The organism is Mesorhizobium subarcticum (assembly GCF_055456085.1).
In genome coordinates this window covers 745107-860449 of record NZ_JBVBEG010000002.1, presented here as the reverse complement: position 1 = coordinate 860449, position 115343 = coordinate 745107, and the positions used below count along the sequence as shown (strand labels likewise).

At 60.6% G+C, this 115343-nt stretch carries 81 protein-coding genes and 47 pseudogenes (2 of these 128 cut by a window edge); 63 read left to right on the top strand and 65 right to left on the bottom strand.

Going from position 1 to position 115343, the window contains the following annotated elements; genetic code table 11:
* The 4 genes and pseudogenes from ACZYHG_RS36160 to ACZYHG_RS36145 all read left to right on the top strand — a co-directional run.
* Window positions 1-733, top strand: partial view of a DUF3991 and toprim domain-containing protein gene (locus ACZYHG_RS36160; RefSeq protein WP_464615078.1) — the 3' portion only. The gene continues 191 nt to the left of window position 1, outside the view; the window shows 733 of its 924 coding nt (coding positions 192-924); its start codon lies beyond the left edge, outside the window; it ends in the stop codon at window positions 731-733.
* A 139-nt stretch (window positions 734-872) separates the two neighbouring features.
* Window positions 873-1478, top strand: coding sequence for a DUF1419 domain-containing protein (locus ACZYHG_RS36155; RefSeq protein WP_464615077.1), 606 nt, complete (start codon window positions 873-875; stop codon window positions 1476-1478).
* Window positions 1479-1488: 10 nt separating this feature from the next.
* Window positions 1489-1888: pseudogene (locus tag ACZYHG_RS36150) on the top strand (DUF3085 domain-containing protein).
* 85 nt (window positions 1889-1973) lie between these two features.
* A pseudogene (locus ACZYHG_RS36145) lies at window positions 1974-3278 on the top strand (N-6 DNA methylase); the annotation flags it as partial.
* 226 nt (window positions 3279-3504) lie between these two features.
* Here the strand turns inward: ACZYHG_RS36145 and ACZYHG_RS36140 are convergent.
* From ACZYHG_RS36140 to ACZYHG_RS36130, 3 genes are all read right to left on the bottom strand, one after another.
* Window positions 3505-5571 carry a site-specific integrase gene (locus tag ACZYHG_RS36140; protein ID WP_464615076.1) on the bottom strand — a complete coding sequence of 689 codons (2067 nt, stop codon included), beginning with the start codon at window positions 5569-5571 and terminating at the stop codon, window positions 3505-3507.
* A gap of 319 nt (window positions 5572-5890) precedes the next feature.
* Window positions 5891-7153: a hypothetical protein gene (locus ACZYHG_RS36135; RefSeq protein ID WP_464615075.1), complete on the bottom strand. Its 1263-nt coding sequence runs from the start codon at window positions 7151-7153 to the stop codon at window positions 5891-5893.
* Between the two features lie 45 nt (window positions 7154-7198).
* Window positions 7199-8662 (bottom strand): tyrosine-type recombinase/integrase, encoded by a 1464-nt coding sequence (locus ACZYHG_RS36130; protein ID WP_464615074.1) that lies wholly within the window; start codon window positions 8660-8662, stop codon window positions 7199-7201.
* Between the two features lie 175 nt (window positions 8663-8837).
* Between ACZYHG_RS36130 and ACZYHG_RS36125 the strand changes: the two are divergent.
* The 6 genes and pseudogenes from ACZYHG_RS36125 to ACZYHG_RS36100 all read left to right on the top strand — a co-directional run.
* Window positions 8838-9134: pseudogene (locus ACZYHG_RS36125) on the top strand (zincin-like metallopeptidase domain-containing protein); the annotation flags it as partial.
* Window positions 9135-9355: 221 nt separating this feature from the next.
* Window positions 9356-9664: a type II toxin-antitoxin system RelB/DinJ family antitoxin gene (locus ACZYHG_RS36120; protein WP_183455093.1), complete on the top strand. Its 309-nt coding sequence runs from the start codon at window positions 9356-9358 to the stop codon at window positions 9662-9664.
* Window positions 9661-9952: pseudogene (locus tag ACZYHG_RS36115) on the top strand (type II toxin-antitoxin system RelE/ParE family toxin). The gene ACZYHG_RS36120 and the pseudogene ACZYHG_RS36115 overlap by 4 nt, the downstream one beginning before the upstream one ends.
* Window positions 9953-10583: 631 nt before the next feature.
* A pseudogene (locus ACZYHG_RS36110) lies at window positions 10584-10899 on the top strand (DUF736 domain-containing protein).
* A gap of 278 nt (window positions 10900-11177) precedes the next feature.
* On the top strand, window positions 11178-11405 hold the full coding sequence (locus ACZYHG_RS36105; RefSeq protein ID WP_258580822.1) for a ribbon-helix-helix domain-containing protein: 228 nt from the start codon (window positions 11178-11180) through the stop codon (window positions 11403-11405).
* Window positions 11402-11839 carry a TA system VapC family ribonuclease toxin gene (locus ACZYHG_RS36100; protein WP_464615073.1) on the top strand — a complete coding sequence of 146 codons (438 nt, stop codon included), beginning with the start codon at window positions 11402-11404 and terminating at the stop codon, window positions 11837-11839. The genes ACZYHG_RS36105 and ACZYHG_RS36100 overlap by 4 nt, the downstream gene beginning before the upstream one ends.
* Window positions 11840-11875: 36 nt before the next feature.
* Here the strand turns inward: ACZYHG_RS36100 and ACZYHG_RS36095 are convergent, their stop codons facing one another.
* The 3 genes and pseudogenes from ACZYHG_RS36095 to ACZYHG_RS36085 form a co-directional block, all read right to left on the bottom strand.
* On the bottom strand, window positions 11876-12154 hold the full coding sequence (locus ACZYHG_RS36095) for an HU family DNA-binding protein (protein WP_464615072.1): 279 nt from the start codon (window positions 12152-12154) through the stop codon (window positions 11876-11878).
* Between the two features lie 119 nt (window positions 12155-12273).
* On the bottom strand, window positions 12274-12519 hold the full coding sequence (locus ACZYHG_RS36090; protein WP_464615071.1) for a WGR domain-containing protein: 246 nt from the start codon (window positions 12517-12519) through the stop codon (window positions 12274-12276).
* Between the two features lie 303 nt (window positions 12520-12822).
* Window positions 12823-13041 (bottom strand): annotated as a pseudogene (locus tag ACZYHG_RS36085) (type IV secretory system conjugative DNA transfer family protein); the annotation flags it as partial.
* Window positions 13042-14381: 1340 nt separating this feature from the next.
* Between ACZYHG_RS36085 and ACZYHG_RS36080 the strand changes: the two are divergent.
* The 5 genes from ACZYHG_RS36080 to ACZYHG_RS36060 are packed head-to-tail and all read left to right on the top strand — an operon-like array spanning window position 14382 to window position 19813.
* Window positions 14382-15065 (top strand): hypothetical protein, encoded by a 684-nt coding sequence (locus ACZYHG_RS36080; RefSeq protein WP_258580817.1) that lies wholly within the window; start codon window positions 14382-14384, stop codon window positions 15063-15065.
* Window positions 15062-15319, top strand: a complete 258-nt coding sequence (locus ACZYHG_RS36075; protein ID WP_464615070.1) for a hypothetical protein — start codon at window positions 15062-15064, stop codon at window positions 15317-15319. Before ACZYHG_RS36080 ends, ACZYHG_RS36075 begins: the two co-directional genes overlap by 4 nt.
* Before the next feature lie 18 nt (window positions 15320-15337).
* On the top strand, window positions 15338-17320 hold the full coding sequence (locus ACZYHG_RS36070) for a hypothetical protein (protein ID WP_464615069.1): 1983 nt from the start codon (window positions 15338-15340) through the stop codon (window positions 17318-17320).
* A complete protein-coding gene (locus tag ACZYHG_RS36065) occupies window positions 17313-18362 on the top strand; it encodes a TniB family NTP-binding protein (protein ID WP_464615068.1) in 1050 nt (349 codons plus the stop codon). Before ACZYHG_RS36070 ends, ACZYHG_RS36065 begins: the two co-directional genes overlap by 8 nt.
* Window positions 18359-19813, top strand: a complete 1455-nt coding sequence (locus tag ACZYHG_RS36060) for a TniQ family protein (RefSeq protein WP_464615067.1) — start codon at window positions 18359-18361, stop codon at window positions 19811-19813. The genes ACZYHG_RS36065 and ACZYHG_RS36060 overlap by 4 nt, the downstream gene beginning before the upstream one ends.
* A gap of 64 nt (window positions 19814-19877) precedes the next feature.
* Here ACZYHG_RS36060 and ACZYHG_RS36055 read toward each other — a convergent pair whose 3' ends face one another.
* The 5 genes from ACZYHG_RS36055 to ACZYHG_RS36035 form a co-directional block, all read right to left on the bottom strand.
* The gene (locus ACZYHG_RS36055) at window positions 19878-20216 is read right to left on the bottom strand and encodes a hypothetical protein (protein WP_464615066.1); all 339 of its coding nucleotides are present in this window, start codon (window positions 20214-20216) and stop codon (window positions 19878-19880) included.
* Window positions 20217-20815: 599 nt separating this feature from the next.
* Window positions 20816-21103, bottom strand: a complete 288-nt coding sequence (locus ACZYHG_RS36050; RefSeq protein WP_464615065.1) for a type II toxin-antitoxin system Phd/YefM family antitoxin — start codon at window positions 21101-21103, stop codon at window positions 20816-20818.
* 190 nt (window positions 21104-21293) lie between these two features.
* Window positions 21294-23198, bottom strand: a complete 1905-nt coding sequence (locus ACZYHG_RS36045; RefSeq protein WP_464615064.1) for a hypothetical protein — start codon at window positions 23196-23198, stop codon at window positions 21294-21296.
* Window positions 23195-23683 (bottom strand): ABC-three component system middle component 2, encoded by a 489-nt coding sequence (locus tag ACZYHG_RS36040; RefSeq protein ID WP_258580809.1) that lies wholly within the window; start codon window positions 23681-23683, stop codon window positions 23195-23197. Before ACZYHG_RS36040 ends, ACZYHG_RS36045 begins: the two co-directional genes overlap by 4 nt.
* The gene (locus ACZYHG_RS36035) at window positions 23680-24693 is read right to left on the bottom strand and encodes an ABC-three component system protein (RefSeq protein WP_464615063.1); all 1014 of its coding nucleotides are present in this window, start codon (window positions 24691-24693) and stop codon (window positions 23680-23682) included. Before ACZYHG_RS36035 ends, ACZYHG_RS36040 begins: the two co-directional genes overlap by 4 nt.
* Before the next feature lie 576 nt (window positions 24694-25269).
* On the opposite strand from ACZYHG_RS36035, the pseudogene ACZYHG_RS36030 reads away from it, so the two are divergent.
* From ACZYHG_RS36030 to ACZYHG_RS36020, 3 genes and pseudogenes are all read left to right on the top strand, one after another.
* Window positions 25270-25434 (top strand): annotated as a pseudogene (locus tag ACZYHG_RS36030) (ISNCY family transposase); the annotation flags it as partial.
* A gap of 79 nt (window positions 25435-25513) precedes the next feature.
* The gene (locus ACZYHG_RS36025) at window positions 25514-26449 is read left to right on the top strand and encodes an IS5 family transposase (protein ID WP_464609580.1); all 936 of its coding nucleotides are present in this window, start codon (window positions 25514-25516) and stop codon (window positions 26447-26449) included.
* Window positions 26450-26593: 144 nt separating this feature from the next.
* A pseudogene (locus ACZYHG_RS36020) lies at window positions 26594-27184 on the top strand (ISNCY family transposase); the annotation flags it as partial.
* A gap of 366 nt (window positions 27185-27550) precedes the next feature.
* On the opposite strand, the gene ACZYHG_RS36015 reads toward ACZYHG_RS36020, so the two are convergent.
* A complete protein-coding gene (locus ACZYHG_RS36015) occupies window positions 27551-28579 on the bottom strand; it encodes an IS110 family RNA-guided transposase (protein WP_258598306.1) in 1029 nt (342 codons plus the stop codon).
* Between the two features lie 123 nt (window positions 28580-28702).
* Between ACZYHG_RS36015 and ACZYHG_RS36010 the strand changes: the two are divergent.
* The 5 genes and pseudogenes from ACZYHG_RS36010 to ACZYHG_RS35990 all read left to right on the top strand — a co-directional run.
* A pseudogene (locus tag ACZYHG_RS36010) lies at window positions 28703-28798 on the top strand (toll/interleukin-1 receptor domain-containing protein); the annotation flags it as partial.
* Between the two features lie 108 nt (window positions 28799-28906).
* The gene (locus ACZYHG_RS36005; protein WP_464614954.1) at window positions 28907-30196 is read left to right on the top strand and encodes a site-specific integrase; all 1290 of its coding nucleotides are present in this window, start codon (window positions 28907-28909) and stop codon (window positions 30194-30196) included.
* Entirely contained in the window at window positions 30193-31131 is a 939-nt protein-coding gene (locus ACZYHG_RS36000; protein WP_464614955.1) for a tyrosine-type recombinase/integrase, read from the top strand. The genes ACZYHG_RS36005 and ACZYHG_RS36000 overlap by 4 nt, the downstream gene beginning before the upstream one ends.
* Window positions 31128-32126, top strand: coding sequence for a tyrosine-type recombinase/integrase (locus ACZYHG_RS35995; protein WP_464615062.1), 999 nt, complete (start codon window positions 31128-31130; stop codon window positions 32124-32126). The genes ACZYHG_RS36000 and ACZYHG_RS35995 overlap by 4 nt, the downstream gene beginning before the upstream one ends.
* 316 nt (window positions 32127-32442) lie before the next feature.
* Entirely contained in the window at window positions 32443-33447 is a 1005-nt protein-coding gene (locus tag ACZYHG_RS35990; RefSeq protein ID WP_464615061.1) for a tyrosine-type recombinase/integrase, read from the top strand.
* A gap of 100 nt (window positions 33448-33547) precedes the next feature.
* Here ACZYHG_RS35990 and ACZYHG_RS35985 read toward each other — a convergent pair.
* Window positions 33548-34184: pseudogene (locus ACZYHG_RS35985) on the bottom strand (sigma factor-like helix-turn-helix DNA-binding protein); the annotation flags it as partial.
* Between the two features lie 153 nt (window positions 34185-34337).
* Here ACZYHG_RS35985 and ACZYHG_RS35980 point away from each other — a divergent pair.
* Window positions 34338-34906 (top strand): annotated as a pseudogene (locus ACZYHG_RS35980) (IS6 family transposase); the annotation flags it as partial.
* 198 nt (window positions 34907-35104) lie between these two features.
* Window positions 35105-36394, top strand: a complete 1290-nt coding sequence (gene repA / locus ACZYHG_RS35975; protein WP_464615060.1) for a plasmid partitioning protein RepA — start codon at window positions 35105-35107, stop codon at window positions 36392-36394.
* A gap of 28 nt (window positions 36395-36422) precedes the next feature.
* Here repA and ACZYHG_RS35970 read toward each other — a convergent pair.
* A pseudogene (locus ACZYHG_RS35970) lies at window positions 36423-37079 on the bottom strand (IS6 family transposase); the annotation flags it as partial.
* A gap of 154 nt (window positions 37080-37233) precedes the next feature.
* Between ACZYHG_RS35970 and ACZYHG_RS35965 the strand changes: the two are divergent.
* Window positions 37234-38851 (top strand): annotated as a pseudogene (locus ACZYHG_RS35965) (IS1634 family transposase).
* A gap of 92 nt (window positions 38852-38943) precedes the next feature.
* Here ACZYHG_RS35965 and ACZYHG_RS35960 read toward each other — a convergent pair.
* The 8 genes and pseudogenes from ACZYHG_RS35960 to ACZYHG_RS35925 all read right to left on the bottom strand — a co-directional run.
* Window positions 38944-39018, bottom strand: a pseudogene (locus ACZYHG_RS35960) (IS6 family transposase); the annotation flags it as partial.
* A 49-nt stretch (window positions 39019-39067) separates the two neighbouring features.
* Window positions 39068-39217: pseudogene (locus tag ACZYHG_RS35955) on the bottom strand (IS6 family transposase); the annotation flags it as partial.
* A gap of 182 nt (window positions 39218-39399) precedes the next feature.
* Entirely contained in the window at window positions 39400-40113 is a 714-nt protein-coding gene (locus ACZYHG_RS35950) for a GntR family transcriptional regulator (RefSeq protein WP_464615059.1), read from the bottom strand.
* A gap of 77 nt (window positions 40114-40190) precedes the next feature.
* Window positions 40191-40742: pseudogene (locus tag ACZYHG_RS35945) on the bottom strand (plasmid partitioning protein RepA); the annotation flags it as partial.
* 146 nt (window positions 40743-40888) lie between these two features.
* Window positions 40889-41110: pseudogene (locus ACZYHG_RS35940) on the bottom strand (IS6 family transposase); the annotation flags it as partial.
* Between the two features lie 42 nt (window positions 41111-41152).
* Window positions 41153-41867: pseudogene (locus ACZYHG_RS35935) on the bottom strand (IS6 family transposase).
* Between the two features lie 332 nt (window positions 41868-42199).
* On the bottom strand, window positions 42200-42619 hold the full coding sequence (locus tag ACZYHG_RS35930; protein ID WP_464615058.1) for a DUF2442 domain-containing protein: 420 nt from the start codon (window positions 42617-42619) through the stop codon (window positions 42200-42202).
* Window positions 42606-42854: a DUF4160 domain-containing protein gene (locus ACZYHG_RS35925; protein WP_258580802.1), complete on the bottom strand. Its 249-nt coding sequence runs from the start codon at window positions 42852-42854 to the stop codon at window positions 42606-42608. The genes ACZYHG_RS35930 and ACZYHG_RS35925 overlap by 14 nt, the downstream gene beginning before the upstream one ends.
* A gap of 914 nt (window positions 42855-43768) precedes the next feature.
* Between ACZYHG_RS35925 and ACZYHG_RS35920 the strand changes: the two are divergent.
* Both ACZYHG_RS35920 and ACZYHG_RS35915 read left to right on the top strand, forming a co-directional pair.
* Window positions 43769-44409: pseudogene (locus ACZYHG_RS35920) on the top strand (IS6 family transposase).
* A 175-nt stretch (window positions 44410-44584) separates the two neighbouring features.
* The gene (locus ACZYHG_RS35915; RefSeq protein ID WP_258580801.1) at window positions 44585-44776 is read left to right on the top strand and encodes a hypothetical protein; all 192 of its coding nucleotides are present in this window, start codon (window positions 44585-44587) and stop codon (window positions 44774-44776) included.
* Here the strand turns inward: ACZYHG_RS35915 and ACZYHG_RS35910 are convergent.
* Both ACZYHG_RS35910 and ACZYHG_RS35905 read right to left on the bottom strand, forming a co-directional pair.
* A complete protein-coding gene (locus ACZYHG_RS35910) occupies window positions 44718-45119 on the bottom strand; it encodes a hypothetical protein (RefSeq protein ID WP_464615377.1) in 402 nt (133 codons plus the stop codon). The two genes, ACZYHG_RS35915 and ACZYHG_RS35910, sit on opposite strands and share 59 nt — an antisense overlap.
* A gap of 65 nt (window positions 45120-45184) precedes the next feature.
* Complete coding sequence (locus ACZYHG_RS35905) at window positions 45185-45505, bottom strand: hypothetical protein (protein WP_258580800.1); 321 nt, start codon at window positions 45503-45505, stop codon at window positions 45185-45187.
* Window positions 45506-45928: 423 nt separating this feature from the next.
* On the opposite strand from ACZYHG_RS35905, the gene groES reads away from it, so the two are divergent.
* Complete coding sequence (gene groES, locus ACZYHG_RS35900) at window positions 45929-46225, top strand: co-chaperone GroES (protein ID WP_258580799.1); 297 nt, start codon at window positions 45929-45931, stop codon at window positions 46223-46225.
* Between the two features lie 64 nt (window positions 46226-46289).
* Window positions 46290-47942 carry a chaperonin GroEL gene (gene groL / locus ACZYHG_RS35895; protein WP_464615057.1) on the top strand — a complete coding sequence of 551 codons (1653 nt, stop codon included), beginning with the start codon at window positions 46290-46292 and terminating at the stop codon, window positions 47940-47942.
* A gap of 109 nt (window positions 47943-48051) precedes the next feature.
* Here groL and ACZYHG_RS35890 read toward each other — a convergent pair.
* Window positions 48052-48997, bottom strand: a pseudogene (locus ACZYHG_RS35890) (IS630 family transposase).
* Between the two features lie 155 nt (window positions 48998-49152).
* Between ACZYHG_RS35890 and ACZYHG_RS35885 the strand changes: the two are divergent.
* Window positions 49153-49272: pseudogene (locus ACZYHG_RS35885) on the top strand (sulfite exporter TauE/SafE family protein); the annotation flags it as partial.
* 120 nt (window positions 49273-49392) lie between these two features.
* Here the strand turns inward: ACZYHG_RS35885 and ACZYHG_RS35880 are convergent.
* Window positions 49393-50927, bottom strand: a pseudogene (locus tag ACZYHG_RS35880) (putative bifunctional diguanylate cyclase/phosphodiesterase).
* A 789-nt stretch (window positions 50928-51716) separates the two neighbouring features.
* Here ACZYHG_RS35880 and ACZYHG_RS35875 point away from each other — a divergent pair.
* Window positions 51717-53345, top strand: a complete 1629-nt coding sequence (locus ACZYHG_RS35875; protein ID WP_464615056.1) for an IS1634 family transposase — start codon at window positions 51717-51719, stop codon at window positions 53343-53345.
* Window positions 53346-53605: 260 nt separating this feature from the next.
* Here ACZYHG_RS35875 and ACZYHG_RS35870 read toward each other — a convergent pair.
* Together ACZYHG_RS35870 and ACZYHG_RS35865 are read right to left on the bottom strand one after the other, a co-directional pair.
* Window positions 53606-54061 (bottom strand): annotated as a pseudogene (locus ACZYHG_RS35870) (transposase); the annotation flags it as partial.
* Window positions 54062-54072: 11 nt separating this feature from the next.
* A pseudogene (locus ACZYHG_RS35865) lies at window positions 54073-54492 on the bottom strand (IS630 family transposase); the annotation flags it as partial.
* 65 nt (window positions 54493-54557) lie between these two features.
* On the opposite strand from ACZYHG_RS35865, the gene ACZYHG_RS35860 reads away from it, so the two are divergent.
* Window positions 54558-55583 (top strand): IS110 family RNA-guided transposase, encoded by a 1026-nt coding sequence (locus tag ACZYHG_RS35860; protein ID WP_464611638.1) that lies wholly within the window; start codon window positions 54558-54560, stop codon window positions 55581-55583.
* A 273-nt stretch (window positions 55584-55856) separates the two neighbouring features.
* On the opposite strand, the pseudogene ACZYHG_RS35855 reads toward ACZYHG_RS35860, so the two are convergent.
* The 17 genes and pseudogenes from ACZYHG_RS35855 to ACZYHG_RS35775 form a co-directional block, all read right to left on the bottom strand.
* A pseudogene (locus tag ACZYHG_RS35855) lies at window positions 55857-56065 on the bottom strand (IS630 family transposase); the annotation flags it as partial.
* Between the two features lie 30 nt (window positions 56066-56095).
* Window positions 56096-56395, bottom strand: a pseudogene (locus ACZYHG_RS35850) (helix-turn-helix domain-containing protein); the annotation flags it as partial.
* 92 nt (window positions 56396-56487) lie between these two features.
* Window positions 56488-57375 (bottom strand): annotated as a pseudogene (locus ACZYHG_RS35845) (IS1380 family transposase); the annotation flags it as partial.
* Window positions 57376-57711: 336 nt separating this feature from the next.
* The gene (gene ubiM, locus ACZYHG_RS35840; protein WP_464615055.1) at window positions 57712-58893 is read right to left on the bottom strand and encodes a 5-demethoxyubiquinol-8 5-hydroxylase UbiM; all 1182 of its coding nucleotides are present in this window, start codon (window positions 58891-58893) and stop codon (window positions 57712-57714) included.
* Window positions 58893-59225, bottom strand: coding sequence for a globin domain-containing protein (locus ACZYHG_RS35835; RefSeq protein ID WP_413776952.1), 333 nt, complete (start codon window positions 59223-59225; stop codon window positions 58893-58895). Before ACZYHG_RS35835 ends, ubiM begins: the two co-directional genes overlap by 1 nt.
* Window positions 59226-59281: 56 nt before the next feature.
* A complete protein-coding gene (locus ACZYHG_RS35830; RefSeq protein ID WP_464615054.1) occupies window positions 59282-60922 on the bottom strand; it encodes a glycoside hydrolase family 127 protein in 1641 nt (546 codons plus the stop codon).
* The gene (locus ACZYHG_RS35825) at window positions 60919-61392 is read right to left on the bottom strand and encodes a substrate-binding domain-containing protein (RefSeq protein WP_258580793.1); all 474 of its coding nucleotides are present in this window, start codon (window positions 61390-61392) and stop codon (window positions 60919-60921) included. Before ACZYHG_RS35825 ends, ACZYHG_RS35830 begins: the two co-directional genes overlap by 4 nt.
* A 297-nt stretch (window positions 61393-61689) precedes the next feature.
* A complete protein-coding gene (gene ccoS, locus ACZYHG_RS35820) occupies window positions 61690-61845 on the bottom strand; it encodes a cbb3-type cytochrome oxidase assembly protein CcoS (protein WP_095496053.1) in 156 nt (51 codons plus the stop codon).
* Window positions 61842-64127, bottom strand: coding sequence for a heavy metal translocating P-type ATPase (locus tag ACZYHG_RS35815; RefSeq protein ID WP_464615053.1), 2286 nt, complete (start codon window positions 64125-64127; stop codon window positions 61842-61844). Before ACZYHG_RS35815 ends, ccoS begins: the two co-directional genes overlap by 4 nt.
* Window positions 64124-64621 (bottom strand): FixH family protein, encoded by a 498-nt coding sequence (locus tag ACZYHG_RS35810; RefSeq protein WP_258580791.1) that lies wholly within the window; start codon window positions 64619-64621, stop codon window positions 64124-64126. Before ACZYHG_RS35810 ends, ACZYHG_RS35815 begins: the two co-directional genes overlap by 4 nt.
* Window positions 64618-66168, bottom strand: a complete 1551-nt coding sequence (gene ccoG, locus ACZYHG_RS35805; RefSeq protein ID WP_464615372.1) for a cytochrome c oxidase accessory protein CcoG — start codon at window positions 66166-66168, stop codon at window positions 64618-64620. Before ccoG ends, ACZYHG_RS35810 begins: the two co-directional genes overlap by 4 nt.
* 216 nt (window positions 66169-66384) lie before the next feature.
* Window positions 66385-67248, bottom strand: coding sequence for a cytochrome-c oxidase, cbb3-type subunit III (gene ccoP, locus ACZYHG_RS35800; RefSeq protein WP_258580789.1), 864 nt, complete (start codon window positions 67246-67248; stop codon window positions 66385-66387).
* A gap of 2 nt (window positions 67249-67250) precedes the next feature.
* Window positions 67251-67400, bottom strand: a complete 150-nt coding sequence (locus tag ACZYHG_RS35795) for a cbb3-type cytochrome c oxidase subunit 3 (protein WP_258580788.1) — start codon at window positions 67398-67400, stop codon at window positions 67251-67253.
* Window positions 67401-67411: 11 nt separating this feature from the next.
* Window positions 67412-68144 (bottom strand): annotated as a pseudogene (gene ccoO, locus ACZYHG_RS35790) (cytochrome-c oxidase, cbb3-type subunit II).
* Window positions 68135-69766, bottom strand: coding sequence for a cytochrome-c oxidase, cbb3-type subunit I (gene ccoN, locus ACZYHG_RS35785; RefSeq protein ID WP_464615052.1), 1632 nt, complete (start codon window positions 69764-69766; stop codon window positions 68135-68137). Before ccoN ends, ccoO begins: the two are co-directional and overlap by 10 nt.
* A complete protein-coding gene (locus ACZYHG_RS35780) occupies window positions 69750-70103 on the bottom strand; it encodes a hypothetical protein (protein WP_464615051.1) in 354 nt (117 codons plus the stop codon). The genes ccoN and ACZYHG_RS35780 overlap by 17 nt, the downstream gene beginning before the upstream one ends.
* Before the next feature lie 329 nt (window positions 70104-70432).
* The gene (locus ACZYHG_RS35775; RefSeq protein ID WP_258580784.1) at window positions 70433-71179 is read right to left on the bottom strand and encodes a Crp/Fnr family transcriptional regulator; all 747 of its coding nucleotides are present in this window, start codon (window positions 71177-71179) and stop codon (window positions 70433-70435) included.
* Window positions 71180-71335: 156 nt separating this feature from the next.
* Here ACZYHG_RS35775 and hemN point away from each other — a divergent pair, with 156 nt between their 5' ends.
* The 7 genes and pseudogenes from hemN to ACZYHG_RS35740 all read left to right on the top strand — a co-directional run.
* Window positions 71336-72547, top strand: coding sequence for an oxygen-independent coproporphyrinogen III oxidase (gene hemN / locus ACZYHG_RS35770; protein ID WP_464615050.1), 1212 nt, complete (start codon window positions 71336-71338; stop codon window positions 72545-72547).
* A 44-nt stretch (window positions 72548-72591) separates the two neighbouring features.
* Window positions 72592-73707 (top strand): IS110 family RNA-guided transposase, encoded by a 1116-nt coding sequence (locus tag ACZYHG_RS35765; protein ID WP_464615049.1) that lies wholly within the window; start codon window positions 72592-72594, stop codon window positions 73705-73707.
* Window positions 73708-74000: 293 nt separating this feature from the next.
* A pseudogene (locus ACZYHG_RS35760) lies at window positions 74001-74216 on the top strand (coproporphyrinogen III oxidase); the annotation flags it as partial.
* A gap of 148 nt (window positions 74217-74364) precedes the next feature.
* Window positions 74365-74850: pseudogene (locus tag ACZYHG_RS35755) on the top strand (3-oxoacyl-[acyl-carrier-protein] synthase III C-terminal domain-containing protein); the annotation flags it as partial.
* A gap of 136 nt (window positions 74851-74986) precedes the next feature.
* A complete protein-coding gene (locus ACZYHG_RS35750) occupies window positions 74987-75310 on the top strand; it encodes a hypothetical protein (RefSeq protein ID WP_464615048.1) in 324 nt (107 codons plus the stop codon).
* A 55-nt stretch (window positions 75311-75365) separates the two neighbouring features.
* A complete protein-coding gene (locus ACZYHG_RS35745; protein ID WP_464615047.1) occupies window positions 75366-75800 on the top strand; it encodes a hypothetical protein in 435 nt (144 codons plus the stop codon).
* A 475-nt stretch (window positions 75801-76275) separates the two neighbouring features.
* Window positions 76276-77058 (top strand): annotated as a pseudogene (locus ACZYHG_RS35740) (TlpA disulfide reductase family protein); the annotation flags it as partial.
* Window positions 77059-77062: 4 nt separating this feature from the next.
* Here the strand turns inward: ACZYHG_RS35740 and ACZYHG_RS35735 are convergent.
* A pseudogene (locus ACZYHG_RS35735) lies at window positions 77063-77482 on the bottom strand (IS630 family transposase); the annotation flags it as partial.
* A 65-nt stretch (window positions 77483-77547) separates the two neighbouring features.
* On the opposite strand from ACZYHG_RS35735, the gene ACZYHG_RS35730 reads away from it, so the two are divergent.
* Window positions 77548-78573: an IS110 family RNA-guided transposase gene (locus ACZYHG_RS35730; protein ID WP_464611638.1), complete on the top strand. Its 1026-nt coding sequence runs from the start codon at window positions 77548-77550 to the stop codon at window positions 78571-78573.
* A 273-nt stretch (window positions 78574-78846) separates the two neighbouring features.
* On the opposite strand, the pseudogene ACZYHG_RS35725 reads toward ACZYHG_RS35730, so the two are convergent.
* Together ACZYHG_RS35725 and ACZYHG_RS35720 are read right to left on the bottom strand one after the other, a co-directional pair.
* Window positions 78847-79055: pseudogene (locus tag ACZYHG_RS35725) on the bottom strand (IS630 family transposase); the annotation flags it as partial.
* A gap of 30 nt (window positions 79056-79085) precedes the next feature.
* A pseudogene (locus ACZYHG_RS35720) lies at window positions 79086-79385 on the bottom strand (helix-turn-helix domain-containing protein); the annotation flags it as partial.
* Window positions 79386-79436: 51 nt separating this feature from the next.
* On the opposite strand from ACZYHG_RS35720, the gene ACZYHG_RS35715 reads away from it, so the two are divergent.
* Together ACZYHG_RS35715 and ACZYHG_RS35710 are read left to right on the top strand one after the other, a co-directional pair.
* Entirely contained in the window at window positions 79437-79853 is a 417-nt protein-coding gene (locus ACZYHG_RS35715; protein ID WP_464615376.1) for a hypothetical protein, read from the top strand.
* Window positions 79854-81174: 1321 nt separating this feature from the next.
* Window positions 81175-82015: pseudogene (locus tag ACZYHG_RS35710) on the top strand (IS1595 family transposase).
* Between the two features lie 954 nt (window positions 82016-82969).
* On the opposite strand, the gene ACZYHG_RS35705 reads toward ACZYHG_RS35710, so the two are convergent.
* The 4 genes from ACZYHG_RS35705 to queC form a co-directional block, all read right to left on the bottom strand.
* Window positions 82970-84085: a hypothetical protein gene (locus ACZYHG_RS35705; RefSeq protein WP_258580776.1), complete on the bottom strand. Its 1116-nt coding sequence runs from the start codon at window positions 84083-84085 to the stop codon at window positions 82970-82972.
* 631 nt (window positions 84086-84716) lie between these two features.
* Window positions 84717-85451 (bottom strand): 7-carboxy-7-deazaguanine synthase QueE, encoded by a 735-nt coding sequence (gene queE / locus ACZYHG_RS35700; RefSeq protein WP_464615046.1) that lies wholly within the window; start codon window positions 85449-85451, stop codon window positions 84717-84719.
* Window positions 85448-85804, bottom strand: a complete 357-nt coding sequence (gene queD, locus ACZYHG_RS35695; protein WP_258580774.1) for a 6-carboxytetrahydropterin synthase QueD — start codon at window positions 85802-85804, stop codon at window positions 85448-85450. Before queD ends, queE begins: the two co-directional genes overlap by 4 nt.
* Window positions 85804-86502, bottom strand: coding sequence for a 7-cyano-7-deazaguanine synthase QueC (gene queC / locus ACZYHG_RS35690; RefSeq protein WP_258580773.1), 699 nt, complete (start codon window positions 86500-86502; stop codon window positions 85804-85806). Before queC ends, queD begins: the two co-directional genes overlap by 1 nt.
* Window positions 86503-87117: 615 nt before the next feature.
* Here queC and ACZYHG_RS35685 point away from each other — a divergent pair.
* The 3 genes and pseudogenes from ACZYHG_RS35685 to ACZYHG_RS35675 all read left to right on the top strand — a co-directional run.
* Window positions 87118-87507 carry a hypothetical protein gene (locus ACZYHG_RS35685; protein ID WP_258580772.1) on the top strand — a complete coding sequence of 130 codons (390 nt, stop codon included), beginning with the start codon at window positions 87118-87120 and terminating at the stop codon, window positions 87505-87507.
* Window positions 87508-87591: 84 nt separating this feature from the next.
* Window positions 87592-87897: pseudogene (locus ACZYHG_RS35680) on the top strand (helix-turn-helix domain-containing protein); the annotation flags it as partial.
* A gap of 30 nt (window positions 87898-87927) precedes the next feature.
* Window positions 87928-88136 (top strand): annotated as a pseudogene (locus tag ACZYHG_RS35675) (IS630 family transposase); the annotation flags it as partial.
* Between the two features lie 273 nt (window positions 88137-88409).
* On the opposite strand, the gene ACZYHG_RS35670 reads toward ACZYHG_RS35675, so the two are convergent.
* Window positions 88410-89435: an IS110 family RNA-guided transposase gene (locus ACZYHG_RS35670; RefSeq protein ID WP_464611638.1), complete on the bottom strand. Its 1026-nt coding sequence runs from the start codon at window positions 89433-89435 to the stop codon at window positions 88410-88412.
* A 65-nt stretch (window positions 89436-89500) separates the two neighbouring features.
* On the opposite strand from ACZYHG_RS35670, the pseudogene ACZYHG_RS35665 reads away from it, so the two are divergent.
* Window positions 89501-89920: pseudogene (locus tag ACZYHG_RS35665) on the top strand (IS630 family transposase); the annotation flags it as partial.
* A gap of 983 nt (window positions 89921-90903) precedes the next feature.
* On the opposite strand, the gene ACZYHG_RS35660 reads toward ACZYHG_RS35665, so the two are convergent.
* A complete protein-coding gene (locus tag ACZYHG_RS35660) occupies window positions 90904-91119 on the bottom strand; it encodes a helix-turn-helix domain-containing protein (RefSeq protein WP_464615371.1) in 216 nt (71 codons plus the stop codon).
* 633 nt (window positions 91120-91752) lie between these two features.
* Window positions 91753-92846: pseudogene (locus ACZYHG_RS35655) on the bottom strand (IS1595 family transposase).
* An 84-nt stretch (window positions 92847-92930) separates the two neighbouring features.
* Between ACZYHG_RS35655 and ACZYHG_RS35650 the strand changes: the two are divergent.
* Complete coding sequence (locus ACZYHG_RS35650) at window positions 92931-93776, top strand: IS66 family transposase (RefSeq protein WP_464615045.1); 846 nt, start codon at window positions 92931-92933, stop codon at window positions 93774-93776.
* A gap of 377 nt (window positions 93777-94153) precedes the next feature.
* Window positions 94154-94312 (top strand): annotated as a pseudogene (locus ACZYHG_RS35645) (IS110 family transposase); the annotation flags it as partial.
* A gap of 337 nt (window positions 94313-94649) precedes the next feature.
* Here the strand turns inward: ACZYHG_RS35645 and ACZYHG_RS35640 are convergent.
* Window positions 94650-95057, bottom strand: a pseudogene (locus ACZYHG_RS35640) (IS66 family transposase); the annotation flags it as partial.
* 139 nt (window positions 95058-95196) lie between these two features.
* On the opposite strand from ACZYHG_RS35640, the pseudogene ACZYHG_RS35635 reads away from it, so the two are divergent.
* The 5 genes and pseudogenes from ACZYHG_RS35635 to ACZYHG_RS35615 all read left to right on the top strand — a co-directional run.
* Window positions 95197-95313 (top strand): annotated as a pseudogene (locus ACZYHG_RS35635) (IS66 family insertion sequence element accessory protein TnpB); the annotation flags it as partial.
* The gene (gene tnpB / locus ACZYHG_RS35630; protein ID WP_464614993.1) at window positions 95310-95654 is read left to right on the top strand and encodes an IS66 family insertion sequence element accessory protein TnpB; all 345 of its coding nucleotides are present in this window, start codon (window positions 95310-95312) and stop codon (window positions 95652-95654) included. The pseudogene ACZYHG_RS35635 and the gene tnpB, both read left to right, overlap by 4 nt.
* A gap of 44 nt (window positions 95655-95698) precedes the next feature.
* Window positions 95699-97381: pseudogene (gene tnpC / locus ACZYHG_RS35625) on the top strand (IS66 family transposase).
* 79 nt (window positions 97382-97460) lie between these two features.
* Window positions 97461-98102, top strand: a pseudogene (locus ACZYHG_RS35620) (DDE-type integrase/transposase/recombinase); the annotation flags it as partial.
* 110 nt (window positions 98103-98212) lie between these two features.
* Window positions 98213-99096, top strand: a protein-coding gene (locus ACZYHG_RS35615) for an IS630 family transposase (RefSeq protein ID WP_464615368.1) whose coding sequence is annotated in 2 segments (ribosomal slippage) — window positions 98213-98489 and window positions 98489-99096 — 885 coding nt in all. Because the reading frame shifts where the segments join, the coding sequence is not laid out codon by codon here.
* Window positions 99097-99108: 12 nt separating this feature from the next.
* On the opposite strand, the gene ACZYHG_RS35610 is transcribed toward ACZYHG_RS35615, so the two are convergent.
* From ACZYHG_RS35610 to ACZYHG_RS35595, 4 genes and pseudogenes are all read right to left on the bottom strand, one after another.
* Window positions 99109-100428, bottom strand: a complete 1320-nt coding sequence (locus tag ACZYHG_RS35610; protein WP_464615044.1) for a CapA family protein — start codon at window positions 100426-100428, stop codon at window positions 99109-99111.
* A gap of 38 nt (window positions 100429-100466) precedes the next feature.
* Window positions 100467-101418 (bottom strand): annotated as a pseudogene (locus ACZYHG_RS35605) (aminotransferase class III-fold pyridoxal phosphate-dependent enzyme); the annotation flags it as partial.
* A 26-nt stretch (window positions 101419-101444) separates the two neighbouring features.
* Window positions 101445-101765 (bottom strand): glycine betaine ABC transporter substrate-binding protein, encoded by a 321-nt coding sequence (locus tag ACZYHG_RS35600; protein ID WP_464615043.1) that lies wholly within the window; start codon window positions 101763-101765, stop codon window positions 101445-101447.
* Window positions 101766-102069: 304 nt separating this feature from the next.
* Window positions 102070-102249: a hypothetical protein gene (locus ACZYHG_RS35595; RefSeq protein WP_464615042.1), complete on the bottom strand. Its 180-nt coding sequence runs from the start codon at window positions 102247-102249 to the stop codon at window positions 102070-102072.
* A gap of 57 nt (window positions 102250-102306) precedes the next feature.
* Between ACZYHG_RS35595 and ACZYHG_RS35590 the strand changes: the two genes are divergently transcribed.
* Window positions 102307-103488, top strand: coding sequence for an IS256 family transposase (locus ACZYHG_RS35590; protein ID WP_464615041.1), 1182 nt, complete (start codon window positions 102307-102309; stop codon window positions 103486-103488).
* Window positions 103489-103709: 221 nt separating this feature from the next.
* Here ACZYHG_RS35590 and ACZYHG_RS35585 read toward each other — a convergent pair whose 3' ends face one another.
* A complete protein-coding gene (locus tag ACZYHG_RS35585) occupies window positions 103710-104738 on the bottom strand; it encodes an IS110 family RNA-guided transposase (protein ID WP_464615040.1) in 1029 nt (342 codons plus the stop codon).
* Window positions 104739-105528: 790 nt separating this feature from the next.
* Between ACZYHG_RS35585 and ACZYHG_RS35580 the strand changes: the two genes are divergently transcribed.
* The 7 genes and pseudogenes from ACZYHG_RS35580 to ACZYHG_RS35550 form a co-directional block, all read left to right on the top strand.
* Window positions 105529-107112 carry an ABC transporter substrate-binding protein gene (locus tag ACZYHG_RS35580; RefSeq protein WP_464615039.1) on the top strand — a complete coding sequence of 528 codons (1584 nt, stop codon included), beginning with the start codon at window positions 105529-105531 and terminating at the stop codon, window positions 107110-107112.
* Window positions 107113-107131: 19 nt separating this feature from the next.
* On the top strand, window positions 107132-108070 hold the full coding sequence (locus ACZYHG_RS35575) for an ABC transporter permease (RefSeq protein WP_464615038.1): 939 nt from the start codon (window positions 107132-107134) through the stop codon (window positions 108068-108070).
* A gap of 1 nt (window position 108071) precedes the next feature.
* The gene (locus ACZYHG_RS35570; RefSeq protein WP_464615037.1) at window positions 108072-108965 is read left to right on the top strand and encodes an ABC transporter permease; all 894 of its coding nucleotides are present in this window, start codon (window positions 108072-108074) and stop codon (window positions 108963-108965) included.
* Window positions 108962-109981 (top strand): ABC transporter ATP-binding protein, encoded by a 1020-nt coding sequence (locus ACZYHG_RS35565; RefSeq protein WP_464615036.1) that lies wholly within the window; start codon window positions 108962-108964, stop codon window positions 109979-109981. The genes ACZYHG_RS35570 and ACZYHG_RS35565 overlap by 4 nt, the downstream gene beginning before the upstream one ends.
* A complete protein-coding gene (locus ACZYHG_RS35560) occupies window positions 109978-111015 on the top strand; it encodes an ABC transporter ATP-binding protein (protein WP_464615035.1) in 1038 nt (345 codons plus the stop codon). The genes ACZYHG_RS35565 and ACZYHG_RS35560 overlap by 4 nt, the downstream gene beginning before the upstream one ends.
* A gap of 485 nt (window positions 111016-111500) precedes the next feature.
* Window positions 111501-111782, top strand: a complete 282-nt coding sequence (locus ACZYHG_RS35555; RefSeq protein WP_464615375.1) for a hypothetical protein — start codon at window positions 111501-111503, stop codon at window positions 111780-111782.
* Window positions 111713-112096, top strand: a pseudogene (locus ACZYHG_RS35550) (IS66 family transposase); the annotation flags it as partial. The gene ACZYHG_RS35555 and the pseudogene ACZYHG_RS35550, both read left to right, overlap by 70 nt.
* A gap of 148 nt (window positions 112097-112244) precedes the next feature.
* On the opposite strand, the gene istB reads toward ACZYHG_RS35550, so the two are convergent.
* On the bottom strand, window positions 112245-113000 hold the full coding sequence (istB, locus tag ACZYHG_RS35545) for an IS21-like element helper ATPase IstB (RefSeq protein WP_464610223.1): 756 nt from the start codon (window positions 112998-113000) through the stop codon (window positions 112245-112247).
* Between the two features lie 12 nt (window positions 113001-113012).
* On the bottom strand, window positions 113013-114524 hold the full coding sequence (gene istA / locus ACZYHG_RS35540; RefSeq protein WP_464610222.1) for an IS21 family transposase: 1512 nt from the start codon (window positions 114522-114524) through the stop codon (window positions 113013-113015).
* Here istA and ACZYHG_RS35535 point away from each other — a divergent pair.
* Complete coding sequence (locus ACZYHG_RS35535) at window positions 114523-114684, top strand: hypothetical protein (protein WP_464613859.1); 162 nt, start codon at window positions 114523-114525, stop codon at window positions 114682-114684. The two genes, istA and ACZYHG_RS35535, sit on opposite strands and share 2 nt — an antisense overlap.
* 212 nt (window positions 114685-114896) lie before the next feature.
* Here ACZYHG_RS35535 and ACZYHG_RS35530 read toward each other — a convergent pair.
* Window positions 114897-115055: pseudogene (locus ACZYHG_RS35530) on the bottom strand (IS5/IS1182 family transposase); the annotation flags it as partial.
* 78 nt (window positions 115056-115133) lie between these two features.
* Window positions 115134-115343, bottom strand: partial view of an Lrp/AsnC family transcriptional regulator gene (locus ACZYHG_RS35525; RefSeq protein WP_464615034.1) — the 3' portion only. Its footprint extends 288 nt past the window's final position; the window shows 210 of its 498 coding nt (coding positions 289-498); its start codon lies off the right edge, out of view — the gene reads right to left on this strand; its stop codon occupies window positions 115134-115136.

The window sequence follows — 115343 nt, the reverse complement described above, 5'->3', positions numbered from 1 at the left end:
GTTCGCGGAGGTGCTGCAGCGGGATTCGGAACTGGTCGGCTTCGTGCCGAGCGAACCAGTCTGGACGCGCCAGCCCCGCGACCACGCGCCGGACATCGGCGTCCCCGAGCGCTGGCGTTTTCGGCGCAAGCCCTGGCGAGGCTCCATGACCGGGCGGTATCTGCGCAACGAGCGGGACCTCCCGGAATCCGTCATCCGGGCGGCGATGCGGCAGGATCGGCTTCGCGAGGGACCGCGCGGCAGTGTATGGGCCGCTCATGTCGACGACGACGGTGTCGTCACCGGCTGGGAAGAACGCGGACCGGAATGGCGCGGATTCGCCACCGGCGGTGGGAAGGTACTGTTCCGCTTGGGGCCACGCGAGGCCATTCGCTTCTGCGTTACGGAGGCGGCGATCGACGCGATGAGCCTTGCCGCGATCGAAAGCCTGCGGCCCGACAGCCTCTATCTGAGCACCGGCGGCGGATGGGCGCCCGCGACCGAGACGGCCATACGGACGCTTGCGACCCGCCCGACTACGCAGCTTGTCGCCGCGACCGACAACAATGTGCAGGGCGAAGCCTATGCCGAACGCATCGAGGCGATCGCCGTCGCGGCGGCATGCGGCTTTGCGCGGTTGCGGCCGGTCACGGAAGACTGGAACGACGATCTGCAGGCGATGATGAAAGAAGAAGAGGAACGGAGAGGGAAGAAAAACCCAACTGCCGCATGCCGCCTGCCGCGTCAAGGGTGAAGCTTCGCCCCGCTGCGCGGCCCTTGACCCGGCCGGACGGAGAGGCGGCCGCGGGGGAGGGGTCATGAAGGGCTGAATTGACGGCGAAATCGGAAGGATGAGCCGCGCTCCAGCCCGACCAGGCTGAAAGGAGCCCGCCATGCACCCCGTATCCCAGATCAGAAAGGTCTTTCAGGGCGTCGCCGACCGGCGCCAGATATTCCGCATGTTCGACCGTCGCGCGCAGCGGCCTAACCGCTGGGACGCCGACGCGAGCGCGCTCTATGCCGGCGAATGGTTCGAGACCGGCCAGGCAGACCACGACTATATGTTCGAGATCCTGCCGCCACTCTGGATGCGCGGCGACATGTTCGCGATGCGCCAATTCCTGACCGGTAGTGTCACCAGCGTCTTCTTCGCGCTGACGATCGACAGCCAGCTCCGTCATTTCCACGGCTATTGCGACATTTCCGACAGGGGCTCACCCGAGCGGATGCGTGCCGCGATCGTCGACCGGGAATCGCGGCCGGTGAAGGCAATGACGCGGACCGAGCGCCGCAAACACATCTGGAGCGCGACCCATGATGATTATCGCGGCTATGCCGGTGACCGCTGGCCGGAGCCTGCACGTGGCAAGCGGACCATCACCGTCTACGGCGGCAGCCGAGGCACGACGTTGAAGCTGCTCAACGATCTCACCGACGAAGAGATCTCGGCCAAGCTTCCGGTGCATCTGTGCTACCTCCCCGACGCGATCGCGTCGTGAGGGGGCGGCCATGTTCACGTTTCCCATTCTCGGCGTTCGCAAGGTCATCGAACGCGGAAAGACCGATGCCGCCGCCAATGGCGGATTCCGCAACCCGTATTACGGCCTCAGGCCCGGCAAGGGCGAGATCGCCGGCGTTTGGCTGGTCGGAGACCAGGGGGTCTACATCCATGTCGAACGGAAAACTCGCCGACGGTGACCGCCCGCTCGTGGTCTATTCCGACGAGTGCCATCCGGTCGGCAATCCGGACTGGTTCCATTACAAACACCGCCATCTCGGCGGCGACGACGGGATCGAATTCATCGACGCAGAGAGGCTCATTCCGCTGTTCGATCGGAACATCCGCCGCACGCATCTGCTCGTGCAGCTGACCGAGAACGAAGTCTCGCTGTCCCTGATCGCCCGCTAGCCCCTTCACACCCTCACCAGCCCTTCACGCGGCCGACAACGCCGTCCGCGTGATCGCGCTCGCCAAAAATCCAAGGAGATTTTCCATGCCCCACGACGACCCCTTCACTCTCGACCTCTTCGGAAACACTGCGCTGTCCTCGGGCCTCGGCGTCCGGGTAACGGCCTTTTCGACGTCCTCCGCCGATAGTCCGGTCGATGACGATCCGTCTCCCGTCTCACCAGCCCCGGCCATGCCGATCGGCGCGGCCGCATTGCCTGCTCGGGCGCATCAGGTCGATAAGGGCGAGAACTTCAAGCTGGCGGCGACCCGCGACCTCGCCAAATCCTGGCGGGACCGGGCGCGTGACAATCTCGCCGCCATACGGCTCGCCGCCGATATCGTCGACCAGCAGCGGTCTGCCACGCCCGAGGAACAAGCAGCGCTGATCCGGTTCACCGGCTTTGGAGCGTCAGCACTGGCGAACGGCGTGTTCCGCCGCCCCGGCGAGCAGACGTTCCGCAAGGGTTGGGAGGAGATAGCCGCCGATCTGGAGGAAGCAGTCGACAGACGGGACTACGCCTCGCTGGCCCGCTGCACCCAGTACGCCCATTTCACACCGGAATACATCATCCGAGCGATCTGGGCCGGCTTGTGGCGGCTCGGCTTCCGTGGCGGCAGTGTGCTGGAGCCGGGCGTCGGCACAGTGCTCTTTCCGGCGTTGATGCCAGAGGCATTGCGCGCTGCCTCGCACGTCACCGGCATCGAGATCGATCCGGTCACGGCGCGGATCGCGCGCCTCCTTCAGCCGAACGCCCGAATCCTCAACCAGGATTTCGCGCGGGTCGACTTGGCCGAGCATTTCGATCTGGCGGTCGGCAATCCGCCGTTCTCGGACAGGATCGTCCGATCCGATCCCGCATACCGCTCGCACGGCTTCCGGCTACACGACTACTTCATCGCAAAGGCCGTCTCTCGGCTGAAGCCGGGCGCACTCGCCGCCTTCGTCACCTACAGTGGAACGATGGACAAGGCCGATGCCCGCGCCCGCGAGCACATCGCCACAATGGCGGATCTGGTCGCTGCCGTTCGCCTGCCGGAGGGCAACTTTCGCGCCGATGCCGGGACGGATGTTGTCGTCGACATCCTGTTCTTCCGCAGGCGCAAGCACGGAGAGCCCGAAGGCGATGTGTCATGGCTCGACCTGGAGGACGTTCTGCCCGCCACCGAGGACGAGAGCGCAATCCGCGTGAACCTCTGGTTTGCGATGCATCCTGACATGGTCCTCGGGGAGCATGCCCGTCGCCGCGAGATCTACGGTCCCGACGAGACCTATACCTGCCTGCCGCATGCCGGCACGGATCTCGATGCGGCACTGACAGCCGCCGTGCATCTCCTTCCGGAAGCCATCTAGGACGGCGAACCGGAAGAGATCGGAGCAGACGCTGGCGAGCATTTTTCGCCCTCTCGCATTTCCGCCAGTATTGCCGGAGCGCGGTTTGCGGTCGCCCGGCTGACACCGGCCTCCCGTGCCAGATTGGCGACCGTCAGTCGGCCATCCGTCCGGATCGCATCCCCCGAGACAAGCCGGGTGAGCGCTTGGCGAAGCGCTTGCTCGGTCGACGTGCTAACCGGCTTCACGACCGTTCCTCCAGGAGCGGCGCGATCAGCTTGCGCATTCGATCACGGTCCTGCCTGATCGTGGCTCGCTGCACGTTCGACAATCGCTTCTCTTCCAGCATGGCATCGGCATGTGCGATCGCAGCTTGCCACGCCGGCAGGTGACGACGTGCGATACAGGAGTTCGGGCAGCGGTCAGGGGCGCAGTTCGACAGGATGGGCTGGCTTGCCGAGCCTGTCGACCGGCCAAGGCAAAGCGCTGTCGCCGGCTCGAAGAAGCAGTCGTTCAGGTAGCCGACGTGCAGTGTGCGCGCGAGGTGAGCGAGCATCGCCTTCACACGTTTTCCATCTGCGATAACGCCAGGCAGGGAGCCGATCTCCTGTCTGACTCGATCGATCTCGTGCGCAATGCGGGAAGCACCCGGACCAGCCAATCGCTCGCCGCGCTGCGCCGCTTCGTAATGCACAACGATGTCGTCGAGCTGTCCCAGGTGGTGTTCTTGCTCAACCTCCTGGCGGAAGCCGGACGCCGACGAACCGGCATAGCCGTCGAACATCGCTACCGAGGCATGCTTGTATTGGATCTTGCCGGCGACCACACCGAACGGGCGGTTTGCGATGTACCAGGCCACGGTTCGGCGGAACTGCCGGGTGTTGAAGATCCAGCTTCGTCCTTCCACGAGCGGAATTGCCGGTTCTTCCGGCGCGCCGAAGCGCTGGTCCAGATGCTCGCGATACCGATTGATCCGCTTGACCACATGCGGCACGCCGCGATCAAGCGCAACGGCGCGATGCAGAACGATCCAGATACCGTCGTCCTTGCGCCGTGGCCTATGCCTTGCCGCCAGGCGTTCGGCGATCTCCACAGCACGGCCGACGGGCTCGATCGTTACCCATTCCTCCGGCTCGCCGCGCTCTTGCCGGCCCTTGTAGACGATGCTGCGGATCGTCAGCCTTTCGATCATCCCGTCGACACTGCGCTTGCGCTGAAGGCAGCTGGGCCGCATAGCTTGGACTTCACTGTCGCGCATGCCGGTCAGATAGGCACACAGGATGTAGGCAGCGGTTTGAAGTTGCCGCTCCTCGTGCGCAAGCGCAAAGGCGTCGAAGCGAGGCCGCCATGGTTGGCCGCTAACGGGATCGATGGCGATCGGCGTGTCCATCCCGCCTTGCTCGACGCCGAGTTCCTTCACGGCGTAGAGAAGCATGGCGTAGGCGGCTTTGTTGCCCGTAAGGTTCGTGGGGCTTACCCCGCTCTGTAATGCGATCAGTCGGATGTTCAGAACATGGCCGTCCAGCCGCTGGTCGAGCGCGATAGCACCGCAGATGCCACCCATGCGCTCGGGCTCGTTCCATACTGGGACGCCTCTTCGTTCTTGTCGCCGCCGGTGCACCCAGTCAGCCACACGGGCTTCCATCGGGCGCTTCCTGGCTTGCCGTATCGTCGCCCTATAAGCCGCTTCGAGCCCGTCAAGTTCGGCGCGTGCCGCGATGATGTCGGTCGAGAACAGCTCGACATAGCGCAGCGACCATCGCAGCAGCGCACCGATCACCGGCTCGGGAATGCGGGGCGTCACGTTCTCATATGCTCGCCCGCCGCAGCCCGCCACCTTGAAGGCTGGCGTCCCGTTCCAGGGAACGAAGCGCAAACCCCCAAGGGTCAGGAAGCGAGCGAGCCGGTGCAGCTGCACGGCAGGTCTAAGGCAGGCGCCAACCCGGCTCGGCAATACGGAACGGTTCTTCTGGAGAGCGAGATAAGCGTCGAGCAGGTCCTGATCGATAAGGGCGGAATCGAAGCGGCCCTCCCGTTCCCGCACGAACGCCATGAACTGACGCAGGGTGGCAAGTGCTGCGCGCGCGCTCAACGGCCGCAGCCGCCCAGAGCGATCCGGAAGGCGTTCGTTGAGCCAGGCGTAGATGTATTCCTTGGCGGTCAGCCGTTCCGCCGGACAGGCAATGTCGGTGAAGTCGATCGTCCGGAACGCATTGCGCGCGGTCACATGGAAGATTGCCGGATCGAGATTCCACACGTCGTCGCCGAAGCGCGAGAGCGTCTGCGGGTCGGTCCCTTCCTTGAGCTTCATCGAGCAGAGCACGATGTCGTTCTGGCTGCGTATGGCCGAAGAGGCTGTCGCAGGGGCAAGGCTCGATGCCGTCATCGTGCCGTCGCCTCCACCGGCAGATAGAGGAGCCTCGACCCTTCTGCAGCGCTGCGTGTCCGTGCTGCTTCCACGATCGGCGGCGCAAAGGCCGGTAGGATCTGGTTAGTGATACGATGCCAGGGGCGGCCGAACTTGATCGACCACTCGTCGGCGTTGAGGGTGGCGCGCTGTTCGGCCCATGAAGGACTGGAATGCAATGAGCGCCGGGAGCTTGCGTTCGGTGATCACGGCATTCTCGCATTCAAGGCACCCCCAGAACGGGGTCGGGCAGGGTTTGCCCGCTTCCGCGAACGGGCTTTCGTAAAAGCTGCCGCATCGAGCGAGCCACACATCCTGCTCGTCCGTTGCCGGACGTGGGTCTTGCCGCTCCGCGACAAGTTCTTTCCGCTCGCTCATAGCGATCCGCGGCTTCAGCGCAGCGTCGAGGGCATCGTGGAACGCCTTCTTCATTGGCTGGACGCAAGCCGTCGATGGTCCAGAGGACCCACAAGCGATCCGACCCGGTGTGTCGTCGGGCACGATCGGTGAGCGCGATCGCCATTCTGACCAGCCCGCCGGGCGTAGCGCTCGATCCATCCCGCACCCGAAGGCGCTTCCACTCCGAGCCGCGTGCCCGGCGCTTGTAATACTCGATCTCGACATAGCCTCTGGTGGGATTGCGCAGGCAGTCCGCCTTCAGGTGAATCAGGCATTCCATCTCCATCCCGGTCTCCAGCGACAGCAGCGCCAGGAATGCCGCAAGGTCGATCGCCGTGAGGTGGAACCCCCGGTGTGGCGCCTCGATCCTGTGATCGACCTTTCGGTAAGCCGCGAGATTGATGAAGCGCCTGAAGGCAGGGTTTCGCGTCACAATCTGTCCGGATCGCATGATCTCGACGATGATGGCATCGTAGCGCGCGCGCAGGCGTGTACATGCGGCGACCTCCGGTGGAGGCGGCGGAACATCGTCACCGAGCGCGATGCGCTGGCGGGCGTCAGTGATCTGAGCCCGTGCTGCGGCACGCAGCGCTTCGGCGATCCGGCTGCTGTAGGCGTCGCGGGGCCGGCTGCCGCCACTATCGCCATGACCGAGATAGCGCAGGCGGGATACGACGTCCGGCGTCAGCACGCCGCGGCGATCCTCAACCGCGATGCGGAGCACGCTGATCAGCGCAGCCAGGAGGTGTCGCTGGGACAGCCGGTTCCCGGCATTCTGCTCAAGCCACGCTTCATAATCGTTGATCAGCTCGACAGTGATGTCGCCCAGTTCGCGGAGGGCAATCTCCCAGGCATCCAGGAACGACCAGAACCGGCGGAGATTGAGGACCGTGCGTTGTACCGTACGTCCTATCGGCGTTGGCCCCATCTGGCGGATACGTTCCCGCAGCAGCGGGGCGATCTCGGCAACGAAGGATGGGTGCGACCAGGAACTTAGATCGACAATGAACTCGCTGCCCGCATCGATACGCACGGAGAAGCGGCGCGGATCGGCCAAGATGACGGCAGGCTGCGGCGGCGTTCTCATTCGGGGGAGCCGATCCGGGCGGGAACCTTGCCCGTCTTCCCCGGCTCATGGCGCCGGCTCCACGGCGGCAACATCCAGGCCAAGATTGCCCACCGCCGCGTCGACGATCTCCTGGCTGTCCGCAAGATGATCAAGATAGATATAGGTGCTTTCGATCCTGCTGTGCCCCATCAATCTCTGGAGCTTCAGCAGTGGATCGCCGATCATCCGGCGATAGGCGGAGCCGAGATGCCGTGATCGCTCGCTGACAACCCAGCCAACCTGCTCGCGCAGAAGCAGCGTCAGCATATGGACGGCAAAGCTGTGGCGAAGCGTGTGAGGGGTCACGTGCATGTCCGCGAAGCCGAAGCGACGGCATCTCTCGCTGGCGCGTCCGAACACGGCTTCCCATGATGCCATCGGCATCGGCTCTCCGTCTTCCGTCAGCCAGAGCGCCAGCGGCACACCCTTCGCGGCATCGACGAGGCGCCGCCGCTCCGCAGGCGTCAACTGATCGACGCTTACCCTCACCGCGCGGTCGCCATCGTTCAGGCGAAGAGCCCGATGCTCGTATCCGGCCACTGGAATCGGGCTGTGCGTCCGGCGGATGCGACCGCTCCGCCGCGCGCCCCCGAGAGCGTTCTCCCGCTCGATCCGGGCGTAGTCCTGCAATTGCCCAATCAGTCGGATCGGCATGAGGAAGTCCCGGCCGCGCGAACCCTTCGCGGTCGCGGCGGCCAGTCGGGAGGCGAGAGATCGGGCCGTGGAATCAGGTCGCGTGTCCACTTCCGGCAGTTCGCTCAGCAGCAGGCTCGATGCTTCCTGCAGCCGCAAGCCGGTCGTGATCAGCAGTTCCGCGAACAGCGCATTACGCGCTCCGTTGCGGCCTCGCCATGTTGGGTCTTCACGCCCATCGGGAAGCCTGCCGCGTAGCCCGACATCGCGGAACACCAGATAGCGCGGCAGGTCGAGGAAGCGCATGTCGCCATTGCGAGCTCCGCTCTCCTTGGCGCAGTTCACTGCCACGGCCATGACCGCACCCGACGTTGACGCGCGCGACCAGAGCTGCCGATAGGTGAACGGAGCGGCGGCAATGACCTTCTCTTCGGCAGCCCAATGATAAAGCTTGTCGAGCGCCGCGATCATCCGGTTCCAGGAAGAAGCGGATATGCGGAACGGAGGCTCGGACAGACGCCGGGCTTGGTGGAATGCGGCGATGTCATCGCGGTCGGCCGACCAGAGAGATTTGCCGCCCCGGCGCTCTTCGAGGAAGCGCAGCCAGACTACGATATCCCGCGCATAGGCACGCAGACTGTTCAACGAACGCACACCCATGGTCGGGCACGATCGGAGGAAGCGGTTGAGGTGGTGATCGTAGGTTCCGTCTCTTCCGAGAATAAACGGCATGCCTTCGACGAGGCCGATGCTATCCGCGGCAGTTGTCTCGTCAGGGGCTAGCTCCTGTGTCACGCCCTCGACCGTCACGGACCGGCGCAGGGCGGAAAGATCGGTGAAGAACAACTGCGGCAATGGACCTCCAGACGGCGCCGAAGTTTTCGCCGGGGCGGGCTCGAGCCCGCCCCGGCAAAAACTTCGCACCGGCATCACTCGACGATCTGCGTCTTTGGATGTCGACGATATTAGCCGCCAACTCTGACGCCTGTGAGACAGGTACGCAGAGTCTGGATAACGTGCAAATGCCGCTTGGGTCGGGTCTGACAGGCGGCTCGATCGCAATCTCGCCCAGTATCACAAGAATCGCTCCTTCAGAGCGCACGAGGAACTCGTGGCCGATCTGGGCGGTTGCTTTTTGGCGGCCGATCTCGGCATCGTTCCCGAGCTCGAGCCGAGGTCCGATCACGCAAGCTATCTTGCGAGCTGGCTCGACATTCTCAGGAACGAGAAGCGTTTCATCTTCGCCGCGGCGGCCCATGCCCAGCGGGCGGTCAACTATCTGCATGATCTCCAGCCGCAGGGGACACTGGTCGAGCACGCTGCGTGATACTGCATCTCCGATCGCATGGGATGGCGCTGGGCCATCCCAGAGCGCTGAAGGGCCACGCTGCGTTCGCAGCGAGGGTATTGGAAGGCCGCCTGCGCCTTGCCACCGCAGGGGAGCCGCCTGCATTCTTCGCCAGCGATGCCACGATTAGTGTGTGGTCGTCGTAGCTAGCAACAGTCATTCAAGTGCATTACATTGTGGATTCGAGACAGGAGACAACCATGGCGACAAACGCACTCGTGCAGACACGTATCGATTCCAACATCAGGGACCGCGCGGCGTCCGTGCTTGAAGGCATGGGGCTGACGGTTTCCGACGTAGTACGCATCCTGCTGACGCGCACCGCCAATGAAGGTGCACTGCCGCTGGAACTGATCAGCAACAGCGAGGCTCATGATGCATGGTTTCGCGCCAAGGTGATGCAGGCACTCGAAGATACCCGGACCGATGTCACCGCTGAAGACGTAGAGACGCATTTTGCATCCCGACGCGCTGCCGCGCTACGCAAGGCAGGAACTACCCAGTCATGAGGCTGAAATGGTCAGCGTTCGCTTGCTGATCGCGACGACATCTTCACCCATATCGAAGCCGAAAGCCCGCGCGCGGCTGCTGCCGTTGACGAGCATATCGCGCAGGCGGTGCTCCGCCTGGTCGAGTTTCCCGAGAGTGGACGCCCTGGACGAGTGCCCGGCACGCGGGAGCTGGTCATCTCCCGAACGCCATATATTGCAGCCTACGTTCTAACCCATGATGCTATCCGTATCCTGCGTGTTCTCCATGGTGCGCAGATGTGGCCCGAGGACTTTTCGTCCGACTAGCTTCCGTGATGCAATCGCCTGCACGGTGACGCTGATCCCGACTGAAGCCGGGCACCCGATACGCCGTTGCCGGCAGCGTTCTGCTGAACCGGCGCCATAGTCTCGGCTTCGGTTGAATGCCCCGGTCGGCCTGACGAGTGACGTCGAGCGCTCACATTGCTATCCTGCCACGACGTCTCGGTTCTGGTGTCGGCGTTGGTGCTTGTGAGCACGACCCTGCCTACTGGGTCTGGGCAGATTCGCAGGCTGCCGTCGTCCGGACGGACAGTTGATCACACAAGTCGCCGTCTCATGGCGATGAGGCGGTGGTGGAACGCCTGTCTTCATTCCTGTTTCCGAAAGCACGTCCATCTGCGTCCTCGATGTGACTGGTCTGACCGAAGGCCGATCCCGCAGCGCGGGCTCTCGATCTTGTCCCGGCAACGGCCTGCGCGACTTCTTCCCCTGCCGGCTGCGCCGCCATTCCTCGCGATCCAAGAAAGTCGCTCCCGGCCGCCTTCCACTTCGTTCCAGCCCTAAGGACCACCCCATTGCGCACGCGCAACGGGGACCCCGGTGGGTGCGGGTCGATCGCCTCCGTTCCACCGACCGTCATCGAGGTCGCGATGGGCGCGGCCCGACCAACAAAGGAATGAGACAAACGGCTACCATAGGCACCTTCATCTCCACCGGCAACGGCTTCACCGGCACGATCAAAACCCTCAACCTCAACGTCAAGGCCAAGCTGGTCCGCGTCGAGAACCCCTCGGCGCCCGCACTTCCGCATCTTCGCGGCGGCGAACGTCGAATTGGGCGCCGCCTGGCAGAAGGTCTCCGCCGAAGGCCGTGACTACCTCTCGGTCAAGCTGGACGCCCCGAGCTTCCCCGCTCCGATCTACGCCACCCTGATCGAAGTTGACGGCGAGGAAGGCCTGCAGCTGATCTGGTCCCGATCAAACCGGGACTGAGGATCTCGCGCGAGGGCTCCGCCGCAAGGCGGGGCCTTCAGCCTTCCACTGGCGAACTGGTCAACCGAAAGGACACATACATGACGAGCACCATCGCGCATCAGCAAGAGCTCTTGGTTCCGTCGACATCCCCGTCTGCCCGGGCGGTGCGTGGACCGAACTGGTCGACGTCTGGAACGGCGATGCGGCTTTCGTGTCCGATAACTCGAGCCGCTTGAGTATCTGTCGTCGCTGCTCTATATGATGCGTGATGATTGATGCGAACCAAGGAGGGCGATATGAGAACGACACTGGCGATCGATGACGACGTCCTGGTCGCGGCCAAGGCCATGGCCCGGCAGCAGGATCGCAGCGTGGGGGAGATCATCACCGATCTCGCCCGGCGCTCGCTGCGCCGCCCGCAGGCCGGCAGCGAGCGCAACGGGATTCCTCTGCTGTCGCCTCGGCCGGATGCACCTCCTGTCACGCTTGAGACGGTCAACGCCTTACGTGACGAGCTGCCGTGACCTTCCTGCTCGATGTCAATGTGCTGATCGCGCTGATCGATCCTGGCCATGTCGCCCATGACGATGCGCATGGCTGGTTCGAAGTGACCGGCCACGCCGCATGGGCTACCTGTCCCATCACCGAAAACGGTGTCCTGCGCATCGTCGGCAACCAAAAATATCCTAATTCTCCCGGCTCGCCTGCCGTCGTTGCGCAAATCGTTACCAAGTTGCGAGCCCTGCAGGGGCACAGCTTCTGGCCCGACGATGTGAGTCTGGTTGGCTCCAGCGACATCGATGCTGCAAAAATCCTGACCTCGGCACAGGTCACCGACACCTATCTTCTTGCGCTCGCCAAGGCCCATGGTGGCCAACTTGCGAGCTTTGACCGCAAGCTGTCGGCGGCGGCCGTGAAGAGCGGGAAGTCTTCACTACACCTGATCACCACAAGCTAGACCGCCGGGCTCTTTCTGTCAGGTATCCCGGCAAGATCAGCCGTTGAGCGCGTCCTTGATGGCTTTTGCCGGCGTGAAGGACAGCTTCTTCGAGGCGGAGATCTTGATGGTCGCGCCCGTCGACGGGTTGCGGCCCTCGCGTTCAGGTGTGTCCTTCACCTTGAATTTGCCGAAACCGGGCAGGCTCGTCTCGGCACCGCTCGCGGCCACATCGGCGATTGCCTTGAACACGCTGTCGACGATGCTCCTGGCCTGCATCTTCGTCAGACCGTTGTCGGCTGCAATCTTGTCAGCGATCTCATTTGCGGTCGTCATGGAACGTGCTCCTCGCGTTGTTGCTGGTCACTGTTTGGCTCACAACAACACGGGGTTGGTAGTCCGCGCGTGCGCAACGCTTGAAAAATGCCGGAAGACTGCGCGATCGGCCTGATTTCCTACGGAGCCATATATCCGCGCTTACGTTTGCGGCGCTCGAGCCGGGAGACCGCTTCGTCGGAATCCGCGCGCTCATCGAAGGTTTCTATCATTACCTGGCCGTTTGTGCCGATCCGGCCCCAGTTGCGGACCAGCGACGCGCCGCCGAACAATGTCGGCTGAATGGACAGCACATAGAACCGAGACATGTTGCGAGCGGGATCGATGCGGCGAAGATGAAGCGGTTCTGTCACAGGTTTCGGCATAGCTGGAATCTTCGCTTCCTTTGGAAGCAACGTCCAACGACTTCGATGAATCGATCACGCGTGACCGATTCATGCGGCTGATGCGTGCGGCTCAATACACCAGCTGCGCCGTGATTGTTCGCCTGAAATGTCGTGCTACGCCGATCGTGTCCAATGAGTGTTCCCAATCGGTTGCCGGTGCTTCGCAGTATTGATGGAACGCATTCGCTTGCGGCACTGTCAGCGATCGACGGCTCGCGTGTTCCCCAGCCCGAAGGGCCGCCGCCCAACTTGGTGGGCGGCCAAGCGGAGGGGCTGAACGCGCTATCCAAACGCGCCGTAGAGAAGCCCCGGAGCTTTCACAGGGAGAGAAGTCCTTGCCCGATCGGGCAGGTCATTTCTTGTTCGGCCCGAACCTGTTCGTGCCAACTCGTTCAAGCATTCGTTGCGCCGAAAGTAGATCGCGCGGCCGCAGCGCAGCGGCGGGTTGCCGGCGGTGAAGACGATCTGCTCATCGGTGCGTATTTGTATAACTTCATGAGGGGATGATCAGCGGTCCTGGAGCGATCTTCTTCATAACACACTGATTTACCAACACAATATCGTGTTCCATAATGTATGTTATGCAACATACATGTACTGCATGGCGTCTTTCGCACGACTTGTCTTTTGACTCATAAGTTGCGGTTTTAACCCATAAGTTGACTCGTCCGCAGTCCGCTCCTTGCCCCTCACTCGCCCGATCGGGCTGGCCGACAGTTAAGTTCTGAGGTGATTAGCGAGGTGCGTTAGCGGTACACGACAACGAGGCAATGATGTGCTGCTGTCCTCAACTGCGTGCATCACGCACGCCCGCAATCGCTTTCGAGCTGGGCATCGGTTCCCGCTACCGTGAATTCGAACAGAATGCCGGACCTTGCCGTTTCGCCTCAAGCGAAGCGCAGGTGCCGCCGAACTGCTTCAGAGCCCGCATTGATCATCGTCACCTGATCTCGCCTCTGAAATTCATTCGACCCCGAACGTCCCACTTGTCCATGCCGAAGCAGTCAATCCAGGCGATGCGGCTCGAAACTATGAGGCTCATAGCTCCCTAGGCAATCAGCCTACTGGTATGTGAAACTCATAGCAATTTCAAATAGTTGACAATTCCGCCCCATGTCGCTGGCGACAATTTGTTAGGAATTTCGTGATGTCCTGCTGCAGGATTCAAAAAGGAATCCTTGCTCCGGTGCCCCAGCATTGCAGGTCGACGACATGGCAATCCAGAAAACTGAACTGCCGCCATCCATCCGGCGCAAGCGCCCTCGCCCTGTCGGGCTTTTCCCTCACGGGCCGGAGGACTGGCGTGAGGTCGCTCCGAGAAGAAGCCTCTCCGCACTTCCCACCTAGGCTATCGCCCAGGTGGAGTGGGTCACCTCATCGGTGACCCACTCCAGGTCCTGTTAGCAGACAGGGCCCAATCTCCCGTCACCCACCAGAAAAGATAGAGAGAGAAAAGGAGGCACGCCATGTAATAGCACGCAAAGACACTCCTACCGCAAAGAGGTTAACCAATCACCGGCGAAAGCCGCGGACCTGGTTGACTCCGGAAAGTGCGTTCCGTATTCGTTCAGGCCTCACAGATCCCACTCCCCATTTGGGCTGCGCCCGGCGGATACAGGAACGGACCTCGATGCTGTCCTTTCGAATACGGACTTCGATAGCTTAGCGCCAACGCGCTTTTCAGCCGTCGCGCAGGAGTGCGCCTCCACGACATAGCCTGAGTCCTGCTCCGACACATCCGAGCCATCTGATAGCGCGCGGACGTTTCCAGGGGACAAGGTCATCCTTCCGAGATTTTACCGTCGTCCGACCGTGCGGTTGGCGAGCGGTGGAGTAGTGTCATGAGCAATCGTCCGTCTGGACAGCATCGCACCAACATCCCCTATCGTAACCCCGAGCCCCCGCTCGCCCACACGAAACCGAAGGGTCGATGGACAATCGCCAGCGGGTTCCCGTCTTACAGGAGCGGCTACTGTGTCAGCTATTGGGGCTTCGAACAGCACCAGTTCCTGACGCTCGCGGAGGTCAATCCGACCGTGTCGTCGATCCGCGCCCGGCCAGAGACGCTGGAATGGTTCGACGGAAGCAAATGGATCGAGCATACGCCAGACTTCGGTGTCTGGACCGACCATGGCTGCGGGCTGTTCGACATTGAATCGCCGGCGGCCTTCCAGTCGCCGATGTCGCAGCTGCGCGCCAAGGCTCTCGCCCGCTCTCTCGCGCGCTCGGGAACCTCGTACAGGACGGTTCCGCGTAACGAACTCAAGATCCAGCCACGGCTGGGCAACTCCAAAGACGTCAATTCCTGTTCCGGGCTCGTCTTTCCGGACGGAGAGGACAGTCGGGTTTTCACGGCGACTCCCGCAGTCGGATCGGACACCGTAAGCGGGATCGCCATGCGGTCGCGCATTCCCGTCGGGGAGGCATTTGCAGCGATCCTCAACCTCGTCTGGCGGGGAGTTCTCAAGATCGACATGGGCACGGAGTTCTCCCATGCCAGCATGGTGCGGAGGCCGCTGCCATGACCGCTGTACTGCTGCCTCGAGGCACTCTTGTCACATACAACGACATCGCGGGGATGATCGACGGCCGCACTCCGGACCGGAGCGGCTATTGGCTCCGCCCGATCGCAGGCCGAGACAGCGGACCCACGATCCCGTTTCCTGTGAGCGACCGCCAGATCGAGGCCGGATATCTGGACGGGTCCTTCCGGGAAGGCGCCGACAACGAACTGCTGGACGACAGCAATGCCCATCTCGCGTCGGTCGACACGACCTAGGTTTCCGACCGTGACGAGATGGTCGCGGCATACCGCCGGCGCATCGTCGACGCGATCGAAGAAGAGCTTCGCTCGAATCCGGAGGGCTTCAAGCAGAGACGGAAGCTGTTCGCGCGGATCGCGGCAAGCATCCCTCCGCCGGAGGGCGTCGATCCGGTGCTCGGCGCCTCGGTCGAGCGCCACTACAAAGACTACAGGATCACCGGGTGCAGCACGGCCGCGCTCTATCCCCGCCATGGCTGGAAAGGAAACCGCGAACAGCGCAAGCCCGACTTCGTCTATGAAGCCATCGAGCTCGCGATCGACAACAAATACAACGGCCGCGGCTCCCTGCCCGACGTCCAGACCGAGGCGATCTCCATCGCAAGGATGAACCTTCCGACCGACCTGTCGGACTACACGCGCGGGAAGAGGATGCCGGACGGGACCGTGGAACAGGTTTCGATGATCCCGCGCCGCGAAGACGGCGGCATCCGCTGGGAAGAGCTGGTTAGCTACGCGATAATCCGCCGGGCGATCAAAAAACGCTCGGCCATCGACAGGGCGATCCGGATCCTCGGTCCCGAAGAAGGCAAGAAGGGCTTCCGCGTGGTCGCAGCCGGTCCCGTGGAGACACGCGCGCTTGCGCTGGGGGAGACCGACGACTGCCACCTGTCGAGGCTCTTCGTGGTGGACGATGAAAATTGGTTCCCGCTCGGCTACCCGCATTTCACGGCCATCATCGACGTCGCCACCAGGTGCATCCCCGGCTTCGAGATCGGCTTCATGCCGCCGAGCAGCGATTCCGTCGGAAGGTGTCTGAGGCACGCCATCCTGCCGAAGGACCTGTCGTGGGTCGGCAACCATCCGGACGGCACGCCGATCATCAGGAACCGATACCCGATGTTCGGCACCTTCAGCGAACTGAAGTGCGACCAGGGCGGAGGTTTCATCAGCGGGCACACAAGGGACAACGCCTACCGATGCGGGACATCCCTGACGGTCCTCCCGCCCGCGGCTCCCCAGATGAAGGGCCATATCGAGCGCTTCTTCGGCACCTTGAAACGCAGCGCCTTCGGAAGGTCGATCGGACTGCTGCCGAAGGCCCTCGTCGACGCGCTCTCCAAGTCCGGAAAGAAGGGCCGCAGGGATCCGGTCGTGATCACGCTGAGGGAACTCAGGCTGCTGCTGACGTTCTGGATCGTCGAGGTCTACCACCAGACGCACCACAGCGGCATCGGGATGCCCCCGCAGGAGGCATGGGAGATCAAGACGGCCCAGAGGTTCGTCCCGCCTCCCCGGCCGAAACGGGAAATCGACCTTCTCGTCGGCAAGTACGAGCCCTCCCGCGTCATCAACGCGAACGGGATCAGGATGTTCGGCCTCGAATACAATTCGGACGCGCTCGGCGCCCTGCGGGAACGCGGCGCGGGCATCGACGGGATCATGCACGGCGTCGAGATCAAGTACGATTCGCCCGACATCTCGGTGGTCTGGGCGCTGGCCGAAGACCCCCTGTCGCCGGGCAAGACCATCGCCGTGCCGGCCTTCTGCAAGCAGATGAAATACGCGAAGGGCCTCAGCGAATACCAGCACATCGTCATCAAGGCCCACGCGCGGGCGAAATCGAAACACAGGATTCTTTCAATGACCCAGCTCATGGAAGCCAAGCTCGACCTCGCCAGGATGGCCAAGGAAATGATCGGCGAACGGAATGCGAGCGGCGGCGCAGTCAAGCTGGCGCGCCACCTGAACGTCAACCGCGCCTATCTCAATAATCCCGAGGACATCGACGACGCCGAAGCCTCGAAACGGTTCCTCGCGCTGGTGGACGAGGAGCCGATCGCCGACGACAGCGCCGAAGCCAGCGAACCCATGGTCCGGAAAAAGATCTCGCCCCCGCCGTCCACGGAGACGCCCGACGAAGCCGTCGCGGAACCGATGGAGCCTCTGGGCACCCGCATGCTCGCCGCCGAAGCCAGGATCGGCCGGCTGAACCTCGGAGTGATCCACGATGACTGAGACCGCATCGTTTTTAGTCCCGCAGGGGATCGCCGCATATGTCGACGCAGGAATGGCCAGCAAGGTCGCGCAGGCCAGGATCCGGATGCGCAAGATGCTGGTGCCTCATCGGCGCTTCAAGAAGGGGCTGCAGGCGGCCTTGACGGAGCATATGGCTTTCACCCCCTCGCCCAGCGCAGAGGGGACGGCGCTGATGTTCACGGGACGCTCCGGTTCAGGCAAGTCGAAGACGCTGCGCTACTACGCGAAACAGTACCCGGCCGTGCGGGACGAATCCGGCATGCACCGCCGGGTTCTCTACGTTCACGTTCCGCCCGGCGCTGACAAGTATGCGCTTCAGCGCCGCATCATGGCGGCCCTCGGCATTCCTGTCGACAAGCGCCGGACGTCCGACGAGCTTTCGCTCGACATCGCCTGGCATCTGAAGGAGCAGCGCGTCGAACTGATGATCCTCGACGAGTTCAACCACATGGTCGACAACCGCAGCAACAGGACCCAGTTCCTGGCAGCGGACGTGCTAAAGGAACTGGCCAACTGGAACTGCTGCCAGATGGTCTTCGGCGGACTGGCGAGCTCCCTTCTGGTGCTGGAGTCCAACCACCAGCTGCTGCGGCGCACGTTCAGCCGTTTCGAGATGAAAGGCTATGACTGGAACGTCGACGCCGAGCAGACCGAGTTCGTGCATTTTCTCGGCACCTTGGCGGACGAGATCGACTACTTCCACAGGCGGCCAGCGCTCGACGACATGGACATGGCGGAGCGTACCTGCCGCGCTACCGGGGGTCTCGCGGGCCTTTCGAGCATCCTCACGTTCAAGGCGCTGGAGGTCGCGCTGACCATGGAGTCCACAGCGCTCCTGCCGCGGCACTTCGAGGCGGCATTCGACGTCATGAAGCCGATCGGCACGAAGGGAAACCCATACGTCGGCAAGGTGTCGTCCGTTTCGTTCCCCGAGGACTACGACGGGAAGCGTTTCCTCGAGGAGGACGAACGCCTGGGCTTGCGGGAAAACAGGCCGAAGAAGGCGAAGGAGGCGGCATGAACGGTCGGCTGGACCTCCCCGTCGAAACCTTCGCCCAGATGGAGGCATTCCCGCTTTCGGTCCGGCAGGTCGCCACGGAACCCAAACAGGGCCTGCTTGGCAGGACGGTAGAACGGAACCTTCGCGGGGATTTCAGCCGCTTCTGCCGGGAGATCGGCGTTCCAGGCAGCCAACAGGTATTCAATCTCCCGGTGGAAGACGTTGCCCGGCTCTGCGCTGCCGACCTGTCAGTCCTCGAGCACGCTTCTCCGCGCGTGGACGCAGGCTGGATTCACCTGCTTGGCCAGCGCTTCCGGAAGCGCGACGTCCGTTTTGGCAGCCGCCGATGGTGCCCGCACTGCCTCCGGGATTCCGGAACCCATCACGCATGGTGGGACGTCGGCTTCGTGACGACGTGTCCGGAGCACCGGTGCGCCCTCCTCGATGCCTGCCAGTGCGGCGTCAGGCTCACGTGGCACAATTCCCCGAGCTTCTATTTCTGCGCCTGCGGCAGGGAGTTGGCCTATACGAGGACGGAAGAGGTTCCGGTTGAGGAATGCGCCTTCGATGCCTATGTCATCGCGCGCATGGACGGCGCGCCCGCCTCCGCGCCGTCGTTCCTCGACCGCGTGCCGATGGACGAAGCCGTCGAGATATGCCGCGAGATCGGCAAGTTCGCGCTCGATCCGTTCCAGACCGTGCATCCGATGACCCGGAAAAACGGAGTCCGGAAGGTGATGAACGCGGGCCTGGCCATGGTTCTGGGCCTGCCCGAAAGTTTCCAGACTCTGCTTGAGCGCATCGAGGCCGAGCGCCCGAAGCAGCCGCCTGCCCCAGTGTATTCAGACGAGTTCAGATACTGGCTGGTGCACGGGCAGCCCGACGGCGTTGACGGTAACGTGTCCTGGCACCTGAGCGACTGCATGCATGAACGGCCACCCAAGGAGCAGGAGCCGTCGTATGTGCCCCATGGTCATTTCACATACGCCGAGGCCGCCGAACAGTGCGGCATTCCGGAGAGACGGCTGCGGTTGATCCTGCGTCAGATGCAGGTGCGCCGGCGCGAGGCCGTTTTGCCCAAGCCCAAAAGCCTCGATCCCCATACTGTCTATCGGCTTGCCTCCGACATTCGGTCGGGGGAGAGCGTCCGGGAGGTCGGACAGGAACTCGGAGTCTCTTCCGCTGACATCAGGGAACTGGTGCACCTGCATTTGCTGCCCACCGTCGCCGAAGAGGAGCAAGGCGTGCCATGCATCATCAGGGGAAAGGCAACCGAGTTTCTGCTGGGCTGGCTGCGGAGCAAGGCAGTGACCGACGGAACGGGTCCGGAATTGCCGCTCCCTGCCGCCGCGGCGGCTCGGGGTGTCTCGGTGGCGGATATGGTGGAGATGGTGCGCAAGGGTAGCGCGCGCGTGACAGGGGTGACGGATGGAACAGAGCTGAGTTCGATCCTGGTCGATGTCGTGAATTGAAGACTAAGAGAGGGCAGTAGCCAACGCCTGTTTTCGCCATGGTTGGGCAGGAAGGAATTGTCTTTTATTCGATTGCAACAGAAGTGGCTTTATCCATCTGCAAGATCGACTGCACCAAAGCCTTCTGTTCGTTCCCTCCCAGCGTCTCGCCGCTCACCAGTATTCCGTGCAGGATCTTTGCCTTGCTGCGCAGCGTGGCGAAGTCTGGACAAGGCCAAGTACAGATCTTGTGGAGCGCCGTCTCTTTCGCTTTGCGCCGACCATGGAGGTCTGCCAACTCCGAATCGGTTGCCGATCGCCCCATATGAGCGCGGTCGAGATAATGTGCGACGAGTTGCAGCCGTTCAACCGCGGTAAGGTAAGCACGGTGCGCCTGCTGAATGTCGACGGGTTCGCGATCCATGAATCCGTTCCTTATTTGAAGATTCGGCCTGAATCTTACGACGCAAGCGGCGACTGCGGGTGCGAAACCTTTTGTCATGCCCGCTTTTCACAGCCGCAGGCATGAACGCATGCACCTAGCGACAATCAGCTATAAGGCTATTGAGTTCGCCGGATCGTCTTGGCAAGTCCCAGCCGATGACTTTCCGCCAGATGGCTAGTGACCTCCTTGAACCAGTCGCTCGGCAGAGCGCCGATCACGCATGTTCCCCGTGCAACGGGTGACTGCGAAAGGTGTTCGGCGGGACGGACGTCAGGTCCAGGCCACGCGAACACGTTGATTTCGTCCGTATATATCCATGATGGCTTGTCATCGAGGCCCAGATGGCGCTTCAGCTTGGGAGGAACTTCAAGCGCCCTCCTCCCTTCCCAAGGCGGCGTATGCGAGATGCCCAGGACATATGCAACAGGAGTTGGTCCGACATCGTGCCTGGCGAGAACGACCGCTGCGGGGTAGGTTTTCTCTCCATCTTCCCGTTGGCCGGCTTTAGATCTCCAAAGATACTCGTAAGCGATTACATGACCGACAGGAGGAACAGCAGGAATCTTCACTGAAGGTTCCTAGATTTTTGGACCTGCAGGCGCCTCTTCCTGATCGGGGATGTCATCCAGGTTGTAAGGCTGATCCGTAGCCACTTCGGAACTCAGGATCATGTCAACTTCGCCGCTCGACAGGTTGGCCGTCGGGACGGCTTGCCGGAACGAAGCCCACATCGCCTTGAAAAGCGGGGCGGACACAAGGAAAGCAGACGTTCGACCGTACTTGGTGATTTCAACCGGGCCTTGGAACGATCGATCATGCCACTCTCCAAAATTCTTCTGGATTTCGGATGCTGCAACGGAAACCATGGGGCTTCTCCATCTAAGTTTTCCGCATGTTACGTAACATACGGATTTTTGTCAAGGTGGAGTGTCACGAGATATCCGCAGGCATGCGGCTGAATGGCGGTGGTCCGCGCAGCTGCTCAGTCTCTGCGTCTACAAGTCGGTGTTCGGGAGCGCCTGCGCTATCTCCCGGGGAGCGCTCGCCGCCTGTTGGTCACGTCAGCGATGGGAACAGACCCTGCCGCCCGTCCCCGTTCTCGCCAGCGAATGCCTGAACCCTTGCCAGAGACTCGATGCCGGATGGCGGATCCGTGTTCTCAACGACGATGAACTGTCCGATGCCAGCTAACGACGACAGGTGTTCGTAGAACCGCCGACTGAGCGGCGTTGCGGCGAGCTGCTTTTCATACGAATCCAGTTCGCCGTACTTTTCGTAGATCAACGGCCCGCGGTAGGTCAGCAACGGAGAATCCAAGAACACGAACCCCGGGTGCGGAAGGGACTTCTGACGGCAGTAGATCAGCACGGCGACCTTGAGCGCGGAGTGATAGATGGCCCTCACGCCTTTGCCGTTCTGCCGTCTCTGGTGGCCGTTGACCTGAATGTCGTCAGTCTCGGGATTCCAGACCACCCCGTCGACACGCGGGTACTCCCACTTCCGGAGCACGTCGGCAACCACCATCGACAGCTCGTGCCCGACGGTGGGGGCTATTCCCATGGTGATCCCTTCGGCGCGACCTTGCGAGGTCTTCAGCTTCTTCACCTCGTCCAACTGGCGCTGCAGCGCGTCACGGGCGGCGATGGCTTCGCTTCTGAGGCGCGCTTGATTGAACTTGGACTGGAGGTCCAGGTAGCCGCGCCGCAACGATGCTTCCTGCGGCACCGCCGCCTTTATCTGGGCATCGATATTGTCCAGCGTTTCCTTCAGTCGGCGTTCCCGCCCGCGCAGCCGCTCGATTAGCGCCGTCAGGGAGACGATCAATTCCCGAAGGTCCTTGATGTCGCGTTCGATCTTCGCGATCTCCACCACCGAGGCCTGATGCTGCCGCTCCAGTTCGCCCTGTTCGTGAGGCCGATGCTGATTGTCGGGTTCGGCTCCGCAGACCGGACACGGCTGGTCGTCGAAGCGAAGCAGGAAATAGCCTCCTTCCTCGATCGCCTTGAGCCGCCGGATGTCGGATATGAACGTTTTCTCCAGGTCGCCGTATCGCATCAGGGACGTGTCGATTTCGCTCGCTTCGTCCCGCACGTCGTCGATGTCGATCATCAGGTTCCTGCGGTCCACGCGCAGCCTGTCGAGCTTCGTCTGAGCTTCCGCGAAGGTGTCACCCAGCGAGGAAAGGACTTCGTCCTCGACGCCGTCCGAGCCTTTGCCGTCGACGAAATCGATCAGAAAACTCTCGGGAAATCTGGCGATGCGGGCCTCGGCCTCCGTGATCATGGTTTCCAGTAGTTCGGCCTTGGCTGCCTTGGAGGTCTTCGCCTCGTTCGAATTCTGCACCCTGACAATCGAGGAGTTGTCCATACCCGTCATGATGAACCGGAACAGGTTCTTATCGGCGCCGGACATCGACCGCGAGTGCTGTCTCAACGGACTTTCGTCCCCGAGCATGCTCGTTTCGTCGACAAGCAAATACGGCATGAAGTTCCGGATGCTGAACGTGTCCTTCTTCCCTGCCTGGGTGACCGCGATCTTCGCGTCGTGGACTCCAAGATGCCCGAGAAGCTTCTCGGAAAGCGAAGTGGCCCCCTTGCGGGCCTTGCCATGCCTTGTACCCAGTGCCTCGGACGGCATCGACGCCGCGGAAACTTCGTCCGATGCTCCTTCTATCCATTCGATGTCGCCGCCGCGCGTGGAGCGCCGCAGCGTGACGGGCCGCCCCTCTGGCTCGAGCACGAACGAAAGGAAGACGTGTTCGTATCCCGCTGACTGCTCGATTCCGGGAAAGGGATCCCCGCTCCCCAGTATGTAGTCGACAGCCTTCAGGATGAACGACTTTCCGGCGTTGGAGCTGCCATAAAACAGTGACACGGCGCGGGCGAAATCGACGGCCGCCACCTCCTTGTCCTTCCCTGTGAAGCTGAGGCGCGTGAGGCGCATGGCGGGAGCGGAAGTCATTGAGCTGCTCCCGGCGCTTCACGCTGCTGGAATTCGACGACCCAACGCTCGATCTTCTGCCTCAACCCAGCGAGAAAGCCGGGATCCTCGTAGTGACGGGAGCGCAGCCAGCGCGCGCGGTCGATCAATTCCCGGTTATACGGAGAGTTGAGCAGGTCGACGAAGCCGGGCGCGTCGTCGCCCGCGCGAAAACAAACCCCGCGCTTCGGGTCGGCGACGACCTCGATCAACCGAACCCGGACCAGCATCTTGACGCCGTCGTCGATCCGGCGGCGTCGGACGTGATACTCCGTGAAACTCGACTTGTAGGTCGGATGCATGTCGTCCGGTCCGCCTGCCTGCGAAGAATGGACAACGAAATAATCGAGCAGCCCGAGTTGTTCTCGATCAAGCTCCATGGGGCTGAACTCGTTCAGAACGACAACCGAACGCATCCCCGTTTCGAGGACACCGTTAAAAAGGTCTTGGGAACGCGAAGCGCTCATCTCTTTTTCCACCACGGCATCGATCGCTCGTTGGCAAACACGTGACAGGTACCCTGCCTCACGCGTGTCGTCACACGACTGTGCCTGTCGAACAGTCCCCCGATTCTAGCGCTGCCGGCCGCATCCATCACAGCCCTAACTCGAGACAGGCCCACGCCCGAGCGGTACGCTTCATGAACCGCCGAACGGAGATTGTCCTGGTACTCGCCCACCACCTCTTGGCCGACCTTGCCGCTGAAGAACCTTTCAAATTCCACGGCGTCGAAATAGCGCCGACGGTGCATCTGGAAGTCCTCGCCGTGCTCATCGTGGGCAAGGATCGCCGCCGCATCCGCATAGGCGAATCCGTCGTGCTCGGAATAGACCATCCTGAGCTGCTCGCCGTAATGCTCGGATACCAAGTCAACCGTATCGGGCACCGTTCCACGAGGTGCATCTCCAGGATCGTCGCCGAAAGCCTTTGCCGCCGCGTAGACCACGTTCGGCAGCGTCATGATCTTGCCGCTCTCCCAGGCCTCCACGCAGTTGAAGTCAAAAGATTCGACGAACGTCCGGATGCCGGTGCTGAACGGTACCTTCGTGCCCTTGACGATCTTCCGGGAACACTGTTCATCCCACCCCTCGATGAGAGCCAGTTTCATCCGGCTCTTCTGATCGAACAGCGCCCGCGCAGGTCCCGACAGGTTCCCTGGCACCACGAACACATATTTGGACGGTAGAACGAACGCGCCCTCAGAGGCGTGAAAAAACATCTTGCCGAGCTCGAGGAGAATGTAATCCGGGCCAAGCGGCCGACGGTACTGTTTGCACTGGAAGTTATGCCACTCGCCTTCGTGCCTGCGGTTGGTCAGGAAACCCGCGACGTCTCGTCCCTTGTCGCCGGAGCCCGCATAGATTTCATGGTCGGAATAGATCTGCGTCTCGAGCGAGACCAAATGGTGCACGAAAATCTCGAGCGTCTTGTCGGAAGCCGCCGAGAGGCGACGAAGGAATGCTTCGTCGAGCGGCATGTCAGTACTCCCCTCTTGCCCTTTAACGGATTCCCTTCCAGCAGGGTCGCATCAGGGCGGTTTCGTCGCAAGGCTTCGACGGCGACACCACACAATGATTCCATGCGGCCGACCTATTTCCACCTTCCCAGCGAGAACGGCAAGCGTTGCTCCACTACTACAAAAAACTTACCTAACTTATGCGTCAAAAATCATCTTTTATTGAACTTATGAGTCAAATCCCACGCAACATATGAGTCAAAATCGGGATCAAACCCTTCCGATTTTCGCCGCCGGACGAGTCAAGTTATGGGTCACGGGACACGACTGTCGGTGCGACGAGTTTCGCGAACCGGCGCAGAGTTTCGTGTCCCGGGGCGAAGTTTCGCGGACTCGATTCACGAACCGGGAGCCAGGTCATGAGTAGGCTTGGCGCGCGGTCCGCTTGGCTTCATCGGCCCCCACAGACGCCGGCGACGGCGGACGCTGCCTGGCTTTCGGTCGCGATGCTTCCTCAGGAGGTTCGACGCGATGTCGAGGCTAAGCTCGATCCCGAACAGCGCCTTTGCGACGCATGGGTCCGAGAAGGATCGAACGACCGGCCTGACAAAGTTCGGCCGCGCGCTTTACGAGCTCAACATAGACATCATCTGCGCCAATTCTCCGCAGGCCAAGGGGCGTGTCGAGCGCGCAAACCAGACGCTACAGGACCGGCTTGTAAAGGAGCTGCGCCTGCGCGGTATCAGCACGAACGAGGCGGCGAAGAGACCTGTGCGCGGGTGTCTGGACTGGCGTGTTGATGTGTGATTCTCTCAATCAGTACAATGGATTGAGGGATGCGATGTCACGTCGGCGCATTGGTCAGGAAAAGTTTGGTTTTGCCGTTGATCGCGGCCAGCATTCGTCTTTGGATGCGCTTGCCAGACTGATTGACTGGGTGCCGATCGATCAGGCCCTTTGTGTGATTTCCTGCTCTTCGAAGGGCGAGCCTGCCTGGCCGCCAGAGGCGTTGTTCAAGGCGATGCTGCTGTCGATCTGGTACGACTTGTCCGACGTCAAGCTTGCCGAGGCGTTGGACGACAGAGGATCGTTCCGACGGTTCTGCGGGTTTTCGGCTCAAGAGCAGACACCTGAGCGAACGGCTTTCGTGCGTTTTCGAAAGGCTCTTGTGGCCCATGGTCTGGACAAGACGCTGTTCGACGAGATCACCGGCCAGCTCAAGGCCAAAGCGATTCAGGTGAAGACCGGCACGCTTGTCGATGCGACGATCATCGCCTCGGCCAGTGAGGATGACGAAGAGGGCCATTGGGTCAAGCATAAGGGCCGACCAGCGGTTCATGGCTTCAAGGCCCATGTCGGTGCCGACGCCGATACAGCTCTGGTCGAGGAGATCGCCGTCACACCCGCCAACATCAACGACGGCAAGGCCGGTCCCGATGCTCTGCCTGACAATCCCGGCCAGGTGTTTGCCGATAGCGCCTATCGCGGCAATCATTTCGGCGACGCGGTGCGTGCCAAGGGTGGAACGCCACGCATCGTCGCCACCGGCATGTGGGGACGGGACGAAGCCGAAACACTGGCACGCCTTGAGGCCTGGAACCAACCGATCCATCGCATTCGTGGCCGGATCGAGAAGATCTTTGGCACGTGGAAACGAAGCTACGGCCTTCGCCGGATGCGATGGCGAGGGCTTGCAAAGGCAGGCGTTCAAATTCGCCTCACTGCCATCGCCTACAATATGAAACGCAGTTTGAAGGTCATCACTATGGCTGGATAGCGGGCAAAAACACCACTGACGCTCACACGAGAGCGTCAGAAGACACAGCCGTCGACGTCGGCGCTGATATCTTTGCACCGTTTACCTCGGAAGCGGAAAAGATCAAACAAAATCAACGCTAAATGCTTCCCGCGCACAGGTCTCGCGAATGCCTATGCGGCCGAGTTCGCTGCCGACTTCAATGCCCGCTTCGGCAAAGAGCCACGCAACCCGAAGGACATGCACCGCCTCCTCGCCGCTCACGAGAATCTGGACGGCGCCATGTGCCGCAAGGAATTCCGGACCCTGTCGCGAGCGTTGACGCTGCGCTACGACAAGGTGCTGTTCATCCTCGATCCGAGCCCGTTTGCGAAGGGTTTGGCCGGCAAGAAAGTCGTGGTTTGCGATTACCCGGACGGCCGGCTCGATATCATGGAAGGCAGCACCTCTCTGCCCTACAGAACCTTCGACAAGCTACGCTCGGTTCACAGATCGGAGATCGTCGAGAACAAACGCTTGGATGAGGCGCTTTTGATGGTGGCCGAGATGCAGGTCGGGCGGGACATGCAGCGCAGCCAGCATGGGCCGCGGCGAACTGGCCAGACGAACCATATGTTCGGCATCCCTGATGGCAGCCAGAGCAACGGCTATGTGAAGCGCGGCACGAAGCCGGGTCGCAGGACGGATTTCATGAATGATCCTGCGGTTAACGCTCGGCTCGAACAGGCGCTAGCGAGGCTGGCCGCAGCAGAATAATCGGCCGCTTTCGGCCCGCTGCAAGACGTTCGCCGTGCCCGCTTTGGGGGCGCGACTGGCGGACTAACAGCCGAGGGTGAAGTCGCTTTGCGATGACGCTTGTGTGGATGCCAGCCGTTTTGCAAGGAAGATTTTGAACCTTTGAACGCGTGATCGAGTGCGGTCTTGTGTCAGGCCTTGATTTGCGGCCATGACGTGCCGCGGGCCGGTATGGTGATACGCGGATCAGGTCCAAATCTAGAAAGCGAGCGCGAGGCTCGGTGCGTCATTCTGGTTTCCTGATCCCGATCTGATCGATCATTTGCCCATGCGGTTCAGGCCTTCCTCACATCCCCGACGGACCGGTTCAGGTGTGCTGCTGAATGCTCATGCAGGCACCGTTGCCGGATTCCGGTAATCCTCTTCCTTTGTCAGCATGGCCCAGATGCCACGCGCCATCTTGTTGGCCAGCGCAATGGCCACGAGCATGCGCGGCTTCTTCGGCATCATGCGCGCGAGCCAGGAGCCCTCGGGCGCGCCCTTCCGCGATGCCCATCGGACCACAGCCATGGCTCCAATGATGAGCAGGCGTCGAATATCGCATTGGCCCATCTTCGAGGTTTTTCCTAGTCGTTGCTTGCCGCCGGTCGATTTCTGCAACGGGACGAGCCCAAGCCAGGCGGCGAAGTCACGGCCGCATTTGAACGTCTCCATCGGGGGCGCGAAAGTTTCGATCGCCAGTGCGGCGATGGGGCCAACGCCGGGCATGGTTTGCAAGCGCCGAGATGCCTCAGCTTCCCTCGACAGAGCATCGATCTTCTTCTTCAGTGCGTCGATCCGGCCTGTTAGCTGGTAGATCCGGTCCAGCAGATCGCGGCAGATTTCGCGGGCCAGATCAGGCAAATTGGCTTTCTCGTCCTCAACGAAACATTCAAGTCGGTTCAGATAACGAATTCCCTGAGGCGCGATGTGGCCGAACTCATAAAGGTGCGCACGCAAGGCGTTGACCAACTCAGTGCGCTGATTGACCAGCTGTTCTCGGGTGCGAAACATTATGGACCGAGACTGCTGCTCCTCGGTTTTCGGTTCGACGAAGCGCATCGTTGGCCGTTGCGCTGCCTCGACGATCGCCTCCGCATCCGCTGCGTCGTTCTTCTGCCGCTTGACGAACGCCTTGACATACCGAGGTGCAATCAGCTTCGGCTGATGGCCAAGCCGGACCATCTCGCGAGCCCAATAATGGGAACCGGCGCACGCCTCCATCGCCACTACACATGTTGGCTGACCCGCCATGAACTTGCAAAACTGCAGGCGCGACAGTTTTTTGCGGAACACGACTGATCCGTCAGCCGCCGCGCCATGCAGCTGAAACACGTTCTTTGCCAGATCGACCCCAATGATGGTAACCTTTTCCATGGATGCCTGCCTCTCCTTTGCGTGGCTCTAACACCACAAACTTGGCACATCGCGATGCCGCCGGGGAAGGCTGGCATCCACCCCATCTAGAAAGCACCCACGCGACTCGGGTAAGATCGCCTCATGGCTAGATGCACAGCACCAGTAAGAGGCCATCGCTCTGCGGCCGCTGCCGCGGACTGCCCAGCATGTGGTAGCCGCTATGGCCGCGGCTACAGCTGCATGATCTGCGACATAACTCCGAGTGCCGGATTATTCCGAGTCACGCCATCGCTGCGGCGTAATTTTTTAATGATTGCAAGTAATTGGATCAGCGTCGGCCGTTGATTGCTCGGCATTATTCGGCTGCTCTTTCTGAGCGTGGACTTTCCCACGCTACAGGGAGACAGACGAATGCTTGATCTGAATGAGACGCTAGCCGAAGATCGCTGGATAGGCCGATTGGCTAGCCACCTGGATGGTTTCGAGGCTTTGCTCGATGGCCAGGGATACGCCAAAGCGACTGTTCGGGAGAAGATGAAGCTCCTGGCTGGTTTCAGTGCTTGGGTGGAGAGGCAGGATGTTCCGCTGAGCTTGCTCGGGGAAGAGGACGCAGATCGATTTCTGACGGAACTTGGTCGGCGCCCGAGGCGTGGCGATGCCTGGACCATTCGGCAGTTGCTCCGATATCTGCGCGACACGGGCGGCGTGCCGGTACCGCTGCTGGAGGTCGATACGAGCGCCAAGGGTAAGCTGATCGACGCATTTGGGGAATTCCTGCGCACCGAGCGTGGTCTCTCGGCATCGACATTGACGAACTATCTGCCGATTGTTCGTGGGTTCCTAGACGAACAGTTTGGCGGCAACGATCCGGATTTTGACCGCTTGCGAGTGGGCGACGTTCATCGGTTCATCGTGCGGCGCGCCCAGGCCGGTTCGCCCGGCCGCGCCAAGTTGGCGGTCACGGCGCTGCGTTCGTTTCTGCGCTTCCTCCAGCAACGCGGGTTGCTTGCCACCGATCTCGCTGTCGCGGTGCCTGGGATCGCCGGCTGGCGCTTGGCACATCTGCCGAAGGCGCTGCCTGCCGAACAGGTCGAACGGCTCCTTGCGTCTTGCGACAGGAGAACACCGGCCGGCCGCAGGGACTACGCGGTTCTGATGCTGCTCGCGCGCCTCGGCTTACGGGGTGGCGAAGTCTCAGCCTTGACCCTGGACGATCTCGACTGGGATTGCGGCGAGATCGTCGTGCATGGCAAGGGTCAACGGCTGGCGCGGCTGCCACTGCCGGCGGATGTCGGTGCCGCCTTGGTCGACTATCTGCGGCAAGATCGGCCTGCTTGCTCAACACGCCGCGTCTTCATTCGCATAAAGGCGCCCAGACGGAGTTTTGTCAGCCCGTCGACTATTTGCTGCATCGTCCATCGTGCGCTCAAGCGCGCCGGTCTGACGCCGGCGTTCAAGGGTGCGCACCTGTTGCGTCACTCACTCGCCACCGATCTGCTGCGCCGCGGCGCTTCGCTCGTTGAAATCGGTCAACTTCTCCGCCACAGCCAGCCGAACACGACACAGATCTATGCCAAAGTCGACATCGCGGCGTTGCGTGCCATTGCGCTACCCTGGCCAGGAGTCGCATCATGAGCGCGTTGCAAGCGGCGCTCGAAGAGTACCTGGCCGCGCGCCGCGCCCTCGGCCATAAGCTGCGTCTTTCCGGACGGTTGCTGCAGCGCTTCGTTGTCTTTGCCGAATCTTCCGGCGCCACCGTCATCACCACCGAGATTGCCCTGGCCTGGGCCATGCAGCCGGCAGAGGCACAGCCCGCCCAGTGGGCCAACCGGTTGGCGATGGTTCGCCGGCTCGCGCGCTATTGCAGCGCCATTGACCCGCAGACCGTCGTCCCGCCGCCCGACCTTCTTCCTCACCGGTATCGTCGGCCATCGTCGCCCTATGTTTACCGCGACGAAGAGATCACCCGACTGATCGACGCGGCAAAGCGCTTGCCGTCGACAGTCGGCCTTCGCCCGCAGACCTATGCCACGCTCTTCGGCTTGTACGCGGCGACCGGCATGCGCTGTAACGAACCGCTGCGTCTCGATCGCGGCGACACCGATCTCGTTGATGGCGTGCTGACGGTTCGCGACACGAAGTTCGGCAAGTCGCGCTACGTGCCGCTTCACCCCTCGACGCAACACGCTCTCAAAATCTATGCGGCCAGCCGAGACCGGTCATGCCCCAATCCCCTGAGCTCCAGCTTCTTCCTTTCCGAGCGCGGCATGCGTTTAACCGAATGGGCCGTGCGGTGGACGTTCGTCAAGCTGTCGCGCGAGGTCGGCCTCCGCGGCGCCAATGACTCCCGCGGGCCACGCCTGCACGACCTTCGCCACCGACTGGCCGTGACAACATTGCTGCGCTGGTATCGCAACGGCATCGATGTCGAACGCCACCTGCCCGAGTTGGCGACCTATCTCGGCCATGCCCACATCACCGACACCTATTGGTATTTGACGGCAACGCCGGAGCTGCTGCAGCAAGCGCTGCTGCGGGCGGAACAATCTCAGCCGGAATCCCGCCCATGAGCGCCGCCCCAACGTTCCCCGCTCTTCTTGAGGCCTTCTTCACCGATCGCCTCATCAGACAACGACAAGCAAGCCCGCATACGCTGGCGAGCTACCGCGATACCTTCTGCCTGCTGCTGGCCTATGCCCAGCGGCAGCTACGCAAGGGGGCCTCGCACGTCACCTTGCCGGATCTCGACACCGCCTTCCTTGGCGCCTTCCTCGATCATCTCGAACACGAACGCGACAACTGCGCCAGGAGCCGCAATGTCCGTCTTGCCGCCATCCATTCCTTCTTCCGCTATGTGGCCTTGCATGCGCCGGAACACAGCGCATTGGCTCAGCGCGTGCTCGCCATTCCGAGCAAGCGTTACGTGCGCCGGCCGGTCGCCTTCCTCAGTAGCGTCGAAGTCGCCGCCTTGCTCGCCGCCCCCGACCTCGGCAGCTGGATCGGGCGCCGTGACCGGGCGCTTCTGTTGCTGGCCGTGCAGACCGGCCTGCGTGCTGCCGAAATCGTCGGCCTTCGCTGCGAGGACATTGTCCTTGGCCCGGCCGCCTATGTGCAATGTCAGGGAAAGGGCCGAAAACTCCGCAATACCCCGCTTCGCAAGGATACGGTCACGGTGCTGCGTGCCTGGCTTGCCGAGCGACGCGGGCGGAGCGCCGATCCTGCCTTCCCGACGATAAGCGGCACGTCATTGAGTCACGACGCACTTCAATATCTGCTGAACAAGCACCTCGCCGTCGCACGTCGCCACTGCCCATCGCTGGCCAGCAAGCACGTAACGCCGCATGTCCTGAGGCATACCCTGGCAATGGACCTGCTCCAGCACGGCGTCGACCGCTCGGTCATTGCTCTGTGGCTGGGCCACGAGTTGGTCGAAACCACCGCCATCTATCTTCAGGCCGACATGAAGCTCAAGGAGCAAGCTCTGGCGAAGACCGACACGGCCGACATCCGGTTGGGCCGCTACAAGCCCGACGACCATCTCCTTGCATTCCTGAAGAGCCTCTGATTATGCCGACCCAACAGCCACAGATCGCCCGCACTCTTTGGCCTCCCGGACCGTCACTCGGAATAATCCGGCACTCGGAGTTATGCCGATAATTCCGAGCTCGGAATTAGCGGCACAGCTTTGCGGTCGGGCGACTTCTGCGGTGGTATCGCGACGGACATAACCCCACCGACAAGCTCGTTAAGCTGTCGACCTTCATGGGCCACGTCGACCCCGCTTCCACCGCCGTCTATCTCACCGTTACCGCCGATCTCCTGGAAGCCGCCGGCCAGCGCTTCGAACGCTTTGCAGCACCCCTTTCGTATGGAGGACGGCTATGAGAACCGTCGGCAGTCTCGTCTATCAGTTCTTCGAACACCATCTCAAAGCCGAGAAGGGTCTGGCGTCCACCTCGATCCGGAGCTACCGCGACGGAATACGGTTGTTTCTCCTATTCTTGGCCCGGGAGAACCGAACTCCGATCAGCAAGCTCAGGCTGAGCGACCTCAGCGCCGACAATGTGCGGGCATTTCTCGCCCATCTTGAAGCCGAGCGCGGCAACGGCATCCGAGCACGGAACCACCGGCTAGCAATGCTACACACCTTCTTCGCCTATGCCGGCGGCCAGGAACCTATAGTGCTGCCGGAGGCCGAGCGCGTCGCCGCCATCCCAAGGAAGCGTGCGCAGCCGGCAGCCACCTATTATCTCGAACGCGACGAGGTCGAACGGCTCTTCGACAAACTGCCGCGCGGCGGAAAGCTCGCCATCCGCGACAAGGCGCTGCTCATGTTCCTGTACAATACGGGCGCCCGCGCAACGGAAGTCATCGGACTGATCGTCGATCAGTTGGTTTTGACCTCCTCACCGCGGGTGAACCTGCACGGCAAGGGCGATAAGTGGCGGACCTGCCCACTATGGCCCGAGACTGCCCGCCTGCTTGGCGAGATGCTGCGTAACCGACGCCAGCCAGCCACGCCGGAAAGTCCGGTATTCCTGAGCAACGTCGGCAAGCCGCTGACGCGATTCGGCCTCTACAAGCTTGTCTGGCGTCATGGTTCGAGTATTCGCATTGGCAACGGACAAAGGTCCATATCTCCACATGTTTGGAGACACACGACGGCCGTTCATCTCCTCGAGTCCGGCGTCGACGTGAACGTCATAAGAGGTTGGCTTGGCCACGTCAGCCTGGATACGACCAACCGATATGCCGAGATTAGCATCAGGATGAAGCAGGAGGCACTTGAGGCTTGTCAGGTGCTTGCTACTTCTTCGGTGGGACCGCCCCGAAAGCCAGTCTGGCAGAGCGAGCCAAAACTTCTCGAATGGCTTGCCGGCCTCTGATCGTTATGTGCCCCGTGTCGTCGAGAACGCTTGGGTCAGCAGGTCGCGGGGCACATAACCGCTCGGGACACAAAAGCCCGATTACGTGCCCGGGCACGTAATCGGGCACCGTGATGGTCGCCACTCCGCCGAAGGCGGCGAACATGCCGACATGGCAGCCGATCCAGTCGCCCAGCCCTTCGCTCGGCCGAGCCTCGCAGTAAACATAGCTGGAGGCTCCCAATGCGCCACGAACAACTTCATGGCCTGAGCTTCGCCCGTTATCGGGTCGACGATATCGATGGTGTCGCCGGCGTAATCGACAAACACCTTCTCACCGGCGGCGTGGCGTTGGCGCATCGTTGGCGACACGCGCTGCTTCCAGGCCTCGTAGCTCGTGCAGAACCAGGTATAGCCATAGCCGTTGGGACGGTCCGTGCGATATTCCACCCAGAGCAGCGAACACGTCACTCCGGGGCGGCGCAGTTCCCGATCGACATGAGCCCAGTCAGGCTCGGGGCCGCGGTCGGTCTTGACGCAGACCTGCCCCGGAAACAGCAACCGTTCCAGGCTGGTGTCGGTCATCGCCTCGGCAACGGCCAGGTTAGTTTGGCTGCATTGGCCCGGTGAAGGTAAATTCCCACGGCCCCTTTGCTGATCCCCAACGACTTGGCAATCAGCCGGCTGCTAAGCCCGCTCTCGTACTTCAGTCGCAATAGTTCGCGTATGCGGCGCATCGACAATCTCTCGGTCGGCATCTGGATTCCTCGTGTCAAAACGAGTGTGTCCATAGCCCAGTCAGACTGTCGGTCGGGATCCCTTCACCCTTGCTCTAAAGGTGCCCACCATCCTCTGAAATCACTGCCCACGATCCTCTGAAATGGGTGCCCACGATCCTCTGAAATCCGCACGTTTCCCACGAGACCATCCGCCGATGGTGCCGAAAGCACGGCCCTGATTATGCGCGCCGCATGCGCCGCAGGCACCGACGAAAGATGATGTCTGACACCTGGATGAAGTCGCGGTGCGCATCAACGGTCAGAAATGCTGGTTGTGGAGAGCGGTTGATCAGGACGGATATGTGCTCGACGAGATTGTCCAGACGCGTCGCAACAGCAAGGCCGCCAAGCGCCTGCTGACGCGACTTCTGAAGAAGCAGGGTCTGCCGCCAAAGCGTACGATCACCGACAAACTGCGCTCCTACGGGGCGGCCCAACGCCAGGTCATGCCGAACGTGGAACACCGCTCGCATAAAGGCTTGAACAACCGGGCGGAGAATTCTCATCTGCCGTTCCGAAAACGGGAACGAACGCGACAGGGTTTCCGGTCGGTCGGCTCATTGCAGCATTTCGTGTCGATCTTCTCTGCCGTGCGAAATCTCTTCGTCCCATCCCAGACCAACCGCTCCGCAGCACAAATTCGAACCCATCGACGCCAGGCAATGGCCGCGTGGGAAGCCGTGAGTGCACGGCCTGCCTGAAAAGCGCGGTATCGGCCTCACGCGGCCACATTTCAAACAACGTGACAACGCCGGCAAAATATGTCTTCGAGGTTCACGGCATCGACAAGCACGGGATGAGCTGACGAAAGGCGGCAATCTTGTTGACCGTTGACTGAAGTGAGTTTAAACGGTGGCGGAAAAACTCGACATTCAGGAGAAAAACCGTCGCGATGCCTTATGCCACAACCTGTGAATCCTAAGGAGATAACGTCGGAGCGCATTCGGCGTCATGGCAAAGAACTCTGGGAGAGCGTACGCGCGCGCGGCGCAGGTATCAATTATCCTTTTCCAGACCATATGACCTTGCGCTCTTTCTCGTTGGGAGAGGTCGCTGAGATTCTCAGTGTGTCGGACAGCTATCTGCGCCAGCTGTCAATTGATGGTCTGGGGCCAACACCGGAGCTAGGGACCGCAGGGCGACGCTCCTATACGCTTCGACAGATCAACGAACTTCGTGCTTATCTCGCTTCGGCCCGTCCGAAAGAGGCTTTGAAGTTTTGCCCGCGGAGGCGCGAGGGTGAGAAACTACAGATCATCTCAGTAGCCGCCGGCCCCGCAAGAACCACTACAGCGTTCTATCTGGTTCAGGGCCTTGCACTTCAAGGATTCCGCGTTCTCGCTGTAGATCTCGATCCGAGGGGCTCATTGTCGGAAATGTTCGGTTACTTCTCGAGTATCATTCCCGTCCACAATGCGAGCATGTATGCCGCGATGCGCTATGATGACCGCCGGGCCAGTATACGTACTGCAATCCGATCGACCCATTTTGATGGTCTTGATCTCGTGCCGGGCTCTTTCGAGCTCGGCGAGTTCGAGGAGGAAAGTTCGCGGCGCTACCATAGCGAGAACTTGAGGTACCCAGATGCCAGCGTCAGAATGGTGTCTGCGATCAAGGAAGTCGAGGCGGATTACGACGTCGTCGTTATCCACTGTGCACCTGAATACAGCTTCTTGACCGTGGGTGCGTTTGAAGCAGCGACCGGCGTGCTGGTGATGGTCCGCCCGCAATTGGCTGATATTGCGTCAATGGCCATGTTCCTCAACATTTTCTCGCATTCCGTCTCCCTGATCGAAAAAGCTGAGCGGCCCGTAAATTATGATTTTATCAAATTCTTGGTGACACGGCACGACCCGCGCGACGTCTCACAGCAGGAGGCTGTCGCCCTACTGCGGGACTTACTGGGGGATGATCTCTTGACTGCGACCGTCTGGGAATCGAACGCGATCCGGGAAGCGCGGCTCAAAAACCGATCATTGTATGAGATGTCAGCGGGAGCGGTAGGCCGATCGGCATACGAGCAAGCGATGGAATCGCTGAATTCTACCAATGCGGAGGTAATGGACATCATATCCAAGGTTTGGGGCCGTCCCCCGATTTATGTGTCGCAGGCTTCGCACTCGACGACTGCAGGTAAGGCGAAACCCCCATCGAGGAGGCTTAGCGGCACCGTAAACTTAACGCTGTGAAAACAAGATCTGGGAGTGAGGCTTTGGTTCATTCGGCGTGAAGGCGCGCGATTTGGCGCCATGCTTGCATGGCAGTTGCTCGCAGTTCTCGATGGTGGGTGGATGGAATATCGTGGCGGGGAACGTTAAAGAGGTTGGCGGTCGGGTCGTGGACGGAAACGAAACGCTGAAGATGTCGCGCTGACTTGAAGCGCTTCATGACCCTCTCCCGCCGTCGGACGGGTTGATGAGAGTTCTCCGCCCGATTGTTCAGGCCCTTGTGCGAGCGATGCTCGACGCCTGGCATGATCTCCCGCTTCGCCGCACCGTAGGATCGAAGCTTGTCGGTGATCATCACACGCGGCGAACGGCCTTGCCCTTTCAGAAGCTTTCGCATCAAGCGCTTTGCCGCCTTGGCATTGCGACGGCTTTGCACCAACACGTCGAGAACAAACCCGTCCTGATCAACGGCGCGCCAAAGCCAGTGTTTCTTTCCACCGATGGTGATGACAACCTCATCGAGATGCCATTTGTCGCCGAGCTTGCCGGCCGATCGCTTCCGGATATCATTGGCAAAGTGTCTGCCAAATTTCTCAGCCCAAAGTCGCACGGTCTGGTGAGAGACGATGACGCCACGAGCTGCCAGCATATCCTCGACCATCCGCAGGCCGAGCGGAAACCGGAAATAGAGCCAAACCCGACTTGAACAGTTGGAGGTGAACGGATGGCGAACGCTGTCGGTTAAGCTATTGAATTCACTCGCCTCGAGTTTTCGGCGCGAAAATGTGTGGTAACAACATTTGATCTGCTAGCCGCATGTTGTATGGATTTTATGGCATTTATTCGCTAACAACGCTGGCATGTTTGTCGTTGAGAGAGTCGCTCGCGGCCACCGCTATCTTTACCTCGTGGAAAGTGTCCGCGACGGCAAAACCGTTCGCCAGCGCACGATAAAGGCGCTGGGCCGCAAGGATGCGCTGGTTGCCAGCGGCGAACTTGACAGATTGGCGGCCTCGATTGCGCGCCATGGCGAGCGCAGCCTCATCCTGTCCGACATTGACGCGGGGCGAATTGCCTCTCGCCGCATCGGCGGTCCGCTGTTGTTCGGGCGGCTGTGGGAGCGGCTCGGGATCGGCGATGTGCTGGAAGAGGTGCTGGAAGGGCGCCAGTTCGGCTTTGCGGTGGAACGGGCGGTGTTCATTGGCACGTTGCATCGGCTGTTCGTCTCGGGCTCGGACCGCGACTGCGCGAACTGGATGGCCGATTATGGTATCGAGGGCGCCGAGGGTCTGGCGCTCCATCACTTTTACCGGGCCATGGCGTGGCTGGGCGAGGAACTCGGCGAAAAGGCGCAAGGCGCGCTGCGTGAAAGACGCGATCGAGGAAAAGCTCTTCGCGCGCCGGCAGGACCTGTTCACCGACCTCAGCCTTGTGTTCATGGACACCACCTCGTTGTCCTTCCATGGCGCGGGCGGCGAGACGCTGGGCAAGCGCGGGCATTCCAAGGACTTCCGCCCCGATCTGGCGCAAATGATCCTGGCGCTGGTCGTTGATGCCGAGGGCCGGCCGGTCTGCACCGAGATGGTGCCCGGCAACACCGCTGACGTGACCGTCCTGTTGCCGGTGGTCGATCGGCTGCGAACGCGCTTCGGCGTCACACGCGCCTGCGTTGTCGCCGATCGCGGCATGATCAGCGCCGATACCATCGCCGCGCTCGAAAAGCTGGGCATGGAATACATTCTGGGGGCCCGCGAACGCTCGAGCAGCGTGATCCACAACGTCGTGCTCAATGACGCGGCACCGATGGTTCCGCTCGTTCTCGAGCGCCAGCGCGGTGAAACTCAGTTGTGGGTCAAAGAGGTCAAGGTCGGTAAAGACCGCTACATTGTCAGCCGCAATGACGCCGAGGCCGAGAAGGACAAGGCCGACCGCCAGGCGATCATCGCCGGCCTCGAGGCACAGCTCAAGAAGGGCGACAAGGCACTGGTCGGCAACTCGGCCTACCGGCGTTACCTCAAGGCCAGCGGCAAGAACTTCAAGATCGATGTCGGCAAGCTTGCCGAGGAAGCCCGGTACGACGGCATCACCGTGGTGCGGACCAACGCGAAGGTGACCCCGCTCCAGGCCGTGCTGCGGTATCGCGATTTGCTCGAGGTCGAGAGCCTGTTCCGCGCCGCCAAGGCAACCTTCAATACCCGGCCGATCTTCCACCAATCCGATGCCGTCATCCGCGGGCATGTGTTCTGCTCGTTCCTGGGGCTCGTACTCAGCAAGGAACTGTACCGCCTCTGCCGGGCCAAAGGCCTGACGCCCGAATGGCAGCCGCTTCTACGCGATCTCGACCGCCTCCAGGAAGCCACCATCGAAAAGGATGGTCGCATCGTCACCACCAGAACGCACGTTACGGGCCAAGTGGGCAACGTCTTCAAGGCATCTGGCATCGCTCTGCCACACAACCTCGACGAACAACTCGCCTGAGATCATCCCCAAAATGTAGTGGTAACACGCGCCGGCGCGCGCCTAACGTGCTGATATAATAACATATTCTTACAGGCGGTGTTTAAGTGGGGCCAAACGGCATGGGCAATCACCTGCGCCGGAAATCGGTGGCGACGATAAAGAGGATCACGGGAAAATCTGGTCATGCCGCCAGATCCCACATTTTGATCGATGCCCGGTTAACGTTACGGTGCCCTTCTGACCGTTGATGCGCACCGCGACTTCATCCAGGTGCCAGACATCATCTTTCGTCGGCGACTTGCGGCGTATGCGGCGCGCATAATCAGGGCCGTGCTTTCGGCACCATCGGCGGATGGTCTCGTAGGAAACGACGATCCCGCGATCGAAGCTGGATTTGAACGGTGTTCGCTACAACCTTCACATCAACTACCGCGCCAATCCGTCAGGCGCGAGGCTCGCGCGGGGAAGTCGATGTTGCATAAGCTAGTCCGCCGGGGAATCAGCAAAAGCGTCGGCCGCAACAGCAGCAAAAGTGAGCCAGAGCCACATCTCGGTGGAACGCCGGGTCAGCTCTCAGTCCACATCAACAACAATGTCTCCAACCAGCTCTCTTTCGTATTCCCGGCACGATGATTGCCCTCCAGCACAAGCTCGGGAACGGTGTTAATTATCGCACTGAATTGCCGATCAACATTTGCGATCGCCCCATTCTTGTCTCGCTTATCAAGAAGCTCCAGAAGCTCGCTCATATCACCTCTGATACATGATAGACGCTCCGGCCGTTGCAAGTCCAAAAAACGAACGTATCTCGTCCGGATGTTGAACTCACGAACGAGGTCCAGCATTCTTTCGTTGTTCGAAGACTCTGCGATCCTATCGTAAAGTACCTCAAGAAACTCCCTGATCAAGTAATAGTCGTTCCATCTGGGATTCGTTGGAAGCACCGGCCACGGCTTAGAATGCTCATCTAGGTTTTCTCTGAGAGCATGCTGGAGGATCATGTTGATAAAGGCATATTTATCTGAGAGTTGCTTTGTATCCAGTTTCTTGGTGTAGTAGCCGTTGCGTGTAGAGCCCACGATGTACTTTTCGGTTTCGAGCTTAATCAATGCCTCGCGTATCGGGGTCGCGCTCGTTTTCAGGACATCGCTGATTTCACGCATATCGAGTCGCGTATAAGGGGGCACCTTAAAATCGACAATAAGATTCTTCAATGCTTTATAGACTCGATTGCCCTTGAACCGAGTCCATCCCGGTGTATCTTCGTGCTGCTTATACATGTCTTCTCCTCGGAGCATGGTTTCTGCTATTCAAAGAAGCTTGGTCTGCAGCCCCACTCCTGGCGTGGGCGTGTAATTTCTCCTCTATAGCGCATCGCGGCATACATGCTCGCATTGTGGACGGGAATGATACTCGAGAAGTAACCGAACATTTCCGACAATGAGCCCTTCGGATCGAGATCTACAACGAGAACGCGGAACCCTTGAAGTGCAAGGCCCTGAACCAGATAGAACGCTGTAGTGGTTCTTGCGGGGCCGGCGGCTACTGAGATGATCTGTAGTTTCTCACCCTCGCGCCTCCGCGGGCAAAACTTCAAAGCCTCTTTCGGACGGGCCGAAGCGAGATAAGCACGAAGTTCGTTGATCTGTCGAAGCGTATAGGAGCGTCGCCCTGCGGTCCCTAGCTCCGGTGTTGGCCCCAGACCATCAATTGACAGCTGGCGCAGATAGCTGTCCGACACACTGAGAATCTTAGCGACCTCTCCGAACGAGAAAGAGCGCAAGGTCATATGGTCTGGAAAAGGATAATTGATACCTGCGCCGCGCGCTCGTACGCTCTCCCAGAGTTCTTTGCCATGACGCGGAATGCGCTCCGACGTTATCTCCTTAGGATTCACAGGTTGTGGCATAACGGGCATCGCGACGGTTTTTCTCCGGAATGTCGAGTTTATTCCGCCACGGTTTAAACTCACTTCAGTCAACGGTCAACAAGATTGCCGCCGGCGGCGCTGTCACATTGTTTGAAGCGTGGACGCGCGGAAGCCCACAGCTGTTTTCAGGCAATCTGCAACGCCGCGGCCTTCCATTCTGCCATGGCATTGAGGCGGTGAGTTCGGATCTGCGTGGCGGACCTGTTTGAGCGGGAGGGGACAAAGAGATCGCGTATGGCGGAGAAGACCGAGACGAAATGCTGAAGGGAGCCAATGCTGCGGAAGCCTTGCCGAATTCGCTCCCGCTTTCGAAACGGCAGGTGAGAGTTCTCCGCCCGGCACCGTAAACTTAACGCTGTGAAACCAAGATCTGGGAGTGAGGCTTTGGTTCATTCGGCGTGAAGGCGCGCGATTTGGCGCCATGCTTGCATGGCAGTTGCTCGCAGTTCTCGATGGTGGGTGGATGGAATATCGTGGCGGAACGTTAAAGAGGTTGGCGATCGGGTCGTGGACGGAAACGAAACGCTGAAGATGTCGCGCTGACTTGAAGCGCTTCATGATCCTCTCCCGCCGTCGGACGGGTTGATGAGAGTTCTCCGCCCGATTGTTCAGGCCCTTGTGCGAGCGATGCTCGACGCCTGGCATGATCTCCCGCTTCGCCGCACCGTAGGATCGAAGCTTGTCGGTGATCATCACACGCGGCGAACGGCCTTGCCCTTTCAGAAGCTTTCGCATCAAGCGCTTTGCCGCCTTGGCATTGCGACGGCTTTGCACCAACACGTCGAGAACAAACCCGTCCTGATCAACGGCGCGCCAAAGCCAGTGTTTCTTTCCACCGATGGTGATGACAACCTCATCGAGATGCCATTTGTCGCCGAGCTTGCCGGCCGATCGCTTCCGGATATCATTGGCAAAGTGTCTGCCAAATTTCTCAGCCCAAAGTCGCACGGTCTGGTGAGAGACGATGACGCCACGAGCTGCCAGCATATCCTCGACCATCCGCAGGCTGAGCGGAAACCGGAAATAGAGCCAAACGGCATGGGCAATCACCTGCGCCGGAAATCGGTGGCGACGATAAAGAGGATCACGGGAAAATCTGGTCATGCCGCCAGATCCCACATTTTGATCGATGCCCGGTTAACGTTACGGTGCCGGAAAAGGTGCTTCGAGAAATCGATGCTGACAAAGCCGAAGTGCAGGCAACCAAGGGCCAGAGGATAATTTGACGATCGTGCCGCATATCGAAAGGTCACGCCGTAAGCGGGGATGGCTGTGCCTTGGCGACCAGCCGTCGCGCTCAACCTATATTTATGCGCCAAGATCGGACTGGGCGCGCACTGCGGGTGATGTATCCCGCGGACAATTCAGTGACACGGCCCTGGTCAGACCGCCCAGTTGGCTTCAGCAGATTGCCAGAGTTGATTTCAGCGGCCGGCCTATAGGCCACCACCGGCAACCTTGCGCGGCCGGCCTCCCTTGCGGCCGTTCTCCCGAGCCGCCGCCGCCTTGGCGCGCGAACGGGCTTGGCCGCCGGCCGTACCGAGCTGCGCGGCCATCCAGCGCTTTGAGCCAAACCCACCTTGCAGCAGCGCCGGCACATACACATCAGCATCGAGCTTCGGCCAGTGCAGGCCAAGGCCGGCCGGGCTGATCTCGACCTCGGCAAGGTCGGCCGGCGAGGCATCAGCCAAACCTTCTGCTAGGCGCGGCGGGAAAGCGATCTGCACGCCGGTATTCAGGTTGACGACGATGCGGGCCGAGCGGCGATCGTAGCGCGCGGACACGGCAAAGCCGTTCTCCCGCAGCGCGGCCATCCGCTTTTCGGCTTGGTGAAACTCTTGCTCAGTAACGGCCATGAATTGTTCTCCATTCCGCACATAAGGTTGCCAGTGCGCCGGCCAGGTCATCCGCGATCCGGCTTAGCGCGGCCTGGTTGAATCCGAAGCTCTCCCGCAGCGCCGGCGGTCCATCGGGGCAATGCAGGATGAACACCGCTTCGCCGGCCGCTCCCTTGATGTGGACGTGCGCGGGTCGATGATCGTTCGGGTAGATGACCACGCGCAAGCCATCGAGGCGTAAAACGGTTGGCATGGGTGATCTATACCAAAACCCAAGCGCTTAGGAAAGTCGAAATTGTCGCAAAAATCAGTCGCGGAAGTTTGAATTTGCGACCGACTTTTGTGACAGAAATTCCCCTGAAAAATCAGGGCCGGTGATTTTGTCGCGACAGCTTTTGGCTTTTGGCCCAAAAAGCTAACCCGCCGACGCAGACCACAATAGCCACACCACATGCCATGTAGAGGCTTGCCTCTGAGGCTCCCGGCGCGATTGTCGGCAGGAGATATATCGCAAGCCCGAATCCGCTTGTGAGCAGGGTCGTAAATGCCTGCACACGGCCAATCATGCTCTAATCCACAGCGGTCAAAAGGTGGGGCGTTGGCCGCCGCTCGCGATACGCGCCGCTATCCCTGGTCCTGCCTTTTGCCGCGATCGCCAAGGCGATAGCCGCGATATGAACGCAGCAGTAAATCGTCTGCCATGCATGTCACAGCGCTCGCTTCGGTCAAGAAGCCCATGGCAGTGTTGGCACCAATGTGGGTGAGCTGCGCAGTGGCGACGGCCGTTGACACCGGCGGGCCTCGCCGACGATAAGGAAATTTAGTCATCCCCAAACTGCTCCTGCAAGGTGGCGAGCGCCGATAAGCTTCTTCGAGCTTCGGCGATATGGACGCGGTGCGAGCTGATGCCGCCATTACATCGAAGTCGTCTCGTTGGGTACGCTCGGTAGCGGCCAGCAGGTCACGAATATTGCAGGTCTCGTCTTGCGGGGCGTTGGGCTCATCGCCGAGCGCCAAAACCTTTCGGGATTGCTTAACAGGGATCTTTTTCGCGACGATCGGTGGCGCCGGACGGAAAGCAGGCTCGGCCGGAGACTTAACGCTGCCGCGAGCGTATTCCTTCTCCGGTGCAGGTTCAGGCCGTGGTGCCGTCTTTCTGCCGTTGCGTTGGAGCTGCGGAGGCTGAGCCTCGTCTTCGGCCGCCTCCAGGCTCGGCGCCGGGCTAAGGAAATGGTGCTGGAGCGCGGCATCGTGGTCTCCTACGAGACGATCCGTCGTTGGGGCAGGTAGTTCGGCCCAGACTATGCCCGCCGGCTTCGCCGTAAGAGATCCTCTCGCCATGACGTCTGGCACCTGGACGAAGTCGTAATCTCCATCGCCGGCAAGAAGCACTGGCTATAGCGCGCTGTCGATCAGAACGGCTATGTCCTCGACGAGATTGTCCAGAACCGCCGCGCAACACCAAGGCGGCCAAGCGATTGTTGACGCGCTTGTTGAAGAAGAAGCAGGGCCGCGCGCCGAAGCGCATGATCACCATGGGCCGCAAGGCGGCAGGTGATGCCGGAAGTCGAGCACTGGTCGCACAAAGGATTGAACAACCCCGCTGAGAATTCCCATGTGCCGTTGCGAAAACGGGAGCGAACGATGCAGGGCTTCCGATCACCGGAAACCCTTCAGCGCTTCGTCTCGATCTTCTCCGCCTGCGCTACCTCTTCGTTCCACCTCGCTCAAGACATTCCGCGTTTCAGATCCATCTTCACCGTCTGAACGCAATGGCGGAGTGGAAGGCCGTGACTGCGCTCTGCTAACAGCAGCGCACACCGCTTCAGCGCGTTCATACGCAGACAACGTGACAGCGTCAGCCGGTGTCCGGCTACTCCCCCCGATTATCCCCGATTTAAATCAAATCCGTCTGTGGATATTGACGATTGCGCGACCCTCACCTCGTAGACGGCTAATGCGGGCGGCTACTGAGAGGGACATATGACAAGCGATTTTTCCGCCGCCCGAGTTCATTTAGATCGAGCGTATCACTACCTTCGTGGCGATGACCCGATGAGCCGAAGGGGGCGCGAAGCCTTGGACCTGTTAATTGAGGCGGTTGCCGTCGAAGAGTTCAAGCAGCCACGCCAAAACGCGGAGGTGCTAATGTTTCCGATTGGGCGCCGCTTCTGAGGCGATCTCCATGGCCGCCACTCTGAACCATGGTGAGCAAATCCTCCCAGAACGCAAAGAAGCCCGCCCCGGCATGAGCCGAGACGGGCAATAGAAATGGGAGTCCCAAAGCGCGCGTCCACGAAAGCGCCGGCAGGTGCAATTCTGCAGAATGTCCATCTTGGCGCAACGTCATGTTCGCCGAACTGAGAAATTGACCGATGCCGTGAAAAAACTCGATTGCGATCCCTGTCTCCTTGTCTGGAGGCGCAACGGCTTGTCTGGAGGCGCAACGGCGGTCGTTGGTGCTGGCACCGTTGGCGTGGTCAGCCGCACCAGGCGTCGCAGGCGTGATGGCGGCCATAAGGAACTCGTCACAAGCTCCGCTCAGGCCGCGTAATCTCCTGCGTTCGAAGCGGAGCGCGGTCTTCAGGTGTACGAAGAGCATCTCGACTTTTTTTTGCGTTCGTTGCGCGACCGTACGAACTCGGGCGTATCCGCTTTGACGGGCGTCTCGCGTGCCTCTTCGTCGACGCAGCGCAGCACATCGCGCACCGGCGTCTTTGGATAGCAGCGGCGCTTGAGTTCACAACTCTGGCAGTCTCGTTTGCTGGCCGGTATTTCCGGGTTTCCACCGCTGACATTGCCTGTGCGCGGGACCGCGAAGTTGCGACGATACTGCCTTGCGGGCGGGATGAACTTGTTCTGGACCGCATCGAAGATGAAGTCCGCGCGGCTGTAAGGTTTCACGCTGGCTCTTGTCCCACACCGGAATGTGCGGCGCGATGTTCTGATCGACGAGCCATCCGAGGAACTTGCCGGTGCCGTATCCGCGCGGCGCTCTTCCCCGAAAAAGCACACTGGGCGAACTGCCGTTCTGGCCCTTCCCCGCCGGCCACACCAGGCAGGCGCCGCGGGCCGAGATTGTTTGAGCCGGTGGGGACGAGCGATTGGCAACAAATGCAGAATGAGCGTTCTCCTCACGTAAAGGGGGCCGCGCTTCCGCGCCGATTCCAAGGTCTTTTTGCTCTTCGCCCGTCCCCTCTTCCGTCTTGACTAGTGCCAGCCGACGGCCTATTTCACTGTCCGCTAGCACTCGTCACTGGTGAGTGCTAACAACCGCGCTCCGGCAACGGAGAACCGTTCAACATCCGAACCAGGGACATCCAAAAAATGGCAAAGTCGAATTTCCGGCCGCTGCATGACCGCGTGGTCGTTCGCCGGGTCGAATCCGAAGCGAAGACCGCCGGCGGGATCATCATCCCGGATACGGCGAAGGAAAAGCCGCAGGAAGGCGAGATCATCGCCGTTGGCTCCGGCGCCCGCGACGAAGCCGGCAAGCTCGTCCCGCTGGACGTCAAGGCGGGCGACCGCATCCTGTTCGGCAAGTGGTCGGGCACCGAAGTCAAGCTCGATGGCGAAGACCTTCTGATCATGAAGGAATCCGACATCATGGGCATAATCAGCTGACACGCCGCCGCCTTTCATCCGCACCATCCAATCTGAATTCGGGCGAAATGCCCAGGAGTAAAAAATGGCCAAAGACGTAAAATTCTCCCGTGATGCCCGCGAGCGCATGCTTCACGGCATCAACATCCTGGCCGACGCGGTGAAGGTCACGCTCGGTCCCAAGGGCCGTAACGTCGTTATCGACAAGTCGTTCGGCGCCCCGCGCATCACCAAGGACGGCGTCACCGTCGCCAAGGAAATTGAACTTTCCGACAAGTTCGAGAACATGGGCGCGCAGATGATCCGCGAAGTCGCGTCCAAGACCAACGACATCGCCGGCGACGGCACCACGACCGCGACCGTTCTGGCGCAGTCGATCGTCCACGAAGGCCACAAGGCGGTTGCCGCCGGCATGAACCCGATGGACCTGAAGCGCGGCATCGATCTGGCCGTGACCGAAGTCGTCGCTCACCTCGTCAAGAACGCCAAGAAGATCAAGACCTCGGAAGAAGTCGCCCAGGTCGGCACGATCGCCGGCAATGGCGATGCTTCGGTCGGCAAGATGATCGCGGAAGCGATGCAGAAGGTCGGCAACGAAGGCGTCATCACGGTTGAAGAAGCCAAGACCGCCGAGACCGAACTCGAAGTCGTCGAAGGCATGCAGTTCGACCGCGGGTACCAGTCGCCCTACTTCGTCACCAACGCCGACAAGATGGTTGCCGAGCTCGAGGACGTCTACATCCTCCTGCACGAGAAGAAGCTCTCCAACCTCCAGGCCATGCTGCCGGTTCTCGAAGCCGTCGTGCAGACCTCGAAACCGCTGCTCATCATCTCGGAAGACGTCGAAGGCGAAGCGCTGGCGACTTTGGTCGTCAACAAGCTGCGTGGCGGCCTGAAGATCGCCGCCGTCAAGGCGCCGGGCTTCGGTGATCGCCGCAAGGCCATGCTGGAAGACATCGCCATCCTCACCGGTGGCCAGGTCATCTCGGAAGACCTCGGCATCAAGCTCGAGAATGTCGGCCTCAACATGCTCGGCCGCGCCAAGAAGGTGTCGATCTCCAAGGAGAACACCACCATCGTCGACGGCGCCGGCAAGAAGGCCGAGATCCAGGGCCGCGTTGCCCAGATCAAGCAGCAGATCGAAGAGACCACTTCGGACTACGACAAGGAGAAGCTGCAGGAACGTCTGGCGAAGCTCGCTGGCGGCGTTGCGGTGATCCGCGTCGGCGGTGCGACGGAAGTCGAAGTCAAGGAAAAGAAGGACCGCGTCGATGACGCCCTCAACGCGACCCGCGCGGCCGTAGAAGAAGGCATCGTTGCTGGCGGCGGCGTCGCCCTGCTGCGCGCTTCGCTGGCCATCACCGTCACCGGCGCCAATGCCGATCAGACGGCCGGCATCGCCATCGTCCGTCGCGCCCTGCAGGCTCCGGCCCGCCAGATCGCTGCCAACGCCGGTGCCGAAGCTTCGATCGTCGCCGGCAAGATCCTCGACAACAAGGATGCAACCTTCGGCTACAACGCCCAGACCGGCGAATATGGCGACATGATCGCCATGGGCATCGTCGACCCAATGAAGGTTGTGCGCACCGCTCTCCAGGACGCGGCCTCGGTCGCCGGCCTGCTCGTCACCACCGAAGCCATGATTGCCGAAGCTCCGAAGAAGGAGTTGGCTGGCGGCGGCATGCCGGGTGGTATGCCCGGCGGTGGCATGGGCGGCATGGGCGGTATGGATTTCTAATCCAGCCATTGCCTCGCATTCACGGAAAGGGCGGCAGCAGTGCCGCCCTTTTTCTTTCGGCGAACCTTTTTGCCCACAGGGGGCCGGCGTCCTCTAGAGCAGATTCGACTTACACCGGGTCATATCCGGCTGCCTCGAAGTAGTTTCGGCATTCGGCCGGTTTGAAGGCGTCGAGGCAGTTGGCGATGACGGACCAGAGTTGATCGATGGAGCGGGCAGCTGCTTTTCTGAGTAGGGCCTTGAGCTTCGAGAACGCCATCTCGATCGGATTGAAGTCGGGCGAATAGGGCGGCAGCAACAGAAGCCGTGCGCCGGTCCTTTGGATGGCCTCGCGAACGCCGGTGATCTTGTGAGCCGGCAGGTTGTCCATGACGACGATGTCGCCGGAGAAAGTTCAGGTGCGAGCACCTGTTCGGCATAGGCCAGGAAGGCGGCGCCGTTCATCGGCCCGTCGAGCAGCATCGGTGCGGTCAGGCCGTTCAGCCGCAGTCCAGCGGTGAAGGTCGTGGTCTTCCAATGACCATGAGGAACCGGCGCACGGCAGCGTTCGCCACGTTTGGCCCGCCCGCGCAGCCGCGCCATCTTGGTGGAGGCGGCAGTCTCATCAATGAAGATCAGCTTCTCGGGGTCGAGATCGAGCTGGCCGTCGAACCAGGCGCGACGGCGCGCCTTGACGTCGGGGCGCTGTTGTTCGCTGGCATGCGCCGTCTTTTTTTAAACGTGACGCAGCGCCTGTCGAGAAACATCCAGATCGTCGAAGGAACCACGCGCACGCCATGCCCGGCCGCCAGCCTCTCGGCAATCTCCGCCAGAGTGATGTCGGGCGTCTCCTCGATCAGGCCGAGGATGAAGGCTTCGTGAGGATCAAGCTTCGAGCACGACGGTTGGCCCTGCTTGCGGGCCGCCATCTCGCCTGTCTCGCGATAGCGGCGATACCAGTTCCCCGCCGTAGCAATCCCGATCCGGAACCGGCGTGCTGCCTCTCGCGTCGAAACACCCTCCGATATCGCCAAAATCACCCGACCGCGAAGGTCCGCACTCAAGCTGCGTGTCATCGTCATCTCCCTGCGAATCACAGGGAAAATGAAACAGACTTCCGCCACCGCGTGAATCCCAAATCTGACTCGGCGTTCACGGAAAATGCTCTAGAATGCGGAGGGGCAGGCCCGATCACGGGCATCATACGGCGGCACTTTCATGGCGGACACCAATGACTGAATTCATTCTGTTCGCCATAGGCGGCTTTCTTGCCCAAGCGGTGGACGGCGGGCTCGGCATGGCCTACGGCGCGGTCTCTTCGTTCGGCGTTCCGCCACCACGCTATCACGCCTGATCTGCGAGCATGGCGATCAGCCACAACTACAAGCCCATGCTCGACGAGACGGGATCACTTCTCCCCGATATCTCGTACTCAATGCGCTCGGGGCGGCGGACGGCATGTCGGTCGGCATCATCGCGTGCATGCTGGCGCTGGAATCGAGCGCGGTGATACCTCTGGTCGGATGGAACAGGCTGGCCTGGTCATCCGCCAGCTCGGCTCCGCGACGAACGCCAGGTGCAGTTCACCTTTCCGTCGCCGGCCGGGCGCTGCTTGGCCCAGTGCAACTCGGCTTGGCGACACGCTGATCGAGCTCTCGCGAATGAGCCTTGCTGAGATCAAAGCCTCACCCGGCAGATCCTGGTGTTGCGCGACGCGTGCCGGTCGCAACTCCTTTGCGTGCTCTTTTACTGCCAAATCGATCGCCTGGTTCAGAGGCACCGCCTTGGAGAACAGGAAGCCCTGAGCAGTTCTGCAGCCAAGCTTGAGCAGAGTTTGCCGATCTGCCTCTGTTTCGACGCCCTCGGCCATGACGTCGATCCCGAGCGTCCTGCCAAGATCGATGACCGTTTTGACAAGCAGCCCGTCCTCTCGGGACTTGGCCAAGCCGCGAATGAAGCCTTGGTCTATTTTCACCTTGCGTATCCGGCTGTCCTTGAGCGATGCCAAGGTGGAAAAGCCGTGCCGAAGTCATCGAGCGCGATGGAAATGCCGGCATGTGAAAGCCGTCCGAGCTTTTCATCCACTCTGTCCGGGTCCACCGGGGATTCTTCAGTAATCTCGATTTCGAACATCGTTGCAGGGAGATCTTTTGCCGCCAGACCATCCAGAACCATGTCGTCGATATCGCCGGCTTCCAGTTCGCGCGGTGATACATTCATCGCCACACGAAGATCACGACAGTCAGCTTTCACCATGCCGTCGATAAGTGCACAACAGTCAGCGAAGACCGTTTGGGTCAGCAGCTGAAGCATTCCGGTTTGGCGTGCGGCTGTGACGATTTCGGGTGGAGAGATAGAACCATGAATCGGATGGGACCACCTTAGCAAGGCTTCAAAACCGACCACGGCCTCGGTGTCGAGTTTCACGATGGGCTGGAACCAGGGTGCCAAGCTTCTCGTCTTTATCGCTGAATGAAGGTCGCGTTCGATGGACTGGCGGCGTTGCAGTTCCCTGTCGAGGTCGGCATCGAACAGGCAAAACTCGTTCCTGCCACGACGCTTGGCTGTGTAAAGGGCGATATCCGCCCGCAACAGCATTTCTGTCAGTCCCGGGCTCTCCGCCAAGTATATTCCTATCGATGCCCCGACCCGGACGGAGGCGACCTCAGGATAGGGGCGGGCAATTTTGGCTATGATATTGGAGGCGAGATCACTGGCAGAAAGCGAATCCCCAAGTGAGGGAAAAAACAGCACGAATTCATCGCCGCCGATTCGGGCGAGCGTTGAGCCTTCCGGCGCTTCCTGCTCTATCCGGCGGGCGATCCTGACAAGCAGATCATCACCGGTCCTGTGACCGTACGTATCGTTGACGGATTTGAACCCGTCTAGATCAATCAACATTGCAACGAAGGGGCCGTCTGCAGTCTCGAACCGACCGATAGCGTGTTCGAGGCCACGCCTGTTGAGAAGGGCCGTCAGGTGGTCCTGCCTGGAATTGGCCTCCATTTCGGCCGCAAGCCGCTCGGCCTCATGCCTCAGGCGGCTCGCTTCGCGGAAGCGCGCTTGTCCAACAAACGCGGCTCGAACCAGGCCGCCCAGGAAGAGCAGAACGGCGAAAGAAAGAACGTACCCTTCAAAGTTGCCTTTCGCCAGCAAGCACCCCGCTGTGATGAGGAGCGGGGGTGTGATGAAGTTGGTCGCTGCCGCAGCATATGAACTGCCGTATGTAACAGCACCAGCTGAGATGCCTGCCAGAATAATCAGATGCAGCGGTGCGTGAGGTGTCGTGTATCCAACCGTAAGGACGGCAAGGAACGACCAGGCAAACCCTGCCAGAAGAGCAAGGATGCCAAACCAGCGAAGCCGCGGCGAAATCCCTGTTAGATCGTCCTGGCGTCCCGTTTGCTTTAGCTGATAACGGGCGAGTGCAAGGCGGCCGACATTTATCGCATTGATGACCAGGAACCAGATCACGGCGCCAGAGCCGTCGCCAGAAAGGGCCTGCACCGTCAAAATAAGGCTTGAGAGGACGGTGCTGATCGGCATTGACACGAAGAGACCAGCCTCCTGACGGATTTTGGCCTCCAGCGTGTCTTCTTTCTTCAGGTCCATGGACGGGCTAGCCGCCTTACCCGACTTGAACAGTTGGAGGTGAACGGATGGCGAACGCTGTCCGTTAAGCTATTGACTTCACTCGCCTCGAGTTTTCGGCGCGAAAATGTGTGGTAACAACATTTGATCTGCTAGCCGCATGTTGTATGGATTTTATGGCATTTATTCGCTAACAACGCTGGCATGTTTGTCGTTGAGAGAGTCGCGCGCGGCCACCGCTATCTTTACCTCGTGGAAAGTGTCCGCGACGGCAAAACCGTTCGCCAGCGCACGATAAAGGCGCTGGGCCGCAAGGATGCGCTGGTTGCCAGCGGCGAACTTGACAGATTGGCGGCCTCGATTGCGCGCCATGGCGAGCGCAGCCTCATCCTGTCCGACATTGACGCGGGGCGAATTGCCTCTCGCCGCATCGGCGGTCCGCTGTTGTTCGGGCGGCTGTGGGAGCGGCTCGGGATCGGCGATGTGCTGGAAGAGGTGCTGGAAGGGCGCCAGTTCGGCTTTGCGGTGGAACGGGCGGTGTTCATTGGCACGTTGCATCGGCTGTTCGTCTCGGGCTCGGACCGCGACTGCGCGAACTGGATGGCCGATTATGGTATCGAGGGCGCCGAGGGTCTGGCGCTCCATCACTTTTACCGGGCCATGGCGTGGCTGGGCGAGGAACTCGGCGAAAAGGCGCAAGGCGCGCTGGTGGCGCGCTGCGTGAAAGACGTGATCGAGGAAAAGCTCTTCGCGCGCCGGCAGGACCTGTTCACCGACCTCAGCCTTGTATTCATGGACACAACCTCGTTGTCCTTCCATGGCGCGGGCGGCGAGACGCTGGGCAAGCGCGGGCATTCCAAGGACTTCCGCCCCGATCTGGCGCAAATGATCCTGGCGCTGGTCGTTGATGCCGAGGGCCGGCCGATCTGCACCGAGATGGTGCCCGGCAACACCGCTGACGTGACCGTCCTGTTGCCGGTGGTCGATCGGCTGCGAACGCGCTTCGGCGTCACACGCGCCTGCGTTGTCGCCGATCGCGGCATGATCAGCGCCGATACCATCGCCGCGCTCGAAAAGCTGGGCATGGAATACATTCTGGGGGCCCGCGAACGCTCGAGCAGCGTGATCCACAACGTCGTGCTCAATGACGCGGCACCGATGGTTCCGCTCGTTCTCGAGCGCCAGCGCGGTGAAACTCAGTTGTGGGTCAAAGAGGTCAAGGTCGGTAAAGACCGCTACATTGTCAGCCGCAATGACGCCGAGGCCGAGAAGGACAAGGCCGACCGCCAGGCGATCATCGCCGGCCTCGAGGCACAGCTCAAGAAGGGCGACAAGGCACTGGTCGGCAACTCGGCCTACCGGCGTTACCTCAAGGCCAGCGGCAAGAACTTCAAGATCGATGTCGGCAAGCTTGCCGAGGAAGCCCGGTACGACGGCATCACCGTGGTGCGGACCAACGCGAAGGTGACCCCGCTCCAGGCCGTGCTGCGGTATCGCGATTTGCTCGAGGTCGAGAGCCTGTTCCGCGCCGCCAAGGCAACCTTCAATACCCGGCCGATCTTCCACCAATCCGATGCCGCCATCCGCGGGCATGTGTTTTGCTCGTTCCTGGGGCTCGTACTCAGCAAGGAACTGTACCGCCTCTGCCGGGCCAAAGGCCTGACGCCCGAATGGCAGCCGCTTCTACGCGATCTCGACCGCCTCCAGGAAGCCACCATCGAAAAGGATGGTCGCATCGTCACCACCAGAACCCACGTTACGGGCCAAGTGGGCAACGTCTTCAAGGCATCTGGCATCGCTCTGCCACACAACCTCGACGAACAACTCGCCTGAGATCATCCCCAAAATGTAGTGGTAACACGCGCCGGCGCGCGCCTAACGTGCTGATATAATAACATATTCTTACAGGCGGTGTTTAAGTGGGGCCTTAATGCACGGCGATAAGCTTTTGACGGCCTGAAGCGACGCTGTGGTCGCCGTTGCGGTGCTTTTCCACGCGCCTCGTCAGGCGCCGGAATTGCTCCGTCGTGATGGCAGGCGGGGGTTTGCAGGTTGCGGTCGACGGGTTCGTTTCGGGCGTCTGCGCCCCATCGTTATGTCGCGAGTTGGGGGATGCGATCGAGGACGATGCGCAGGATGCGCTGGTCGGGGCACGATGTCGGCAGGTGCAGGCGGATTTGCGATTTCATCTCGACCACCCGCGCAGCGATTTTGATGAGGCGCAATCGCAGCGTGTCGAATTGGGCGACGGCAAAGCTCGAGCGCCTCGGCATCGCGGCCCGCAAGCCCCACATCAACCAGTAAGCACCGGCATGCAGGAATAGCCGGAACTGGTTGGCCGTCGCTCTGGTGCAGGATGTGCGGTCGGCGGCAAGATGCGTCTTCCACGACTTGATGTGGTTCTCGGCCGCGCCGCGCCGGCAGTAGACATCCTCGTAGAGCGCCTTGGCCTTCCCACCGGCAAGGTTGGTGACGACGAAGCGGGTATCGGCACCTTGGGCGCCGACCTCGACCCGCGCGATGATGCGCTCGACGCGGCTCCAACTAGAGCAGATTCGACTTACACCGGGTCATATCCGGCTGCCTCGAAGTAGTTTCGGCATTCGGCCGGTTTGAAGGCGTCGAGGCAGTCGGCGATGACGGACCAGAGTTGATCGATGGAGCGGGCAGCTGCTTTTCTGAGTAGGGCCTTGAGCTTCGAGAACGCCATCTCGATCGGATTGAAATCGGGCGAATAGGGCGGCAGCAACAGAAGCCGTGCGCCGGTCCTTTGGATGGCCTCGCGAACGCCGGTGATCTTGTGAGCCGGCAGGTTGTCCATGACGACGATGTCGCCGGGAGAAAGTTCAGGTGCGAGCACCTGTTCGGCATAGGCCAGGAAGGCGGCGCCGTTCATCGGCCCGTCGAGCAGCATCGGTGCGGTCAGGCCGTTCAGCCGCAGTCCAGCGGTGAAGGTCGTGGTCTTCCAATGATGGGATGGACGCCCCCCTGACGGCATCGATGTGCCAGAGTGGTGGCGTTGAGAACCACCGAAGGGAGACGTCCATGACACAAGTTAGCACCATTGGCCTGGATCTGGCCAAGAACATCTTCCAAGCCCATGGCGCAGATGCCGCCGGCACCGTTGTGTTCCGCAGGAAGCTGCGGCGCGAACAGGTGCTGGCCTTCTTCGCTGCGCAGCCGCCATGCCTTGTGGCGATGGAGGCATGCCCAGGCGCTCATTATTGGGGTCGTGAGATCGGCACGCTCGGCCATACCGTCAGGCTGATCGCACCGGCTTACGTGAAGCCTTTCGTCAAGCGTCAGAAGAACGATGCCGCCGATGCCGAAGCGATCTGCGAGGCCGCGCAACGGCCGACGATGCGCTTCGTGGCGGTGAAGAGCCAGGAGAAGCAGGCCTCGGCTGTGATCTTCCGAACCCGCGACGTGCTCGTCGGCCAGCGCACTCAGCTCATCAACGCGATCCGCGGGCATATGTCCGAGTTCGGCCTGATTGCGCCGCAAGGCCCCTCGCATGTCGAGCGGCTCATCACGCAGGTTGAGGATCCTACCTCGGGCGTGCCGGAGGCCGCTCGCTGTTGCCTTGCCATGCTTGTCGAAGCGCTACGCCGCTTGCAGGATCAGGTTAGGTCGCTGGACGCGGAGATTGCGAAGCGGGCCAAAGCTGACGAAACGGCCCATCGGCTAATGAGCGTGCCTAGCATTGGGCCGCTGATCGCAACCGCGCTTGAGGCGATGGCTCCACCAGCAGAGACGTTCCGCTCTGGGCGCGATTTCGCAGCCTGGATCGGGCTGACGCCGATCCAGCGTTCGACCGGCGGCAAGGAGCGCCTCGGACGAACGTCGCGGATGGGAGAGCGAACGCTGCGACGCCTGCTCATCATCGCATCCAGCGCGGTAGTGCGCTGGGCCAAGCGCAAAGGCGTGCCATCCGGCTCGTGGCTCCATCGAATGCTGGCGCGCAAGCCGCCAATGCTGGTGATCGTGGCACTGGCCAACAAGACCGCGCGCATCGCATGGGCATTGATGACGAAAGGTGGAACCTACCGAGCTCCGACCGCCGCCGCATGAGTGCAGTGCAGTGAGCGAACGCGAGGCTGCCAGGAGGACGTGAGAAGGTCGAAGGACAGGTATGGCGCAACGTCGGCGAGGCGGGATCAGGAGAACCAGACGCATGGGGAGCGCTTCGAGCGCGTTCCAGTGATGTGGACCTGATCCTCGAACTCCCATACGGGCCCGCGGCCATGACGAAGCCGCAAAGAGAGGCCGAACACATGGCAGCACCCGATCACGCGCAGCAGCCTGAACCGAAGATTCTTCTTGCATCCGGCGGGGCGTCCACACATGACCATGAGGAACCGGCGCACGGCAGCGTTCGCCACGTTTGGCCCGCCCGCGCAGCCGCGCCATCTTGGTGGAGGCGGCAGTCTCATCAATGAAGATCAGCTTCTCGGGGTCGAGATCGAGCTGGCCGTCGAACCAGGCGCGACGGCGCGCCTTGACGTCGGGGCGCTGTTGTTCGCTGGCATGCGCCGTCTTTTTTTAAACGTGACGCAGCGCCTGTCGAGAAACATCCAGATCGTCGAAGGAACCACGCCCACGCCATGCCCGGCCGCCAGCCTCTCGGCAATCTCCGCCAGAGTGATGTCGGGCGTCTCCTCGATCAGGCCGAGGATGAAGGCTTCGTGAGGATCAAGCTTCGAGCACGACGGTTGGCCCTGCTTGCGGGCCGCCATCTCGCCTGTCTCGCGATAGCGGCGATACCAGTTCCCCGCCGTAGCAATCCCGATCCGGAACCGGCGTGCTGCCTCTCGCGTCGAAACACCCTCCGATATCGCCAAAATCACCCGACCGCGAAGGTCCGCACTCAAGCTGCGTGTCATCGTCATCTCCCTGCGAATCACAGGGAAAATGAAACAGACTTCCGCCACCGCGTGAATCCCAAATCTGACTCGGCGTTCACGGAAAATGCTCTAGCGGCGCCGTCAACGAACTCCTTGAACCTGCGGACCTTGCCTGTCTTGGCCGACGCTTCGAAGCGCGCCGTCGTGCTGGCCTCCAGATCCGCGACATGCTTGCGCAGGGTCGTGGTGGGCGCGAGGCCAAAGATGAAGTCGACGTCGTTGGCGCGGCACCAGTCGATGACCTGCGGGCTGCAATAATGGCTATCGCCGCGGAGCAGGATTCGAATGTTCGGCCAGTTGATCCGGATCGCCCGCACCAAACGGCGCAGGTGGGGGCGGATCTCAGCCCCACTCGGCCGCTTGGCCGGTCGCAGGATCGCGCTGACGAACCGTCCCGCACCATCGAACACTACGATCGGCTGGAAGCCGTACTCGTCATGGTGGGCATTGAACAGGCGAAGCTGTTGGCCTCCGTGCACAGCGTCGAAGGTGTCGTCAATGTCGAGTACGATCCGCTTCGGCACCTGCCGGAACGAGGCGCAATAGAGATCGACCATCGCCCGCCCCATCGCAACCAGCTCCCGCACGCCGGGCAGGTTCTCCAGCCGGCACAGCGTCGATTGCGACGCCAGATCCCGACCCGACGGCAGCGCATCCTGGGCCATCTTGAAGACCGGATCGGAGCGCAGCCGGTTGGCGTCGTTGCCGTCCTCGTAGCCGGCGGCGATCATCTTCATGCGGAAGCCGATCATAGCTGCAAAGTTGTGGACGACCTGGTCCGGGCAGCGAGAATCGTCGATGCAACGCGCCAGACGCTCGGCCCCCCGCAACCGCTTTTCCACCTCGGCCAAAGCCAGAACGCCGCTGTTGGACGACAGCATGCCGCCGTCGAAACGGGCGACGACGGACTTGCCGCCGACTGATGACAAACCGCTCAGCGGCAGCGTAAGATCGTTCATGGTGGGTGTGGTCTCCGGGAAATGGTTCGGATCGGCTTAAGCAACCAAATCCTAAGTCATTTCAACGGCTTGCGCCACATCCGCCAACCCGCCGCGAATTTTTCAGGCTAGCTTGCTCCCAGGCTTCTTCGCAGCGCAAGCCTATGCAAGCCCACTGAAGGACGGGTTAACTAATAAGCGTGGTAACTTGTGCGGCGCTCGTATGCCTCCTCTTAGCATTGCCGGCTGATCATTGAGGTCTTGCCCGCGCCGCGCGTGATCCGCATCATTCCGAGCATTCGCAACGACACATGGACGCAGCATTGCTAACGGCAGGAGTCGAGACTGTCTGTGATTTCATCGCCTAAGCATGGCCGAAATGCCATGGCGGACAAAGGGAAGATATTGGGCAAAGCGAAGCCCCGCATGTCTTGCAAGCCGTGCCGCCGGGTGCTCGCCTGAGTAGAGTCCGACGAGGATGTTCGTAGCATGATAGAGCGGTGCCGCCGACCGGCGCAGGCAGCTTTCGTATCTGTGGAGCATGTCGGGATCGGCAATGTCGCGCCGGTCGCGACATACTGTCAGGATTCTATGGGCGAGTTGCTTCTGGCCACTGAGGGCGATGTTAAAGCCATGCGCGGTCACCGGGTGCATGCCAATGGCGGCGTCGCCGATGAGTGCGGCGCTCGGTGCCCAGAACTTGTGCGCCCACGTCGTGACCAGCGGATAGCTATGGCGGGTGCTTGCCAAGGTCATTTCTCCGAGGCGCCCTCGACACCGGTTCGTCAATTCCGTCAGGAACAAATCGTCGTCTAGAGCAAGCAGTCTATCGGCCTCGTTTAACGGCAAAGTGAGTAGCAGCGACGACACGCCTTCCATGAGCGGCAACATCGCTATCGTCTGATGGTGATCGAACCATTCGACTGCGATCTGCTGAAGGACGCGCTCGTGCCTTACCCGGCAAATCAGCATGGCCTTGCCGAGCCGATTGATATCGGCGCCGATGCCGAGCAGGTCGCGCGTGGCGGAAAAACGCGAGTCCGCTGCAACGAGAAGCCGAGCGGTCAATTGCCTGCCATCGGAGAGCATTATGACTGCTCCTCTGTGGCTGTTTCTTGCACCGACGACCGAGTGGCCGCATATCAGCCGGGCATGATCCTGCAACCGGATGATCTTGAACAGGGCATCGCGGATGCGACAATTTGGGACCAGAAACCCGAGTGGTTCCCCAGATCCCCTGGGAGGATCGAAACACAGCGCGAAAGGGCTCGATCCGTTGAGCACGCGCGCGCCTTGCAGTGGTGATTTGTGCGAAGCGGGGATGGCATCCCAGGCGCCGAGCTCGCGAAGGATTCTAATCGAGGCGTAGGTCAGCGCGATCTCGCGACCGTCGAAAGCTGGACTCGCCAGCCGTTCCAAGGACTGCTGTTCAACAACTGCCACCTTCAGATCGCTCTGCCCCAGCGACGCGGCGAAGGAAAGACCGACCGGCCCGCCTCCGACGATAACGATGTCGAAACTCTCGTCGGAGCCGGCCATCAGGGTGCCGCCATCGCGTCGGCTATCTGCGTGAGATGCCGGTGGAGTTGAGCCGCAAACTGTGGACGGATTGCGCGGGGTTCCAGTGCCCGCCGCGTCGCCTCAAGCCACTGTGCATGAACGTCCGCATAAATCGGCAACGAAGGATGCAGTCTTATCAAACACGGACGCAGCTGATCGCACCAGTCTTTGGGGCCGCCCAGCCAGCGCCATGCCCCCCTGTTGGCAGGGCCGGTCTCAATCCGGTCGTGGCACTCGAAAACCAGGGCACGGATCGCTGGGCCGCGCCCGAGATGAGGGAAAATGCTATCCGAGACGTTTCTTGGCTGCATCTTGTCGGCATTCTTGAGTTGATAAGAGGGCTATCCATGCGGCGACAGCGCCGAATTCAGCTTTCCAGCAGCCACTTGCATCGACCGCGCTTGAGCGCCACCCGGCCTATGTCCTGACTGACCTTGGGATGAGCATAGATGCGCTCGGGAGGCATCGGCAGCTCGAGGGTGATCGTGTCTCCGGCATTCCATAGCCGCGAGATCGAAAGATAGCCGTTGCTGGTGCATGCCTCTACGTCAATGGGATGTCCCTCGACCGAGGCTTCGGCTTCGTGCGCCCATCCAGGAATGCGAAGCTTCACGGCGAACTCGGCCGGAGCGTCAGGGCTGACCTCGATCCTGATCGAGCCGAACCATGGATAGGCGCTGGTTTCCCGCAGGAACACATTTCCCGTAGCAAGCCGGATGTTCGTCGAAATGCCGCCATAGAGATGGAAGGCGATTGCGTCTTCGCTGGCCGACACGAAATAGCCTCCGACCGAAGCGATGAGACGCGACGAATTCATCGCGCAGCATGGGCATGTGTGCCAGGCCCATCGGCTGTGTCGCCCATCGCTGTCCAGCGGATTGGAGTAAAAATAGTGCTCGCCATCGCGCGACAGGCCGGTCAGCGCGCCGTTGAACAACGCCTGTTCCATTACGTCGGCATAGCGGCCGTCGAGATCGAGATGCAGCATCCGATGCGCCCAGAAGATCAGCGCTACCGAGGCGCAGGTCTCCGCATAGGCCGTATCGTTCGGCAGGTCGTGGTCTTCAGTAAAGCCTTCATTCGCGGCAGCGGAACCCAAGCCGGAGGTGATGTAGATCTTCGAGGTCATGACGTCGGCCCAGAGCTCCTCGCATGCTTTCTTGAGGCCGTCGTCGTTCAGTTCCGCCGCGAGGTCGGCCATTGCGGAAAACATGTACATCGCCCGAACGGCATGGCCGACCACCTTGGTCTGCTCGCGCACTGGCCTGTGCGATTGGTTGTACTCATACCTCTTCGCCCAGAACTCACTAGGGTTCTCCCCGCGCGCGACCGCTTCCTGATCGAAGTAGTGTGGCTGGCGGCCGCGCTCGTTGATGAAATAGGCCGCGAGTTCGAGATGCTTTCTCGCTCCCGTCAAGCGATAGAGCTTAACGAGGGCAAGCTCGATCTCCTGATGGCCGCAATAGCCGTGCTTCTGGCCGGGGTTCGGGCCGAACGTCTTGCGCACATGGTCGACATAGCGCTCAAGGATGTCAAGGAGCCGGCACCGGCCCGTCGCGAGGAAGTAGGCGATGCCGCCCTCGAGCAGATGTCCCAGATTGTAGAGTTCGTGATAGTCGCGCAGGTTGGTCCAGCGCTTGTCCGGCTCGCGCAGCAGGTGCCAGCAGTTCAGATAACCGTCGCCAGCCTGTGCATTTTCGAGATCGTCGACGATCTTTTCGATCCTGGCCTCGATGTCGGCGTCGGGCCTGTGTGACAGCGCATAGGATGCCGCCTCGATCCACTTGCCGGCGTCGGAATCCCATAACACCTGCACGAAATTGTGCTGGTTGGGCGCGGAGCTCAGCGGCGGCGGGTTCGGCAGTGTCAGGGACTGCAGGATACCGTGCTTGCCAAGCTGGACGTGCTGGGTGGGGATGGTCCGCGTCAGCACAGTCTCAAGCCGCTCGCGCCAGAATTGCCCCTCCAGCGCGACATCGACGAACTGAACCGGCTCGAACTCGTTCATTGGAACGCATCCGTTCCTGCAATGAAGTGCATTGGCGTGCTCACGGCTTCGACGATGCCCGCACGGCCAGTGAACACGGCCGACGCCTGACGCAAGCGCTCGGCGATCATCTCCAGCACGCTGTCACCAGCGTCGCGTCCGACCGCGTTCAGGTTCTCATCGAGGCTGGCCAACCGCGGCCGCGTCGCAAGCACCATCACGTCCCAGTTGTTAAATCCGACGATGGCCACGTCGACAGGTGCTGCCAGGCCAATCTCGCGCAGCGTGTCGCACGCGCCGCCGGCGATCTGATCGTTGCCGCAGAAGATCGCGTTCGGCGTTTGCGGTCCCGAGAACAATCTGGCCGCCGTGTCGCGCCCCAACGCCTCGGCTGACTTTTGGCTTTGGCCGTTCTTCGTGTCGGTCTTGATCCAGACCGGTCGCCGAGGTGTTGGGCGGCGCGATCCATTGAAGCAGTCGACCACTATCATGAAAAGACCCAAAAACCGCCAAAACGCTGATGGTGACGACTAAACTGTCCGTTAGACATGCGTTCTCCCTTGAAAGGCTAGCCGACGAAACCACGCCGATGAGGAGATAACCTTGATCTGGATCAGCCAGACACGACAAATCCGGGCGACGCAGTCCTTCGAGCGACAGGGCTTTTCACAAATCTACGTCAAGCGCGGCTTAGCTAAGCTAGCTGTGGAGCCTCAGCATTTTGTTCCCGAACAAGCCGTCTCGGCTGACGACCGGCATCCGCACAGTCGTCGGCACAGCGATCTGGGTCAGCGTTCCGGCTTGTCGTCCCGGTCGATGAGGATGCGCTCGGCGGCCCCGTGAAGATCCTCATATTGACCACTCCTCAAGGCCCACAGAAAGCCGGACAGCCCCAGCGCGCCAAGGAACAGAGCTGCTGGTATGAGGTAGACGAGCGTCGTCATGACGGCTGCACCGACGCGCGAATGCCCGAACGCATTGCCGAGGGAGCCCCCGTCACCTCGGCGAGCACAAAACCCTGCAGGCGCAATGCATTTCCGATGACAAGCAGCGACGAAGCAGACATCGCGATTGCCGCGATCAGCGGCGTGACGTGCCCCAGAATGGCGATCGGCACAGCAATGGTGTTGTAGACGATCGCGATGGCGATGTTCTGACGGATCAGCCGGCCGGCCTTCCGTGAGACGTCCAGGGCAAGGGGTACGGCCAAAAGGCTTTCGCGCAGGAACACGAAGTCCGCGGCGTTGCGGCCAATATCTGCAGCGGTGGCCGGCGCGATCGAGACATGTGCTGCCCCCAGCGCAGGCGTGTCGTTCAGGCCGTCGCCAACCATTAGAACCTTGCGGCCAGCTCTCGCCAGGGTCTCGATGCGTTCGACCTTGCCGGATGGCAGCAGGCACGGAACGAAGTCGCCGACACCCAGCATTTTTGCAACTTCACCGCAGGCGCCTGCGGTATCGCCCGACAGCATCTCCATGGACACCCGGGCATCGTTCAACTGCACAATGGCTGCCCTTGCGTCGGCACGCAGTGCGTCCTCGAAAACGAAGGACGCGACAATGATCCCGTCTTTCGTCAGGACCGTTCCGCCATAGCCATGCTTTCCTTCGCCACCGGTCCGGGCCTTCCATCCAGCCCATCCGCGTCGGCCCAGCCGCCAGATGCTCCCATCGACAGTGGCTTCGATCCCGAATCCTGGATGCTCGCTGACAGCATCGAATTTGCCCTGCCCGCCGGAAGCGGCAAAGCCGGCTATGGCCTTTGAAAATGGGTGACGCGAGTGCGCGGCCATGTCTGCCGCCATTGCCAGCATGGCCGGATCGATCGAGGCCGCATTGACGAGACGGGGCTGACCGAGCGTAAGTGTTCCGGTCTTGTCGAATACAGCCGTGTCGATGGTTGCCAGGCGCTCCATGGCCGAGCCGTCCTTGACCATGATGCCGTTCTCGAACAGGCGCCGCGCGGCGACCACCTGCACGATCGGCACGGCGAGGCCGAGCGCACACGGGCATGTGATGATGAGGACGGCGATGGCGATCGTCATCGCCCTGTGCCAGTCGCCAGTCGCCGCCATCCAGCCCGCGAACGTTACGAAGGCGGCAAGGTGAACCACTGGCGCATAAAGCGCTGAAACGCGGTCGGCAATCCGGCGATAATGCGCGCGACCGCCCTCGGCGGCTTCCATCAGCCGAACCATTTCTTCCAGGAAGGAATCTTTTGCGGCGGCTGTCGCGTGGACGGTCAGCGGGCCGGTGAGATTGAGAATGCCGGCCTGTACCGCCTCCCCTGACGCCACGGTTCTGGGAGTGCTCTCACCGGAAACCAGCGAACAGTCGAGATCCGAAGATCCCCGAATGATCTTGCCGTCGACGGGAATCCTTTCGCCGGCAGCGATCAGCAGCTGCATGCCAGGTTCGATCTCGCCAACCGGCAGATAGTCGCGCGCGCCATCGCCGCGCAGCACCATGGCGCCACGCGCCGCCAGCTGCGACAGGCCCTTCACGGCGCTTCGGGCTCGTTCGCGCATCACATGATCCAGCGTGCGGCCGATCAACAGGAAGAACAGCAAGGATACCGACGCGTCGAAATAGGCGTGGTCGCCATGGTTGATGGTCTCGTAAAGGCTCATGGCATAGGCGAGCGACACCCCGACCGCGATGGGCACATCCATGTTCATGCGGCCGTGGCGTAGCGCATTCCACCCCGAACGGAAGAAGATGCCGCCGGCGAAGGCAAGTGCGGGAATGGCGATTAGTGCCGAGACCCAGTGGAACAGATCGCGGGTCGCGCCTTCGGCGCCCGACCAGACCGACACCGAAAGCAGCATGATGTTGCCGGCCGCAAAGCCGGCAACCGCGACGGCGCGGATCAGCTCCGACAGCGTCTTGTCCTTGCCGTAAGCCTCGGGTTCGAACAGGTGTGCGTCATAGCCCAGCCGTCCAAGTGTGGCGACGAATGGCGGAACCTCGTCGCCGCGCCACCGGACCGAAACCCGTTTCGTCGACAGGTTGACGCGGGCGCCCTCGACCCGGTCCAGCTTTCCAAGCGCCGTTTCGATCGCCCGGATGCAGGCTGCACAATGAACCGCCGGTACTGAAAGATCGGTCTGATACAGGTCGCCGCCCAGCGAACGGCTCGCCAGTTTGACTTCTTGGCTCGACGGCAAAACGGATGCGGCGCCAGCGACATCCAGCGCCATTTTGGCGCCCGGTGCACAGCAGCTCATTGCAACGCACCTTGGGAAATGATGATACGGTGAACTTCCCGATAGGGCTCCGCGAGACCGGCGTCGGCATCGACTTCGACGATCCAGACGCCGTCCCTGGGCGTGTGGTGCGCGGCAAATTCCTGATCCGTTGCGAGAGTTAAAATGATGGACTTGTCCTCGGCCTCATAGGCAGGATGACGGAACAGGACGCTGACGCCGTCCAATGGGACCAGCTTGCCGGCGGCGTCGCTGAGGCTGTAACGGACTTCGCCCGACGCGATCGTCAGTTTGCCAGTCCAGCCGAGCGCGGCCTGCGCGCGCCCTTCCTCGGCCCTCCTGTTGAATTGCTGGCTGGCCACATAGGTGTTTTCGACGACGAGGCCGGTCCAACTCGTGTTGGCGAGTGTCGCCATGGTCAGATTGACGCCGATGACCACAGCGAAAAAGGCGAGAATGGTGACCAACATATGCCCGCCGGTGAATTCGCGGGATTTCTGCGGATTGGCGCTCATCTGACGATCTCCGGTGCGTTGAAAGTGGCCGTGTATTCGTCCGACTCGAAGCTCGCCTTGTCTTCGACCCGGAATTTGAATGTTTGCGCTTGGCCCTTGATCTGTTCCGCCGGCTGGCGAACGAAAACCTTCAGCATCTTCAGCCGGTCGGGTTCGACCGGAATGGCAAAGGAGCGATCCGCAGGCAGGTCGTCGATCCCGACGACGCTCATCTCGGCCTCCGGCAGGCCCTGCATGGTGACGACGATCGTCCTGGGCTCGGGGATCATGTTGAGCAGCTTGACGGTGTAGCCATTGCGGATCGAACCGTCGGACAACACGACGAACTGCGGATTGCGGTCGTGCAGAACGTTGACCTCGAGCCGGTCGCGCGTCAGAAGCGAATAGAACAGGGTGAGACCGACCGCCGACCACGCACCCATGTAGACGAACGTGCGCGGCCTGAAGATCTTGCGAATGTGGAAATGGGCCAACCTGTCGGCGAAAGCGCCGTCGGCAGTGCGCACCAGCGAAGGCTTCACCGCGCTGGAGCCGCCCCCGGTCGCCACCGCCATGTTGGCGTTGTAGTCGGACAGCGTCGCATAGGAGATCAGCCCGCGCTCCTTGCCGAGCTTGTCCATGACGCTGTCGCAGGCGTCGATACAGAGCGCGCAAGTGATGCATTCGAGTTGCTGGCCGTCGCGAATGTCGATCCCCATCGGGCAGACCGCGACACAGGTGTTGCAATCGACGCAGTCTCCGACCAGCTGCCCAGTGGCCTGAACCTTCTTGGCGTGACGCGAACGAGGTTCGCCGCGCCAATCATTGTAGGTCACCGTGAGAGAATTCTCGTCGAGCATGGCCGCCTGAATGCGCGGCCAAGGGCACATATAGGTGCAGACCTGCTCGCGCATCAGTCCACCGAATGTGTAGGTAGTCGCCGTCAGCACGGCGATGGTGATGTAGCCGACGGGTGCGGCGGTGCCGGTGAAGACTTCGCCCATCAGCTTTGGCGCGTCGGCGAAATAGAAGATCCAGGCGCCCCCTGTCGCCGCCCCTATGACCAGCCATGTGGCGTGTTTCGATACGCGCAGCATACGCTTGCGCGCTGTCCAGGGTCCGGCGTCGAGTTTCATGCGCGCGTTGCGATCTCCTTCGATCGCGCGCTCGACGACCAGAAACAGGTCGACCCATACGGTCTGCGGGCAGGTATAGCCGCACCAGGCCCGACCAACTGTGGAGGTGACCAGGAAAAGGCCAATGCCGGCCATGACCAGCAGGCCAGCCACGTAGTAGAATTCCTGCGGCCATATTTCGATGAAGAAGAAGTAGAAGCGGCGGTTGGCAAGATCGACCAGCACGGCCTGATCAGGCGCGAACGGCCCTCGATCCCATCGCAGCCAGGGCGTCAAGTAGTAAATGCCCAGCGTGATTGCCATCACCAGCCACTTGAAGCGGCGAAAGCTGCCTGAAGCGCGCTTCGGGAATACCTTCTTGTGCGGGGCATAAAGCGGCTGACGGGCCTTGGCGGAGTTGACCGATTCGGCTTCGAGCCGTTCAATTTGCATGTTTTCAAGCACGAGAAGCTCCAGTCCAGGCGACGATTTCGCGGCGGAAGCCCGACCGATCGGTTCTGGCTGATGGCCACGTTGAGCACGCTTTGCCGCATGGCGAATTGCACCGCGTTGATGCAAGTCATTCGCCGGATGCCGGAATGGTGTCGAGGCCCGGCGCAAGCCGGGCCCCGTCGCTTGGCGGGGAGGGCCGAGAATAGGCTTCCGTTCCTATTCTCCGCCGCCAAGCGAATGGACATAGACTGCGAGTTCTTTGACCTTGGTCTCGCCGAGACGCCCGATCCAGGCCGGCATGACGCCGTGCTTCGGCGCGCGGACCTGCGCAGCAATAGCCGTCTCGCCCGGTCCATAGAGCCAGATGGCGTCGGTCAGGTCGGGCGCGCCAAGTTCCCTGTTGCCCTTTGCTGTGTCGCCATGACAGGCGACGCAATTTTCCGCGAAAACCTTGGCGCCGGGCTCGATCAGACTTGCGTCCCGGACCAAGTCGGACAGGCTGGCAACGTAGGCGCTGACCTGTGCGATCTGGTCCGCCGTGATGATGTCGCCAAAAGCCGGCATTTCCGACAGTCGCGTATCCGGGTCTGACGCGAAGCGGATGCCGTGGGTGACCGTCTGCTGGATCTGCTCAGCGCTGCCGCCCCACAGCCAATCGTCGTCGTTGAGGTTTGGAAAACCTTTGGAGCCTTGCGCGCCGGAGCCATGGCACTGCACGCAATTGACCCTGAATGCCGCACCGCCGGCAGCCACGGCGAACTCGCGCAATGCGTCGTCGGCAGCAATCTCCGAGGCGGTTTTCGATTCCACCGCTGCGACATATTTGGCCTTGGCGGCTTCGGCGGCCGCCAGTTCATTCTTGACGTGGTTGCGGCTCGAATAGCCGAGCACACCTCTGGTCGCGGAAGTAAGCATTGGCCATGCGGGATAGGCGATGGTGTAGCCGATCGCCCAGACAATGGTGATGTAAAATGTCGTGACCCACCAGCGCGGAAGTGGGTTGTTGAGCTCCCGGATGCCATCCCACTCATGGCCGGTCGTTGAGATGCCCGAGACCTCGTCGATGTGCTCGCTGCTCATGATCAATCGTCCTTGAGAGGAATTCGAGCGGCTTCGTCAGCTTGCCTGCGGCCGCCAGGGCGAAGCGCGAAGGCAACGCATCCGACGAAGAAGAGCGCCATGGCAAGGAGGCCCCAGCTGTCGGCGATTTCCCGCATCAAATTGTAGTCCACGATCACACTCCTCAGCGGTAGCCGGCGGCTTCGTCGTAGGTCTTGAAATCGACCAATGTGCCAAGCATCTGGAGGTAAGCGACCAAGGCATCCATTTCGGTGACCTGATGCGGATTGCCGTCGAAGTCGCCGACCTTGGCTTTTGGATAGCGCGCCTCGAGGCCCGAACTATCGGCGTTCGGGTCGGCCTGTGCCATCAGATCGGCGTTGGCGTGCGCGATCATGTCGTCGGTGTAGGGGACGCCGACGCGCGCGTTGGCAACCAGATGGGTCGAGAAGTCCTTCACGTCGATCGGCGCGTCTTTGAGGAACGCGTAGTTCGGCATGATCGATTCCGGCACCACCGAGCGCGGATCGGCAAGATGCTGTACGTGCCATTCGTTGGAGTAGCGGTCGCCAACCCGGGCGAGGTCCGGTCCGGTGCGCTTCGATCCCCACTGGAAAGGGTGATCGTAGATCGAACTCGGCCGCCAGGCTGTAGTGCCCATAGCGCTCGACCTCGTCGCGGAACGGTCTGATCATCTGGCTGTGGCAGAGGTAGCAGCCCTCGCGCACATAGATATTTCGTCCAGCAAGTTCGAGCGGCGAATAGGGCCGCATGCCTTCGACCTTCTCGATCGTATTGTCGAGATAGAAGAGCGGCGCGATCTCGACGATGCCGCCGACCGTCACCACCAGAAGGGAGCCAACGAGAAGAAGCGTGGCGTTCTTCTCGATGATGGCGTGTTTGTCTATCAAGCCCATTTTCTGGCTCCTGATCGCGCACGCTGGAGGGCGGGGATGGAGCCCGGCATCGGATCCTCCTCGCGTTGGTAGCCAAAAATGGTCATGGCGATGTTCCAGGCCATGATAAGGGCGCCGGACAGATACATCGCGCCGCCGATGGCACGCATGATGTAGTAGGGATGCATGGCAGCGACGGTTTCGGCGAAGGAGTAGATCAGGAAGCCCTGCTCGTCGTATTCGCGCCACATCAGGCCTTGCATGACGCCGGAGACCCACATCACCGCCGCGTAAAGGACGATTCCGAGCGTCGCCAGCCAGAAGTGCCAGTTGACCAGCCGCAGTGAATAGAGCCGCTCGCGGTTCCACAGCTTCGGCACCATGAAATAGATCGCGCCGAACGAGATCATGCCAACCCAGCCAAGCGCGCCGGAGTGGACGTGCCCGATCGTCCAGTCGGTATAGTGCGACAGCGAGTTGACCGTCTTGATCGCCATCATCGGGCCTTCGAAGGTCGACATGCCATAGAAGGCGATGGCCATCACCATCATGCGGATGATCGGATCCGTACGCAGCTTGTCCCAGGCGCCGGACAGCGTCATCAGGCCGTTGATCATGCCGCCCCAGGAGGGCATCCAGAGCATGATCGAAAACACCATGCCAAGCGTCTGCGCCCAGTCGGGCAGAGCGGTGTAGTGCAGGTGATGCGGACCAGCCCAGATATAGAGGAAGATCAGCGCCCAGAAGTGGATGATCGACAGGCGGTAGGAATAAACTGGGCGGTTCGCCTGCTTGGGCACGAAATAATACATCATGCCGAGAAAGCCGGCGGTCAGAAAGAAGCCGACGGCATTGTGGCCGTACCACCACTGCGTCAGGGCGTCCTGTACGCCGGAGAAGGCGGAATAGCTTTTTGAGCCAACGAACGAGACGGGTATCGACAGATTGTTGATCACATGCAGCATCGCGATGGTCACGATGAACGACAGATAGAACCAGTTGGCGACGTAGATATGCGGTTCCTTGCGCTTCAGGATCGTGCCGAGGAACAGGATGAGATAGGCGACCCAGACGATGGTCAGCCACAGGTCCACATACCATTCGGGTTCGGCATACTCGCGGCCCTCGGTGATGCCGAGCAGGTAGCCTGTCGCAGCCATGACGATGAAAAGCTGGTAACCCCAGAACACGAACCAGGCGAGATCGCCGCCAAACAGCCGGGCGCGGCAGGTGCGCTGCACGACATACAGGGATGTGCAAAGCAGTGCATTGCCCCCGAAAGCAAAAACGACGCCCGACGTATGCAGCGGCCGCAAGCGACCGAAATTGAACCAGGGTTCGATGTTGAGATCCGGATAGGCGAGCTGCAGCGCGATGACCACACCGACCAGCATGCCAACGACCCCCCAGATCACCGTTGCGACAGCCCCGTAGCGTATCGGCCCATCCATGTAATCGGCGGGGTGGATCGGAACTGCTGGCTTGAACTCCGTGTTGCGCAACAGGATCGCAGTGAAGCCAGCCACGGCGAAGAACAAAACCCACATATGCTGGCGAAAAGGTTCGTCTACGCCGAAGCCGGCAGCCACCAGGGCCGCAAAAGCAAACAGGCTTAGAAGGACGATCTCAGTGCCGAATTTCATCGCAAGTACCGATCTCCAATTCCGGCGGACCCAACTCCGCAGTGCATTGATTGCGCAGCCGCCGCCTGCTCGCCCTGATCCATGTCAGATCGCAGGATTTTGCTTCGGGCAGCATCGAGTTCGGTGCGATCAGAAGGTGGCGATTGAACGAGGAAACGCAGCACGGGCCGCCCCGCTCATGGACAAGTCCGGCGTCTGCGGGCCGGCCGGCGTGGAGGCGATTCCGTGTGATGTGATGAAGCGCGCGCAGGGAAAACTGCAGCTCTGCAATGCTTAGGAAAATATCGCTGATGCGCTGCCCAGCGTCGATCGCCTGAAGTGCCTCGGCACGGCCCACGCAATCCTCCCATTTTTGCGCAAGCGTTCATCAATATGAAGAAACGATCGTCTTTCCCGCCTACGAGGCCGCTGTCGTTGGCGGCGATGCCAGCCTCGCTTCTACCCGCCGGTTGCGCGCCGAACACGTCGAAGACGAGTGCTTTGCTGGTGAGGTGACTGAATTCTGCTAGCGATCGGCCATGGCGAGACGGTGGAGAATGCGGAAGCCGTCGGTTTCATTCTGCGCGGCTTTCTTCGAAGGCTTGCGGCGACACACATCCCTTTCGAACGCGAACAAATCCTGCTGCGGGTCGGAGTAGGCGACGGCCCCGCGCGCTTAGGTCTCATCTAAAGGGCGCTTGCGCCTCGGCCGCCGCAGCGCTGCTCCAGCCGGCTGACGCTGTCCACCGTGACATGGCGATTGTTCTCGATCCGGATCACGCCGTCCATTCTCAGTCTGGTCAGCTGGCGGCTCACAGTCTCGTTTGTAAGTCCAAGGAAATCAGAGATCTCGGCACGCGTCAGCGGCAGATCGAAGCACGCCGACCTGGCCGCCGGGCCAACACTGGAATCGATATTCCGGGCGATCATGAGGAGAAAGCTCGCCACCTTCTCCGGTGCGGTCTTGCGCCCCAGAGTCACCATCCATTCGCGTGCCTCGTCGAGTTCGTTCAGCGTCTGCTTGAGCAGGCGATGCTCAAGTTCCGGTGATTCCTTCATCATCCGTTCGATGGCCGCCCTCGGAAACGAGCACAGCGAGACAGCGGTTGCCGCTTCCGCATTGATCGCGCTTTTCACCTTGAAGGGCCGTCCCAGAAAATCCGGTGCGAACTGGAGGCCGACGATTTGCTGGCGGCCGTCCGAAAGGCTCTTCGTCAGCTTCACCACGCCTGAAAGCACGTTTGAATAGCTGTCGACGGCCTCGGCGTCGCCGATCAGTTCGGCCCCCGGCTCGATCTTGTGCCGCGACGAAGTCTTGGCGAGCCGCGCCAAATCGTCTGGATCGAGCGCACCGCAGACGCCGCGGTGCCGTACCTCGCAGGGTAGGCAAAGAACGGGAATGCCGGAACTATGAATATCTTGCCGTACTGTCATTCCATCGCTCTACCGATCCCAAGTGCGAGCAGGATAGCAATCGACGGTAGAAAAATCGTTGCGGCAGTTTGTCCGTGCTGGAGGTTGACCGAAATCAGGGCTTTGGCTGTTCGACGCGTCCAGAGTTCCGGCAACTCAAACACGGTGGACCAAGACATGCGACCGGAATTAACTGCCAGACTTGGCGAGAACGTCCCCCGCTACACCAGTTACCCGACCGCGCCGCATTTCCATCCGGACGTCGATGCGGCGGTCCAGAAAGGCTGGTTGGAGGCCCTCGAAGGCGGTGACGAGATATCGCTTTACCTGCATATTCCCTATTGTGACAGGCTCTGCTGGTTCTGTGCGTGCCATACCAAGCAGACGCGCCACTATGAGCCGGTGACCGCTTATCTGCGCTCGCTACGCGCGGAGATCGCGACGGTTGCCGCCCTTATCAGCGGGAAGGTCTTCGTCCGCGCAATCCACTTCGGCGGCGGCTCGCCGACAATGCTGAAGCCTGAGGATATGGTGGCTCTAGGCGCGTTCATGCGGGACAGCTTCGATTTTGTTCCGAATACGAAAATCAGCATCGAGATCGATCCGAACGATATGGACGAGGCACGCCTTAATGCACTTGCCGAAATTGGCATGACGCGGGCGAGCCTCGGCGTGCAGGATTTCGATCCGAAAGTGCAAAAGGCGATCAACCGCGAACAAAGCTTTTTGCAGACCAAGGCAGTCGTCGACGGAGTTCGTTCCCGTGGCGTCGAGTCCGTCAATCTGGATCTGCTCTACGGCCTGCCGCATCAAACCAGGGAGAGCCTGTGTTCTACCGTCGCGCAGGCGCTCACCCTGGAACCGGACAGGATGGCGCTGTTCGGCTACGCTCACGTGCCCTGGTTCAAGAAACATCAGACGATGATCGACGAGGCATGGCTCCCCGGTCCCACGGAGCGGTTCGCGCAATCGCAACTCGCCGCGCGGGCGATTTTGGACAAGGGATATGAAGCAATAGGCCTCGACCATTTCGCCAAGCCGGGCGATGCGCTGGCGGTGGCGGCCTGCACAGGGGCCCTGCATCGCAACTTCCAAGGCTACACAGAGGATCGCTGCGAGACGCTGATCGGTGTCGGTCCCTCGTCCATCAGCCGGTTTCGCCAGGGCTACCTGCAGAACAATCCTTCGACCGCTGAGTACGGACGTATGGTCGCCAATGGCGGGCTGGCCGCCGTCCGCGGCATCGCCTTTTCCGACGACGATCGCGTCCGTGGCTGGATCATCGAGCGGCTGATGTGCGATTTCGCCTTCTCGGCGATCGACCTAGTCCCTATGATTGCTGGGCCTGAGGGCGGCCCGTCATCCGATATGCAACGGTACGAGGGTTAAGCCGGCTGGCCGGCGCAGAGCCTCATGCATAGGAGACGGGCCATATGGACCATATCAGATTTGTCGGTTTGGATATTCACAAGGAACGGATCTCGGTCGCGGTGGCGGAGAGCGGACGCTCCGGCGCGGTGGACTATCTCGGCGAGATTGCCAATGATGCTGATACCATCAGCAAGCTGTGCGACCGTCTCGGGCGGTCCGGCAAGCCGCTGGCGTTTTGCTATGAGGCCGGCCCGTGCGGCTATGGCGTTCATCGCCAACTCACGCGCCTCGGCCATCGGTGCGACGTGGTGGCGCCGTCGCTGATTCCGCGGAAGCCTGGCGATCGGGTGAAGACGAACCGTCGCGACGCCACCATGCTCGCTCGCCTCAATCGGGCCGGAGAGCTGACCCCCGTTTGGGTGCCCGACGCCGATCATGAAGCCATGCGCGACCTGATCCGGCTGCGCAGCGTCGTGCGACAGGTGGTGACGCGAGCGCGCCAACATCTTCAAGGATTTCTGCTGCGTCACGGGCGCAAGCATGAGCGTGGGACGGCCTGGCGAAAGGCTTACCGGCGATGGCTTTCGACATTGGCCTTCGACCATCCCGCTCAGCAGATCGCATTTCAGGACTACGTCGATGCCGTCATGGATGCGGAACGGCGCCTGCAGCAGGTCGAGGAACAGATACTCAGCCTGCTCCCGGAATGGAACCAGCGCCCGGTCGTTGACGCCTTGCAGGCGATGCGCGGCATCGCGCTGATTAATGCCGTGGTGCTGGTCGCGGAGGTCGGTGACTTCACACGCTTCTCAAACCCACGCCAGCTCATGGCCTATTTCGGCCTGGTCCCCGGAGAACAATCGAGTGGTGAGACCGTCTGGCGCGGCGGCATCACCAAGACCGGCAACACTCATGCCCGGCGCGCGCTGGTCGAAGGCGCCTGGGCTTACCGGATGAGAGCGCGCATCGGCCGGCATAAGGTCGACCGGATCGAGGCGCTGCCGAAAGTCGTTCGCGATATCGGGTGGAAAGCGCAAGTTCGACTGTGCACCCGATATCGTCGGCTGAGCGCGCGCGGCAAGAATGCGAACGTCGTCAATGTCGCCATCGCACGCGAGATGGTGGGCTTCATCTGGTCGATCGCCTGCACGGTTCAGTCCGCGCCAAAGGCGGCGTGACCACTATTTGACAGACAGCCAGCAGAGGAGACCACAACACAGGATCAGCCTCGGCGCGGTATGCGGCGCTGGAGGCGGGACAATGCCGGGGAGCCCTCGTCTCCACTATGAGCCTCGACGCTCGCCACCTAGACAGAGGCAGCCCCAAACGAAACCAGGTCATGCGGCCCGACCCGCGGATGAGAGATTGTTGACCGACGTTCAAGTCCCGCCTCTTGCACCTCATATCCGCCGTACAAGTGCCTCGACCGCCGATCGGATCGGCGGGCCGCAGCTTATGTCAAAGGCCATTGTCAGCAATCATGAGAGTGGAGAGCTTCGGGGAAGCCGGCCAAAAGCTCCTTTTTCAGGCAAGCTCAATCGCTCTTCAGGATCCTGCTCGACTGCTTGAACTGCAAGGCGAAAGTTTCGTCGTGCTGGCGGAAAGCCGTCCCTTCGTGAGGAGCGTTGCGGCGAAGTTCGACAAATATTTTGAAAGTGGAACGGCCAGGCACTCGGTGGCAGTCTGAGCACCGCAGAGGACCGGTCACGGTTTTCAGTCGATCGTGAACCGATGCGCTACGTTTTGACCATTCATCGGCTACCGTCGCATTGCGGACCAGATACGAAGGTCTTGGGCCATAGGCGTCCGGTCGTGCCTTCCGGCGCCGTCCACCCCTCGGCCCGTGCGAGGAGCCGGATCGGGGTATTCTCGGCGCTTCGGTGGATTCCGACGGCTCGCGCTATGGGCTGATCCAGATTCCCGCCGGAGGAAGCAACACACCATTCCACGGCAATCTTGACCTCTACCAAACCCGCATGACGATCGCCGACGGCCGCGAAGTGTTCGCCAAGGCCGTGGAGATGATGACTGCCTGCTCGCAGGACGCGCTCGCCGCGGCCGGGATGCGGTCGCGGGATATCGATCGGTTCGTTCCGCACCAGGCTAACGCCCGAATTTTCGATGCCGTCGGGAGGAACCTCGGCATTGCCGATCACGCGATCGTCAAGACGATCGCCGAATACGGCAACTCTTCCGCCGCGACGATCCCTCTCTCGCTGTCGCTGGCCCACCAGACGGAGCCGTTTCGGCAGGGCGAGAAAATTCTTCTGGCGGCAGCAGGCGCGGGTCTGAGCGGCGGTGCACTCGTCGTTGGAATCTAGCGGCGGCAACCGGCTGCGTAGAGTTGACCTTGTATGATGGGAAGGGCGCAGGCATTCGAGCGTAGACAGCGAGAATCGCTAAGCTTAGAGAACCCCAGGGTCGGGTGGCTCGAGACATAAGATATGGGAGGCGTCAATGGTCAGCCTAAGCCGGGCTCAGCTCTATGATTTGGTCTGGGCCAAGCCGATGACACATATCGCCCGTGAACTCGGAGTTCGCGATCAGCATATCGCGCGGGCTTGCGATGTCTACAACATTGCACGGCCGCGAAACGGTCACTGGCAAAAGATCGAGCACGGCAAAGCAGTCCAAACGAAAGGGCTTAGCACCGACAGGTTCGGGGCAGATGAGATTGTCGTCATCGGCCAAGCTCCCGGTGAACACCTGCCGGAGTCAAAGCTGCTGGGGGTACCCCACGCAGATCAACTTGGCGGATCGACAGACGCACGCTCAAGCTGATGTGCCAACTTAAGGCTCAGCTCCAGCCTCTTCGCCGTCAATTGAGGGCAGGCTTATGATGACAGGTAACAAGCGACTGATGAAGGCGAGCGATATCCCCGCCTTCGTTGTGACGCTGATCAAGGCTGGCTGCGATATCTGTCCTGTCGGCGATACTCGCTATGTGCTTGGCGACGTCGAAGAAACGCTGGCGGCGTACGATGAGCTGGAGTGCATAGGCGAGGCGTTTGAAGACCGCGATTCTTTGATACGAAAGAGCGTTGCCTACCTGCGTTCCATCGGTCGGTACCTTGATCCCGGTTCGCCGCCGACGCATTGGTCCGAAAACGAAAAATGGCACAGTAGGGAACACGGGGTTGGGTTCATCCTCGGGACAAAACCGCGCCTGCCCCGCCAACGCGCGGACCGATCGACAACAGCGGTGACGGCGCTTTCCAGCTTGTCCCATCATGGCGAATTGGACATGCAGCCAGTGAGCCGGCCGTGTTAACTTCGCCGTGTTGCCGGGATCGAGTCAGAGATGCCGGAATGCGGCCGATTACCGGGCAAGTTCCGCATGCGTCTCACGGCGGCGCGGCCCACCGAACGGTTCCCGGGGTCATGTAGACACCGCGCCACGCGCCGCGCCGCTGGCGCGCAGGTATAGTCCTCGGGCTGGCCGCATGGAGGCGCATATCCGCCCCGGTCGGGTCGATGTAGCTTCTCCAGTCGACGACCACCTCAGCCGCGTCGTCCGCAAGCAAAAATGTCAGGTTCATCACGACCGGCCATCTGGGCACGTGGAGGTTTTTCCAAGCAATCAGGCGCTTACTGTGCGCTGAGCGCGCTGGCACGGCTTTTGCACTCTTGATGGTGACTGCACGCAATGGGGCAAGACGAGCAATGCTTTCTCCCCTGAACCCGTGTGCCGTCTCTCTGAGCGGGAACAAGCTCGCGCAGAAAGCAAGCTTTGGAGAGCAACATTGGTGGCATTACAGATCGAGTTCCCGGCTCCTTCGATTAAAGTCGAGAACTGGCTGCGTGGCGAGCCCCTCACGAGCTTTCAGCCCGGCAAAGTGTACATCGTCGAATTTTGGGCAACGTGGTGCGGACCATGTGTGGACGGGATGCCCCATCTGATGCAGCTGCAGGAGAAATACAGGGAGAGCGGAGTTGAGATCGTCGGAATCGCGGCTTCTGAAGACGCTCCAACGGCCGATGAGGCCCGAAGCAAGTTGGACGCTTGGTGGACTGAAAAGTTCTCGAATCTGAACTATCGGATCGCGTTCGACTCCACGGGCGAAATGGACAAGCTTTGGATGGAGCCCAGCTTTTCTGTCGCGATTCCGACCATGTTCGTGGTCGACCGAGACGGCCACATCGCCTTTATCGGTCATCCGATGGAACTCGATGAGGTCTTGCCGAAGGTGCTTAACGGCAGCTGGCGCGCCAGCGATCAAGCAAAATCGGCCGATACGGACCGGATCGCGGAAGGCGAAAACATAGCGCGCGAACAAGCGCTGAAGAAGCCGATCAATGATAGATATTGGGCGGCGGTGGAGAAACAGGAGTGGAAGACGGCGCTCTCGGCGATCGAAGAGGGCATCGCCTTGTTGCCGGACAAGCTCGGTTTCCGCCGGTCTCATGTGAATCTGTTGCTTCACAAAATGCGCGACATGCAGGCTGGCTTGCCCGTCATGCGCCAATTCGTTCGCGACGCGATTAACAGAAACTCCGAGAATTGGATGATTGCGGCGCTAGAGCAGATTCGACTTACACCGGGTCATATCCGGCTGCCTCGAAGTAGTTTCGGCATTCGGCCGGTTTGAAGGCGTCGAGGCAGTCGGCGATGACGGACCAGAGTTGATCGATGGAGCGGGCAGCTGCTTTTCTGAGTAGGGCCTTGAGCTTCGAGAACGCCATCTCGATCGGATTGAAATCGGGCGAATAGGGCGGCAGCAACAGAAGCCGTGCGCCGGTCCTTTGGATGGCCTCGCGAACGCCGGTGATCTTGTGAGCCGGCAGGTTGTCCATGACGACGATGTCGCCGGGAGAAAGTTCAGGTGCGAGCACCTGTTCGGCATAGGCCAGGAAGGCGGCGCCGTTCATCGGCCCGTCGAGCAGCATCGGTGCGGTCAGGCCGTTCAGCCGCAGTCCAGCGGTGAAGGTCGTGGTCTTCCAATGATGGGATGGACGCCCCCCTGACGGCATCGATGTGCCAGAGTGGTGGCGTTGAGAACCACCGAAGGGAGACGTCCATGACACAAGTTAGCACCATTGGCCTGGATCTGGCCAAGAACATCTTCCAAGCCCATGGCGCAGATGCCGCCGGCACCGTTGTGTTCCGCAGGAAGCTGCGGCGCGAACAGGTGCTGGCCTTCTTCGCTGCGCAGCCGCCATGCCTTGTGGCGATGGAGGCATGCCCAGGCGCTCATTATTGGGGTCGTGAGATCGGCACGCTCGGCCATACCGTCAGGCTGATCGCACCGGCTTACGTGAAGCCTTTCGTCAAGCGTCAGAAGAACGATGCCGCCGATGCCGAAGCGATCTGCGAGGCCGCGCAACGGCCGACGATGCGCTTCGTGGCGGTGAAGAGCCAGGAGAAGCAGGCCTCGGCTGTGATCTTCCGAACCCGCGACGTGCTCGTCGGCCAGCGCACTCAGCTCATCAACGCGATCCGCGGGCATATGTCCGAGTTCGGCCTGATTGCGCCGCAAGGCCCCTCGCATGTCGAGCGGCTCATCACGCAGGTTGAGGATCCTACCTCGGGCGTGCCGGAGGCCGCTCGCTGTTGCCTTGCCATGCTTGTCGAAGCGCTACGCCGCTTGCAGGATCAGGTTAGGTCGCTGGACGCGGAGATTGCGAAGCGGGCCAAAGCTGACGAAACGGCCCATCGGCTAATGAGCGTGCCTAGCATTGGGCCGCTGATCGCAACCGCGCTTGAGGCGATGGCTCCACCAGCAGAGACGTTCCGCTCTGGGCGCGATTTCGCAGCCTGGATCGGGCTGACGCCGATCCAGCGTTCGACCGGCGGCAAGGAGCGCCTCGGACGAACGTCGCGGATGGGAGAGCGAACGCTGCGACGCCTGCTCATCATCGCATCCAGCGCGGTAGTGCGCTGGGCCAAGCGCAAAGGCGTGCCATCCGGCTCGTGGCTCCATCGAATGCTGGCGCGCAAGCCGCCAATGCTGGTGATCGTGGCACTGGCCAACAAGACCGCGCGCATCGCATGGGCATTGATGACGAAAGGTGGAACCTACCGAGCTCCGACCGCCGCCGCATGAGTGCAGTGCAGTGAGCGAACGCGAGGCTGCCAGGAGGACGTGAGAAGGTCGAAGGACAGGTATGGCGCAACGTCGGCGAGGCGGGATCAGGAGAACCAGACGCATGGGGAGCGCTTCGAGCGCGTTCCAGTGATGTGGACCTGATCCTCGAACTCCCATACGGGCCCGCGGCCATGACGAAGCCGCAAAGAGAGGCCGAACACATGGCAGCACCCGATCACGCGCAGCAGCCTGAACCGAAGATTCTTCTTGCATCCGGCGGGGCGTCCACACATGACCATGAGGAACCGGCGCACGGCAGCGTTCGCCACGTTTGGCCCGCCCGCGCAGCCGCGCCATCTTGGTGGAGGCGGCAGTCTCATCAATGAAGATCAGCTTCTCGGGGTCGAGATCGAGCTGGCCGTCGAACCAGGCGCGACGGCGCGCCTTGACGTCGGGGCGCTGTTGTTCGCTGGCATGCGCCGTCTTTTTTTAAACGTGACGCAGCGCCTGTCGAGAAACATCCAGATCGTCGAAGGAACCACGCCCACGCCATGCCCGGCCGCCAGCCTCTCGGCAATCTCCGCCAGAGTGATGTCGGGCGTCTCCTCGATCAGGCCGAGGATGAAGGCTTCGTGAGGATCAAGCTTCGAGCACGACGGTTGGCCCTGCTTGCGGGCCGCCATCTCGCCTGTCTCGCGATAGCGGCGATACCAGTTCCCCGCCGTAGCAATCCCGATCCGGAACCGGCGTGCTGCCTCTCGCGTCGAAACACCCTCCGATATCGCCAAAATCACCCGACCGCGAAGGTCCGCACTCAAGCTGCGTGTCATCGTCATCTCCCTGCGAATCACAGGGAAAATGAAACAGACTTCCGCCACCGCGTGAATCCCAAATCTGACTCGGCGTTCACGGAAAATGCTCTAGACGAACTCTTCTTTCCGAACTTTGACTATTCGCACTTTCCGTCTGCTGAACGCTTGGCGATGGGAAAACAGCTGTCCGAACACATTCTGGCACTGAATCCCCCAGAAAGCGACCAATGTAAGCTCCTGCCTTATCCGGTGGCAGCTCTGTACTATCACGAGAGCGGCAACAAAGATCGGGCGATCGAGCTGATCGAGCTGGCACTGAATTCGCTGGGCAGTCCGGAGCTTATCGGGGACGGAGATAAACAGCGCGAAATCTCGCATTTGCTGCAGTTCCTGGCCAACTTCAAGGGTGAGAAGGTTTGTTACGGCGCTCTATGTGCGGCTCCAAACAATGGCCGATTCGACAGGTGGTATACCGTTTGCGGCTGACCGTCAGGTTTATGTGAGGGACAGAATTGGCCGGGCGGACAGCTTTTTGATGCGACCGGTGCAAACCCGCGCCCGGCTTGCGAAATCGCCTGGCCCGATCTTTTGGACCTATGTCAGAGGGACGGCGGCCTGCTACGATACGCGCCTTCGGCTAGGCAGGCTATGAGCTGAGCTACGTGTTTGTCCGCTTCGAACCGATCGCCAGTCTGGAGCAGGTGCCTCTCGACACCTCCACCACACTGAGGCTTCATGCCGGTAGCGAATGCGATCTTGGCGGCATGGCCATCAACGCACAAGGGATGGCTTGGCTGGCGGCGATGTGGTGCCGCGCCCACGCATGCCTTCGCCGGCGGTCCAACGGGGAAGGCCTGTCGCACAATCGATACAGGACTTCAATGCCCGAACACCGGCGCCATCCTCAACAACTTCATAGATGAGGTGTCGGGCTCACAGCTTGGCAGCTTGGTCCAGGCAATTCCGGCCGCCGTCATCCCAATGAGGTGACCTCGACCAGAGCCTCGACCTTGAATGGCATGATGGAGGTGTATGGGATGGCGGCAACGTCATTTTCGTCAATCCGAACGGGATTTCTTGCGACCGCTGTGGCTTTATCAACACGCCAAGGGCCACGCTGTCGACAGGCGGCGCGAGCTTGGCGCCGACGGCGTCCACGTCAACCGATCCTTCTGACAATGGGGACTTGTACGATCACCCAGGGGCGAAAGCCTACGACGATCATCGTCGCGCCGGCCGCGATCTGAAGCACGCGTCCGGCGCGCTTCGTGCCTATCCCTTTGGCGAGGCTTTCGGCGAAAGACGCCGATGGCGGGACGGGAAGACCAAGGCCGGCTGAATAGATCCCGAGATGTGCGATCGCGTTCGGCCAGGTTGAGGAAAGCGCGCTGAATGCGGGACTGCCACGCTACCGATAGAACGGCGTGGTCCGCCGACTACCGCGTTGCCGGCCACGTAACAGATTTGGCCCGGCGCGAGAGGCAGCACGCATGGCCAGAGAACGCGCATTGCACCGGCCGCCACCACTTTCAAAATACCGAAGTTGGTGATCCGGCAGGAAAGAACAAATAAATATGAGCGGGGAGGTAAAAAGAAACGAGGTTTATCTGACGCTTCGAATGCGCAGAATATTGCATTCCGCTATGGTGGTCGCCCTTCAAATTTGAGCTTGGCGATAGGGCACACATCCGCGTCTGGGGGTTCGCTGTTCCTCAACGCTATGGGCCTTTATCAACCAAAGACCGCAATATCCTTGTGACCTATGGCCTTTCATGCAATTCTTCGGGCTGATCTGAAGGAGATGAGAATGCCTGAAATACTTGCAGCGCTTTCTAACATTCGGACTGTTGAAGAAATGATCGCGGCCTTCCGGGATGAGCAGCATTGCCGTCGGTTGCTGGAAAGCATGGTGTGGCCCGATGGCCGGATCTGCCCCGCCTGCGGATACAAACGTTCGATTGCGCTTGCCGGCCGCGATACCGGCAAGCGGCGCGCCCGACCGGGTCTTTATCAATGTTCCAGCGGCGATTGCCGGTACCAGTTCACGGTGACGACACACACGCCTCTGCACTCCACGAAGCTTCCCTTGCGTGTTTGGCTGAAGGCTATGTGGCTGTTGCTGCAATCCGACAAGGGCTTGTCGTCGGTCTGGTGACGCGCGGGCCGCGGTCGTGACCGGCCTCTCGGCGCGAGCAAGCGAACGCGTCATTGAAGCGCAGATCGAATTGGGAGCTCATTTGATGAGCGACGAGTGGAAGGCATTCATGGCCATTGGTAAGAGCTTTGCCAAGCACGAGACCGTGAAGCATTCCAGCGGTGAGTATGTCCGGGACGCCGTCCACGTCAATTCGGTCGAAGGTTTCAACTCCCGCGTCCGCCGTACCATCGCCGACGTCTTTCATCATATCAGCCCGCAGCATGCCGACCTGTATTTCCACGAGGTCGGCTTCCGATGGTCGCAGCGCGTCGTCACAGGAAACGTCATTCGCAAAACCCGGCATGGCCGGGAGAGCGTGCGAACCCTGTGGTCGCGCGTGCCGCCTGCGCTGCAATTGACGAATGTTTTTCGCACCGCCACGGGTCGTCAGATGCGCCGAAGCCCGGATGGCGGCATCATCATCAAATCAGCCGTAGCTGTCTTTGGTTGATAAAGGCCACGCTATGATCCTGGGGCAAATGCTGCCAGGATTTAATCCAAGCGAACGTATGTTGAACGCTGCGGACGCTTGTATTGAGGTGTCCCCCGTTCTTGGTGCGCCTTTCCTGTGAAAAAAGCGGAGAAACCGCATCCTTCTGCCGGTCCTTGGTCGCCAGCGTCAGATGGCGCACGCTCTCGGCGTCAATCTCGTCGCGGCGGTAGGCATTGTGGCACAGTGCGGCCTGCCTTGAGCAGCCGGGCTCACAAGCGGGATCCGCTTGGGGTCGCCAGCAGTGTCGCCCGCGCAAGGAAATGATATCACGATAGGAAAGAAGGCGAAATAGCGGCGGCGCGAGAAACGCGCCGGACCTCACTCCGTGCTTGTGCGGATTTCAGCACACGCCGCTGGCGCGTGACCTTATCGAGAGAAGGGCTGAGTGTCGGGGATTGGAGGTCACTCTGAGCGTTACACCGCAGTCTGGCAGCGGCCAAACGATTGCCGCTGCGACCCCATATAGTCCGGCGCGCCACAAATGACGGAAGTCGACCGGCCGCGTTGCGACAATAGTTGCGCTCCTGGCGCGCGAACGCTGGGCTGCCGCCGCACCGCTCGGATCAGCTGCGCCGGATGCGAGCCGTCGACGCCAGCTCTGCGGATTTCGAAAAGAAACAACGGGTCGATCCCTCAAGCGACCGTCGGCTGACTTGAGTCCAAGCGCGGTGCCACGTTGGACCGCGATCTCGAAGGTCAATTGCTTGACCGCGTCAGCCAAGCGGGCGCCCAATATCGTGGATGGAGTTCGCGGCGGATCGTTCGAAAGCGGTTGCGTCTAACCACGCTGCCCCAGTGCCGCGCTCAAGCCTGAACAGGCTGGCATTATGTGTTTCATCTTTCCTCGCCCTTGGCTGATTGGAGTGGGTCAGCTCACGAAGGTCATAAGTTCCGGGTCGGATGGGAAATCGGTCAGGCAAGGCTGAACACGCCCGAAAATACCGGCAGCTTATGACGCTCGATCAGGGCGTGGAAACGAGCGTGAGCGTCAAGCAGTTCGTCCAGATCGAAACAGAAGGAGATAGCCAGTTGCTTTGTCACGAACGGAGTGAACACAGTTGGCGCGGGCACGACGGAAAGCTCGGCAAGAGCTTTTAGTCCAGCGATCGTACTGTCGGATGGTTCTATTCCGGTCAGGAGGCAACTGCCGGCACGGAAGGGACCGAAAACGTCGACCGCATCAGCGAAAATAGGCAAATAGTCGCTGAAGACATACGTGCCTTTAAAGCCGCGGATGTATTTTCGTCGCACCTCGGCGCCGACTATCTCGACACCAGTATTAAACCGTGTGACGCCTGCTTCCCGAAGTTGAGTAAGATATTCTATCCGTCGTACTCGGTCGTTCCTGACGCTCGGAGGAACCACCTGGGATAAATAAATGTCGTGTGCGTAGCCTGCGTCACGCAGTCGTCGTGCGAGTGCCGCGTGCCGTTCGAGTTCTTGTGCTTCGTCCTTGATGCTCCCTGTGCAGAGCCAGACAATGTCATACAGACTGTTGAAGTTATGACCGTTACGCTCAATATAGGAGAGGCACTCTTGGAAGTTGGATTGGTAGTCTGTGCTACCCCCGCCGCGTATGGCCATTACCTCCCATTCGTTCTCCTTAAAGCAATAATCACAAGAATAGCAGCAATAAACATGATGATCAAAAACGAAGCTGCGAGCGCCATTTTTGCGTGTTATGCCGAAATTGTACATACCGGTCGGCGCTCTGTCTGGATCAATAAATTGACGGCAGGGTACGTGCTCGGTCACACCATTGATTGTCGCGATCAACGCCTCGCCGTCGAACATGAAGGGCGAATCGGAGTTCACTCTCGCGGTGATTTTCTTTCGGAATACTCCGTTGGACAATTCAATCTCGATGCGGGGGATCACTTGCCCCAAGATCGGTAACCGGATTTCTGTCGTGAGAAGCTGGACCCCATCGCGAAGTACGCCGAGGCGCATAACCTCCTCAATGCGAAGGTTATGCCTGTTTTCCAGCGCAATGCCAAATCGGGTCAATCGCTTGCTTTGAACACTCATGGTCCTCTCCCAATCCATCTTATCGACCAAAGACGCGCGGCACCGCCCTCCCCTGAAAAATGGATCTGCAGATCCCTGAGTTCGATAATCAACGAGGACAAAACAGTTGATTTGCGGAGCTTTCCCTGGGGTCGGGAACCGGTGCTTCGGTCGATCGGCTAAATCTCGCCCATTCGCGCAGGACGCCGCAAGAACTGTGCCAACTGCAGGAGGCGCCGGGATCGCGATACGAGATACTGTTTAATGGTAGCGTCGCGCCAACCTTTGAGTGGGCGCAGGGGTTGTCGGTCGTGGACCTGCATGCGGTGATGGACATGGAGTTCTCGCGCCAGGTTGCCAACGGTCTTGTGATTTGTGCCGTAGCGTTGGCCCGCGTCCTCAGGCCGTCTTGACCATGATGTATTGCTCGATGGATCACCTCTGTCGTCGTGATGCTCCCATGCACAATCTGGCCCATCGCGCTCCCTGAATTCGGACCACAAGGATGCCCCATCAAAGTCGGATCAAACGCGGCTGGCCACGCTCTTGGTGCCGGTACCATAAGTCCGCAAGTACCCGACAACGCCGTCAATGGGGGCCGACCCTGCTAACCGAAGATCCGCAGACGCAGTTCCAGTGCGAAAGACGCAGGCTAGACGGCCCTCTTGTTGCCCCACAGCAGAACGTGCAGCTGCGGCAGCACGCGGGCTTCGAACCACCTGTCGGCGGTTACCTTTTCAACCAGCCACTCCATGCGTTTCATTATTCCGTCCAGATCGACAGACGCGTCTTCGTTGCCAGGACGGGGCGGCGTGTGATTGCCGGGTTGCAGGTAAACCGGAAGGCGCGGAAATCGCTCCGCGGCGCCTTTCGCGTAGGCGTAGTCGCTCTCGTCGAAAACAACGAGCTTGAGCACGATCTGCGGCTTCTCCTGCGCCGCATCGACGCACGCCTCGAGAGTGGCCCAATCGGTCCTCATTTCGCTTGAAGGCGGCTTAGGGCTGAGGACCAGCACGTCGAGGTCGGCAAACCAGTCCCTGACCACCGAACCTTGGGTCTCGAGCGCAAAACGGTAACCTTCACCATGGCCTCGCTCGATGAGCGCACGAAACGGCTGAATGGCCGGATTTCCGCCTGATAGCGACACCATTACTGGCCGGCCGCCGGAAAGCGTAACGACGGTTTGCCATACCGCGTCGATTGGCATCATCTCCCATTCATGGCGGTATTGATTGTCCACCGCATGGAGACTGTCGCACCAGGAACAGCGATAGTCACACCCGCCGGTTCTGATGAAGACCGTCGGCAAACCGATGAGCACGCCCTCGCCTTGGATCGTCGGCCCGAAAATCTCGCTCACGCGGATTGCGGGATGCGGATCGGTCATGGCCGGTATTCCGCCCAGGTTTTCGGCGTTTCGCTCACCCGCACGGCCGAGGTTTCGGGCAGGAGTGCCTTGCACCATAGATAAAAATGTCTGGCCAGGGATTCCGCGGTGACTCGCTCATGTCCGAGCACGTCGTTGAGATGTCGATGATCGAAGCTCTCGTCGATATAGCGTTTGAATGGCGCCAAATCGTGATAGTCGCGCACGAAACCGTTGTCGTTCAGTCCATTCGCTGAAAGCTCCACTTCGACGATGTAGTTATGCCCGTGCAGGCGCGCGCATTGGTGATCGGGCGGCAACGAGGTGAGCTGATGCGAGGCCGAGAAGTGGAATTCCTTGGTGATGCGAAACATTATGCGATCCTCCTTCGCAGCGCATCGAGCCAGAAGTCGGAGTCCTCGTAGTCGGTGGGGTCCAGGTGCCCAGAGAGATGAAACGCCTCGCGCCGCTCGACGCAGGTCCCGCACCTCCCGCAGTGACGCTCGGCGCCCTTGTAGCAGGACCAGGTCTGCGCAAATGGCGTGCCGTATGTTGCTCCATCCCTAACGATGTCTGCCTTCGTGAGATTCACATAGGGCGCATAAAGGCGAACCTTCGCGTAGCCGTCGAGCGCGCGGTCTTGCATCATCTGGAAAGCGTCGATGAAGGCCGGACGGCAGTCGGGATAAATGAAATGATCCCCACCGTGCACGGCAGTCGCCACCGCTTCGACCTTGTGCGCGGCGGCGAGACCGAAGGCGGTGGCCAACATGATGGCGTTCCGGTTCGGCACCACCGTGACCTTCATCGTGTCTTCGGCGTAGTGCCCATCCGGCACATCCACACCGTCGGTCAGCGCGGAGCCGGAAAGGCCGCGGCCGATTTGGCGGATGTCGATGCTGCGATGCGGTACGTTCAGTCGTTCAGCGCAAAGGGCGGCGAATCCCAATTCCTTCTGGTGCCGTTGGCCGTAATCGAAAGATAGGAGGCCGGCGAGCTCGTACTCCGCTGCCACCTTGTGAGCAAGAGTAACGGAGTCCAATCCGCCGGAGCAGACGACTAGAGTTTTCATCGTTGGGTCCTTGTTTTAACCGGGTAGGCTGCGACCGGAGATTTCTCTGCGCTCCCAGTACTTCAGGAAATCCATTTTGTGAAGTGAACGGGGGACAAGTTTCATGCTCGGACGTGCCGCTGTGTGCAAGGCGCGCTCAAGGCGGTGAGCCTGCAGGGAACACGGAAACGGACGCTTCAGTGGATGTTCGAAGGCGTACCAGAATATGCTCTGAAGGAGGTACGACTCTTCGGAAACAGGGTTCTCGACGTGACCTGATCAAGCGCCCGGCGGTGCCGAGCTTCGAGGGACGCCGCGCGAGGGTTTCATGTACAAGACGGCCCGAGGATGGGCTTGCCGCAAAGAACGGATTTACCAGGTGGCATTTTTTCGCAGCCGCGCCGAAATGCAGATGTCTGGAATGATCGACATCAATTGTCGCGGCAACTTGGCTGGCCGGCTCTTCGGGTTCCGTAGATCCCGCGCATTCCGCTTCAGGATCGGTTCGAACCGGAGCACGCCCTCGGTCAGTGGCCGACCGGCAAACCCAAACTAAATGATCGGTCGTGAGCCGACATCTGTGAACAAGCCGTGTGCGTCGATTGCAATGACCCCTGTGTTACGTGCAGTTACCTTATGGCAGTGGATGAACTGGATTTGATGGTTTTCCAGATGGCGGTCGAAAGCGTCCGCTCTCTCTCCTTAAGCTTCGCGGAAAAGGCCGCGGAGATAGCCACCAGGAGCCGCGGTATCCTGCTTTTCGACGTGCGCGTCGACGGTGACGCGGAGGTCCAGCGGGTCGCAGCCATCCGATATCAGGGCGACCACACCGGTGTGCTGGCGTTGGACAGACAGGGCCTTGTTACCCACCATTGCATCGTCAATGGTACTTTCTCACATTTCATTGCGCCATTGGAAAACTGGAACAGCATGCCTTTGTCGATGCAGGCCAAGATCGATGCCAACGGCCATGCCAGTCTCTTCCTAGGCGCCTTGCGAAATGCCGGACATATGCTGGGCAGCTAGAGCATTTTCCGTGAACGCCGAGTCAGATTTGGGATTCACGCGGTGGCGGAAGTCTGTTTCATTTTCCCTGTGATTCGCAGGGAGATGACGATGACACGCAGCTTGAGTGCGGACCTTCGCGGTCGGGTGATTTTGGCGATATCGGAGGGTGTTTCGACGCGAGAGGCAGCACGCCGGTTCCGGATCGGGATTGCTACGGCGGGGAACTGGTATCGCCGCTATCGCGAGACAGGCGAGATGGCGGCCCGCAAGCAGGGCCAACCGTCGTGCTCGAAGCTTGATCCTCACGAAGCCTTCATCCTCGGCCTGATCGAGGAGACGCCCGACATCACTCTGGCGGAGATTGCCGAGAGGCTGGCGGCCGGGCATGGCGTGCGCGTGGTTCCTTCGACGATCTGGATGTTTCTCGACAGGCGCTGCGTCACGTTTAAAAAAAGACGGCGCATGCCAGCGAACAACAGCGCCCCGACGTCAAGGCGCGCCGTCGCGCCTGGTTCGACGGCCAGCTCGATCTCGACCCCGAGAAGCTGATCTTCATTGATGAGACTGCCGCCTCCACCAAGATGGCGCGGCTGCGCGGGCGGGCCAAACGTGGCGAACGCTGCCGTGCGCCGGTTCCTCATGGTCATGTGTGGACGCCCCGCCGGATGCAAGAAGAATCTTCGGTTCAGGCTGCTGCGCGTGATCGGGTGCTGCCATGTGTTCGGCCTCTCTTTGCGGCTTCGTCATGGCCGCGGGCCCGTATGGGAGTTCGAGGATCAGGTCCACATCACTGGAACGCGCTCGAAGCGCTCCCCATGCGTCTGGTTCTCCTGATCCCGCCTCGCCGACGTTGCGCCATACCTGTCCTTCGACCTTCTCACGTCCTCCTGGCAGCCTCGCGTTCGCTCACTGCACTGCACTCATGCGGCGGCGGTCGGAGCTCGGTAGGTTCCACCTTTCGTCATCAATGCCCATGCGATGCGCGCGGTCTTGTTGGCCAGTGCCACGATCACCAGCATTGGCGGCTTGCGCGCCAGCATTCGATGGAGCCACGAGCCGGATGGCACGCCTTTGCGCTTGGCCCAGCGCACTACCGCGCTGGATGCGATGATGAGCAGGCGTCGCAGCGTTCGCTCTCCCATCCGCGACGTTCGTCCGAGGCGCTCCTTGCCGCCGGTCGAACGCTGGATCGGCGTCAGCCCGATCCAGGCTGCGAAATCGCGCCCAGAGCGGAACGTCTCTGCTGGTGGAGCCATCGCCTCAAGCGCGGTTGCGATCAGCGGCCCAATGCTAGGCACGCTCATTAGCCGATGGGCCGTTTCGTCAGCTTTGGCCCGCTTCGCAATCTCCGCGTCCAGCGACCTAACCTGATCCTGCAAGCGGCGTAGCGCTTCGACAAGCATGGCAAGGCAACAGCGAGCGGCCTCCGGCACGCCCGAGGTAGGATCCTCAACCTGCGTGATGAGCCGCTCGACATGCGAGGGGCCTTGCGGCGCAATCAGGCCGAACTCGGACATATGCCCGCGGATCGCGTTGATGAGCTGAGTGCGCTGGCCGACGAGCACGTCGCGGGTTCGGAAGATCACAGCCGAGGCCTGCTTCTCCTGGCTCTTCACCGCCACGAAGCGCATCGTCGGCCGTTGCGCGGCCTCGCAGATCGCTTCGGCATCGGCGGCATCGTTCTTCTGACGCTTGACGAAAGGCTTCACGTAAGCCGGTGCGATCAGCCTGACGGTATGGCCGAGCGTGCCGATCTCACGACCCCAATAATGAGCGCCTGGGCATGCCTCCATCGCCACAAGGCATGGCGGCTGCGCAGCGAAGAAGGCCAGCACCTGTTCGCGCCGCAGCTTCCTGCGGAACACAACGGTGCCGGCGGCATCTGCGCCATGGGCTTGGAAGATGTTCTTGGCCAGATCCAGGCCAATGGTGCTAACTTGTGTCATGGACGTCTCCCTTCGGTGGTTCTCAACGCCACCACTCTGGCACATCGATGCCGTCAGGGGGGCGTCCATCCCATCATTGGAAGACCACGACCTTCACCGCTGGACTGCGGCTGAACGGCCTGACCGCACCGATGCTGCTCGACGGGCCGATGAACGGCGCCGCCTTCCTGGCCTATGCCGAACAGGTGCTCGCACCTGAACTTTCTCCCGGCGACATCGTCGTCATGGACAACCTGCCGGCTCACAAGATCACCGGCGTTCGCGAGGCCATCCAAAGGACCGGCGCACGGCTTCTGTTGCTGCCGCCCTATTCGCCCGATTTCAATCCGATCGAGATGGCGTTCTCGAAGCTCAAGGCCCTACTCAGAAAAGCAGCTGCCCGCTCCATCGATCAACTCTGGTCCGTCATCGCCGACTGCCTCGACGCCTTCAAACCGGCCGAATGCCGAAACTACTTCGAGGCAGCCGGATATGACCCGGTGTAAGTCGAATCTGCTCTAGCATTTGGCTAGAACCATCTGTGGATTTTTGCATGCGGCATCGTTGCCGGCACTGCCGGCATGATTGTCGTGCTCGAAAACGGCTCCGGCGGCCTATTTGCAAAGTCGAATGTCCCGATTCCGAAGCCAAGGACGACACCGACCACAGCGAAGAATAGTAACAACAGGGGCGACGCAAGCTGCCCTGCCCTTTTCAAGCAGGGAGGTGCTTCCGGTGCTCTCACCGACACGAGATCGCAAATGGCACGTGGGTGAGCGCCAGAACTGGCGGCACCCCATGGTGATCGGCTCTCCTCGCTGGAGGAAGCGCCTCGGGCGCCAGGCAGAGGCGGAAGCGACGGTCGAACACTGGCTGGCAGCTCGGGATCTGATCGAGGCGTAAGTCGGACAAGGAAACGTTGTGTCCTATGTCGACGTTCCTTAGAAGCGCACCGGCAGCCTGGGCGGGGGGCTTGGGGTTAGACTGCCGGCGCACGCCACTCATGAAGAGCGGCCCCTTTTCGCGGTTCCGACACCCATAGTCAACCCGGCAGTGTCTGGGTGCAAGAGCGGCCCACCAAGTTGGGCAGGATCGGCCGACACGGCCGAGATCTCGCCGCTCTGACAAGAGCACAGCGGGCATCGCTCCTTGTGATGTGTAATTTGCGACTGATAGTCGAACGTCAAGAGCGCCCGGGTCCTGGAAACGAAGAACGGGGAGACGCGAATGCCTTCTGGCGTCGGCCAACCTGATGCTCCAGCCAGTATCGCGTTGCCGACCAGCATGAGTTCGCCGTTGGCAAACCTTCGTCACGAGCCGATGCTCTCGTGCACATGTCGCAGCACTCCGGGCGGCGATATCGCCTAAGACAGTATGAAGAAGCGTTCCAACTTCATATTCGGCGAACCCTTGTGCAATTCCTGACTCGGACAGTTGGACGAGAATTCTCTTGGCGGTACTGCGCCACTCATTTGCAGATTATCCGACATCACGCGGCGTCCGATATGTCAGACTCTGCCTCAAGAATTCCCACAGGTATGGACAGCGATCTCGCTATCCGATCCCGATAGCCCTTGTTGAACCTCAGACCCGACTCGATGTTTTGGATTTCCTCAGCGGCAAGCCCGCACGCCACTGCGAGGTCCTCGATCGAATATCCAAGGTGCTCACGATAAGCGCGGATGATGAGGGTCCCCTGCGACATAGCCGTCAAGACTGGCTCGGAACTGCGCGAATCCTTCATAGACACCTCCAAGAAGATAAGGAGCGCCTGATAAATCGGGAGATTTCCTCCCGGACCTGGCGCGCACCCAGCAAATCAAAAAAAATGGACGTCGATTCGGCCGGACCGGCGTCATCCATAAAATGGGCCACCTGAAATGGACAGCCAGGTCGGAATATGGCGACTCACCTGCTTCTGATCAAGTCAAGAACCTGCCTGCCCTGAGATGGCCCGATCAACTGTACCGCATTCGTCCTGCGATTCCACGCGACTCATCCTCGCCGATGGCATTCTTGAACAGCAACTCGAACTCCCCCTGCCTCCGCCTCCAGCACCGTCCACCCAGCCTAGCGGACGCTGATACCTTCGACCAATGTCCGCCGCCGATGCAGCGAAAAACGCGCTAGGTTTGAACCACACATCGATTAGCGCTGTTAACCAAATTTTTTAAGCCGCCGATGCTTATTCGCAGACTGAAAGGATGGGGCGGCCGAGGATACAGCCGAAAGGGCCGCGGGCTTCTATGCTGACGTCGTAACCGGGGCAGATTACCGGGCGGTGGGGGTTTGCAGGCGCGTGCGTTCGTGATTCACCCTTTGCGTGACGCGGCCTTTATCAACCAAAGACAGCGACGGCTGATTTGATGATGATGCCGCCATCCGGGCTTCGGCGCATCTGACGACCTGTGGCGGTGCGAAAAACATTCGTCAATTGCAGCGCAGGCGGCACGCGCGACCACAGGGTTCGCACGCTCTCCCGGCCATGCCGGGTTTTGCGAATGACGTTTCCTGTGACGACGCGCTGCGACCATCGGAAGCCGATCTCGTGGAAATACAGGTCGGCATGCTGCGGGCTGATATGATGAAAGACGCCGGCGATGGTACGGCGGACGCGGGAGTTGAAACCTTCGACCGAATTGACGTGGACGGCGTCCCGGACATACTCACCGCTGGAATGCTTCACTGTCTCATGCTTGGCAAAGCTCTACCAATGGCCATGAATGCCTTCCACTCGTCGCTCATCAAATGAGCTCCCAATTCGATCTGCGCTTCAATGACGCGTTCGCTTGCTCGCGCCGAGAGACTGGTCACGACCGCGGCACGCGCGTCACCGGCCAGAGTGCCAGGCATGACGTCACTCGGGCGCCGCACCATTGCCATGACTGGCGTTTTGTCCGTATTCGCCTGGCCTTTCCGGCCGCGGCCCGGAGGCGGGTCGTCGGGATTCTTTCTGGGCCTTCCACCGAGATGGAAATGGTCGATCTCCACCGTGCCGGCGAGCATGTTCTCCCGCGCCACCATGAGACGCAGTGCATGTCCCATCCGCCAGGCCGTTGGCTGGCTCACCCCGAGCGCCTCGGCCAGGCGCACCGACGACAAGCCCTTGTCGGATTGCAGTAACAGCCACATGGCCTTCAGCCAAACACGCAAGGGAAGCTTCGTGGAGTGCAGAGGCGTGTGTGTCGTCACCGTGAACTGGAACCGGCAATCGCCGCTGGAACATTGATAAAGACCCGGTCGGGCGCGACGCTTGCCGGTATCGCGACCGGCAAGCGCAATCGAGCGTTTGTATCCGCAGGCGGGGCAGATCCGGCCATCCGGCCACACCATGCTTTCCAGCAACCGACGGCAATGCTGCTCATCCCGGAAGGCCGCGATCATTTCTTCAACAGTCCGAATGTTGGAAAGCGCTGCAAGCATTTCAGGCATTCTCACCTCCTTAGACCAGCCCGAAGAATCGCATGAAAAGCCATACATCACAAGGATATTGCGGTCTTTGGTTGATAAAGGCCCGTGACGCTACCATCGACTGATTCGCTTGAAGGCCTGTCGCTTGCGGAACTCCGCGGGCTGGTTTCTGCGCTGATCGGCGAAGTGCGCGGTCTTCAAGGCCGGGTCGAGAGCCTTGAGATTGAGAACCAGGCGCTACGCGCCGAGAACCAGACCCTGAAGGATGAGATCGCCCGGCTGAAGGACCTGCCGCCGCGTCCCCCGGTCAAGCCGACCAAGCCATCGGGCATGGAGAAGGCGACGCAGCCGACATCTGGCAAGGGCAAGCGCCGCCGGCGCGGCGCCAAGCGCGACGGCGGTCGCGTGAGCCGCGAGGTGACGGTTGCGGTGAGCGCTCCTGCGGGCTCTCGCTTCAAGGGGTATGAGACGATCCTGGTGCGCGATCTGGCGTTGTCGGCCGAGGTGGTGCGCTATCGCCGCGAGCGCTGGGTGACACCGACCGGCGAAACGATGGTGGCGCCGTTGCCGGCGGGGATCATCGGCGGCTGGGGCGCGAACCTGCGCCGCTTCATTCTGGCCTGTCACATTCAAGGCCAGGTGACGACGGAGCGGTTGACGGCGTTGTTGACCGGGATCGGGGTCGACATTTCGAAGCGCCAGGTGGTGCGGCTGATTTCGGAGGGCCTGGAGGCCTTCGCGGCGGAGGACCGTGACGTGCTGCGCGCCGGGCTGGCTACGGCGCCCTGGATCACCGTCGATGATACGTCGGCGCGCCACGCCCACCAGGACGGCTACACCACCCAGATCGGCGATCGCCGCTTCACCGCGTTCCGCACCGGGCGATCGAAGTCACGGGAGGCGTTCCTGGCGACGCTTGCGTGCCGGGCACAGCGATTACTTCATCAATGAAGAGGCCCTGGCCTATATGCGCGGCCGCAACCTCGCCGGTCCGGTGATCGCGCGGCTGGCGGCTGCGCCGCACAAGGCATTTGCCGACAGCGCCGCATGGCAGGCGCATCTGGCCGCACTCGGCCTCGACCAGCTCGCGGTTGAGCCCAACCCAGTCAGGATCGCCACCGAAGGGGCGATGTGGGGAGCGATCCGCCACCACGGCTTTCTCGGCGATACCGTGGTCGTGTCCGATGATGCCGGCCAGTTCCGCATCGGCGACCATGCTCTGTGCTGGGTCCACGCCGAGCGGCTCGTCCACAAATTGATACCCGTGACCCCGGATCAACGTCAGGCCGTCGACATCATGCGCCAGTTGATCTGGTGGTTCTATCGCGACTGCCTTGAAGTCCTGGGCGCTTGCGGTGGCGAAGCGGGCCGGGATGCGAAAGGCCAAGGTTGCGCTTGCGCGCAAGCTGGCGGTGGTTCTGCACCAGATGATGCGCAGCGCTGAGCGCTTTCTGCCGACAGGCCGTCCTGCGGCAGTCGTGTCGTGAAGCGTTCGATGAGAGGATAAGGATAGGAGGAACACGGCGGGCATCGACACCAGGTCCTGCCGTTACGACGTCCCTTGCCGGGACGGTGGACCCGGTTAGGCCGCTAAGACGGGAGCAGCTCGTTTGATGACTGCGCGTCCCTAGATTGGCCAGCCGATCCCGATCAGATCCCATCAGGCAGCGGCCGAGGCGCCGACTGCGGACAGAAGCAAGACCCCGGCAGCGGACGAAGTTACGAGGGATTGACAAGACGAGGCCCGTTACAGAAGCCCGTCTTATTCATGACGATGGGCCTTTGAGGCTGGCGGATGTGTAACCGGGGCAGATTACCGGGCAGTCAGGCTTGAGCGGCTTGCCTAACGAGATCCGGGAGCGGCGGAATCGACTCTTGTGTTGGTATGCCGAGGCGGTCGCCGAGATAGCGGAAGAATGAGACGTCGAGCTTGATGCAGGTCTTCATCAGGCCGAGCAGGACGTCGCGGGCGTTCTTGCCTGCCTCGCTGACGGTTCCGCCGGAGATCTTGCGCTTGGTGACGAAGGTGCGGATGTCGTTTTCGGAACCATTGGTGTGGAGTGGGATCTCGGGACGATCGAGAACGCGCAGGAGTTCATGCTTGCGGCGATGCAGCCTGGCAAGAAGCCGGTCGAGCATGACGTAGCCGGTTCGTCGTTTGAACAGGCGCTCGAAGCGGGCGCGCAGGGCCGCCGCGTGGCGCGGACAAGGAGCACGCTGGTAGCTCTTGAGGTCACCGCTGCCCGAGACCCCACCGATCGCCTTCATTGACATGGGTGTTGTCGGTCCCGGCCTGCACGATATAGAGCCGGAAGAGCCTGCTCCTGCGCGATCGCGCTCTGAAGTAGCAGCTGCGACCAGCCAAGCGGTGTCTACCGGTGGCCGGATGGAAATCGTCGGGGCCAACGGCCGGCGTGTGATCGTTGACCGCACTGTCGACGTAAGTGTCCTGCTGCGGATCTTGCAGGGGCTGGAAATGCTGCGATGATCCCGACAGAAGGCGTGCGTGTGTGGCTTGCCACAGGCTACACCGACATGAGATGTGGCTTTCCATCACTTGCGCTACGGGTGCAGGAGGTCCTCAAACATAATCCCCTTGGGGGCAACCTGTTTTGCTTCAGGGGGAAACGCGGAAATTTGTTGAAGGTCATCTGGCATGATGGCCAAGGATCATGCCTGTTCACAAAAAGACTTGAGCGTGGCCGCTTCATCTGGCCGACAGTTGAGGGCGGAGTTGTGAAAGTATCTCCTGCACAGCTGAGTTATCTCTTGTCAGGGATAGACTGGCGCAACCCTCAGGAAACGTCGCGTCCAACTCGGGTTGGGTAGCATTTTTTAGTTGAAAATACAATGGAATGTGATTCAATCGGCGCATGGCTTCGAAGCCGGTTGATCTTCCCTCGGATCTTGCCAGCGCCTACGTGGCGCTGCTGGCTGAACGTGAGGCGTTGCAGGCTGAACGCGATGTGGCGGTCGCGGGTGCTGCCAACTGGCAGGCCGAAGCGGCCAACGCACAAGCCATGCTGTCCGACACCGAGGCGCGGATTGCGCATCTCGAGCTGCGCATCGAGAAGCTGAAACGCGAACTGTACGGGCAGCGCTCCGAGCGGACGGCGCGGCTGATCGAGCAGTTGGAATTGCAACTCGAAGACCTCGTGACCTCGGCGAGCGAGGACGAGCTTGCCGCGGCCGCCGCGGCCGCGAAGGCCCAGAGCGTGCGCGCCTTCACGCGCAAGCGGCCAATGCGCAAGCCCTGGCCAGCCGACATCGAGCGCGAGCGCATCGTCATCGAGCCGCCCACCACCTGCGCCTGCTGCGGCGGATCGCGGCTGTCGAAACTGGGCGAAGATATAACGGAGACGCTGGAGGAGATCCCACGCCGCTTCAAGGTCATCGAAACGGTGCGGGAGAAGTTCACCTGCCGCGATTGCGAGAAGATCACCCAGCCGCCGGCGCCGTTCCATGCCACGCCGCGCGGCTTCATCGGTCCCCAACTGCTGGCGACAATCCTGTTCGACAAGTTCGGCATGCTCCACTCAACCGCCAGAGCGCGCGCTTCAAGGTGCGAAGGGATTGACTTGCCGCTGTCGACGCTGGCCGATCAGGTCGGCCACGGAACCTTCGCCGTCATGCCGCTCTTCCGCCTGATCGAGCGCCATGTGCTCGCAGCCGAGCGCCTTCATGGCGACGACACCACCATCCGCATCCTGGCGAAGGGCAAGTGTGCGACCGGGCGCATATGGAACTATACGCGCGATGACCGTCCCTTCGCCGGGCCTGCGCCGCCGGCGGCGATCTATTATGCCTCGAGCGACCGGCGTGGCGAGCATCCTCAGAAGCATCTGGCCGGGTTCAGCGGCATCCTTCAGTGCGACTGTTACAGTGGCTTCGAGCCGCTGTTCGACCCGTAGCGGAAGGAGCAGCCGATCACGCCGGCCTTTTGCTACGCTCATGCGCGGCGAGGATTCTTCGAATTGGCCGACATCGCGAAAAAGGCCCGGGATGGCAAGAAGGGCAAACCGATCTCCCCGATCGCGCTGGAGGCGGTCAGGCGCCTCGACGCGCTGTTCGAGATCGAGCGCGCCATCAACGGCAAGACAGCCGCTGAGCGGCGTGCCGTGCGGCAGGAGAAGAGCAAACCACTTCTCGACGATATGCACGCCTGGTTGCTCCGCGAGCGCGATACCCTCTCGCGCTCTTCCGAGGTCCTGAAGCCAATCAACTACATGCTCAGGCGCTGGGCCGACTTCGCCCGCTTCATCGACGACGGCAGAATCTGCCTCAGCAACAACGCGGCCGAAAGAGCGCTGCGTGGCATTGCTCTGGGAAGGCGAAACTGGACCTTCGCCGGTTCCCTGCGCGGCGCCGACCGCGCCGCCGTTATGCTTACCCTCATCACCACGGCACGCCTCAACGACGTCGACCCGAAAGCCTGGCTCGCCGATGTCCTGGCCCGCATTGCCGATCTTCCCACCTCGCGTCTGCACGAACTACTGCCCTGGCACTGGAAGCGCCTGCGCGAAGCCGACAAGCCCGCCATTCAGCAGGCCGCCTGACCTCACGCAACGTCATCATAGAGCCCGCCGCGCACGCGCGCGCGTGCCAATCATGCGGCCTTCGTCGTATGCGTACGAACGAAGCGCCAATCTTCTGCTTTCTCGCTGCGTCCAGCAGGTCGAGCCGGTACGCCGCTATGAGCGCGAGCACCCCCGGCGAGCTCATCCATATCGACATCAAGAAGCTCGGCCGGATTGGCTCTGTGGGGCACCGCATTACCAGGCGATATCCTGGCGCGACCAACCGTCATCTCGGCATCGGCTGGGTGTTCGTCCAAGCCTGCATCGACGATGCCTCGCGCGTCGCTTTCGTCCAAGTCATGCCCGATCAGCGCAAGGAGAGCGCCGTCGCCTTCCTGGAAGCTGCCATTGCTTATTACGCCAGCCTCGGCATCAAAGTGCAGCGCGTGATGACCGACAACGGCTCGTGCCATCGGTCAAAAAGCTTTTCAGGCAGCCTGCAAACTTCACGGTCTACGTCAGATAGTCACAAGAGCGCTTCATCCAGACGAGCTTGCGCGAATGGGCTTATGCCCGAGCCTACAACACGTCTCATGAACGCACCACTGAGCTGCCACTCTGGCTTCGTCGCTACAATTGGCGCAGGCCACATGGCAGCTTACAATCAAAACCACCTATCAGCCGTCTCGGCTTGATCAGGGACAACCTGTACTCCACAGCTAGAGCACATCCGGGGATCGATGAATCGATTGTGATGTGACGAGGGCGTTGGCGGTGTGATTCAACATCCACTTTCATGAGGTGGATGATGGGAAGAGCACATTGAGCGAAGATCTTCGGTCTCGGGTTCTGCAGGCCTCGGACGCCGGCATGTCGGCCCGGCGGGCTGCGGCGCGGTTCGGGGTTGGTATATCGAGTGCGATCCGTTGGATCGCTCGGGCAAAGATCGGCGAACTGGGGCCGAGGCGACAAGGCCGCCGACGCGGGTCCAGCCTCGATACGCATGAAGCCTTCCTCGTCGGGCTGATCGATGAACGCAAGGACATCACGCTTAATGAGATGGTGGAACGGCTGGCGGTCGAACGATCGGCTCGGATCAGTCGCAGTGCCTTAAGCGCCTGGCTTGGCCAGCACGGCTGGACGTTCAAAAAAAGTCCGCACATGCACTGGAGCAGGATCGTCCCGACATCCTGAAGCGTCGTCGCGCGTGGTTCGACGGCCAACTCGATCTCGATCCGGCAAAGCTGGTGTTCATCGATGAAACTGGATTATCGACCAAGATGGCCCGGCTGCGGGGCCGTGCGCCATGCGGTGAGCGCTGCCGGGCAGGCGTGCCGCACGGCCATTGGAAAACCACCACTTTCACCGGCGCACTGCGGCTGACGGGCATGACCGCCCCATTCGTCTACGACCGCGCCATGAGCGGCAACGTGTTCCTGGCCTATGTCGAGCAGGTGCTGGTCCCGACCCTGTCGGAGGGCGACATCGTCGTGATGGACAACCTGCCCGCCCACAAGGCGGCCGGCGTTCGGGACGCGATCGAGACCGCCGGCGCAAGGCTCATGTTCCTGCCGCCCTATAGCCCCGACTTTAATCCCATCGAGAATGCCTCCTCAAAACTCAAGGCGCTCCTACGCGCCAAGGCGGAGAGAACCATCACCGCTCTGTGGGATGCGGTCGGCTCACTCCTTGATCAGTTCACGCCAGCCGAATGCGCCAACTACTTCCAGGCCGCCGGATATGACCCAAATTAAACAGGACGTGCTCTAGCGCGCCCAACCCTGCCCTAAAACCAGATCGCAATAATCTTTCATCTTGATGAGGTCACCACCCGTAACGGTGCCGACCTCGTCAAGACGCTCGTCCAGCTTTTCGAGCCGCATCGTCCTCTTGCCTTTGTCTAAGGATATGTTTCGAATAATGGGGATTGGTTGAGCGCTCTTTAAATAAGTTCGCTGTTCACCAGCAATTGTCCTGCCCTTTGAAAAATTTAAGTTCAATACAAGGCTTAATATGAGGTGCGGTGCCGTAAACCAGTCCCATGTGAGGCTGCCAAGGGAATAGGCTATAATCGCGGTACGGTACGGATCCCGCTTGGGGCGATAATACTCAACAGGTTGGATGACGTGCGGATGAGTGCCTAAAATCAGATCAACACCCTCTTCTACCAGAGCGTGAGCCGCTTCGATCTGTCTAAACAGAGGAAAAAACTCGAATTCCACTCCCCAATGGATGGAGGCGATGATAAAATCACAATCCTGTTCTTTACAATCCGCGATCTGAGCTCGCAGCAATTCTAACTCTGTAGGTACATGCCGAGACATGAGTCTAGACACATGAATTCGGAATTCATGCCCTGGAGGCAATGCAAACCCGTTAAGGCTGTATGTAGCAGAAACAAAACCAATTTTGATCCCGTTTCTTGTGAGGGTCTTGCATCTGCCATACTCGGCTTTATTCCGTGGCGCGCCAATGGTAAGTATTCCGTCGCTTTCTGCAATGTCCTGCGTGCGAGTAAGCACGTCAACACCAAGGTCATTTGCATGATTATTTGCCATATTAAGGACGTCGAAACGTGAAGTGTTATGAGACGTCAATGTCCGGTACTGCTCAATTGTGCAGCACATGCGAAATGAAGTTATATCAGGCATTACTTCATTGACTATGTGGGCATCAGCAACCACGGATTCATAGTTTGCAAAAGACACGTCTTTGTCGAAGACGACATCTTTAATTTGCGAGAAAAGCTGATTGTTTGACGCTTCCAGGCCCACGGCCTGAATAAGATCGCCACACGCAGCTAGACTGAGGGCGTCCTCTTCAACCCAGCCAGCCGGCAATGATATGTCGTCAGATTTCAACGACGATAACGCCTCTGAGACCTCTCGCGAGGTTTTCGTGATGGGATGCCTACTGGTGTAAAACCAGTACTCAAGGCCGTTGCCCGTCCCTTCTGACATGCCGTTTGCCAACTGGTGTAAAGGAAATGCCCATGATCCGTGGACTTCAGCTCTACGGATAGCTTCGAGCGCCTGTTCGTTGGGCTGGAAGACGTCAATTGGATCAATTGGAAGCCGGATTGTCATGGTGGTCGCTCCGATTTTGGGGGGGGTAGTGATCGATCTCAGTGATTGGCAAACACACTCCTGACCGAGTACGCTGTCTTCGAAAGACGATGTCGGCTTGCTCGCGGGTCAGGCAGAGCGGCGGGGCAAGACCAAGAATGTCGCCCTGCGGCATGGCGCGGCCGATGACGCCGTTTGCGCCAGGTGCGGTTGCCCCCTGCGGCCCGATCTTCTGCGAGGCGTCGAAGAACACCCGTTCGTCCCCGTCGGCGACGAACTGGCCCGCCGCCAGGATACTATCCCCGCCCACATCGCCGACGTTTTCATGGGCACCGACTGTCTTGGCAAGCTCCGCACAGAAATTGGCGCTGGTCTCGCGGGCATTTGTCTCCAGTTCCATCTCGTCGATCAGTTCGAGGTTGGCCACACCCGCAGCGAAGCAGATCGGATGCGCCGAATAAGTCCAGCCATGGCCGAGCGAGCCTAGATGGTCGGAGCCCTCAACCAGCACCTGCCGCATCTTGTCGGCGACGATGACGCCCGACAACGGCGCATAGGCCGAGGTCAAGCCTTTGGCGATGGTGATCAGGTCAGGCTTGATGCCGTAATGGTCCGAGCCGAACAAGGTGCCTAGTCGCTCAAAGGCCGTCACCACTTCGTCGGCGACCAGCAGCACGTCATATTTTTTCAGCACGCCTGAATCCTCTACCAGCAGCCGACGGCGGCGGTACGATGCCGCCGGCGCCGAGGATCAGCTCGCCGATGAAAGGCGGCAACCGCTTCCGGACCTTCAGCCAGCATCATTTCCTCGAACCTGTCGGCGCAGTTCTGCGAGAACTGCTCTTCGCTCAGCGCCCGGTCAGCTCGGCGGAAATAGTACGGCGCCTCCGTGTGCAGGATCGGCCCGCGCGGCAGGTCGAAGGCATTATGGAACGGATCGAGTCCGACCAGAGATCCCGTCATCACACCCGAGCCGTGGTAGCCGTGCCAGCGTGAGATGATCTTCTTCTTCGGCTTGAATTTTCCTACACGCGACATCACCTTCTCGCCCCGCCACTCTCAAAGAATGCGTTATGAAGCGGTTGCCAATGGTGCACCGTGTAGTCGACGTCGCCGTGTGCGACAGCGAGGTGAAATGTGGGATAGTTCGCTATCTGAATCTTTTCAACGGGATAGCCGAGTGCCTCTTGACCACGCTGTACAACCAGATGTTGGAACACTAAGGCCTCTTCTTCGCCCTTTATCAGTCGGACGACTATGCCCTTGCCAGCGAGATCTTGAGCCGACGCGCTGCATGCGCGGACGAAGGTGAACAAAGCAACGGCGATTGCCAACATTTTCAGAACTGACGGGATCAATCGCAACTCACTTCAACGATCTACTATTTTTGCTCGCTTCGTCTCGCAGAACGAAGGGAGTCAGGATCGCGAGGGGTCGCGATCCCCGCCGTCTGCGCAAAGCCACCATCGAAAGGGCATGTCTGATAGAGCCAGTCATTACGCCAAAACTTCCAATAATTGCTCACAACCCACGAACGGCTTCATCGGCGCTCAACACATAGGCTCACAAGGGAAGCGATCTGCAAAGGGCATGCCGCTCGCCAAGCCATTCCATGCGAACTCCGCCCATACTAGATCGCTCATTCAGGATCGCATTGACGCGTTAGGCCATTTTTTTGACATCTGCCGCCATATCGGCACCTTGATGATCTTGAGTTCCCCGCTGGCGGTTGCCTGCCTTGGGTCGTGTCCCATCAGGTGGTGTAGGCTCGGCGGTTACGAAGCCGCTCGCGAGCGCGCCGTTAGTAGCGCTGTAGCGAGTGAGCGGCGTGTCGGTGGTCATCGGCGCTTTCCGGTAGGGTTTGGTTGTTGACGCCAACCCATTTCGGAAGGACGACCGATGACCGACGACATGATGAACCTGCGCATGCTTGTGGAGAAGACCCCGGATGCCGATCTGCTGCGCGAGATGATCGGCTTTGCCGCCGAGCGTCTGATGGAGCTGGAGGTGGGCGCGGCCACCGGCGCCGGCTATGGCGAGAAGACCCCGCTGCGGCTCGCTCAACGCAATGGCTACCGCGAGCGGGATTGGGAGACGCGAGCGGGAACCGTCGAACTGCGCATTCCCAAGCTCAGGAAGGGCTCCTACTTCCCGGGCTTCCTCGAACCGCGCCGCATGGCCGAGAAGGCGCTCACCGCCGTCATCCAGGAAGCCTATGTGCAGGGCATCTCGACGCGCTCGGTCGACGACCTGGTCAAGGCGATGGGCATGAGCGGCATCTCCAAGAGCCAGGTCTCACGGCTGTGCGAGGAGATCGACGGCAAGGTGAAGGCCTTCCTCGATCGTCCGATCGAGGGCGATTGGCCATACCTGTGGATCGACGCCACCTACCTGAAGGTGCGCCGCGGCGGACGCATCGTCTCGGTCGCCGTCATCATCGCCGTCGGCGTCAACGCGGACGGCCGGCGCGAGGTACTGGGCATGGAGATCGGCACCTCGGAGGCCGAGCCGATTTGGACCGAGTTCCTGCGCAAGCTGACCCGTCGCGGCCTGCGCGGCGTCAAGCTCGTCGTCTCCGATGCCCACGAAGGCCTCAAGGCGCCCGTCACCAAGGTGCTGAGCGCGACATGGCAGAGGTGCCGCGTCCACTTCATGAGGAACGTGCTGGCGCACGCCGGCAAGAGCCGCAGGGTCGTCTCAGCCTTCATCGCCACCGCCTTCGCCCAGGAAACGCCCGAGGCCGCAAGCGCCCAATGGCGCGCCGTCGCCGACCAGATCCGGCCGAAGGTGCCGAAGCTGGCGACAATCATGGACGACGCCGAGTCCGACGTGCTGGCCTACATGACATTCCCGAAGGAACATCGCGCCAAGCTCCACTCGACGAATCCGATCGAGCGTCTCAACGGCGAGATCAAGCGGCGCACCGAGGTCGTCGGCATCTTCCCCAACGACGATGCGATCGTGCGGCTCGTCGGCGCAATCCTGCTCGAACAGAACGATGAATGGGCCGTGCAGCGGGCGCGCTACATGAACTCTTGTGTGGATGCCAGCCGTTTTGCAAGGAAGATTTTGAACCTTTGAACGCGTGATCGAGTGCGGTCTTGTGTCAGGCCTTGATTTGCGGCCATGACGTGCCGCGGGCCGGTATGGTGATACGCGGATCAGGTCCAAATCTAGAAAGCGAGCGCGAGGCTCGGTGCGTCATTCTGGTTTCCTGATCCCGATCTGATCGATCATTTGCCCATGCGGTTCAGGCCTTCCTCACATCCCCGACGGACCGGTTCAGGTGTGCTGCTGAATGCTCATGCAGGCACCGTTGCCGGATTCCGGTAATCCTCTTCCTTTGTCAGCATGGCCCAGATGCCACGCGCCATCTTGTTGGCCAGCGCCGCAGCCACGAGCATGCGCGGCTTCTTCGGCATCATGCGCGCGAGCCAGGAGCCCTCGGGCGCGCCCTTCCGCGATGCCCATCGGACCACAGCCATGGCTCCAATGATGAGCAGGCGTCGAATATCGCATTGGCCCATCTTCGAGGTTTTTCCTAGTCGTTGCTTGCCGCCGGTCGATTTCTGCAACGGGACGAGCCCAAGCCAGGCGGCGAAGTCACGGCCGCATTTGAACGTCTCCATCGGGGGCGCGAAAGTTTCGATCGCCAGTGCGGCGATGGGGCCAACGCCGGGCATGGTTTGCAAGCGCCGAGATGCCTCAGCTTCCCTCGACAGAGCATCGATCTTCTTCTTCAGTGCGTCGATCCGGCCTGTTAGCTGGTAGATCCGGTCCAGCAGATCGCGGCAGATTTCGCGGGCCAGATCAGGCAAATTGGCTTTCTCGTCCTCAACGAAACATTCAAGTCGGTTCAGATAACGAATTCCCTGAGGCGCGATGTGGCCGAACTCATAAAGGTGCGCACGCAAGGCGTTGACCAACTCAGTGCGCTGATTGACCAGCTGTTCTCGGGTGCGAAACATTATGGACCGAGACTGCTGCTCCTCGGTTTTCGGTTCGACGAAGCGCATCGTTGGCCGTTGCGCTGCCTCGACGATCGCCTCCGCATCCGCTGCGTCGTTCTTCTGCCGCTTGACGAACGCCTTGACATACCGAGGTGCAATCAGCTTCGGCTGATGGCCAAGCCGGACCATCTCGCGAGCCCAATAATGGGAACCGGCGCACGCCTCCATCGCCACTACACATGTTGGCTGACCCGCCATGAACTTGCAAAACTGCAGGCGCGACAGTTTTTTGCGGAACACGACTGATCCGTCAGCCGCCGCGCCATGCAGCTGAAACACGTTCTTTGCCAGATCGACCCCAATGATGGTAACCTTTTCCATGGATGCCTGCCTCTCCTTTGCGTGGCTCTAACACCACAAACTTGGCACATCGCGATGCCGCCGGGGAAGGCTGGCATCCACCCATCTGGAAACCATCAGCCAGATGAGCGATGATCCTCTCATCAGCCTGCCAGCCGTGGCACGCTGATCATCCCGGCCCCATGCCGGAGAGCGCGGCGACCAAGCCGTCAGCTACACCACTCCCTGGGACACGATCGCGACCACAGCGTCGCTTCAGGCCGTCAAAAGCTTATCGCCGTGCATTAAGGCGGCTAGCTGCCGTCAAAATCCGCGAACTTTAAGCGATTGCGTTCGGTAGGCGCGTGGCTCAGGAGACGACGCGGCGCTAGCAGTATCTTTAGACGCGGAAACGCCCATGTGCGTGCTTATCTATGACGCCGCGGTAGTGATCCTAACCCCCCACCGGCAAACAGCGACTGGCGCAATTGGGATATAAAACTACGCGAAAAGATCGGCTTCAAACGCCCCGCTTTCGGTCACCCGCAAGCTCGCCGTCACCATGCATGCGATGCTCCGCTTCGGTGGGCCGATATGGCGGCAAGTGTCAAAAAAGTGGCCGAATATGTCAATGCGATCCGCATTGCGCGATATAGTATCATTCCCGATGGAACTCGCGTGAAACTGGCTTCTGCATTCGTCCTCTCAATGCGATTGAGAGCAGACTGCGCTTGGCCAGGAGAGATACGGTGTGGGATGCCGTCTGGCGCGGCTCGCGCGAAAACAGGCCCACTCCATCTGCAAGCTGTTCGGGTAATTAAGGGGAGCAACTATGAGCTATTATCAAGGTAGTGTTAGCCGCAGAACCTTCCTTAAGACTACTTCGGTGATCGGAGGGGGGATCGTCGCGGCTGGAATGCCCTTGTCCAGCGCGATCTGGGCTGCGGAAGGAAAGGTCCTCACAGCTGGTTCAACCAACGATATTACCAAGATGGATCCCCAATTCTACACTGCCGTCTCTGAAGTGAGCGTGATGGAGTGTCTCTATTCGAAGCTCACGCGATTCAAGCCGGGCTCCGAATGGGGCTGGGAGTTGGAAGCGGCCGAAAAACTGGAGCAGGTCGATCCAACCCATGTCCGCTTTCGCCTAAAAAAAGGGATCAAATTCACTGGCGATTACGGCGAACTTACCGCCAAGGACGTAAAATTTTCTTTTGAGCGGGGGATCAAGCACAATTCACCGGTCAAAGATAATTGGGGTTCACTCGATCATGTCGAGATTGAAGATGACTATACTGGCGTAATCGTACTCAAGACCCCGTTCATGCCGCTCTTTAACATCGCATTCCCTTACGCGGTAGGCCATATCGTATCCGAAGCTGCGGTGATGAAGGCAACCAAGGACGGCGGCGATTTCGGCATGAAGCCGCCAGCGTTCTCCGGGCCGTATGTGCTTGCCGAATATAAGCCAAACCAGCATTTGCTGTTGACCCGCAATCCGGAATGGGCGGGTTCGAAGCCAGGCTTTGACGAAATCCGCGTGGTCCTGATCGGCGACGCCAAGACGGCAGAACGCGCCTATCAAGCAGGCGACATTGACTTCACTGGTATCACTCTGGATTCCCTCGCAAAGTTCAAGAGCAATCCGCCGGCCGACACCAAGATTGAGGAACATCCCTCACTGAACTACCACTGGATTGGCATGAATGTGGATCATCCAAAACTGAAGGACATCAACGTCCGCAAGGCGATCCAGTGGGCGATCAATGTGCCGCAGATCCTGGAAGCCGCATTTGCGGGACAGGCGGAGGTCGCAACAGGGACAATTCCTCCTGGCCTTCTGGGGCATCGTGAGAAAGCGCTTGTCCCGCCGGAAGGCGATCTCGAGAAGGCCAAGGAGTTCCTAGAAACGGCTGGTGTGAGCGATCTGAGCCTGACCATCGATTGCCTGAACGAGAGCCTTTTTTTGACTATAGCCCAGACTGTGCAAGCTCAATTGTCGCAGATCGGCATCACGGTCGAGATCAATGCTCAGGATGCCGGCTCGTTCTGGACGCTCGGCATGGAATCCGAAGGCGATCGCTGGAAGGACATGCAGCTCACTGTCATGTGGTTCAGCAATTTGCCAGACCCCTTCTATGCGACAGGATCCTTCCTACAAAGCCGAGTGGGGGTCTGGAACTGGGAGCGCTTCCGCAGCGAACGCTTTGACGAACTCAGCGCCAAGGGAGTCACTATTAGCGATCCGAACGAGCGGGCGAAGATCTACCAAGAGATGCAGGATCTCATGGAAGAATCCGGTGCCTACCGGTTCCTTACTCATGGGGGCAATCCGGTCATGTATCGCACCACGCATACGCAGGCCGTAACTCGTCCTGACGGTTACCCGCTGTACGTAGATTTCAAGGCAGTTTAGCTCCAGGCACCGTAAGAATATGTGGTTGTATTTTGTCAAACGTACCATCCTCGCGGTCGCAATCATTGCGATCGCGGTGACGCTATTGTTCCTGATGATCATGGCAGTCCCCGGCGATCCTGCCGTGGTTATGCTCGGCCCGCGAGCGACGCCCGAGATGAAGGCGCTGCTGCACCAGCAGATGGGACTAGACAAGCCGCTCGTTGTGCAGATTGTCACGTTCTTCGGCGGACTGCTCCATGGCAATCTCGGCTTTGACGTGTTCAGTCAGAGACCTGTTGCAGACATTGTCTTCGAGCAACTGCCCTTTACATTAGAACTGATTTTGATCTCGATCTTATGGGCGGTCGTGATAGCCGTGCCGCTCGGCTGCTACTCGGCGATGCGGCGCAACTCGTTGGTGGACCAGGTGGCCGGCGTCGTGACGGTGGCCACGATCGCAATCCCCTCCTTCGTCATGGCGGTCTATGCGCTGCTGATTTTTGCCGTGACCCTACGCTGGTTGCCAGCGATCGGAGCCGGCAATGGCCTCTGGGATGGACTTATCCATCTCATCCTCCCAGCTTTCGCCATAGGGATTGGTTGGGTCGGTTACATATCCCGACTGGTACGGGCATCCATGCTTGAGGTTCTGGGCGAAAACCACATACGCATGGCTCGCTCCTTCGGGATCTCGGAATGGCGCATCGTTGCGCGCTACGCGCTGCCGCTCGCGATCCTGCCGACCGTGACCATACTCGGGGTAGGCATCGCCTGGCTGCTTTCGTCCGCGGTCTTTATCGAAGTGGTCTTTGCGAGACCTGGCATCGGCGCGTTGATCGTGAATGCGGTCAATACGCGCAACTATCCGATTGTGATGGGCGTCGTGCTCGTCACCACGTTCCTTATCGTTGCCGCTACGACGCTCTCTGATGTGGTCAACGCATTACTCGATCCGCGAACCCGGGAAAAGCTCTGACATGGTGAGCGTTGAAGCCATCCGTCCGGAAGCCAACGATGCCACGGCTGTCGGCGCCTTTCGCACCTTTTGGGGGCAATTTCGCAAGAATCGTCTGGGCATGCTCGGAGCAGTGCTTGTCGTGCTCATAGCAGCAATTGCGATCTTCGCTCCGCTGATTGTCACGCATGATCCGATCCGGATCATGGTCGGACCGCGTCTGGCCGCACCTTCACTGGATTTTCTGCTGGGCACGGACCAACTGGGCCGCGACACGTTTTCTCGCACTATCCTGGGCAGCCGCATTCCCCTCTTCGTGGCTTTCGCCTCTCTCGGCAGTTCACTGGCAGTCGGGCTAGTCCTTGGCTTGATCGCGGGGTTCGGTCCGCGCTGGCTTGACAATTTGCTTCTGCTGTTCTTCGATACGATCCGCTCCTTCCCAAGTATCATTTTCGCGCTGGCCCTTATCGCACTTCTGGGACCAAGCCTGGCGAGTGTCATTCTCGTCATTGCAATAACGTCCATGCCCATTTACGCGCGTGTCGTGCGTACGCAGACAGAAGCGCTGCGTAGCAGTGAGTATATCGCCGCAGAGCGCAGCATGGGAGCTGGCACAACACGTATCCTGGCCGTGCACATATTGCCAAATGTCCTCGGCCCGCTTGTCATTCTGGTGAGCATGGACGTGCCCGCCGTCATTGCCGTGGAGGCGGGTCTCAGCTTCCTCGGCATGGGCGTGCGACCGCCGACCCCTGATTGGGGAGCTATACTCAACGATGGCTACAGCTACATCGATCAGACGCCCTGGCTTGTATTTGCAGGCGGCGTTCCGATCGTCCTCGCAACGCTTGGCTTCACGTTCCTGGGCGAGACGCTACGCGACATCTTCGATCCCAAGCTGCGGAAAGACCTATGAGACACGACGATTCGAGACCGCCGCTCTCATTCAGTCGCCCGCTTCTTGAGGTCCGTGACCTGAGTCTCGATTTTGGTACGCCGCGTGGGCGCATCCAGGCCCTGCGTAACGTTTCTATCGACGTTCCGGCCGCACAAGTGGTTGGCATTGTCGGCGAGAGTGGATCTGGAAAATCGACGCTCGCATATACAGTAATGGGCCTCCTTTCTGAAAATGCAGATGTGACCGCCGGCAGTATCCTGTTTGAAGGTAAAGACCTGCTCAAAATGCCAGCTCAGGCGCGTAGGAACTTGCTCGGCGATCGTCTCTCCATGATCTTTCAGGATCCGATGACCGCACTCAATCCGGTGCGGACCATCGAGAACCAGATGATCGATATTCAGCACCACGAACAAGGAAGCCGCAGCGAAAAGCGCGCTCGTGCGCTCGAGATGCTTCACCGGGTCGGAATTCCCGATCCCCAAAGCCGTATCGGCGCCTACCCGCATCACTTCTCTGGCGGCATGCGTCAGCGCGTTTGCATCGCCATGGCGCTTCTAGTGAAACCGGCGCTCCTCGTCGCCGACGAGCCAACCACCGCGCTTGATGCGACCTTGGAAGTGCAGATCATTCATTTGCTCAAGGATCTGCAAAAGGAGATCGGCTGCTCGATTCTGTTCGTCTCCCACCACCTCGGAGCGGTGGCTGAGTTGTGTGACCGGGTCGCCGTCATGTATGCGGGCGAAGTGGTGGAGGAGGGCGCCGTTCGGGACATCTTCCACAATCCTGCTCACCCCTACACGCGCGCGCTACTTGAGTGCGATCCCGGGCGGATCAAGAAAAGCACGCGCACTTTGCCGACCATTCCGGGCGAGGTGCCGGGTCTCCTCGGCAGCAGGAAGGGATGCATCTTTTGCACACGTTGCCGACATGCGTCCAACCGCTGTGCCCAAGAGTACCCGGTAGAGTATCGCATCGGCGTGGACCAAGTCGCCCGATGCCATCTCCTCGACAAAGAACGGCTGGTTTCGGCATGAGCGCGCTGCTCCGCGTTCAGGACCTGCGGGTCCGCTTCCGCACCATGGGTCCGCTGAGGGCGCTAGCCTCCGGGACGAAGGCGCCTTTCATCGACGCGGTATGCGGTGTGTCGTTTGAAATCCGCAAGGGCGAGACACTGGCCCTTGTCGGTGAAAGTGGCTCAGGCAAATCCACCATCGCGCGTACGATAATCGGCTTGCAGCGGGCTGTGAGCGGCAGCATCAGCTTCGACGGACAGGAAATTGAGGAGCTCACCGGGGCCGAACGCAAGCCTTATTTGCGGCGCATGGCGATGATGTTCCAGGATCCCGTCGGCTCGCTCTCGCCGAGGCTGACGGTGCGATCGCTCCTGACAGAGCCGTTTCGGATCCATGGACTAAAGGATCGCGATGCTGGAGGCGAAGCCGAGCGCCTGCTTCGGATGGTCGGCTTGCCGGCGGATTTTGCTCGCCGCTATCCCCATCAGCTTTCCGGAGGTCAGGCCAGGCGCGTTGGTATCGCGCGTGCTCTTGCGCTAAGTCCGGACTTGCTTATTGCCGATGAGCCGACCGCAGGCCTCGATGTTTCGGTGCAGGGCGAGGTGCTTAATCTTCTCGCGCGGCTTCAAAACGAACTCGGCATGGCGATCTTAATCATCACACACAATCTTAACGTTGTGCGCCACATGACCGATCGGATGGCGATCATGTATCTCGGCCGCTTTATTGAGGTAGGCTCGACCGAGCGTATTTTCGATCAACCGCGCCACCCCTATACAGAGGCGCTGCTTGCGGCCAATCCCGAGCCGGACCCGGATGCGGTGCTCAATAGGATCGAGCTCAAGGGTGAGGTGCCGAGCCTGATGAGGCGGCCATCCGGCTGCGAGTTCCACACCCGCTGCCGTTACGCGCAGGATATCTGCGGCCGCATTTTCCCCGAACCTTCAACCAGGCCGGATGACCCGGAGCACAGCTTCAGATGCCATTTCCCACTCGAGCGTGAAGTCATCTCTAGCTTCGGGCGGCCACACCATACCTCAGTCGGAACCAAGTGATGGTGACTAAGGAAGTCTCGGCTCAGGACCCATTGATCAGAGCCACAAGTGACGGTGGCCTGCGATGCAGATGGCCGAGAAGAAGGTGTGGGCGCATCTGTCGGAGCGGGTGACGATGCGCCAACAGTCCTTGAGCTTGGCGAACAGATTCGCGACCTTGTGGCGTTGATGATAAAAGCGGTGTCGTAGGGTTGCGAGCCGGGGACAAGCCGTTTCGCTCCGAGATCCGCGCGCATCCGAAGCGCCCGCACGGAAGCGCTTGAAGACCTGGCGGTGGAATTTCCGGCACGCGGTCTTTCGGCGCGCGACATTGAGGGGGAGCGGTGCCGGAGATCGATCGAGGCATGTTCTTGCAGCCGAAGGCGGGAACGCGATGTCGCGTCTGCTTCGTCTTTCCCTCCCGTCGTCCTTGGCCTTGGTGAACTTCACAGTCTAGCGCGTCCCGGACCTTCTGGGTATGCGCCGCCCACACCCATTGATTTCGCTTGTTTCTGAACATTGAGGTTTCTGCCAGAAGGTTTTCGGCAGGAGCTGGAGATTTGGCATGGCGGATGGCGAAGGATTTGTTGGGCGATGCGAAGTTGTCGAGCCTCGTCGTGGAAATCTACAAGATCGAGGACATCATCCGAGGTTGTGACCCCGATTGCGGCGCGGCAATCAACGTGAGAGCGCTTCTCTCCCAGATTGTCGCGCTATACCCGATCATCGCCGGGCTGTCCGCCAGAACCTGTCCCGCCCGCTGGTGGACGAGTTCTTCACCTGGCTGACAGCTCAGGCCGCGCGTCTCGCGCAAGTCCGACCTCGGCGAGGCCATGGCCTATATGCTGAAACGCCAGGCCGGCTTCCGGCTGTTCCTGGACGACGGCCGCGTCGACATCGCTCCAACCTCGTCGAAAACGCGATCAGAAGTCCAGCCATGAACCGCCGCAACGCTCTCTTTGCCGGACATGATGAAGGCGGCCGCAATTGGGCCCGTTTCGTCAGCCTGATCGGCACATGCAATATGAACCGCGTTGAACCATACGCCTACCCGCGCGATCAATTCATCAGCCTCGCAAATGGCCACCTCTCCAAAGACATTGCGTATTCCGATGAAGCCGGCCACCGATTCCGATTTGAAGCCGGCCAGTCATTCCGATTTCATTCCGGCCGGCGTTCCGATTTGAAGGCGGCCATTTCTCGGACTGATCCTGGGTCTGGTTGATGTTTGGATCGGGTTTTGTTTGAGGTCAAGCGTCGGTGTTTTCGGGTGCGATTGGCGGGCGCTGTTTTCGCATGCTTTCACCGGTGAGATCGATGCGATAGGCGTTGTGAACGAGGCGATCCAGTATGGCGTCGGCGAGTGTTGGGTTTGCAATAATCTCCCACCAGCGATCCACGGGCGCCTGACTGGTGACAATTGTCGACCGACGCTCGTAGCGATCTTCGATGATCTCGAGGAGGTCACGTCTCTGGTCATCGTTGAGTTTTTCCGGTCCCCAATCATCCAGAATAAGCAGATCGGTCTTGGCGAGGGATTTGAGGATCCTGCCGTATCGCCCGTCACCTCTGGCAAGGGCGAGCGTGGCGAACAGCCGGGGAACGCGGTGGTATGTGACGGAGAAATCCTCGCGGCAGGCCTTGTGGCCGAGCGCGCAGGCCAGCCAGCTCTTGCCGACGCCGGCTGGCCCGGTGACAAGAAGACCGTGATGCTTTCTGATCCAGTCGCAGCTGGCAAGCGCCATGAACAGATTGCGGTCGAGACCGCGTGCAGCACGAAAGTCGGCATTCTCGATCTGCGCGTCATGACGAAGTTTGGCAGCTCTGGCGCGGGCCTCGAAACGTTTCTGGCGGCGCATGGTCGCCTCGCGTTCGAGCAGCATGGCAAGCCATTCGCCGTGCTCGAGGCCGCGCGCTTCGGACTGTGCGTCGAGTTCCTGGAAAGCGGTTGCCATGCCGTAAAGGCCGAGCTCTCGCAGCATGTCGATGGTGGGATTGATCAGCATGGGTGTGTCTCCTCAATGAAAGTAATCAGGGCCACGCAGATTGGCGTGATCGACGATGGCGGTTGGTTCGGTGGAATGGCGTGCGGCTTTGTGGTTGGCGATGAGCGAAGCAATGCTCTTGCAGTTCAGGCCACCGATCTCGACGGCGCGGGCTGATACGGCTTCAGCCCGATTGCGCTCGATGTCGCGAAACAGGCGCAGGATGCCCAGGCATGTTCGGAAGCCCTGTTCGGGGTGCGGACGGCTGGCGAGAATTGCGATGACCAGACCTTCGGTCTGCGGCCCGATCGACGTGGCCCAACGCCGAAAGCGCTCCGGGGTCCACTCGGCATAGCGCCGGTGGGAACTGGGCATGTGATCCGGATCGGTTCCATGGCGAGGACCTCCATAGCGGCGCTGATGCACCGCGACGCGCTTGCCGCGGTGGAAGATCTCGATGGTGCGCGCCGTTGCTCTCAGATCCACCTGCTGACGAATGAGGCTGTGCGGCACGGAATAAAAGAAGGTCTTGAACTCGACGTGGTAATCCGTCGAGACGCGAGCCAAACGCCATTCGGCAAACTCGTAGTCTTCGCTCGCAAGGCTGGCGAGTGCGGCACGCTCGACACTCTCAAACAGTTGCCGGCGACTGACGCCCAGCCGGCGCATGACGTGGTCGTTGATGCGATCAAGTGCCTGACGAATGGCCGCATTGGCTTCTGCCAGCGAGAAGAAGGTCTGATTGCGCATCCGCCCCAGAATGCACGATTGGGCGAAGCGGACGCCGTTCTCGACTTTGGATTTGTCCTTCGGTCGCCGCGGCCGTGCCGGTAGGACACCGACACCATAGTGGGATGCCATCATGCCGTAGCTGCGGTTGATCTCGGGATCGTAGAAACTGGCGCGGCTGACGCCCGACTTCAGATTGTCGGGAACGATCAGCCGGGGAACGCCTCCGAAGAAACGAAACATCCGGACATGCGAGCCGATCCAGTCCGGGAGCGTTTGCGTCCAAGTCGCCTCCGCATAGGTGAAGCTGGATGCGCCGAGCACCGCCACGAAGATCTCCGCCTCGCGGATCTCACCGGTCTTGCGATCAACAATCGGGATCTTCTTGCCGGAATAATCGACGAAGACCTTGTCGCCGGCCGCATGCTCCTGACGCATCGTCGGCGAAAGCCGCTGCTCGAAACCGCGAAAGAGTTCGCAGAAGCGACTGTAGCCATATCCTTCGGGATGCGACCCACGATACTCCTCCCACAGGATAAGCAGGGTGACGCCGGGCTTCTTGAGCTCGACGGCAAGATCGGCCCAGTTCGGTTCTGTGCGTCTTCTCGTGCCCTGTTTGACGCCGTTGCGAGTGAAGAGTTTGTTCTCGAGCGCATCGTCGGTCAGTTCGCCCGGCAAGGGCCAGGTCAATCCAACCGCCGCTGCGCGCTGCAGATTATCCTGCACCGTACTGCGCGCTATTCCCAACACGACGGCAATCTCGCGGGAGCTGGTCCCGCTTCCGGCAAGCCGCAGCATTTGTCGTAACTGTCTCATGGTCAGCCTTCTCTTTGCCGGCATCAAAATCTCCCCGTTCATCGCGGGGCATTTGATGCCAAAGTTGCTGACCCAGGAGGTAATGTTCAGTGCCGAAAACTGGCTGACTTTTGATTGGAATGGTGGCCGGCTTCAAATCGGAATGGTGGCCGGTCTTTGATCGGAATGGCGGCCGGCTTCACGTCGGAATCCGCAAAGACATCGACGCCCTCATGCCCTGGGCCTATGCGCAACGGATCAGCGCCTCACAATGAGCACGCACGTCCGGGATTCCCCAACGTGCTCATAGGACCATCTGCACGCACTCGACCTGACCGTTGCAACAAGAAAATCTGCAACAAGAAAATCAATGGGGCGGAGACGCCGCATACCCTTCTGGCGCAGCTTGGCTGGCTTCGTTTGCCGCTGGTGCGGCACCTTTCCTGTCTTGATTTCGGCCTTTTCAGTATCGCTATTGCGCTGCTTCGCCGCCGCCACGATCGTGGCATCCACGATCTGGCGACCCATCGCCAGATAGCCGGCCTTGCCGAGTTGCTTGTCGAACCGGGCAACCGGTCCTCCATCGCCCGGCCCTGCGTGAAAATGGGCAACTGTCGCCTTGGACGACAATCACTTCCCCGGTGTTTGCGCTAGGTGCTGACTCACCTCGAGAGGCACGGCGAAGCTGGCCTTGACGCGATCCATCACTACCATTGTCTTGAATCCCTTGATGTCATGGTTTTCGTAAAAGAAGCGACGCGTGAACTCTTCATAGTCCTCCATGTCCTTGGCGGTTACGATAAGAATGAAGTCCGCATCCCCGGTAACATAGAAGCCAAT

Bases quoted from the DNA above. Each gene is read 5' to 3' on its own strand.
- ACZYHG_RS35860 (WP_464611638.1), top strand. From the start codon at position 54,558: ATGACACAAGTTAGCACCATTGGCCTGGATCTGGCCAAGAACATCTTC.
- ACZYHG_RS35810 (WP_258580791.1), bottom strand. From the start codon at position 64,621: ATGAGCGCCAATCCGCAGAAATCCCGCGAATTCACCGGCGGGCATATG.
- ACZYHG_RS36120 (WP_183455093.1), top strand. From the start codon at position 9,356: ATGGCGACAAACGCACTCGTGCAGACACGTATCGATTCCAACATCAGG.
- ACZYHG_RS36140 (WP_464615076.1), bottom strand. From the start codon at position 5,571: ATGAAGCTCAAGGAAGGGACCGACCCGCAGACGCTCTCGCGCTTCGGC.
- ccoS (WP_095496053.1), bottom strand. From the start codon at position 61,845: ATGACGACGCTCGTCTACCTCATACCAGCAGCTCTGTTCCTTGGCGCG.
- ACZYHG_RS35765 (WP_464615049.1), top strand. From the start codon at position 72,592: ATGGACCATATCAGATTTGTCGGTTTGGATATTCACAAGGAACGGATC.
- ACZYHG_RS35775 (WP_258580784.1), bottom strand. From the start codon at position 71,179: ATGACAGTACGGCAAGATATTCATAGTTCCGGCATTCCCGTTCTTTGC.
- ACZYHG_RS36060 (WP_464615067.1), top strand. From the start codon at position 18,359: ATGAACGGTCGGCTGGACCTCCCCGTCGAAACCTTCGCCCAGATGGAG.
- ACZYHG_RS35610 (WP_464615044.1), bottom strand. From the start codon at position 100,428: ATGACAATCCGGCTTCCAATTGATCCAATTGACGTCTTCCAGCCCAAC.
- hemN (WP_464615050.1), top strand. From the start codon at position 71,336: ATGCGACCGGAATTAACTGCCAGACTTGGCGAGAACGTCCCCCGCTAC.
- ACZYHG_RS35730 (WP_464611638.1), top strand. From the start codon at position 77,548: ATGACACAAGTTAGCACCATTGGCCTGGATCTGGCCAAGAACATCTTC.
- ACZYHG_RS35560 (WP_464615035.1), top strand. From the start codon at position 109,978: ATGAGCGCGCTGCTCCGCGTTCAGGACCTGCGGGTCCGCTTCCGCACC.
- ACZYHG_RS35995 (WP_464615062.1), top strand. From the start codon at position 31,128: ATGAGCGCCGCCCCAACGTTCCCCGCTCTTCTTGAGGCCTTCTTCACC.
- tnpB (WP_464614993.1), top strand. From the start codon at position 95,310: ATGATCCCGACAGAAGGCGTGCGTGTGTGGCTTGCCACAGGCTACACC.
- ACZYHG_RS35835 (WP_413776952.1), bottom strand. From the start codon at position 59,225: ATGCAGCCAAGAAACGTCTCGGATAGCATTTTCCCTCATCTCGGGCGC.
- repA (WP_464615060.1), top strand. From the start codon at position 35,105: ATGCCACAACCTGTGAATCCTAAGGAGATAACGTCGGAGCGCATTCGG.
- ACZYHG_RS36070 (WP_464615069.1), top strand. From the start codon at position 15,338: ATGGTCGCGGCATACCGCCGGCGCATCGTCGACGCGATCGAAGAAGAG.
- queC (WP_258580773.1), bottom strand. From the start codon at position 86,502: ATGAAAACTCTAGTCGTCTGCTCCGGCGGATTGGACTCCGTTACTCTT.
- ACZYHG_RS35990 (WP_464615061.1), top strand. From the start codon at position 32,443: ATGAGAACCGTCGGCAGTCTCGTCTATCAGTTCTTCGAACACCATCTC.
- ACZYHG_RS36065 (WP_464615068.1), top strand. From the start codon at position 17,313: ATGACTGAGACCGCATCGTTTTTAGTCCCGCAGGGGATCGCCGCATAT.
- ACZYHG_RS36040 (WP_258580809.1), bottom strand. From the start codon at position 23,683: ATGAGCGCTTCGCGTTCCCAAGACCTTTTTAACGGTGTCCTCGAAACG.
- ACZYHG_RS36050 (WP_464615065.1), bottom strand. From the start codon at position 21,103: ATGGTTTCCGTTGCAGCATCCGAAATCCAGAAGAATTTTGGAGAGTGG.
- ACZYHG_RS35750 (WP_464615048.1), top strand. From the start codon at position 74,987: ATGGTCAGCCTAAGCCGGGCTCAGCTCTATGATTTGGTCTGGGCCAAG.
- queD (WP_258580774.1), bottom strand. From the start codon at position 85,804: ATGTTTCGCATCACCAAGGAATTCCACTTCTCGGCCTCGCATCAGCTC.
- ACZYHG_RS35575 (WP_464615038.1), top strand. From the start codon at position 107,132: ATGTGGTTGTATTTTGTCAAACGTACCATCCTCGCGGTCGCAATCATT.
- ACZYHG_RS35535 (WP_464613859.1), top strand. From the start codon at position 114,523: ATGGTCAGCCTTCTCTTTGCCGGCATCAAAATCTCCCCGTTCATCGCG.
- ACZYHG_RS35565 (WP_464615036.1), top strand. From the start codon at position 108,962: ATGAGACACGACGATTCGAGACCGCCGCTCTCATTCAGTCGCCCGCTT.
- ACZYHG_RS36000 (WP_464614955.1), top strand. From the start codon at position 30,193: ATGAGCGCGTTGCAAGCGGCGCTCGAAGAGTACCTGGCCGCGCGCCGC.
- ACZYHG_RS36025 (WP_464609580.1), top strand. From the start codon at position 25,514: ATGTCACGTCGGCGCATTGGTCAGGAAAAGTTTGGTTTTGCCGTTGAT.
- ACZYHG_RS35595 (WP_464615042.1), bottom strand. From the start codon at position 102,249: ATGACCACCGACACGCCGCTCACTCGCTACAGCGCTACTAACGGCGCG.
- ccoP (WP_258580789.1), bottom strand. From the start codon at position 67,248: ATGAGCAGCGAGCACATCGACGAGGTCTCGGGCATCTCAACGACCGGC.
- ACZYHG_RS36075 (WP_464615070.1), top strand. From the start codon at position 15,062: ATGACCGCTGTACTGCTGCCTCGAGGCACTCTTGTCACATACAACGAC.
- ACZYHG_RS35950 (WP_464615059.1), bottom strand. From the start codon at position 40,113: ATGTATAAGCAGCACGAAGATACACCGGGATGGACTCGGTTCAAGGGC.
- ACZYHG_RS35745 (WP_464615047.1), top strand. From the start codon at position 75,366: ATGATGACAGGTAACAAGCGACTGATGAAGGCGAGCGATATCCCCGCC.
- istB (WP_464610223.1), bottom strand. From the start codon at position 113,000: ATGCTGATCAATCCCACCATCGACATGCTGCGAGAGCTCGGCCTTTAC.
- ccoG (WP_464615372.1), bottom strand. From the start codon at position 66,168: ATGCAAATTGAACGGCTCGAAGCCGAATCGGTCAACTCCGCCAAGGCC.
- ACZYHG_RS36095 (WP_464615072.1), bottom strand. From the start codon at position 12,154: ATGACGACCGCAAATGAGATCGCTGACAAGATTGCAGCCGACAACGGT.
- ACZYHG_RS35825 (WP_258580793.1), bottom strand. From the start codon at position 61,392: ATGATAGTGGTCGACTGCTTCAATGGATCGCGCCGCCCAACACCTCGG.
- ccoN (WP_464615052.1), bottom strand. From the start codon at position 69,766: ATGAAATTCGGCACTGAGATCGTCCTTCTAAGCCTGTTTGCTTTTGCG.
- ACZYHG_RS35590 (WP_464615041.1), top strand. From the start codon at position 102,307: ATGACCGACGACATGATGAACCTGCGCATGCTTGTGGAGAAGACCCCG.
- ACZYHG_RS35925 (WP_258580802.1), bottom strand. From the start codon at position 42,854: ATGCCAACCGTTTTACGCCTCGATGGCTTGCGCGTGGTCATCTACCCG.
- ACZYHG_RS36090 (WP_464615071.1), bottom strand. From the start codon at position 12,519: ATGCCGAAACCTGTGACAGAACCGCTTCATCTTCGCCGCATCGATCCC.
- groL (WP_464615057.1), top strand. From the start codon at position 46,290: ATGGCCAAAGACGTAAAATTCTCCCGTGATGCCCGCGAGCGCATGCTT.
- ACZYHG_RS35570 (WP_464615037.1), top strand. From the start codon at position 108,072: ATGGTGAGCGTTGAAGCCATCCGTCCGGAAGCCAACGATGCCACGGCT.
- ACZYHG_RS36135 (WP_464615075.1), bottom strand. From the start codon at position 7,153: ATGAGAACGCCGCCGCAGCCTGCCGTCATCTTGGCCGATCCGCGCCGC.
- queE (WP_464615046.1), bottom strand. From the start codon at position 85,451: ATGACCGATCCGCATCCCGCAATCCGCGTGAGCGAGATTTTCGGGCCG.
- groES (WP_258580799.1), top strand. From the start codon at position 45,929: ATGGCAAAGTCGAATTTCCGGCCGCTGCATGACCGCGTGGTCGTTCGC.
- ACZYHG_RS36080 (WP_258580817.1), top strand. From the start codon at position 14,382: ATGAGCAATCGTCCGTCTGGACAGCATCGCACCAACATCCCCTATCGT.
- ACZYHG_RS35580 (WP_464615039.1), top strand. From the start codon at position 105,529: ATGAGCTATTATCAAGGTAGTGTTAGCCGCAGAACCTTCCTTAAGACT.
- ACZYHG_RS36015 (WP_258598306.1), bottom strand. From the start codon at position 28,579: ATGGAAAAGGTTACCATCATTGGGGTCGATCTGGCAAAGAACGTGTTT.
- ACZYHG_RS35585 (WP_464615040.1), bottom strand. From the start codon at position 104,738: ATGGAAAAGGTTACCATCATTGGGGTCGATCTGGCAAAGAACGTGTTT.
- ACZYHG_RS35830 (WP_464615054.1), bottom strand. From the start codon at position 60,922: ATGAACGAGTTCGAGCCGGTTCAGTTCGTCGATGTCGCGCTGGAGGGG.
- ubiM (WP_464615055.1), bottom strand. From the start codon at position 58,893: ATGGCCGGCTCCGACGAGAGTTTCGACATCGTTATCGTCGGAGGCGGG.
- ACZYHG_RS35915 (WP_258580801.1), top strand. From the start codon at position 44,585: ATGACAAGCGATTTTTCCGCCGCCCGAGTTCATTTAGATCGAGCGTAT.
- ACZYHG_RS35660 (WP_464615371.1), bottom strand. From the start codon at position 91,119: ATGTCGCAGGGGACCCTCATCATCCGCGCTTATCGTGAGCACCTTGGA.
- istA (WP_464610222.1), bottom strand. From the start codon at position 114,524: ATGAGACAGTTACGACAAATGCTGCGGCTTGCCGGAAGCGGGACCAGC.
- ACZYHG_RS36035 (WP_464615063.1), bottom strand. From the start codon at position 24,693: ATGCCGCTCGACGAAGCATTCCTTCGTCGCCTCTCGGCGGCTTCCGAC.
- ACZYHG_RS36105 (WP_258580822.1), top strand. From the start codon at position 11,178: ATGAGAACGACACTGGCGATCGATGACGACGTCCTGGTCGCGGCCAAG.
- ACZYHG_RS36155 (WP_464615077.1), top strand. From the start codon at position 873: ATGCACCCCGTATCCCAGATCAGAAAGGTCTTTCAGGGCGTCGCCGAC.
- ACZYHG_RS35910 (WP_464615377.1), bottom strand. From the start codon at position 45,119: ATGGCCGCCATCACGCCTGCGACGCCTGGTGCGGCTGACCACGCCAAC.
- ACZYHG_RS35670 (WP_464611638.1), bottom strand. From the start codon at position 89,435: ATGACACAAGTTAGCACCATTGGCCTGGATCTGGCCAAGAACATCTTC.
- ACZYHG_RS35815 (WP_464615053.1), bottom strand. From the start codon at position 64,127: ATGAGCTGCTGTGCACCGGGCGCCAAAATGGCGCTGGATGTCGCTGGC.
- ACZYHG_RS36055 (WP_464615066.1), bottom strand. From the start codon at position 20,216: ATGGATCGCGAACCCGTCGACATTCAGCAGGCGCACCGTGCTTACCTT.
- ACZYHG_RS35875 (WP_464615056.1), top strand. From the start codon at position 51,717: ATGTTTGTCGTTGAGAGAGTCGCGCGCGGCCACCGCTATCTTTACCTC.
- ACZYHG_RS35685 (WP_258580772.1), top strand. From the start codon at position 87,118: ATGGCAGTGGATGAACTGGATTTGATGGTTTTCCAGATGGCGGTCGAA.
- ACZYHG_RS36045 (WP_464615064.1), bottom strand. From the start codon at position 23,198: ATGACTTCCGCTCCCGCCATGCGCCTCACGCGCCTCAGCTTCACAGGG.
- ACZYHG_RS35930 (WP_464615058.1), bottom strand. From the start codon at position 42,619: ATGGCCGTTACTGAGCAAGAGTTTCACCAAGCCGAAAAGCGGATGGCC.
- ACZYHG_RS35705 (WP_258580776.1), bottom strand. From the start codon at position 84,085: ATGAGTGTTCAAAGCAAGCGATTGACCCGATTTGGCATTGCGCTGGAA.